The sequence below is a fragment of the Acidimangrovimonas pyrenivorans genome, from assembly GCF_042643245.1.
Classification (GTDB): domain Bacteria; phylum Pseudomonadota; class Alphaproteobacteria; order Rhodobacterales; family Rhodobacteraceae; genus Acidimangrovimonas; species Acidimangrovimonas pyrenivorans.
The window spans coordinates 391,881-502,949 of the sequence record NZ_JBHRSK010000004.1; the positions used below are offsets into that span (position 1 = coordinate 391,881).

General features: G+C 69.0%; 104 protein-coding genes and 1 tRNA gene (2 of these 105 running past the window's edge). 63 read left to right on the forward strand and 42 right to left on the reverse strand.

Features of this window, described 5'->3' with window-relative positions; translation table 11 throughout:
- On the forward strand, positions 1–692 hold the 3' portion of the coding sequence (locus ACFOES_RS04840; RefSeq protein ID WP_377832047.1) for an acetyl-CoA C-acyltransferase family protein. 484 nt of this gene lie to the left of the window's left edge; 692 of the gene's 1,176 nt are visible here — the last part of the coding sequence; its start codon lies off the left edge, out of view; it ends in the stop codon at positions 690–692.
- A gap of 319 nt (positions 693–1,011) precedes the next feature.
- On the opposite strand, the gene ACFOES_RS04845 is transcribed toward ACFOES_RS04840, so the two are convergent.
- Complete coding sequence (locus ACFOES_RS04845) at positions 1,012–1,677, reverse strand: DUF1028 domain-containing protein (protein ID WP_377832048.1); 666 nt, start codon at positions 1,675–1,677, stop codon at positions 1,012–1,014.
- 174 nt (positions 1,678–1,851) lie between these two features.
- Between ACFOES_RS04845 and ACFOES_RS04850 the strand changes: the two genes are divergently transcribed.
- From ACFOES_RS04850 to ACFOES_RS04875, 6 genes are all read left to right on the forward strand, one after another.
- Positions 1,852–3,438, forward strand: a complete 1,587-nt coding sequence (locus tag ACFOES_RS04850; RefSeq protein WP_377832049.1) for an ABC transporter substrate-binding protein — start codon at positions 1,852–1,854, stop codon at positions 3,436–3,438.
- Between the two features lie 75 nt (positions 3,439–3,513).
- Entirely contained in the window at positions 3,514–4,461 is a 948-nt protein-coding gene (locus ACFOES_RS04855; protein WP_377832050.1) for an ABC transporter permease, read from the forward strand.
- A gap of 229 nt (positions 4,462–4,690) precedes the next feature.
- Complete coding sequence (locus ACFOES_RS04860; RefSeq protein ID WP_377832051.1) at positions 4,691–6,571, forward strand: dipeptide/oligopeptide/nickel ABC transporter permease/ATP-binding protein; 1,881 nt, start codon at positions 4,691–4,693, stop codon at positions 6,569–6,571.
- Positions 6,568–7,521: an ABC transporter ATP-binding protein gene (locus ACFOES_RS04865; RefSeq protein WP_377832052.1), complete on the forward strand. Its 954-nt coding sequence runs from the start codon at positions 6,568–6,570 to the stop codon at positions 7,519–7,521. Before ACFOES_RS04860 ends, ACFOES_RS04865 begins: the two co-directional genes overlap by 4 nt.
- Entirely contained in the window at positions 7,496–8,263 is a 768-nt protein-coding gene (locus tag ACFOES_RS04870; protein WP_377832053.1) for a FadR/GntR family transcriptional regulator, read from the forward strand. Before ACFOES_RS04865 ends, ACFOES_RS04870 begins: the two co-directional genes overlap by 26 nt.
- On the forward strand, positions 8,260–9,195 hold the full coding sequence (locus ACFOES_RS04875) for an HAD-IIA family hydrolase (RefSeq protein ID WP_377832054.1): 936 nt from the start codon (positions 8,260–8,262) through the stop codon (positions 9,193–9,195). The genes ACFOES_RS04870 and ACFOES_RS04875 overlap by 4 nt, the downstream gene beginning before the upstream one ends.
- Positions 9,196–9,302: 107 nt before the next feature.
- On the opposite strand, the gene ACFOES_RS04880 is transcribed toward ACFOES_RS04875, so the two are convergent.
- The 4 genes from ACFOES_RS04880 to ACFOES_RS04895 form a co-directional block, all read right to left on the reverse strand.
- A complete protein-coding gene (locus ACFOES_RS04880; protein WP_377832055.1) occupies positions 9,303–10,352 on the reverse strand; it encodes a quaternary amine ABC transporter ATP-binding protein in 1,050 nt (349 codons plus the stop codon).
- A gap of 10 nt (positions 10,353–10,362) precedes the next feature.
- On the reverse strand, positions 10,363–11,403 hold the full coding sequence (locus ACFOES_RS04885; protein WP_377832056.1) for an ABC transporter permease: 1,041 nt from the start codon (positions 11,401–11,403) through the stop codon (positions 10,363–10,365).
- Between the two features lie 108 nt (positions 11,404–11,511).
- Positions 11,512–12,507: an ABC transporter substrate-binding protein gene (locus ACFOES_RS04890; RefSeq protein WP_377832057.1), complete on the reverse strand. Its 996-nt coding sequence runs from the start codon at positions 12,505–12,507 to the stop codon at positions 11,512–11,514.
- 282 nt (positions 12,508–12,789) lie between these two features.
- Positions 12,790–14,079, reverse strand: coding sequence for an amidohydrolase (locus ACFOES_RS04895; RefSeq protein WP_377832058.1), 1,290 nt, complete (start codon positions 14,077–14,079; stop codon positions 12,790–12,792).
- Between the two features lie 113 nt (positions 14,080–14,192).
- Here ACFOES_RS04895 and ACFOES_RS04900 point away from each other — a divergent pair, with 113 nt between their 5' ends.
- A complete protein-coding gene (locus ACFOES_RS04900; RefSeq protein WP_377832059.1) occupies positions 14,193–14,963 on the forward strand; it encodes a cyclase family protein in 771 nt (256 codons plus the stop codon).
- Between the two features lie 84 nt (positions 14,964–15,047).
- On the opposite strand, the gene ACFOES_RS04905 is transcribed toward ACFOES_RS04900, so the two are convergent.
- Entirely contained in the window at positions 15,048–15,755 is a 708-nt protein-coding gene (locus tag ACFOES_RS04905; protein ID WP_377832060.1) for a glutathione S-transferase family protein, read from the reverse strand.
- Between the two features lie 139 nt (positions 15,756–15,894).
- Here ACFOES_RS04905 and mscL point away from each other — a divergent pair, with 139 nt between their 5' ends.
- The 6 genes from mscL (at position 15,895) to ACFOES_RS04935 (ending at position 23,411) form a co-directional block, all read left to right on the forward strand.
- Positions 15,895–16,335, forward strand: coding sequence for a large conductance mechanosensitive channel protein MscL (mscL, locus tag ACFOES_RS04910; protein WP_377832061.1), 441 nt, complete (start codon positions 15,895–15,897; stop codon positions 16,333–16,335).
- A 291-nt stretch (positions 16,336–16,626) separates the two neighbouring features.
- Positions 16,627–19,182 (forward strand): leucine--tRNA ligase, encoded by a 2,556-nt coding sequence (leuS, locus tag ACFOES_RS04915; protein WP_377832062.1) that lies wholly within the window; start codon positions 16,627–16,629, stop codon positions 19,180–19,182.
- Positions 19,169–19,660, forward strand: a complete 492-nt coding sequence (gene lptE / locus ACFOES_RS04920; RefSeq protein WP_377832063.1) for an LPS assembly lipoprotein LptE — start codon at positions 19,169–19,171, stop codon at positions 19,658–19,660. The genes leuS and lptE overlap by 14 nt, the downstream gene beginning before the upstream one ends.
- Positions 19,657–20,679 carry a DNA polymerase III subunit delta gene (gene holA / locus ACFOES_RS04925; RefSeq protein ID WP_377832064.1) on the forward strand — a complete coding sequence of 341 codons (1,023 nt, stop codon included), beginning with the start codon at positions 19,657–19,659 and terminating at the stop codon, positions 20,677–20,679. Before lptE ends, holA begins: the two co-directional genes overlap by 4 nt.
- Positions 20,680–20,687: 8 nt before the next feature.
- On the forward strand, positions 20,688–21,287 hold the full coding sequence (locus ACFOES_RS04930; RefSeq protein ID WP_377832065.1) for a glutathione S-transferase family protein: 600 nt from the start codon (positions 20,688–20,690) through the stop codon (positions 21,285–21,287).
- 93 nt (positions 21,288–21,380) lie between these two features.
- Positions 21,381–23,411, forward strand: a complete 2,031-nt coding sequence (locus ACFOES_RS04935; RefSeq protein WP_377832066.1) for a hydantoinase/oxoprolinase N-terminal domain-containing protein — start codon at positions 21,381–21,383, stop codon at positions 23,409–23,411.
- 132 nt (positions 23,412–23,543) lie between these two features.
- Here ACFOES_RS04935 and ACFOES_RS04940 read toward each other — a convergent pair whose 3' ends face one another.
- The 3 genes from ACFOES_RS04940 to ACFOES_RS04950 form a co-directional block, all read right to left on the reverse strand.
- Positions 23,544–25,883, reverse strand: coding sequence for an aldehyde dehydrogenase family protein (locus ACFOES_RS04940; protein WP_377832067.1), 2,340 nt, complete (start codon positions 25,881–25,883; stop codon positions 23,544–23,546).
- Between the two features lie 3 nt (positions 25,884–25,886).
- A complete protein-coding gene (gene deoC, locus ACFOES_RS04945) occupies positions 25,887–26,906 on the reverse strand; it encodes a deoxyribose-phosphate aldolase (RefSeq protein WP_377832068.1) in 1,020 nt (339 codons plus the stop codon).
- 118 nt (positions 26,907–27,024) lie between these two features.
- Complete coding sequence (locus ACFOES_RS04950) at positions 27,025–29,499, reverse strand: penicillin acylase family protein (RefSeq protein WP_377832069.1); 2,475 nt, start codon at positions 29,497–29,499, stop codon at positions 27,025–27,027.
- 80 nt (positions 29,500–29,579) lie between these two features.
- Here ACFOES_RS04950 and ACFOES_RS04955 point away from each other — a divergent pair, with 80 nt between their 5' ends.
- A complete protein-coding gene (locus ACFOES_RS04955; RefSeq protein ID WP_377832070.1) occupies positions 29,580–30,452 on the forward strand; it encodes an NAD(P)-dependent oxidoreductase in 873 nt (290 codons plus the stop codon).
- Positions 30,453–30,583: 131 nt separating this feature from the next.
- On the opposite strand, the gene ACFOES_RS04960 is transcribed toward ACFOES_RS04955, so the two are convergent.
- Together ACFOES_RS04960 and hemB are read right to left on the reverse strand one after the other, a co-directional pair.
- Positions 30,584–31,144, reverse strand: coding sequence for a lipid-binding SYLF domain-containing protein (locus tag ACFOES_RS04960; protein ID WP_377832071.1), 561 nt, complete (start codon positions 31,142–31,144; stop codon positions 30,584–30,586).
- Positions 31,145–31,304: 160 nt separating this feature from the next.
- Complete coding sequence (hemB, locus tag ACFOES_RS04965; protein ID WP_377832072.1) at positions 31,305–32,309, reverse strand: porphobilinogen synthase; 1,005 nt, start codon at positions 32,307–32,309, stop codon at positions 31,305–31,307.
- Between the two features lie 119 nt (positions 32,310–32,428).
- On the opposite strand from hemB, the gene ACFOES_RS04970 reads away from it, so the two are divergent.
- Both ACFOES_RS04970 and mfd read left to right on the forward strand, forming a co-directional pair.
- Positions 32,429–32,956: a component of SufBCD complex gene (locus ACFOES_RS04970; protein WP_377832073.1), complete on the forward strand. Its 528-nt coding sequence runs from the start codon at positions 32,429–32,431 to the stop codon at positions 32,954–32,956.
- A gap of 58 nt (positions 32,957–33,014) precedes the next feature.
- Entirely contained in the window at positions 33,015–36,476 is a 3,462-nt protein-coding gene (gene mfd, locus ACFOES_RS04975; RefSeq protein ID WP_377832074.1) for a transcription-repair coupling factor, read from the forward strand.
- A gap of 320 nt (positions 36,477–36,796) precedes the next feature.
- Here mfd and ACFOES_RS04980 read toward each other — a convergent pair whose 3' ends face one another.
- Genes ACFOES_RS04980 through ACFOES_RS04990 form a run of 3 tightly spaced genes read right to left on the reverse strand, consistent with a single transcriptional unit; the run spans position 36,797 to position 40,206 of the window.
- Positions 36,797–37,981 (reverse strand): multidrug effflux MFS transporter, encoded by a 1,185-nt coding sequence (locus ACFOES_RS04980; RefSeq protein ID WP_377833005.1) that lies wholly within the window; start codon positions 37,979–37,981, stop codon positions 36,797–36,799.
- A 46-nt stretch (positions 37,982–38,027) separates the two neighbouring features.
- The gene (locus tag ACFOES_RS04985; RefSeq protein WP_377832075.1) at positions 38,028–38,690 is read right to left on the reverse strand and encodes a DsbA family oxidoreductase; all 663 of its coding nucleotides are present in this window, start codon (positions 38,688–38,690) and stop codon (positions 38,028–38,030) included.
- Positions 38,677–40,206 carry a class I adenylate-forming enzyme family protein gene (locus tag ACFOES_RS04990; protein WP_377832076.1) on the reverse strand — a complete coding sequence of 510 codons (1,530 nt, stop codon included), beginning with the start codon at positions 40,204–40,206 and terminating at the stop codon, positions 38,677–38,679. Before ACFOES_RS04990 ends, ACFOES_RS04985 begins: the two co-directional genes overlap by 14 nt.
- A gap of 84 nt (positions 40,207–40,290) precedes the next feature.
- On the opposite strand from ACFOES_RS04990, the gene ACFOES_RS04995 reads away from it, so the two are divergent.
- Complete coding sequence (locus tag ACFOES_RS04995; RefSeq protein ID WP_377832077.1) at positions 40,291–40,914, forward strand: helix-turn-helix domain-containing protein; 624 nt, start codon at positions 40,291–40,293, stop codon at positions 40,912–40,914.
- 7 nt (positions 40,915–40,921) lie between these two features.
- The gene (locus tag ACFOES_RS05000) at positions 40,922–41,443 is read left to right on the forward strand and encodes a GNAT family N-acetyltransferase (protein ID WP_377832078.1); all 522 of its coding nucleotides are present in this window, start codon (positions 40,922–40,924) and stop codon (positions 41,441–41,443) included.
- 9 nt (positions 41,444–41,452) lie between these two features.
- Here ACFOES_RS05000 and ACFOES_RS05005 read toward each other — a convergent pair whose 3' ends face one another.
- Entirely contained in the window at positions 41,453–42,088 is a 636-nt protein-coding gene (locus tag ACFOES_RS05005) for a PAS domain-containing protein (RefSeq protein ID WP_377832079.1), read from the reverse strand.
- Positions 42,089–42,306: 218 nt separating this feature from the next.
- On the opposite strand from ACFOES_RS05005, the gene ACFOES_RS05010 reads away from it, so the two are divergent.
- The 4 genes from ACFOES_RS05010 (at position 42,307) to ACFOES_RS05025 (ending at position 45,714) form a co-directional block, all read left to right on the forward strand.
- Positions 42,307–43,197, forward strand: coding sequence for a YicC/YloC family endoribonuclease (locus ACFOES_RS05010; RefSeq protein WP_377832080.1), 891 nt, complete (start codon positions 42,307–42,309; stop codon positions 43,195–43,197).
- A gap of 12 nt (positions 43,198–43,209) precedes the next feature.
- On the forward strand, positions 43,210–43,845 hold the full coding sequence (gene gmk, locus ACFOES_RS05015; protein WP_377832081.1) for a guanylate kinase: 636 nt from the start codon (positions 43,210–43,212) through the stop codon (positions 43,843–43,845).
- On the forward strand, positions 43,842–44,366 hold the full coding sequence (locus ACFOES_RS05020) for a gamma carbonic anhydrase family protein (RefSeq protein WP_377832082.1): 525 nt from the start codon (positions 43,842–43,844) through the stop codon (positions 44,364–44,366). Before gmk ends, ACFOES_RS05020 begins: the two co-directional genes overlap by 4 nt.
- A 142-nt stretch (positions 44,367–44,508) precedes the next feature.
- Positions 44,509–45,714, forward strand: coding sequence for a trans-sulfuration enzyme family protein (locus tag ACFOES_RS05025; RefSeq protein ID WP_377832083.1), 1,206 nt, complete (start codon positions 44,509–44,511; stop codon positions 45,712–45,714).
- On the opposite strand, the gene ACFOES_RS05030 is transcribed toward ACFOES_RS05025, so the two are convergent.
- A complete protein-coding gene (locus ACFOES_RS05030; protein ID WP_377832084.1) occupies positions 45,711–46,094 on the reverse strand; it encodes a hypothetical protein in 384 nt (127 codons plus the stop codon). The genes ACFOES_RS05025 and ACFOES_RS05030 overlap by 4 nt on opposite strands.
- Before the next feature lie 197 nt (positions 46,095–46,291).
- Here ACFOES_RS05030 and ACFOES_RS05035 point away from each other — a divergent pair, with 197 nt between their 5' ends.
- From ACFOES_RS05035 to phoB, 7 genes are all read left to right on the forward strand, one after another.
- Positions 46,292–47,347, forward strand: a complete 1,056-nt coding sequence (locus ACFOES_RS05035) for a sensor histidine kinase (protein WP_377832086.1) — start codon at positions 46,292–46,294, stop codon at positions 47,345–47,347.
- 166 nt (positions 47,348–47,513) lie between these two features.
- The gene (locus ACFOES_RS05040) at positions 47,514–48,545 is read left to right on the forward strand and encodes a substrate-binding domain-containing protein (protein WP_377832087.1); all 1,032 of its coding nucleotides are present in this window, start codon (positions 47,514–47,516) and stop codon (positions 48,543–48,545) included.
- A 62-nt stretch (positions 48,546–48,607) separates the two neighbouring features.
- Positions 48,608–50,068, forward strand: coding sequence for a phosphate ABC transporter permease subunit PstC (pstC, locus tag ACFOES_RS05045; RefSeq protein WP_377832088.1), 1,461 nt, complete (start codon positions 48,608–48,610; stop codon positions 50,066–50,068).
- Positions 50,065–51,411, forward strand: a complete 1,347-nt coding sequence (gene pstA / locus ACFOES_RS05050; protein ID WP_377832089.1) for a phosphate ABC transporter permease PstA — start codon at positions 50,065–50,067, stop codon at positions 51,409–51,411. The genes pstC and pstA overlap by 4 nt, the downstream gene beginning before the upstream one ends.
- A gap of 10 nt (positions 51,412–51,421) precedes the next feature.
- Positions 51,422–52,219 carry a phosphate ABC transporter ATP-binding protein PstB gene (gene pstB, locus ACFOES_RS05055; RefSeq protein WP_377832090.1) on the forward strand — a complete coding sequence of 266 codons (798 nt, stop codon included), beginning with the start codon at positions 51,422–51,424 and terminating at the stop codon, positions 52,217–52,219.
- Between the two features lie 11 nt (positions 52,220–52,230).
- Positions 52,231–52,947, forward strand: a complete 717-nt coding sequence (gene phoU, locus ACFOES_RS05060) for a phosphate signaling complex protein PhoU (RefSeq protein WP_377832091.1) — start codon at positions 52,231–52,233, stop codon at positions 52,945–52,947.
- Positions 52,947–53,639: a phosphate regulon transcriptional regulator PhoB gene (gene phoB, locus ACFOES_RS05065; RefSeq protein WP_377832092.1), complete on the forward strand. Its 693-nt coding sequence runs from the start codon at positions 52,947–52,949 to the stop codon at positions 53,637–53,639. Before phoU ends, phoB begins: the two co-directional genes overlap by 1 nt.
- Before the next feature lie 115 nt (positions 53,640–53,754).
- On the opposite strand, the gene cbbR is transcribed toward phoB, so the two are convergent.
- On the reverse strand, positions 53,755–54,699 hold the full coding sequence (gene cbbR, locus ACFOES_RS05070) for a LysR family regulator CbbR (RefSeq protein ID WP_377832093.1): 945 nt from the start codon (positions 54,697–54,699) through the stop codon (positions 53,755–53,757).
- 100 nt (positions 54,700–54,799) lie between these two features.
- Between cbbR and ACFOES_RS05075 the strand changes: the two genes are divergently transcribed.
- The 18 genes from ACFOES_RS05075 (at position 54,800) to tsf (ending at position 72,724) form a co-directional block, all read left to right on the forward strand.
- Entirely contained in the window at positions 54,800–55,807 is a 1,008-nt protein-coding gene (locus ACFOES_RS05075; protein WP_377832094.1) for a class 1 fructose-bisphosphatase, read from the forward strand.
- Between the two features lie 3 nt (positions 55,808–55,810).
- The gene (locus ACFOES_RS05080; RefSeq protein ID WP_377832095.1) at positions 55,811–56,683 is read left to right on the forward strand and encodes a phosphoribulokinase; all 873 of its coding nucleotides are present in this window, start codon (positions 55,811–55,813) and stop codon (positions 56,681–56,683) included.
- A 31-nt stretch (positions 56,684–56,714) separates the two neighbouring features.
- Positions 56,715–57,800: a class II fructose-bisphosphate aldolase gene (gene fba / locus ACFOES_RS05085; RefSeq protein ID WP_377832096.1), complete on the forward strand. Its 1,086-nt coding sequence runs from the start codon at positions 56,715–56,717 to the stop codon at positions 57,798–57,800.
- A 31-nt stretch (positions 57,801–57,831) separates the two neighbouring features.
- A complete protein-coding gene (locus ACFOES_RS05090; RefSeq protein ID WP_377832097.1) occupies positions 57,832–59,217 on the forward strand; it encodes a ribulose-bisphosphate carboxylase in 1,386 nt (461 codons plus the stop codon).
- Between the two features lie 103 nt (positions 59,218–59,320).
- On the forward strand, positions 59,321–60,013 hold the full coding sequence (gene rpe, locus ACFOES_RS05095) for a ribulose-phosphate 3-epimerase (protein ID WP_377832098.1): 693 nt from the start codon (positions 59,321–59,323) through the stop codon (positions 60,011–60,013).
- A 92-nt stretch (positions 60,014–60,105) separates the two neighbouring features.
- Positions 60,106–61,038 (forward strand): MBL fold metallo-hydrolase, encoded by a 933-nt coding sequence (locus ACFOES_RS05100; RefSeq protein ID WP_377832099.1) that lies wholly within the window; start codon positions 60,106–60,108, stop codon positions 61,036–61,038.
- Between the two features lie 17 nt (positions 61,039–61,055).
- Positions 61,056–61,610 (forward strand): thioredoxin family protein, encoded by a 555-nt coding sequence (locus ACFOES_RS05105; protein ID WP_377832100.1) that lies wholly within the window; start codon positions 61,056–61,058, stop codon positions 61,608–61,610.
- The gene (gph, locus tag ACFOES_RS05110) at positions 61,607–62,257 is read left to right on the forward strand and encodes a phosphoglycolate phosphatase (protein WP_377832101.1); all 651 of its coding nucleotides are present in this window, start codon (positions 61,607–61,609) and stop codon (positions 62,255–62,257) included. The genes ACFOES_RS05105 and gph overlap by 4 nt, the downstream gene beginning before the upstream one ends.
- Before the next feature lie 22 nt (positions 62,258–62,279).
- Complete coding sequence (locus ACFOES_RS05115) at positions 62,280–62,975, forward strand: HAD-IA family hydrolase (RefSeq protein WP_377832102.1); 696 nt, start codon at positions 62,280–62,282, stop codon at positions 62,973–62,975.
- A 72-nt stretch (positions 62,976–63,047) separates the two neighbouring features.
- The gene (locus ACFOES_RS05120; protein ID WP_377832103.1) at positions 63,048–63,911 is read left to right on the forward strand and encodes an MBL fold metallo-hydrolase; all 864 of its coding nucleotides are present in this window, start codon (positions 63,048–63,050) and stop codon (positions 63,909–63,911) included.
- A 65-nt stretch (positions 63,912–63,976) separates the two neighbouring features.
- Positions 63,977–65,662: a TIGR01244 family sulfur transferase gene (locus ACFOES_RS05125; protein WP_377832104.1), complete on the forward strand. Its 1,686-nt coding sequence runs from the start codon at positions 63,977–63,979 to the stop codon at positions 65,660–65,662.
- Between the two features lie 133 nt (positions 65,663–65,795).
- Entirely contained in the window at positions 65,796–67,556 is a 1,761-nt protein-coding gene (locus ACFOES_RS05130; protein ID WP_377832105.1) for a SulP family inorganic anion transporter, read from the forward strand.
- A 199-nt stretch (positions 67,557–67,755) separates the two neighbouring features.
- The gene (locus ACFOES_RS05135) at positions 67,756–68,679 is read left to right on the forward strand and encodes a pseudouridine-5'-phosphate glycosidase (protein ID WP_377832107.1); all 924 of its coding nucleotides are present in this window, start codon (positions 67,756–67,758) and stop codon (positions 68,677–68,679) included.
- Between the two features lie 91 nt (positions 68,680–68,770).
- Complete coding sequence (locus ACFOES_RS05140) at positions 68,771–69,520, forward strand: DUF502 domain-containing protein (protein ID WP_377832108.1); 750 nt, start codon at positions 68,771–68,773, stop codon at positions 69,518–69,520.
- A complete protein-coding gene (locus tag ACFOES_RS05145) occupies positions 69,521–70,132 on the forward strand; it encodes a LysE/ArgO family amino acid transporter (RefSeq protein WP_377832111.1) in 612 nt (203 codons plus the stop codon).
- A 30-nt stretch (positions 70,133–70,162) separates the two neighbouring features.
- Positions 70,163–70,831, forward strand: coding sequence for a TIGR02453 family protein (locus ACFOES_RS05150; RefSeq protein WP_377832112.1), 669 nt, complete (start codon positions 70,163–70,165; stop codon positions 70,829–70,831).
- Between the two features lie 154 nt (positions 70,832–70,985).
- A complete protein-coding gene (gene rpsB, locus ACFOES_RS05155) occupies positions 70,986–71,747 on the forward strand; it encodes a 30S ribosomal protein S2 (RefSeq protein WP_377832113.1) in 762 nt (253 codons plus the stop codon).
- 101 nt (positions 71,748–71,848) lie between these two features.
- The gene (tsf, locus tag ACFOES_RS05160; RefSeq protein WP_377832114.1) at positions 71,849–72,724 is read left to right on the forward strand and encodes a translation elongation factor Ts; all 876 of its coding nucleotides are present in this window, start codon (positions 71,849–71,851) and stop codon (positions 72,722–72,724) included.
- A gap of 103 nt (positions 72,725–72,827) precedes the next feature.
- Here the strand turns inward: tsf and ACFOES_RS05165 are convergent, their stop codons facing one another.
- Together ACFOES_RS05165 and ACFOES_RS05170 are read right to left on the reverse strand one after the other, a co-directional pair.
- Entirely contained in the window at positions 72,828–73,274 is a 447-nt protein-coding gene (locus ACFOES_RS05165; RefSeq protein ID WP_377832116.1) for a GNAT family N-acetyltransferase, read from the reverse strand.
- Positions 73,275–73,814: 540 nt separating this feature from the next.
- Positions 73,815–74,540: a LuxR family transcriptional regulator gene (locus ACFOES_RS05170; protein WP_377832117.1), complete on the reverse strand. Its 726-nt coding sequence runs from the start codon at positions 74,538–74,540 to the stop codon at positions 73,815–73,817.
- Positions 74,541–74,710: 170 nt separating this feature from the next.
- Between ACFOES_RS05170 and ACFOES_RS05175 the strand changes: the two genes are divergently transcribed.
- Together ACFOES_RS05175 and ACFOES_RS05180 are read left to right on the forward strand one after the other, a co-directional pair.
- Positions 74,711–75,886 (forward strand): NAD(P)/FAD-dependent oxidoreductase, encoded by a 1,176-nt coding sequence (locus ACFOES_RS05175; protein ID WP_377832118.1) that lies wholly within the window; start codon positions 74,711–74,713, stop codon positions 75,884–75,886.
- Between the two features lie 157 nt (positions 75,887–76,043).
- Positions 76,044–78,407 (forward strand): Tex family protein, encoded by a 2,364-nt coding sequence (locus tag ACFOES_RS05180; RefSeq protein ID WP_377832120.1) that lies wholly within the window; start codon positions 76,044–76,046, stop codon positions 78,405–78,407.
- 18 nt (positions 78,408–78,425) lie between these two features.
- Here ACFOES_RS05180 and ACFOES_RS05185 read toward each other — a convergent pair whose 3' ends face one another.
- From ACFOES_RS05185 to dksA, 4 genes are all read right to left on the reverse strand, one after another.
- A complete protein-coding gene (locus ACFOES_RS05185) occupies positions 78,426–79,316 on the reverse strand; it encodes a PfkB family carbohydrate kinase (RefSeq protein WP_377832121.1) in 891 nt (296 codons plus the stop codon).
- Positions 79,317–79,590: 274 nt separating this feature from the next.
- Complete coding sequence (locus ACFOES_RS05190) at positions 79,591–80,364, reverse strand: 3-hydroxybutyrate dehydrogenase (RefSeq protein ID WP_377832122.1); 774 nt, start codon at positions 80,362–80,364, stop codon at positions 79,591–79,593.
- A 134-nt stretch (positions 80,365–80,498) separates the two neighbouring features.
- Positions 80,499–81,677, reverse strand: a complete 1,179-nt coding sequence (locus ACFOES_RS05195) for an FAD-dependent monooxygenase (RefSeq protein ID WP_377832124.1) — start codon at positions 81,675–81,677, stop codon at positions 80,499–80,501.
- Positions 81,678–81,825: 148 nt separating this feature from the next.
- On the reverse strand, positions 81,826–82,248 hold the full coding sequence (gene dksA / locus ACFOES_RS05200) for an RNA polymerase-binding protein DksA (protein WP_377833006.1): 423 nt from the start codon (positions 82,246–82,248) through the stop codon (positions 81,826–81,828).
- Positions 82,249–82,448: 200 nt separating this feature from the next.
- On the opposite strand from dksA, the gene ACFOES_RS05205 reads away from it, so the two are divergent.
- Positions 82,449–83,288, forward strand: a complete 840-nt coding sequence (locus ACFOES_RS05205; RefSeq protein WP_377832125.1) for an AAA family ATPase — start codon at positions 82,449–82,451, stop codon at positions 83,286–83,288.
- A gap of 19 nt (positions 83,289–83,307) precedes the next feature.
- On the opposite strand, the gene ACFOES_RS05210 is transcribed toward ACFOES_RS05205, so the two are convergent.
- The 3 genes from ACFOES_RS05210 to ACFOES_RS05220 form a co-directional block, all read right to left on the reverse strand.
- A complete protein-coding gene (locus ACFOES_RS05210) occupies positions 83,308–85,122 on the reverse strand; it encodes an ABC-F family ATP-binding cassette domain-containing protein (protein ID WP_377832126.1) in 1,815 nt (604 codons plus the stop codon).
- A gap of 201 nt (positions 85,123–85,323) precedes the next feature.
- A complete protein-coding gene (locus ACFOES_RS05215; protein ID WP_377832128.1) occupies positions 85,324–86,097 on the reverse strand; it encodes a GNAT family N-acetyltransferase in 774 nt (257 codons plus the stop codon).
- A 106-nt stretch (positions 86,098–86,203) separates the two neighbouring features.
- Positions 86,204–86,659 (reverse strand): outer membrane protein assembly factor BamE, encoded by a 456-nt coding sequence (locus ACFOES_RS05220; RefSeq protein WP_377832129.1) that lies wholly within the window; start codon positions 86,657–86,659, stop codon positions 86,204–86,206.
- A 176-nt stretch (positions 86,660–86,835) separates the two neighbouring features.
- On the opposite strand from ACFOES_RS05220, the gene ACFOES_RS05225 reads away from it, so the two are divergent.
- The 9 genes from ACFOES_RS05225 to ACFOES_RS05265 all read left to right on the forward strand — a co-directional run bounded on the left by ACFOES_RS05225 (position 86,836) and on the right by ACFOES_RS05265 (position 92,946).
- Positions 86,836–87,432, forward strand: coding sequence for a YceD family protein (locus ACFOES_RS05225; RefSeq protein ID WP_377832131.1), 597 nt, complete (start codon positions 86,836–86,838; stop codon positions 87,430–87,432).
- Between the two features lie 153 nt (positions 87,433–87,585).
- Positions 87,586–87,789, forward strand: coding sequence for a 50S ribosomal protein L32 (gene rpmF / locus ACFOES_RS05230; protein ID WP_377832132.1), 204 nt, complete (start codon positions 87,586–87,588; stop codon positions 87,787–87,789).
- 34 nt (positions 87,790–87,823) lie between these two features.
- A complete protein-coding gene (gene plsX, locus ACFOES_RS05235; RefSeq protein WP_377832133.1) occupies positions 87,824–88,930 on the forward strand; it encodes a phosphate acyltransferase PlsX in 1,107 nt (368 codons plus the stop codon).
- Positions 88,927–89,901, forward strand: a complete 975-nt coding sequence (locus ACFOES_RS05240; protein WP_377832135.1) for a beta-ketoacyl-ACP synthase III — start codon at positions 88,927–88,929, stop codon at positions 89,899–89,901. Before plsX ends, ACFOES_RS05240 begins: the two co-directional genes overlap by 4 nt.
- Before the next feature lie 86 nt (positions 89,902–89,987).
- Positions 89,988–90,290 (forward strand): integration host factor subunit alpha, encoded by a 303-nt coding sequence (ihfA, locus tag ACFOES_RS05245; RefSeq protein WP_377832136.1) that lies wholly within the window; start codon positions 89,988–89,990, stop codon positions 90,288–90,290.
- Positions 90,291–90,342: 52 nt separating this feature from the next.
- Complete coding sequence (locus ACFOES_RS05250) at positions 90,343–91,041, forward strand: MerR family transcriptional regulator (RefSeq protein ID WP_377832137.1); 699 nt, start codon at positions 90,343–90,345, stop codon at positions 91,039–91,041.
- Positions 91,042–91,104: 63 nt separating this feature from the next.
- Positions 91,105–91,182: transfer RNA gene (locus tag ACFOES_RS05255), tRNA-Pro, on the forward strand.
- Positions 91,183–91,240: 58 nt separating this feature from the next.
- A complete protein-coding gene (locus ACFOES_RS05260; protein ID WP_377832138.1) occupies positions 91,241–92,335 on the forward strand; it encodes a 2'-deoxycytidine 5'-triphosphate deaminase in 1,095 nt (364 codons plus the stop codon).
- Positions 92,336–92,433: 98 nt separating this feature from the next.
- On the forward strand, positions 92,434–92,946 hold the full coding sequence (locus ACFOES_RS05265; RefSeq protein ID WP_377832140.1) for a hypothetical protein: 513 nt from the start codon (positions 92,434–92,436) through the stop codon (positions 92,944–92,946).
- Between the two features lie 10 nt (positions 92,947–92,956).
- On the opposite strand, the gene ACFOES_RS05270 is transcribed toward ACFOES_RS05265, so the two are convergent.
- The 8 genes from ACFOES_RS05270 to ACFOES_RS05305 all read right to left on the reverse strand — a co-directional run bounded on the left by ACFOES_RS05270 (position 92,957) and on the right by ACFOES_RS05305 (position 101,468).
- Complete coding sequence (locus tag ACFOES_RS05270) at positions 92,957–93,193, reverse strand: hypothetical protein (protein ID WP_377832141.1); 237 nt, start codon at positions 93,191–93,193, stop codon at positions 92,957–92,959.
- Between the two features lie 68 nt (positions 93,194–93,261).
- Positions 93,262–93,927, reverse strand: a complete 666-nt coding sequence (gene scpB, locus ACFOES_RS05275; protein WP_377832142.1) for an SMC-Scp complex subunit ScpB — start codon at positions 93,925–93,927, stop codon at positions 93,262–93,264.
- Positions 93,927–94,718 (reverse strand): segregation and condensation protein A, encoded by a 792-nt coding sequence (locus ACFOES_RS05280; protein WP_377832143.1) that lies wholly within the window; start codon positions 94,716–94,718, stop codon positions 93,927–93,929. The genes scpB and ACFOES_RS05280 overlap by 1 nt, the downstream gene beginning before the upstream one ends.
- Positions 94,711–95,730, reverse strand: coding sequence for a beta-N-acetylhexosaminidase (nagZ, locus tag ACFOES_RS05285; protein WP_377832144.1), 1,020 nt, complete (start codon positions 95,728–95,730; stop codon positions 94,711–94,713). Before nagZ ends, ACFOES_RS05280 begins: the two co-directional genes overlap by 8 nt.
- A complete protein-coding gene (locus ACFOES_RS05290) occupies positions 95,730–96,572 on the reverse strand; it encodes an SPOR domain-containing protein (RefSeq protein WP_377832145.1) in 843 nt (280 codons plus the stop codon). The genes nagZ and ACFOES_RS05290 overlap by 1 nt, the downstream gene beginning before the upstream one ends.
- 81 nt (positions 96,573–96,653) lie before the next feature.
- Positions 96,654–98,399 (reverse strand): arginine--tRNA ligase, encoded by a 1,746-nt coding sequence (gene argS / locus ACFOES_RS05295; RefSeq protein WP_377832146.1) that lies wholly within the window; start codon positions 98,397–98,399, stop codon positions 96,654–96,656.
- Between the two features lie 49 nt (positions 98,400–98,448).
- On the reverse strand, positions 98,449–100,278 hold the full coding sequence (locus ACFOES_RS05300; RefSeq protein ID WP_377832147.1) for a cation:proton antiporter: 1,830 nt from the start codon (positions 100,276–100,278) through the stop codon (positions 98,449–98,451).
- A 44-nt stretch (positions 100,279–100,322) separates the two neighbouring features.
- Positions 100,323–101,468 (reverse strand): deoxyguanosinetriphosphate triphosphohydrolase, encoded by a 1,146-nt coding sequence (locus tag ACFOES_RS05305; RefSeq protein ID WP_377832148.1) that lies wholly within the window; start codon positions 101,466–101,468, stop codon positions 100,323–100,325.
- An 82-nt stretch (positions 101,469–101,550) separates the two neighbouring features.
- Between ACFOES_RS05305 and erpA the strand changes: the two genes are divergently transcribed.
- Both erpA and ACFOES_RS05315 read left to right on the forward strand, forming a co-directional pair.
- Positions 101,551–101,877 (forward strand): iron-sulfur cluster insertion protein ErpA, encoded by a 327-nt coding sequence (gene erpA, locus ACFOES_RS05310; RefSeq protein WP_377833007.1) that lies wholly within the window; start codon positions 101,551–101,553, stop codon positions 101,875–101,877.
- Positions 101,878–102,065: 188 nt separating this feature from the next.
- On the forward strand, positions 102,066–102,584 hold the full coding sequence (locus ACFOES_RS05315) for a hypothetical protein (RefSeq protein ID WP_377832150.1): 519 nt from the start codon (positions 102,066–102,068) through the stop codon (positions 102,582–102,584).
- Here the strand turns inward: ACFOES_RS05315 and ACFOES_RS05320 are convergent.
- The 3 genes from ACFOES_RS05320 to ACFOES_RS05330 are packed head-to-tail and all read right to left on the reverse strand — an operon-like array spanning position 102,568 to position 105,208.
- A complete protein-coding gene (locus ACFOES_RS05320; protein ID WP_377832151.1) occupies positions 102,568–103,632 on the reverse strand; it encodes a DMT family transporter in 1,065 nt (354 codons plus the stop codon). The two genes, ACFOES_RS05315 and ACFOES_RS05320, sit on opposite strands and share 17 nt — an antisense overlap.
- On the reverse strand, positions 103,629–104,789 hold the full coding sequence (locus ACFOES_RS05325) for a DUF6902 family protein (RefSeq protein WP_377832152.1): 1,161 nt from the start codon (positions 104,787–104,789) through the stop codon (positions 103,629–103,631). Before ACFOES_RS05325 ends, ACFOES_RS05320 begins: the two co-directional genes overlap by 4 nt.
- On the reverse strand, positions 104,750–105,208 hold the full coding sequence (locus ACFOES_RS05330; protein WP_377832153.1) for a hypothetical protein: 459 nt from the start codon (positions 105,206–105,208) through the stop codon (positions 104,750–104,752). Before ACFOES_RS05330 ends, ACFOES_RS05325 begins: the two co-directional genes overlap by 40 nt.
- A 222-nt stretch (positions 105,209–105,430) precedes the next feature.
- Between ACFOES_RS05330 and xth the strand changes: the two genes are divergently transcribed.
- Positions 105,431–106,210, forward strand: coding sequence for an exodeoxyribonuclease III (xth, locus tag ACFOES_RS05335; RefSeq protein WP_377832155.1), 780 nt, complete (start codon positions 105,431–105,433; stop codon positions 106,208–106,210).
- A gap of 163 nt (positions 106,211–106,373) precedes the next feature.
- Here xth and ACFOES_RS05340 read toward each other — a convergent pair whose 3' ends face one another.
- From ACFOES_RS05340 to ACFOES_RS05360, 5 genes are all read right to left on the reverse strand, one after another.
- Positions 106,374–107,078, reverse strand: a complete 705-nt coding sequence (locus ACFOES_RS05340; RefSeq protein ID WP_377832156.1) for a lipoyl protein ligase domain-containing protein — start codon at positions 107,076–107,078, stop codon at positions 106,374–106,376.
- Entirely contained in the window at positions 107,075–107,305 is a 231-nt protein-coding gene (locus tag ACFOES_RS05345; protein ID WP_377832159.1) for a biotin/lipoyl-containing protein, read from the reverse strand. The genes ACFOES_RS05340 and ACFOES_RS05345 overlap by 4 nt, the downstream gene beginning before the upstream one ends.
- Positions 107,306–107,382: 77 nt before the next feature.
- A complete protein-coding gene (locus ACFOES_RS05350; RefSeq protein WP_377832161.1) occupies positions 107,383–108,402 on the reverse strand; it encodes an alpha-ketoacid dehydrogenase subunit beta in 1,020 nt (339 codons plus the stop codon).
- Positions 108,403–108,426: 24 nt separating this feature from the next.
- Positions 108,427–109,413 carry a thiamine pyrophosphate-dependent dehydrogenase E1 component subunit alpha gene (locus tag ACFOES_RS05355; protein WP_377832163.1) on the reverse strand — a complete coding sequence of 329 codons (987 nt, stop codon included), beginning with the start codon at positions 109,411–109,413 and terminating at the stop codon, positions 108,427–108,429.
- 139 nt (positions 109,414–109,552) lie between these two features.
- Positions 109,553–111,069 carry the 3' portion of a sigma-54-dependent Fis family transcriptional regulator gene (locus ACFOES_RS05360; RefSeq protein WP_377832164.1) on the reverse strand. 25 nt of this gene lie beyond the right edge of the window, so only the last 1,517 of its 1,542 coding nucleotides appear in the window; its start codon lies beyond the right edge, outside the window — the gene reads right to left on this strand; its stop codon occupies positions 109,553–109,555.

Here is a 111,069-nt window from a genome sequence, read left to right on the forward strand (position 1 = left end):
AGAACGTCGCCCGCGACTACGGCATCAGCCGCGAGGATCAGGACGCCTTCGCCCTGCTCAGCCAGACCCGCGCCGCGGCGGCGATCGCCGAGGGCCGCTTCGCCGAGCAGATCGTGCCGGTCGAGATGTCCTCCCGCAAGGGCACCGTGACCTTCGACACCGACGAGCATCCCAAGCAGACCAGCGCCGAGGCGCTGGCCGGGCTGAAAGCCGTGTTCCAGAAGGACGGCACGGTGACGGCGGGCAATGCCTCGGGCATCAATGACGGCGCGGCGGCGGTGGTGCTGGCGCGGGCCGAGGCGGCGCAGGCCGCCGGGCTGACCCCGCGCGCCCGCATCCTCGGCTATGCCCATGCCGGGGTGCCGCCGGAGCTGATGGGCATCGGCCCGATCCCGGCGGTCCGCAAGCTGCTCGAGCGGACCGGGCTGACGGCCGCCGATTTCGACGTCATCGAATCGAACGAGGCCTTTGCCGCCCAGGCGCTGGCGGTGAGCAAGGAGCTGGGGCTCGACCCCGAGAAGGTGAACCCGAACGGCGGCGCCATCGCCCTTGGCCACCCGGTCGGCGCGACCGGCGCGCTGCTGACCGTCAAGGCGATGTACGAGCTCGAGCGGAGCGGCGGCAGCAAGGCGCTGATCACCATGTGCATCGGCGGCGGGCAGGGGATCGCCCTGGCCATCGAGCGGATGTAAGGGCCACCTATGCCTTGATGAAGCGCCCGTTCCGGTTGGAGCGGGCGCTTCTCGTTTGAGCGGGTGGCAATGGATGTCAGGCGACCTTTCGTTCCGAGCGCCATCCCGCCCGGTGCGCGCGTGAAACGCGCAGCGCGAGCGCGTGCCCGTCCCGGCGGGCTGGCGCTTTGGTCATCCGCGCTCGAGGCTCATATCGCTGAGGGGCGTGGCTGCCACAAGAGCACAGTTCGGCCGTTGCGAGCGCCACCCCACGGGCAGGCGCTCGCGCTGCTTCTGCTGCGCCTGGCAGAATGTTCTCACGAGGAGCCAAGAGTCGCCGCTATTCGTCCAGCACCCGCTGCGGCGCCTTCATCGTCGGCACCTGCCTCGCCCAGTCGCCGTAATCGCCCGAGGTCGCGCGGGAGAGCAGGGCGCGCAGGTCCGCCAGCGGGTCCTCGGAATAGTCGATCCGCAGCGTCAGCGGGGCGGCGTCCTCGCGCAGGACCAGCAGTGCCGCCGACATCAGGCCGCGGCTGTCGCTGCCCGCCGCCCGGCCGGCGAAGAGGGCGTCCAGCAGCCGCCCGGCGAAATCCCCCTGCGCGCCCAGGAACCCCTCGGCGATCGCCGCCGGCACCCGGTCGCTGGCCAGCATGTTGCCGGCCGCGATGCCGGTCTCGAAAGCGTATTCCGCCATCACCGGCGTGTTGCGCTTGCCGGTATGGACCCCGGTGCCGCCGTTCAGGTCCAGCGCCGACAATTGCCGCCAGTCGCGCCCCTGGTCCGGCGCCACGACCCGGGCCACGGCCTCGGCCGCCGAAACGCCGTCCCGCATCAGCCCCAGAACGTCCTCGCCCCAGAAGGTGCTCGGCGCCGCGCCCTGGCTGGCCGACATGCCGGCCCGGATGTCGCCGCGCAGCACCCAGCCGCCGACGCAGAGCGACCCGGTCGCCGCCGCGCCGCCGATCGCGCCGGTCTTGGGATCGCGGGCCAGAATTGAGAATGTCATGGGGGTCCTCCCGGGCTCGTCCGGTTGCTGCTCTAATTTTGTGCGATTTATCATGAAAAATTGACGCAGGCAATTTATCCGGATAAATTTACCAGAGTCGCCCCGTCAGACGGGCGGCCGCCGCCAATGCCGCCCGGCGAACGGGCGCCTGCTGCCAACAAGGAGACCTCCCGAATGACCCAGTCCAATTGGACCCGCCGCGGCTTCTTCGCGGCGACCGGGGCGACAGTCGCGCTCAGCGCCTTCGCCCAGAAACTTCTGGCCGCCACGCCGGCCGGCGTGCTCGTCGTCGGCCAGGTGGCCGAGCCGAAGTCGCTCGACCCGGCCGCCGATACCGCGGTCAACGATTTCCGCATCCTGGTGAACCTCTACGAGGGGCTGACCCGCTACAAGCCGGGCACGCTCGAGGTCGGGCCGGGCCTGGCCGAGAGCTGGAGCATCAGCGACGACGGCACCGAATACACCTTCAAGCTGCGTCCGGGCGTCAAGTTCCACGATGGCAGCGATTTCGATGCCGAGGCGGTGAAATTCAACTTCGACCGCATGCTCGACGACAAGCATCCCTACCACGATACCGGCCCGTTCCCGCTCGCCTTCTTCTTCTCCTCGGTCAAGGAGACGACGGCGGTCGACAGCCATACCGTCAAGTTCACCCTGAAGCAGCCCTACGCGCCGTTCCTGTCGAACCTCGCCTATCCGACCGGCCTGATCGTCTCGCCGGCGATGGTGAAGAAGCATGGCAAGGATTTCGGCCGCCACCCCTCGGGCACCGGCCCGTTCAAGTTCGTCGAGTGGAAGTCGAACGAACGCGTCGTCATCGACCGTTTCGACGGCTACTGGGGCGAGAAGGCGGGCACCCAGGCGGTCATCTTCCGGCCGATCACCGACGCCAATACCCGGGTGGCCGAGATGCTGGCCGGCGGCATCGACCTGATGGTCGAAGTGCCGCCGACCTCACTGTCGGAATTCAAGCCGCCGAAATTCACCATCGAGGAGCAGGCCGGCCCGCATGTCTGGTTCCTGATCCTCAACTGCAAGGACGGCCCGTTCAAGGACAAGCGCGTGCGCCAGGCGGCGAATTACGCGATCAACAAGAAGGCGATCGTCAACGACGTGCTGGAAGGCACCGCAGAGGTCGCCGCGGGGCCGACGCCGCCGGCCTTCGCCTGGGCCTATGACGACAAGCTCGAGCCCTATCCCTACGACCCGGAAAAGGCCAAGGCGCTGCTGAAAGAGGCCGGGGCCGAGGGCGCCGAGCTCACCTTCTACGTCACCGAGGGCGGCTCGGGCATGCTCGATCCGATCGCGATGGGCACGGCGATCCAGGCCGACCTCGCCGCCGTCGGGCTCAAGGCCAAGATCGAGACCTTCGAGTGGAACACCTTCCTCGGCAAGGTGAACCCGGGGCTGGACAACAAGGGCAGCCATGTCGACATGGCCGAGATGGCCTGGATGACCAACGACCCCGACACGCTGCCCTACCTGGCGCTGCGCACCGATGCCTGGCCCGACAAGGGCGGCTTCAACTCGGGCTATTACTCGAACCCGGAAGTCGACAAGCTGCTGGAAGAGGCGCGGACCTCGACCGATCAGGCGAAACGGGCCGAGCTCTACAAGAAGATGCAGCAGATCGTCCATGACGACGCGCCCTGGGTCTTCGTCGCCAACTGGAAGCAGAACGCGGTCACCAACGACAAGGTCGAGAACTTCCGTCTCGAACCCTCGTTCCTGCTCCAGCTGCATGACGTGGTGAAGACCTGATAGGGTCAACGCCGTAGCTTCCGGGCGGCGGGCCTTCGGCTTCGCCGCCCGTCCTTCAGCGCGAACGGGCGAAAGATGGGCAGATATATCCTGCGGCGGCTGTTTTCGGCCATCCCGGTGCTGCTGGGCATCACCGTGATCGTCTTCCTGATCATGGCGATGATCCCGGGCGACCCGGCGACGGCGATCCTGGGCGCCTATGCCACGCCCGACAACGTCGCCCGGATCAACAAGGATCTCGGCCTCGACGCGCCGCTGGTCGAGCGCTACTTCATCTGGCTCGGCAACCTGCTGCAGGGCGATTTCGGCCGCTCCTATTCGCTCAACCGGCCGGTGCTGGCCGAAGTCCTCGACCGTTTCAGCGCCACTCTGGTGCTGGCCGGGGTTTCCTTCGTGCTCTGCTCCCTGCTCGGCATCCTCGCCGGCGTCGTCTCGGCGGCGCGGCAATACGGGCTGGCCGACAAACTGATCACCTTCACCGTGCTGATCGGCATCTCGGTGCCGTCCTTCTTCCTCGGCATGATGATGATCCTGATCTTCGCCGTGCGCCTGCAATGGCTGCCGGTCTCGGGCATGTACGCGATTTATGGCGGCGGCGACCTCGCCGACCTCGGCCGCCACATCGCCATGCCGGCGCTCGCGCTCTCGGTCGTCGCCACCGGGGTGATCGCGCGGCTTAGCCGCTCGGCGATGCTGGAAGTGCTGCGCCAGGACTACATCCGCACCGCCCGCGCCAAGGGCGTGAACGAGCGCCGGGTGATCATGGGCCACGCCCTGCGTGCGGCGATGGTCTCGATCATCCCGGTGCTGGGCATCCAGGCCGGCTTTGTCCTCTCCGGCGCGGTCTATATCGAGATCGTCTTCCAGTGGCCCGGCATCGGCCGGATGCTGGTCGACGCCATCCTCAAGCGCGACATCCTGCTGGTGCAGGGCGGCGTCGTCTTCGTCGCCGCCTGCTACGTGATCTTCAACATCCTCGTCGATGTCGCCCAGAGCCTGCTCGACCCGAGGATCAAGACATGACGGTGCCGCGGATCGCTTCGACCGGAATCAGGCCGGGGGCGCTGCCCCCGGACCCCCGGGATATTTGGACTGAGAGGAAGAGCGCAGGGCAGTGCTGCTTTCCTCTCAGCGGAAATATCCCGGGGGGAGTCGCCCCTGGCGACGGGGGGCAGCGCCCCCCCGCCGCACGCAGGGCCAGAGGGAATGCGGCGCAGCCGCGCAATCGGATCAGTGGCGGGGAGCGCGCGGCATGAGGATGTTCTTCCGGCTCCTGTTCCGCAACAGGCTGGCGACGCTGGGCGGCGCGGTGCTGGCCGTGATCCTGCTGCTGGCGCTGATCACGCCGCTGCTGCCGTTGCAGAACCCGGACGTCACCGACACCGCCCACCGCTTCCTGTTTCCGTTCAGCGACGGCCACCTGCTGGGCACTGACCAGCTCGGCCGCGACCTGCTGGCGCGGCTCTTGTGGGGCACGCGGCTCAGCCTTGCCGTCGGCATCGCGGCGGCGCTGGCGGCCGGGGTCGCCGGCTCTGCGGTCGGCATCGTCGCGGGCTATTTCGGCGGCCGGATCGACAATGTCATCATGCGCGGCGTCGACATGCTGATGGCCTTTCCCTACATCCTGCTGGCGCTGGCCATCGTCGCCGCGCTGGGGCCGGGGCTGCTCAACGCCCTGATCGCCGTCGCCGCGGTCAACGTGCCGTTCTTCGCCCGCAACATCCGCGGCATCACCGTCGGCCTGGCCGGGCGCGAGTTCATCGACGCGGCGCGGCTGTCGGGCAAGGGCCATCTGTCGATCCTGCTCACCGAGCTCTTGCCCAACGTGCTGCCCGTCATCGTCATCGCGATGTCGACCACGGTCGGCTGGATGATCCTCGAGACCGCGGGCCTTTCTTTCCTCGGCCTCGGCGCGCAGCCGCCGCAGGCCGATCTCGGCGGCATGCTGGGCGAGGCGCGTTCGGCGATGATCACCAGCCCGCATACCTCGGTCGTGCCGGGCCTGATGATCTTCCTTATCGTCATGTCGATCAACCTGCTCGGCGACGGGGTGCGCGACGCGCTCGACCCGCGGCTGCGCTCGGGCGCGTTGAGCCGGCCGCGGGCGGCGACCGAGGTGGCGCGGCAGGGGCCGGTGCCGGCGCAGACCGACGCTCTGCTGGCGGTGCAGGAACTGGAGACGCAGTTCCATGTCGGGCCGCGGATCTACCGCGCCGTCAACAAGGTCGACCTGGCGGTGAAGCCCGGCGAATGCCTCGGCGTCATCGGCGAGAGCGGCTCGGGCAAGTCGGTCACGGCGCTGTCGGTGATGGGGCTGGTCGCCTCGCCGCCGGGGGTGATCACCGGCGGCGCGGTGCGCTACAGGGGCGAGGACCTGATCGGCGCGCCCTACGAGACGCTGCGCAGCCTGCGCGGCGACCGCGTCGCCTATATCTTCCAGGACCCGCTGTCGACGCTGCACCCGCTCTACCGCATCGGCGACCAGCTGGCCGAGGCGATCCGGGCCCATCACCCGGTGTCGAAGGCCGAGGCCCGCGAGCGGGCGCTGCAGCTGTTGCGCGACGTGCGGATCCCGAACCCGGAAAGCCGGATCGGCAACTTCCCGCACGAGATGTCGGGCGGGATGCGGCAGCGGGTCGGCATCGCAATGGCGCTGGCCAATGACCCGGACGTGATCATTGCCGACGAGCCGACGACGGCGCTCGACGTCACCGTTCAGGCGCAGATCCTCAGCCTGCTCGACGACCTGCGGCGGGCGCGCGGGCTGGCGATCGTCTTCATCACCCATGATTTCGGCGTCGTCGCCCAGCTCTGCGACCGGGTCGCGGTGATGTATGCCGGCCAGATCGTCGAGGAGGGGCCGACCGCGGCGGTGCTGGCCGCGCCGGCCCATCCCTATACAAGGCGGCTGATCGCCTGCGTGCCGGAACTGGGCGGCGGCCGGCGCGAGCTGGCGGCGATCCCGGGCCTGCCGCCGTCCGTCGATGCGCTGCCCGTGGGCTGCGCCTTCGCCGCCCGCTGCGACAAGGCGAGGGAAGCCTGCCGCGCCGCGGCCATCGAGATGACCCGCGCCGGCGGCCGCGCGGTGCGCTGCCGCTTTCCCGAAGTGGCCGTGGAGGAGATGACGGCATGACCAAGGCGCTGCGAGTCACCGATCTGGCCAAGACCTTTCCGATCGCCCATGGCCTCTTCGCCCGGGCCCGGCCCGGCGTCCGCGCCGTCCGGCCGGTGACGCTGGAGGTCGCAACCGGCGAGACGCTGGGCATCGTCGGCGAATCCGGTTGCGGCAAATCGACCCTGGCGCGGATGCTGGTCGGGCTGCTGGCGCCGTCGGAAGGCGAGATCGAGATCGAGGGCCACAGGCTGAACACGGCCGATCCGGCCAGGTTCGGCCGCATGATCCAGTATGTCTTCCAGGACCCGATCAGCAGCCTCAACCCGCGCAAGACCATCCGCCAGGTGATGGAGGCGCCGCTGAAGCGGCTCTACCGCATGCCGAGGGCCGAGCGCGAGGCGCGGATCGCCGAGATCTTCGACAGCGTCAACCTGCGGGCGGAGTTCCTCGACCGCTACCCGCACGAGTTCTCGGGCGGGCAGGCGCAGCGGATCGGCATCGCCCGGGCGCTGGCGGCATCGCCGCGCATTCTCGTCCTCGACGAGCCGGTTTCGGCGCTCGACGTCTCGGTCCAGGCCCAGGTCCTGAACCTGCTGGCCCGGCTGAAATCGGAATTCAACCTCACCTACCTGTTCATCAGCCATGACCTGGCCGTGGTCGAGGCGGTCAGCGACCGGGTCGCGGTGCTCTATTTCGGCGCGGTGGTGGAGATCGGTCGCGCCGAAAGCATCTTCAACGCGCCGCGCCATCCCTATACAAGGCTGCTGGCCGAGAGCGCGCCGGTCGTCGGCCGGCCGCTGACGGCGCCCGAGCAGAAAGGCACCGAGCTGCCCGATCCGCTGAACCCGCCGCCGGGCTGCGCCTTTGCCGGCCGCTGCCCGCGGGCCACGGATCTGTGCCGCAGGGAGGAGCCGCAATTGCAGACCATGGGAGAGGACCAGCTTGCCGCCTGCCACCACCCGCTCTGACCGCGCCGGGGCCCGTCGTTCGCGCCCCGCGCAGGTGGCCGAGGCGATCAAGCGGCTCGTCGTCGAACAGCATCTCAAGCCGGGCGACCGGCTGCCGAGCGAGGCCGAGCTGATCGAACGCTTCGGCATGGCGAAAAGCACCATCCGCGAGGCGACGCGGCTGCTCGAGGCGCAGGGGCTGGTCAAGACCCGGACCGGGCCGGGCGGCGGCAGCTTCGTCCACCAGGTCACGCGCGAACGGGCGCAGGCGCTGTTGGGCAACTACTTCTATTTCCGCGACCTGACGATCCGCGACATCTACCAACTGCGCCGGGCGCTGGAGCCCGAACTGGCGGCGGCGCTGGCCGGGCGGCTGTCGGAGGAGGTGCTGCAGCGGCTCGAGGACAACATCGCCGTCTATGCCGCGCCGGCCGAGACGCTGGAGGAGGAGCGCGAGCAGCATGTCGCCTCCCTGCGCTTTCACGCCATCCTGGCCGAAGAGGCCGAGAACGAGCTCTTGGGCTTCGTCATCGGCTTCATGGCCAGCGTGCTGTCCGACATCACCGTCGAGCGCCAGCTCTACGCCCCGCCCAATGCCGAGCTGTGGCAGCGCGGCCGCGACTACCAGTTGCGCCTGCTTGACGCCTTGCGTAAGGGAGAGGCCGAGGAGGCGCGGCGGATCATGACCGACCACATGGAGACCGCGCAGGCGCTGATGGAGGGGCAGGAGGCCCGGATGGTCCGCCGTTTCATGACCGAATGACCGCCGAAACGCTCGATCCTGCCGCCCGGCGACGGGCCGATGCCGAATGGGCATTCGACGCCTACGAGGCGGTGCGCGAGCGGCTGCCTTCGGCCCGCTTTCCGTCTGCGTCCCAGACCATCCCCGATCTCGGCGCCGCCGCCGACAGCTTCGATGCCGTGCTGCTCGACGCCTATGGCGTGCTCAATGTCGGCGAGACCGCGATTGCCGGCGCGGCCGAGCGGATCGCGGCCCTGCAGGCGATGGGCAAGCGGGTGATGGTGGTCAGCAATTCCGCCGGCTATCCCAAGCGCCACCTGATGGCGCGATACCTCAGGATGGGCTTCAACTTTGCCCCGGAAGAGGTTGTTTCCAGTCGCGAAGCCGCGTTGGCCGGTCTTGCCGCGCAGCCGCCGCGGCGCTGGGGCGTGATGGCCGATCCGCAGTTCGGCAGCGCGGAGCTGGAGCATCTCGGCACCGCCTTCCTCGCCGACGATCCGGCGGCCTATGACGCCGCCGAGGGCATCCTGCTGATCGGCTCGGGCACCTGGACCGAGGCGCGGCAGGCGCTGCTCGAGGCCAGTCTCCGGGCCCGGCCGCGCCCGGTCGTCGTCGCCAATCCCGACATCGTCGCCCCGCGCGAGGACGGGCTGTCGCGCGAGCCGGGGCATTACGCCCATCGGCTGGCCGACAGCTGTGGCGTGGTGCCGGAGTTCTACGGCAAGCCCTTCGGCAACATCTTCGAGCTGGCGCTGGCGCGGCTGCCGGCCGAGATCCCGCGCGACCGGATCCTGATGGTTGGCGACACCCTGCAGACCGACATCCTCGGTGGCGCCGCCGCCGGGCTGCGGACCGCGCTGGTCACCGGCCACGGCGCCCTGGTCGGCATGGATGTCGGCGGCGCCATCGCCCGGTCGGGCATCACCCCGGATTTCATCCTGCCCAGCCTGTAACGGGCGGTGTTTCGGCTTTCGAGGAAAGCACTTAGGGAAGGGCGCCCGAAAAGGGACGCGCCGGGCGGCATGGCCCCCCCGGCGCGCTGTTTCGATCCGGTCCCGGATCAGCGTTTCGCGGTCTCGCCCGAGGACCGGCGCGGCACCAGCGCGCGCATGATCGCCGGCATCTCCAGCGACCCGACCGCGGTGCCGTCGCGCAGCACCCGGAAGCGCCGGTCGAGCGCGCCCTCGGCCCTGGCGATCACGCTTTCCAGGTTGTCGTCCTGGTCGATCTCGCCCGAGACCTCGCCCTCGGGCGCGCCCGCGGTCATGATCGAGCGGACCCGCAGCACCCGGGCGCGGTTGATGTCGGCGACGAAGTCCTCGATATAGGGATCGGCCGGGTTGAGCAGGATTTTCTGCGGCTCGCCCTGCTGGACTACCCAGCCATCGTTCAGGATCACCAGGTGATCGGCCAGCTTGAGCGCCTCGTCGAGGTCGTGGGTGATGAAGACGATGGTCTTGTGCAACTCGGCCTGCAGCTCCAGCAGCAGGTCCTGCATGTCGGTCCGGATCAGCGGGTCGAGGGCCGAGAAGGCCTCGTCCATCAGCATGATGGCCGAGTTCGAGGTCAGCGCCCGGGCGATGCCGACGCGCTGCTGCATGCCGCCCGAGAGCTGGTGCGGATACTGCCCGCCATAGCCGCCGAGCCCGACGCGATCGAGCCACTTGTCGGCCTCGGCCTCGTATTCGGCCCTGGGAATGCCGCGGGTGGCAAGCGCCATGCCGGCGTTTTCGCGCACCGTGCGGTGCGGCAGCAGGGCGAATTTCTGGAACACCATCGACATGGTTTCGCGCCGCAGCTGGCGCAGCCGGGCCTCGTTCCAGTTCAGGATGTTCTCGCCATCGACCAGCACCTCGCCCGCCGTCGGCTCGATCAGCCGGTTGAGATGGCGGATCAGGGTCGACTTGCCCGAGCCCGACAGCCCCATGATGACGGCGATCTCGCCCTCGCGCATGTCGACATTGATGTCGTTCAGGCCGAGCACGTGACGGTGGCCCTCCAGCAGCTCGGGCTTGCCCATGCCGGCCTTGACATGGGCCAGGGCGCCTTGCGGGTCGTCGCCGAAGATCTTGTAGAGGTGGCGGATCGATACCTTGATGTTCTTGCTCATCGAAGCCTCCTCAACCGTTGCTTCTGCTGGTGTCGATGCGGGCGAGCGACGCCTTCGTCACCCGGTCGAGAAGGATCGCCAGGATGACGATGCCGAAGCCGGCGACGAGGCCGACGCCGAGTTCGAGCGAGCGGATGCCGCGCAGGACCAGCACGCCGAGGCCCGGGGCCGAGACCAGCGAGGCGATGACCACCATGGCGAGGCTCATCATGATCGTCTGGTTGACGCCGGCCATGATGTTGGGCAGCGCCAGCGGGATCTGGACGCCGAACAGCTTCTGCCGCGCGGTCATGCCGAAGGCGTCGGCGGCCTCGATCACGTCCTGGTCGACCAGCCGGATGCCGAGGTCGGTCAGCCGGACCACCGGCACGATGGCATAGAGGATGATGGCAATGCCGTAGAGCTTGGGCTCGGTGACCGAGAACAGGAAGATCAGCGGGATCAGGTAGACGAAGGGCGGCAGCGTCTGCAGCATGTCGAGGACCGGGATGACGAATTTCTGAAACCGGTCGCTGCGCGACATGGCGATGCCGATCGGCACCCCGAACAGCACGCATATGAAGGCGCAGACGAAGATGATCGCCAGCGTCTGCATTGCCGCCTCGTAATGGTTGATGAAGGCGAGCAGCCCGATCGAGAGGCCGACGAAGGCGACCAGCCGCCACGACCGCGTGACGAGCCAGGTGATCAGAAGCAGCGCCGGGATCACGATCCACCACGGCGTCTGCGTCATCAGCCAGAGCATGTCGCGCAGCATCCAGCTCAGCGGCTGGGTGAGCGGATCGATGACGAAGCGCAATCCGTCCCGGATCGCGAGGAACCCGGTTTCGAGGCCCTGGGTCAGGTCCTGCGACGGCGGGATCGCCGGGCAGGCCTTGTTGAGCGCGTCGAGCGAGGGAAAGGGCCAGTTCCACAGCGACGGGCCGTGGGTCGAGGTGCCTTGGGCCTTGGCGATCAGATCGGCCATCGACATCATGCCGTTACCGCTGCCGCCGGCGGTACACCAATCCTTCAGCCCGAGGGCGTCGAAGAGTTGTTCGTATGCTGCCATTCGCCTTGCGGGCCACGCTTTGCGCGCTCCCGTCCATGTTGTTTCAATCGAAAAGGACGGGGCCGTCCGCCGGCCCCGTCCGGGAATGCGCCGCGGGGCGCCTGCGGATCAGCCGCTGGTCAGCTTCGCGAGCTTCTTCTGGGCGGCGGGCGACAGCCAGCCTTTCCAGACATCCGGGTAGCTGGTGATGAAATGCACCGCCGTCTGCTGGCCGTTGGCCTTGTTCTTGTCCTGCCAGGCGAGCAGCTTCGACATGGTCGAGGTCTTGAAGCTCATCTTGCTGAAGAAGGCGGTCTCGGCCGGGTGGGTCTTGGCGAATTTCGCGGTCACCGCGGTCAGGATCGGCGCGGCCGGGAAGTCCGAGACCTGCGGGGTGGCGGTGGCCTTGTTCTGCAGCTCGGCGAACGCGGCCTTGTCGTAGTCGCCCAGCTTGACCCGGGTCATGTCGTATTTGCCCATGACCACGGTCGGGCCCCAGTAGTAGCCGAACCACGGCTTCTTGTCGGTATAGGCCGCGCCCAGCGACGAGGCGAGGGTCTGGCCCGAACCGTGGTCGAAGACCTTGATGCCCGACGTCCCAAGGTCGAGCGCCTTGATCAGGTTGTCGTTGACGATCCGGCAGCCCCAGCCGTCGGGGCAGTTGTTGAAGCGCCCGCCGACCCATTCGGGATGGGCCATGACGCCCTTGATCGTCTTCAGCTCGGGATGTTCCTTGGCCAGGTAGGTCGGGATCCACCAGCCCTCGACCCCGCCGGGGGTGAGGATCTGGTTCACGCGCTCGATCTTGCCGGATTTCTCCAGCTTCTTGTAGGCGTCGCCGGCCGAGTTCAGCCACAGGTTGGTGACGACGTCGGGACGGCCGTTCTCGGCCACCGAGGTGATCGCCGGCACGGTGTCCGACTTCACCAGGCTGACCTTGCAGCCATAGCCCTGCTCGAGCAGGAATTTCGCGATATTGGTGGTGACCTCGGCGGCGGCCCAGTTCATCTGGGCGATCGAGACGTTGCCGCATTCGGCGCCGGTCGCGGCCGCCTCGGCCTGCATCGGCGCGCCAAAGGCCAGCACGGCCGCGCCCGCGGCCGCAGTCAGCATCAGATTGCGCATGTCAGAATCCTCTTGATGGTTCTTTCATGGCCGGACAGGGCCGAGCGGACCGCGCCAGGGGCGCGCGCCGGTCCTGAGAATGAATGGAGATACACCGGGGGGTATTTGCAGCAAAAGGCTGCAATTCCGTGCACTTGGGCACTGGCGAGTCGATGTGATCTCTCTCGGCCATCGGCGGGGGCGTAACAACTCTGCCGGCGGTCAGCAACCACCCGCCGATCACAAAACAATGGCTTGCGTCGGGGCAGGTGTCGGAATTCCGTTCCCCCCCGGGGGCGACGCTCAGGGGCTGGCCGACAGCCCCATCGCCGCCGCGATCAGCCCGGCGGTCAGACGCACCGATCGGCTCAAGGCGGCCTCGTCGAAATCGAAATGCGGGGTGTGGTGGTCGTCGGCCAGGTCGGCGCCGAGGACGAAGATCCCGGCCCTGCCGCCGCGCCGGGCGACCCGGCGGGCGAGGTTGGTGGCGTCCTCGCTGGCGCCGAAGAGGAAATCCGGCAGCAGCGCGGGGAAGGCGCCGGTCTCGGCATTCACCTCGGCTGCCCAGTCGGCGATTTCCGCGGGGTTCTCCCAGGCCTCGGCGCCGCCTGCCGGGGCGATCTCGCACCCCACGCCATGCGCCGCCGCCGTGCCCTCGATCAGTGCCCGGCAGCGGGCGTCCAGCGCGGCCAGGCCGGCGCTGTCGCCGGCGCGGATCTCGAAGCTGAACCGGGCCTCGTCGGGGACGATGTTCACCGCCGTCCCGGCGGTGAGCGTGCCGACATTGACCCGGGTGCCGGGGGCGCTCGACTGGGCCAGGGCGTGCAGCGCCGGCACCATCTGGCAGGCGGCGAGCAGGGCGTTGCGGCCCAGCTCGGGCGACTTGCCGGCATGGGCGGCGCGGCCGGTCAGGGTGACGCCGTAGCGCCGGTTGGCGAGGAAGCCGTGGACCTTCAGCGCCGCCGTGCCCGAGGGCACCCGCAGCCCGAGGTGGATGGCGAAGAACAGGTCGACATCGTCCATCCAGCCGGCCTCGACCACCGCGTTGGCGCCGCGGCCGCCTTCCTCGGCGGGCTGGAACAGCAGCTTCAGCTTGCCCCGTCCGGTTCCGAGCCAGGGCTGCAGCAGCCGCGCCGTGCCAAGGCCGATGGCGGCGTGGCCGTCATGACCGCAGGCATGCATGACGCCCGGCAGCTGCGAGGCATAGCCGCCCGCCGCCGGGGCGTGGTTGCCGCCCGCTTCGTGGATCGGCAGGGCGTCGATATCGACCCGCAGGCAGACGGTCGGCCCGGGCCGGCCGGTGTCGTAGAGCGCGACGCAGCCGGTATCGCCTGCGCCCGGCCCGGGATCGGCGGCCAGCCCCATGCGCGGGACGTTGCCGAGGAATCCCGGGCCGTGGACGGTGTCGTAGCCCAGCGCCTCGAGTTCCGAGACGATTCGGGCCGTGGTCGCGACCTCCTGCCAGCCGAGTTCGGGATGGGCGTGGAAATGGCGGCGCAGCTCGATCAGCCAGAGCTGCAGCGCGTCGGCGCCGCTGGCGAGCCGGTCGGTCAGCGCCGGGTCGAGCCGGGGCGAGGGCAGGGCGGTGGTCATGGTGGCAGGCTAGGGGGCGCGGGGCCCGCGCTCAAGCGCCTTCGCTGCCACCGGCGGTTGCGCGCGGGGGCGGTTGCGGCGATCCTGTCACCGAACAAACCCCGGAGCCCGCCATGCGCCTCGTCGATCTCTCCCGCCCGCTCGAAAACACCGAATACGCCGACCCGCCGGGCGCGGCGCCGAAGATCACCTATTTCGACCACAGCCAGACGGCACAGCAGATGCTGGCCTTCTTTCCCGGGGTGACCCCGGATCGGCTGCCGGGCGGCGAGGGCTGGGCGATCGAGCAGATCACCCTGACGACGCATAACGGCACCCATCTCGACGCGCCGTGGCATTTCCATTCGACGATGGATGGCGGCAAGCGGGCGATCACCATCGACGAGGTGCCGCTCGAGTGGTGCATCGGCCCGGGCGTCAAGCTCGACTTCCGCCACCTGGCCGACGGCCACGTGGTAACGGCGGAAGAGGTCGCGGCCGAGCTGGAGCGGATCGGCCACGCGTTGCAACCCGGCGATATCGTGCTGGTGAATACCGCCGCGGCGGCGGCCTACGGCACGCCGGCCTATGTGCCCTCGGGCTGCGGCATGGGGCGCGAGGCGACGCTCTACCTGACCGAGCGCGGCGTGCGCGTCACCGGCACCGACGCCTGGAGCTGGGACGCGCCCTTCGTCCACACCGCCAAGCGGGTGGCCGAGACCGGCGATGCCGGGCTGATCTGGGAAGGCCACCGCGCCGGGATGGAGCGGGCCTATTGCCATATCGAGAAGCTGGCCAATCTCGAGGCGCTGCCGGCGACCGGCTTCGAGGTCCAGTGCTTCCCGGTCAAGATCAAGGGCGCCAGCGCCGGCTGGTGCCGGCCGGTGGCGATTCTCAGGGACTAGGACCGCAGCAGGTCTTCGTCGGTCCGCCCGGCGTTCACGCCGGGCGCTGCCCTCGGGTCGGGATGCCGGCGTAAAGGGTCGGCCTCAGCCGTCGCGTCGCGGCACGTTCAGGCTGCGGGCGACGGCCGGGCGGGCGAGGAAGCGGTCGAGATAGGCGGGCACGTTCTTCAGGTCGCGCCAGCCGACCAGGCCCTCGCCGTGGTAGATGTCGCGCAGCACCCGCAGCCACGGCCCGATCGCCATGTCGGCGATGGAATAGTCGCCGGCGATCCAGTCGCGGCCCTGCAGCTGCCCCTCAAGCACCTTGAGGATCCGCGCCGTCTCGTCGGCATAGCGTTGCAGCGGGCGCTTGTCCTCGATCGCGAGCCCGGCCTCGGTATGGTAGAAATAGCCCAGCTGGCCGAACATCGGCCCGATGCCGCCCATCTGGAACATCAGCCATTGCAGCACCTGGTAGCGTTGTGCCGGCGCCTGCGGCAGGAATTTCCCCGTCTTCTCGGCCAGGTAGATCAGGATGGCACCGGATTCGAACAGCGGGAACGGCGTTCCCTCCGGCCCGTCCGGGTCGATGATCGCGGGGATCTTGTTGTTCGGGTTCAGCGACAGGAACTCGGGCGTCATCTGGTCCTGGCGCTTGAAGCTGACCGTGTGGGCGTCATAGGCGAGGCCGCATTCCTCGAGCATGACGGCGATCTTGATGCCGTTGGGGGTCGGGAAGGAATAGAGCTGGATCGCGTACGCGTCGCGCGGCGGCCAGCGGCGGGTGATCGGGAAGGCGGAGAGGTCGGTCATCGGGGTCCTCGTCGGTCTGGATGCGGCGCCGTTCCCTTGTGCCATAGTCAATTCGGCTCGGGATTGACATAAGTCATGCTATTGCTGGTGACACGCGCGGGTAACGCGCAGTTGAGGACAATCCATTCAGGGGATAGCGATGCTCAAGGAATTCAAGACGTTCATCGCCAAGGGCAATGTCATGGACATGGCCGTCGGCATCATCATCGGCGCCGCTTTCACGGCGATCGTCAAGTCGGTGGTCGGCGATCTGATCAACCCGATCATCGGGCTGATCGTCGGCGGCATGGACTTCTCAAACATGTATGTCGTTCTCAGCGGCTCGGTCGAGCCCGGCACCGGGCTGGCGGCAGCGCGCGAGGCCGGGGCGGCGATCTTCGCCTATGGCGCCTTCCTGACCGCGGTGCTGAACTTCCTGATCATCGCCTTCGTCGTCTTCCTGCTGGTCAAGGGCGTCAACCGGGCCCGCGAGGCGGTGGAGAAGAAGGAGGAGCCGGCGCCGGAAGCCCCCAAGGGCCCGACGCAAGAGGAACTGCTGGCCGAGATCCGCGATCTGCTGAAACGGCAGGCGGCAGGGTAGGGCGCCGATACAGATCATCCGTTGCACCCGGCGGGAACCGCCGGGCAGCGCCCGACCCGCCCCCCACCGGGGCGGGCGCTTCTGGCGATGGCGGTGCGAAGCTCGCGCGGCCGGGGCCCTTGAGACCGCTGCGCGTCAGCCAGCACCGCCCCGGTCGGGTCGGGCGCCGCCCTCGTTTCTCGGCACGCCCCGGGAGCAGGCTCTTAGGACTCTCGCGCCGACTAGCCCCTAGACCTCAAGCCGTGGCGCGATATAACGGCGGCCGCGTCTTTCCAGATCAAGGGCCCCTTCATGTCGCGTTACGACCCCGCCGCCATCGAGCCGAAATGGCAAGCCGCCTGGGATCAGGCCGGCACCTTCGCCGCGCGCCGCGATCCGGCCAAGCCGAAATACTACGTGCTCGAGATGTTCCCCTATCCCTCGGGCCGCATCCACATGGGCCATGTGCGCAACTACACGATGGGCGACGTCATCGCGCGCTACAAGGCGTCCTGCGGCTTCTCGGTGTTGCACCCGATGGGCTGGGACGCCTTCGGCATGCCGGCCGAGAACGCGGCGATGGAGAAGGGCGCCAACCCGGCCGACTGGACCTACCAGAATATCGAGGACATGAAGGCGCAGATGCGTCCCCTCGGCTTCTCGCTCGACTGGAGCCGCGAATTCGCGACCTGCGACCCGGAGTATTACGGCCAGCAGCAGGCGATGTTCATCGACTTCCTGGAGAAGGGCCTGGTCTACCGCAAGAAATCGGTGGTCAACTGGGATCCGGTCGACATGACCGTGCTCGCCAACGAGCAGGTGATCGACGGCAAGGGCTGGCGCTCGGGCGCCGCGGTCGAGCGCAAGGAACTGACGCAGTGGTTCTTCCGCATCTCGGATTTTGCCGGTGAGCTGCTCGATGCGCTGGACGGGCTGAAGGACTGGCCCGAGAAGGTGCGGCTGATGCAGGCCAACTGGATCGGCAAGTCGCGCGGCATCGAGATCGATTTCCACCTGACCCGGCCGACCGCCGGGATCGAAACCATTCCCTGCTACTCGACCCGGCCCGACACCATGCACGGGGCGAGCTTCATCGCCATCTCCTTCGATCACCCGCTGGCCAAGGCGCTGGAGGCCGAGAACCCCGATCTGGCCGCCTTCAATGCCGAATGTCGCCGACTGGGCACCTCGGAGGAGGCGCTTGAGACGGCCGAGAAGCGCGGCTTCGACACCGGGCTGGCGGTGCGGCACCCGACCGAGGACCGCGAGCTGCCGGTCTGGATCGGGAATTTCGTGCTGATGGATTACGGCACCGGCGCCGTCTTCGGCTGCCCGGCGCATGACCAGCGCGACCTCGACTTCGCCCGCAAATACGGCCTGACGGTGCGCAACGCCTTCTACCTGCCGGGGCAGGAAGAGGAGGTCGGCAACGTCGCGCTGGTGCCGGCCAAGGAAGAGCCGGTGGTCTATGTCAACCATTTCGCCGGCATTGCCGAGGCGACCAGCCAGCAGGCGATCGACCGCACCATCGACTGGTTCGAAGCCAAGGGGCTGGGCCGCGGCCAGACCCGCTTCCGCCTGCGCGACTGGGGCCTGAGCCGCCAGCGTTACTGGGGCTGCCCGATCCCGGTCGTCCATTGCGAAAGCTGCGGCGTGGTGCCGGAGAAGAAGGAGAACCTGCCGGTCGAGCTGCCGCGCGACGTCTCCTTCGACAAGCCGGGCAACCCGCTCGACCGCCACCCGACCTGGCGCGACTGCGCCTGCCCGAAATGCGGCGCGCCGGCCCGGCGCGAGACCGACACGATGGACACCTTCGTCGACAGCTCGTGGTATTACGCCCGCTTCACCGCGCCCCATGCCGACACGCCGACCGTGGCCGAAGAGGTCGATTACTGGATGAATGTCGACCAGTATATCGGCGGCATCGAGCACGCGATCCTGCACCTGCTCTATTCGCGCTTCTTCGCGCGAGCCATGAAGATCACCGGCCATCTGCCTGAAAAGGCGATCGAACCCTTCAACGCGCTGTTCACCCAAGGGATGGTGACGCACGAGATCTACGTCACCCGGGACGAGCGCGACCGGCCGGTCTATCACCTGCCGGAAGACATCGAATGGCATGAAAGCGGCGCCCGGCTGGGCGCGACGGGCGAGGCGGTCGAAGTGATCCCCTCGGCCAAGATGTCGAAATCGAAGAAGAACGTCGTCGACCCGGTCAACATCATCGACCGCTTCGGCGCCGATACCGCGCGCTGGTTCATCCTGTCCGACAGCCCGCCCGAGCGCGACGTTGAATGGACCGCCGCCGGGGCCGAGGCCGCCTACAAGCATCTCGGCCGGGTCTGGCGCCTGGCCGACGAGGTCGACAAGCGCGGCAAGGGCGACACCGCCCATGACGCGGCGCTGCTCAAGGCGATGCACAAGACCATCGCCGAGGTCACCCAGGGCGTCGAGGGCTTCGCCTTCAACAAGTCGGTCGCGGCGCTCTACGCCTTCACCAACGCGGTCCAGAAGTCGGACGCCTCGGCCGAGGCCAAACGCGAGGCGATGAAGGTGATGGCCCAGCTGATGAGCCCGATGACGCCGCACCTGTCGGAAGAGATCTGGGCGATGCTGGGCGGCGAGGGGCTGGTGGCCCACGCGCCGTGGCCGAAGGCGGATCCGGCGATGCTGGTCGAGAACAATGTCACCCTGCCGATCCAGATCAACGGCAAGCGGCGCTCGGAGATCTCGGTGCCCAAGGACATGCCGCGGGAAGAGGTTGAAAAGCTCGTGCTGGCGGATGAGACTGTGGTCAAGGTGCTGGCTGGCGGCACCCCCAAGAAGCTCATCGTGGTGCCGGGCCGCATCGTCAATGTCGTCATCTGATCGCCGAACCTTCCTGACCCTCCTGGCCGCCCTGCCGGCGGCCGCCTGCGGCTTCACCCCGGCCTACGGGCCGGGCGGCCCGGCTGCGGGGCTGCAGGGCCAGGTTCGGGCCGACGATCCGAGCGACAAGGCCGGTTTCGATTTCGTCGGCCGGATCGAGGAACGGCTCGGTCCGCCGCAGGGGGCGAAATACCGGCTCAGCTACCGCATCGAGACCTCGACGAAAGGCATCGCGATCACGCCCGAGAACGTGACCACGCGCTACAATGTCGACGGCTCCGTCGCCTACGCGCTGCACGACGCCAGCGGCAAGGTGGTGACCGAGGGCAAGGTGTCGAGCTTCACCTCCTATTCCGCCACCGGCAGCACCGTGGCGACGCTGGCCGTGCAGGCCGATGCCGAGACGCGGCTGATGCGGATCCTGGCCGACGACATCGTCACGCGGCTGATCGGTTCCGCCGGGGCGTGGAACAAATGAAGCTCTCGGGCGCCGAGGCCGGCCGCTACCCCGCGCGGCCCGATCCCAGGCGAACCGGGCTGTTGCTCTATGGCAGCGACGCGATGCGGGTGGCGCTGAAGCGGCAGCAGGCGATCGCGGCGCTGATCGGGCCCGAGGGCGAGGCCGAGATGCGGCTGACCCGGATCCCGGCGGGCGAGTTGCGCAAGGACGGGGCGCAGCTGCTCGACGCGGTCAAGGCGCAGGGCTTCTTTCCCGGCCTCCGCGTCGCCTTCGTCGAGGATGCCACCGACGGTCTCGCCCCGACGATCAAGGCCGCGCTCGAGGACTGGCGCGAGGGCGATGCCGTCATCGTCGTCACCGCCGGCCAGCTCAACGCCCGCTCGACCCTGCGCAAGCTGTTCGAGGGCCACGGCAATTCCTATGCCATCGGCATCTATGACGATCCGCCGGGGCGCGAGGAGATCGAGGCCGAGCTGGCCAAGGCCGGCCTCAAGGACATCGACCGCGAGGCGATGACCGACCTGACGGCGCTGGCGCGGGTGCTGGATCCGGGCGACTTCCGGCAGACGGTCGAGAAGATCGGCCTCTACAAGTTCGGCGACGAGACGCCGCTGATGCCGGCCGATGTCGCCGCCTGCGCGCCGGCCTCGATCGAGGCCGGGGTCGATGACCTGATCGACATCGTCGCGGCAGGCGAGCACGGCCGGATCGGCCCGGTGATGCGGCGGCTCGAGGGCCAGGGGGTGACGCCGGTCGCGCTCTGCATCGGCGCGCTGCGCCATTTCCGCGCCCTGCATGCCGCCGCCGCCAATCCCGGCGGCGCCGCCGAGGGGCTGGCCCGGCTGCGGCCACCGGTCTTCGGCCCGCGCCGCGACCGCATGCTGCGGCAATTGCGCGGCTGGGCGCTGCCCCGGCTGGAACAGGCGCTGCAACTCATCATCGAGACGGACCTCACCCTGCGCTCGACCTCGCGCGCGCCCGCGATGGCGCTGGTCGAACGCACGATGATCCGCCTTGCCATGCTCTCCAAGCGATAGGAAACGCGATGTCCCATACCGGCTATACCGTGATCGGCAACGTGAGCAGCCGCGCCGCCCGGGTGCTGTGGATGCTCGAGGAGCTGGGCCAGCCCTACGAGCATATCCCGGCGCCGCCGCGCTCGGAGGGCGTCGTCGCCTTCAACCCGGCCGGCAAGGTGCCGGTGCTGATCGACGACGGCACCCCGATCACCGATTCCACCGCCATCATCCAGTACCTCGCCGACAAGCACGGTGCGATGACCCACAAGGCGGGGACGTTGGCGCGCGCGCGCCAGGACAGCCTGACCCAGTTTCTGCTCGATGAGTTCGACGCGGCGCTGTGGATGGCCGCCCGGCACAGTTTCGTTCTGCCCGAGGAACTGCGCCATTCGGCGATCAAGTCGTCGCTGAAATGGGAATTCGAGCGCAGCCAGAAGACCCTGGTCGAACGCTTCGGCGAGGGGCCGTTCCTGATGGGCGAGGAGATGACGGTGCCGGACATCATCCTGGCCCATTGCCTGGTCTGGGCGCTGGGGGCGAAGTTCCCGATCACCCAGCACCGGCTGACCGACTACCTGGAAATGATGCGCGCCCGCCCGGCCTTCCAGCGCGCGATGGCGAAATAGCCCGCCGCCGACGCTTCGGCGTCGCGAACGGGGCGGCGGCGGCCGCTTGCCTCGACTAGCCAGGGCGGGCGCAGGCGACAGGACGGGACGGAAATGGCGGTACTTCTGGGCGTCGATACCGGCGGCACCTATACCGATGCGGTGGTGGTGGACGAGGCCGGCGAGCGTGTCATCGCCGCGGCCAAGGCCCTGACGACACGGGCCGATCTGGCGCGCGGCGTCGGTCGGGCCGTCGACCGGGCGCTGGCGCAGGCCGGCGTCGCGGCGGGTGACGTCGCCATGGTGTCGCTGTCGACGACGCTGGCGACCAACGCGCTGGTCGAGGGCCAGGGCGGCCGCGTCGCGCTGGTCTTCATCGGTTTCGACGACGGCGATTTCGCCCGCGCCGGGCTGGACGCGGCCCTGGGCGGCGACCCGGTGATCCGCCTTGCCGGCGGCCACGGTCCGGCCGGCGCCGAGGCGGCACAGCTCGACCTCGCAAGGCTGGAAGCCGAGCTGGCCGCGCTGGCGGGCGCGGTCGAGGGCTTCGCCGTCGCCGCCCGCTTCGCCGTGCGCAACCCGGCGCACGAACTGGCCGCGGCCGGGGCGATCCGCCGGATCACCGGCCGTCCGGTCACCTGCTCGCACCAGCTCTCGGCCAATCTCAACGGCCCGAAGCGGGCGCTGACCGCGGTGCTCAACGCCCGCCTGATCGGCATGATCGCCCGCCTGATCGACGCCTGCGCCGGCCATCTGGCGGCGATCGGCGTCGATGCGCCGCTGATGGTGGTGCGCGGCGACGGCGCCCTGATCTCGGCCGAACTGGCCCGCGAACGGCCGATCGAGACCATCCTCTCGGGGCCGGCGGCCAGCATCGTCGGCGCCCGCTGGCTGACCGGCGAGACCGACGCCCTGGTCTCGGATATCGGCGGCACCACGACCGACATCGCCCTGCTCAAGGACGGCAAGCCCGCCATCGACCCGCAGGGGGCGCAGGTCGGCGGCTGGCGGACGATGGTCGAGGCGGTGGCGATGCGGACCACCGGGCTGGGCGGCGACAGCGAGGTCCATATCACCGAGGGGCTGGCGGCCGGGCTGCGTCTCGGTCCGCGCCGGCTGGTGCCGGTGTCGCTGCTGGCGACCGAGGCGCCCGAGCTGGTCCATGCCGCGCTCGACGCCGCCCTGCGCAGTGCCGCGCCGGGCGAGGCGGCGGGGCGTTTCGTGCTGCCGACCGGGGCCGCGGCGCCGACCGGCCTGGCCGCGCGCGAGGCCGCGGTCTGGGCCCGCATCGCCGCCGGCCCGGCGCCGCTGTCCGAGGTGCTGAAGACCCGGGTCGAGGGCGCCGCGCTCGACCGGCTGGTGGCGCTGGGGCTGGCGGCGATCTCGGGCGTGACGCCGTCGGATGCCAGCCACGTGCTCGGCGGGCTGGAGGGCTGGGATGCGGCGGCGGCCGGGAAGGCGCTGGCGCTGATGGCGCGGCGCCGCGACGCCCGCGGCGACCCGCTCGCCGCCGGGGCCGAACCGCTCGCCCGCGCCATCGTCGCGCAGCTGCAGGACCAGACCGTCGATTGCCTGCTGGAAGCCGGTTTCGCCGAGGATGACGCGTTAGACGGAGCGGGCTGGGACGCGCCGGAGAGGCTCGCCCGCCACCCGCTCACCCGCGCCGGCCTCGCCCGTCACCGCGGCGTGGTGGCGCTGGAGGTCCGGCTCGGCGTCCCGGTCGTCGGCCTCGGCGCCTCGGCGCCGAGCTACTACCCCGCGCTCGGCGACCGTCTCGGCACCCGCATGGTGCTGCCGGACCATGCCGGCGTGGCCAACGCCATCGGCGCCGTCGTCGGCCATGTCTCGATGCGGGCCGAAGTGCTGGTGACCAGCCCGGCGGAGGGCCGCTTCGCCGTCCACCTGCCGGCCGGGGCCGAGATCTTCCCCAGCCGCGACGCCGCGCTGGCCGCCGCCGAAACCGCCGCGCGCCAGGAGGCGGAAACCCTCGCCCGCCAGGCCGGGGCCGAAGACCCCCGGCTGACGGTCGCGCGAGAGGTCAGGGAAGCCGAGGTTGAGGGCCGGGCGATGTTCGTCGAGGCCCGGATCCGCGCCACCGCGACCGGCCGGCCGCGCATCGCCCATGCGGTGGAGATGGACGGATAGGGCGGCGGCGGGGGGCTGTCCGCCCCCCGCACCCCCCGAGGATATTTTCCAGCAGAAAGTTGGCAGAAGGGCTGCCTATGCGGTTCTTCTTTGCGAAAATACTCCGGGGGTCCGGGGGCAGGGCCCCCGGCCTCATTCGCCGTAAGGCACCCAGACGGTCTTGACCTCGGTCGCCTGGCGCAGGAATTCGCGGCCTTCTCCCTCCGCTCCGAACCAGTCGCGGGCGCGGCCGTTGTTGACCCAGCTCCGTTTTAGGTTGCCGGCGCTCTCGCGCTCGACGAGGGCCGAGAGATCGGCCGAGGAGAAGCTCCAGACCGCGTCGACATCCATGTGGCCGGCGAGCGTCTTGGCCAGATCGGCCGGGTCGCCGGTGACGATGTTGACGACGCCGGCGGGCAGGTCGGAAGTGTCGAGGACCTGGTAGAAATCGGTCGCCGCCAGCGGGTGGGCGAAGCTGGGCACCAGCACGCAGGCATTGCCCATCGCGATCGCCGGCGCCATCACCGAGATCAGCCCGAGAAGCGGCGCCTCGTCGGGGCAAAGTGCGCCGATCACGCCGCAGGGCTGGTTCATCGCCAGGGCGATGCCGCGGATCGGCACCGACTTGGCGGCGCCGTCGAACTTGTCGGCCCAGGCGGCATAGGCGAACAGCCGGGCGATGGCCGCCTCGACCTCGGCTTCGCCCTGGCCGCCGGTCATCGCCTGCAGCCGGGCGGCGAATTCCCCGGCCCGGGCCGAGAGGTTCTCGGCGATGTAATAGAGCACCTGGGCCCGGTTGTGGCCGCTGGCTCTGGCCCAGCCGCCGGCCTTGTGCGCGGCCTCGACGGCGTTGCGGATGTCCTTGCGGTTGCCCTCGCCGACATGGCCGAGCAGGGCGCCCTTGGGTCCCCAGACCGGGCGCGAATAGCCCGAGTCGGGCCGCGCCTGCTTGCCGCCGACATACATCTTGGCGGTGCGGTCGAGCGCCGGTGCCTGCGGGGTGGCGGGCTCGGGGTTCGGCGCCACCGGCTTGAGCGCGCGCGCCTTGGCGTCGGGCTCGAGATAGGCCAGCAGCCCCTCCCAGCCGCCTTCGCGGCCGAAGCCGCTCTCGCGGATGCCGCCGAAGCCGGCGGCGGCGTCGAACATGTTGGTGCCGTTGACCCAGACGACGCCGGCGGCGAGCTTGGGCGCGATGTCGAGGGCGAGATTGATATTCTCCGACCAGATCGAGGCGGCGAGCCCGTAGCGGCTGCTATTGGCCAGCGCCACCGCCTCGGCCGGGGTGCGGAAGGTGGTCGAGACCAGAACCGGGCCGAAGATTTCCTCCTGCATCAGCCGTGAGGACGGCTCGAGCCCGGTGATCAGCGTCGGCGGGTAGAAGCAGCCCTCGGGCAGGGCGGTCTCGGCGCGGTAGGTCTCGCCCTCGGTGTTGCCGTCGACCATCTCGGTGATGGTCTTGAGCTGGACCGGATCGACGACGGCGCCGACATCGATGCATTTGTCGAGCGGGTCGCCGAGGCGGAGCCCGTCCATGCGGCGTTTCAGCTTGTCGTGGAAGCGTTCGGCGATGCCCTCCTGCACCAAGAGGCGCGAGCCGGCGCAGCAGACCTGGCCCTGGTTGAACCAGATCGCGTCGACCAGCCCCTCGACGGCGCTGTCGATATCGGCATCCTCGAAGACGATGTAGGGCGACTTGCCGCCGAGCTCGAGCGTCAGGGCGATGCCGCGGCCGGCGGTGGCGGTGCGGATCCGGCGGCCGACCTCGGTCGAGCCGGTGAAGGCGATCTTGTCGACCTCGGCCTCGACCAGCGCCGCGCCGGTGGCGCCGTCGCCGGTGACGATGTTGAGCACGCCCGGCGGCAGCCCGGCCTCGCGGCTGATCTCGGCGAAGAGCAGCGCGGTGAGAGAGGTGTATTCGGCCGGCTTCAGCACCACGCTATTGCCGGCGGCCAGGGCGGGCGCGACCTTCCAGGCCAGCATCAGGAGCGGGAAGTTCCACGGGATGATCTGGCCGCAGACGCCGAGCGGGGCCATGCCGGGCTGTTCGCTGGCCAGCAGCTGGGCGAGGCCGGCGTGGTAGTAGAAATGGCGGGCGACAAGGGCGACGTCGATATCGCGGCTCTCGCGGATCGGCTTACCGTTGTCGAGGGTTTCCAGAACCGCCAGCAGGCGGGCATGCTTCTGCACCAGCCGGGCGAGGGCGTAGAGCACCTTGGCGCGCTGGTGGCCGGACAGGCCGGCCCATTTCGGCTGGGCCTTGCGGGCGGCGGCGACGGCGGCGGTCACGTCCTCGGCCGTGGCCTGGGTGACCTGCGCCAGCTCGTGGCCCGTCGCCGGGTTCCGGGTCGCGAAGGTGGCGCCGGGCTTGGTGAAGGCACCGTCGATGAAATTGCCGAAGCGGCGATCGTGTTTCTCGAGCCAGGCCTGCGCCTCGGCGTCGGATTCGGGGGCGGGGCCGTAGCTCATGGTCTCGAAAATGTCGCGCACGGTCATGGCTTATCCCATCGGATGGCGGTTGGCGGCCGAGTAGCGGCCGGTGACGAAATGTTCCAGCTGGCGCTCGATATCGCCCAGCAGCGAGGAGGCGCCGAAGCGGAACAGGTCGGGCTGGAGCCAGGGCAGGCCGAGCTCGTCCTTCAGTAGCGCCAGGTAGGTCAGCGCGTCCTTGGCCTTCGAGATGCCGCCGGCGGGCTTGTAGCCGACCTTGTAGCCGGTGCGCGCCTCGTACTCGCGGATCGCCCGGATCATCGTCAGCGAGACCGGCAGCGTGGCGTTGACGCTTTCCTTGCCGGTCGAGGTCTTGATGAAATCGGCGCCGCCCATCATGCAGACCAGCGAGGCGCGGGCGACGTTGCGCAGGGTGCCGAGCTCGCCGGTGGCGAGGATCGCCTTGACATGGGCCTCGCCCGCCGCCTCGCGCATCTCGCGCATCTCGTCATAGAGCCGCTGCCAGTTGCCGGTCAGGACATGGCGGCGCGAGATGACGATGTCGATCTCCTTGGCCCCGGCCTTCACGCTCTCGCCGATCTCGGCGATGCGCAGCTTGTAGGGCGACAGGCCGGCGGGGAAGCCGGTCGAGACGGCGGCGACCGGAATTCCGCTGCCTTCCAGGGCCTTGACCGCGGTCTCGACCATCTCGTGATAGACGCAGACGGCGCCGGTCGTCAGACCCTCCATGCCCAGTGCCGCGAGCAGGTCGGGCCGCACCGGCTGGCGCGCCTTGGCGCAGAGCCGGCGCACGCGGCCCTCGGTGTCGTCGCCCGACAGCGTCGTCAGGTCGATCAGGCTGACGGCCTTGCACAGCCAGGCGGCCTGGAATTCCTTCTTGACGCTGCGGCGGCCGGGCAGGGTGGCGGCGCGGCGTTCGATGGCCGAGGTGTTGGCCTGCGCGGCGGCGACCCAGTCGAGGTCGAGCGCCATGCCCGGGTTGCGGGCGTGGCTCAGCTGCGGCAGTTGCGCGGAGGCGGCCGTTGCGGCGGTGGCGGGCGCCGTGGTGGCGGTGGTATCGGTCTGCACGGGTTCCTCCCTGGCGGGCAGGGGGCGAAACTGGCACGTGGGGCGGGCGAGCGCAAGATTGTCGCAGGGTCCGTCCGCCCGGAAATCGCGCGCCCCGGTTCCCGGCTCGGTTCCCGCTTCAGTTCCCGGCCGGCGCCGCCGGGGTCAGCCTGGTGATCCCGACCGCCGCCGCCCGGGCCAGCGCCGGGTCGAGCGACATCGGGATGTATTCGCCGCGCCGCCAGAGCTCGCCCAGGTCGTCGTAATGGCGGCTGAGCGGATGGCCGGATTCGCCGGTCGAGATGATGAAGACCGACGAATCGGGATCGGCGAAATCGTAGACCCCGCGATAGCCGGCGCCATGGACGTTGAGGAACGGGTTCGGCCCGGTCGCCTTGGTCAGGCCGCGCATCAGCGTGTTGTCGCCGCCCGAGGTCGACTGGCGGATGTTGACGAAGTAGCGCAGCACCGGGATCTTGCCCAGAACCGGGTGATCCTGCATCGCCTGGTGGGCGTCGCCCCAGCGCCAGCTCTCGATGTTCTTGCCGTAGTGCTGCGACAGCCACAGCAGCGCGTCGTCGAGCGACATCCGGGCGATGTCGGTGCAGCTTTCATGCGCGGTCGACTGGACGATGTCGCACCAGGCGCTGGCGCCGTCGGTGTTGCGGAACACCCGCTCGATGAAGACCGGGTCGGGGCGGGCGAAATCGGCCGCCAGGGGCCCGAGCTCGTCGCTGATCAGCCGCTTCTGCAGGTGCAGCATCCAGGCGGCGTAGATCAGCGGCTCGGGCAGGTGCTCGTTCATCTCGCCGTTCCAGTCGGCCAGCATCTTCAGCGCCTTCTGCCGCATCGCCTTGGGTGTGCCCGCGGGCGCGGCCTCGCCCTGGTACCACAGGTTCTTGGCGATCAGCGGCAGCAGCGACCGGGCGGTGAAGCTGACGGTATCGAGCTGGGCCTCGATGAAGCTCTCGCGGGTATGGACGTCGCGGTCCTTCATCAGCTTGAGCCAGCGCTGGATGCGCTGGGTGTCGCCCCAGTCGAAGGTGACGTTGAGCGGGAACGGCCGGTCGACCGTCTTGTTGTTGGTATTGCCGAGGATGCCGGTCGAGGGGTCGACGAAGCTCGGATTGGCCGAATAGGGCAGGAAGCCGCTCCAGCGGTTTTCCTTCTTCCAGCCCGGGCTGGGCATCCGGCCCTGGGTCTCGTTGGCGGCGTCGCGGCGCGGCATCTTGCCGATCATCTGCATCGCGATGCCGTTCTTGTCGGCCAGCATCAGGTTCTGCGACGGCGCCACGAACAGCCGGCCGGCTTCGATCGCCTCGTGCACCGAATGCGACTTCATCAGCCGCATGCCCGAGGTCATCGAGGTGTCGTCGCCGGTCAGCACGGTCCAGGACACCGAGGCGACGGCGCCCGGCGGCGTCACCGAGGCGAGGTCGTAATGCGAGCCGGGCAGGACCGGGCCGTTCTCGGTCCAGCGCAGGGTGACGGTGATCGGCTTCTCGTCCTTGATCCGGATGATCGAGTGCCGGGTTTCGAACGGTTTCCAGCCGTCGGGGGTCAGGTATTCCTGCGGGTCGTCCGGGTTGACCTTCTCGATATGGACGTCCTGGTCGTCGAGATAGGACGAGGTCAGCCCCCAGCCCAGCGTCTTGGACCGGCCCAGCAGCACCAGCGGCACGCCGGGGATGGTGGCGCCGATCACCCCGCCTTCCTTCAGCTGCAGCCGGGCGAGATACCAGATCGAGGGCGCGGTGAAGTCGAGATGGGGATCGTTGGCGAGCAGGGAGCCGCCGGCGGCCGAGCGGCTGGGCGCCGCCGCCCAGGCATTCGAGGCGCCGCCGAAATCGCGCGGCTTGAACGGCGACAGCGGATCGTCGGCCACGTTCAGCGCGGCATAGCTCTTGTGGAGCTTCGGGAACAGGCTGGCGTAATCGGGCAGGGCGGCGATCGCCTTCAGCGGATCGTCGGGCAGGATGTCCCTGACCCGCGCCGGCGGCAGGATCATCGAGACCCGCGCCCGCAGCACCTCGTCCTCGAGAGAGGTCGACATCTGCACCGCCATCAGCTTGAGGATGGCGATCGAATCCGCCGGCTGCCAGGCGGCGATCTTGTTCGAGAACAGGAAGAACTCCGGTGCCCCGCGGCCCATCGCGCGCTGGTTGACGAGGTTGATCCAGGCATTGACACCGCGGGCATAGGCCTCGAGCGCCGCCTTGGTCGCGTCGTCCTGCGCCGCCACCGATTTCACCGCCAGCCCGTAGATGTCCAGCCGCCGCATCAGCTCGTCGGTCTTGGCGGTCTTGGCGCCGAAGATCTCGGACAGCCGGCCCTGGGCGGTGCGGCGCAGCATGGTCATCTGCCACAGCCGGTCCTGGGCATGGGCGAAGCCGAGGGCGAAGAACACGTCCGGATCGCTCTTGCCGAAGATATGCGGCACGTCGGAATTGTTGCGCACGATCTCGACCGGGGCCGAGATGCCGCCGATGGTGTAATCCGCGTTGTAGTCCGGCAGCGAGCGCGTGAGGAACCAGTAGCCGATCCCGGCCGTCGCCAGCGACAGCAGGATCAGGGCGGTGAGGATGCGCAGGAGCCAGCGAAAGGCGGTGAGCATGTGCAGGCTTTTCTTGACGGGCGGGGAGGAGCGGTTAGTTAGGCTGGGAACCTAACGCATGGATATGAAGGGGGGAAGTCATGGCGAAGCTGGCATTCCTGGGTCTCGGGGTCATGGGCTATCCGATGGCCGGCCATCTGGCGAAAGCGGGGCATGAGGTGACGGTCTACAACCGCACCGCGGCCAAGGCCGAAGCCTGGGTGAAAGAACATGGCGGCGCCCTTGGCGCAACCCCGGCGGCTGCGGCAAAGGGTGCCGATTTCGTGATGGCCTGCGTCGGCAACGACGACGACCTGCGCTCGGTCTGCCTGGGCGGGGACGGCGCCTTCGCCGGGATGAAATCCGGCGCGATCTTCGTCGACCACACCACGGTCTCGGCCAAGGTGACGCGCGAGCTGGCGGCCTTGGCGGCGCAGGCCGGGCTGGGCTATGTCGACGCGCCGATCTCGGGCGGCCAAGCCGGGGCCGAGAACGGCGTGCTGTCGGTGATGTGCGGCGGCGACCAGGGCCAGTACGACGCGGCCGAGCCGGTGATCGACGCCTATGCCAAGATCTGCCGCCGCATCGGCGACAGCGGCATGGGCCAGATGGCCAAGATGATGAACCAGATCTGCATCGCCGGCCTGGTCCAGGGCCTGTCCGAGGCGCTCGCCTTCGGCGAGAAGGCCGGGCTCGACGGCGCCGCCGTGGTCGAGGTGATCAGCCAGGGCGCGGCCGGCTCGTGGCAGATGGCCAACCGCTACCAGACCATGCTGGCGGACGAGTTCGAACATGGTTTCGCCGTCGACTGGATGCGCAAGGACCTGGGGATTTGCCTCGCCACCGGCGAGGAGATCGGCGCGCCGCTGCCGGTGACGGCGCTGGTCGACCAGTTCTACAAGGACGTCCAGACGATGGGCGGCGGCCGCTGGGACACCTCGTCGCTGATCAAGCGGCTCAAGGCGTTCGGCTGAGGGCAGGGCCGGGGGCCAGCCCCGGGACCCCCGGGATATTTGAGTGAAGATGAAAGCAGGGCCGCATCTCCTTTCATCTTCATGAAAATATCCCCGCCGGAGGCAAGCCCGCCCGGTGGCGGGCTTTTCCTTTACGGGATGATCCGGGTGTATTTGACGCCGGCCAGGGCGGCGCCGGCGATCAGGCCGGTCTGGCCGAAGACCAGGGCGATGACCGGGGCCAGCTCGGTCGTGGTCGAGACGCCGATATTGCCGCCCTTGTCCTTGACCGCGTATTGCATGTCGGCGCTGGCGGCCCAGCCCGGGCCGGCGCGGAAATCGGCCAGCGCCTCGGGCGTCATGAAGAACAGCGCGTGGGCGTATTGCTGGGCGCCGATCTGGAAGCCGAACGAGGCCTTGGTCGCCGAGTAGTAGTCGACCGTGGCGCCGCCGACGCGCAGCGCGCCGCGGCCATAGGCGCCGCCGACGCCGAAGCCGGCCTCGGTGATCAGCGGCATGTAGAGCACGCCGACCGCCTTGTTCATCAGGTCCCGGGTGCCGGGATAATGGCTGATCAGGTAGTCGCGGGTGGCATCGACCCGTGCGTCGATCTTGGCGGCGGCGTCGCTGCCGATGCCGTTGCCGCAGGCGGCGGTCAGCGTCAGCGTGGCGCCCGCGCCGAGAAGGAATGTGCGTCGCGTAGGAGTGTTCATCTGCCTGTGCCTCATCAGAACGCCCTGCAAAGGGGCGGAACATATGGGCCTTTTAGCGGCCCTTGGCGCAAATCATAGGGGTTTCTCACGCGATTGTCACGCCACGCCAGCGCGAGGCGGCAGGGTCTTGCCGAGGTGCGGGCGACGGTCGGGCGGAGGCTCAGCCGCCGGCGCGCAGCATCCGGGCGGCGGCCGGGGCGAAATAGGTCAGGATGCCGTCGCAGCCGGCGCGCTTGAACGCCAGCAGGCTTTCCATCATCACCTTGTCGCCGTCGAGCCAGCCATTGCCGACCGCGGCCTGGATCATCGCGTATTCGCCCGAGACCTGGTAGGCATAGGTCGGCACGCCGAAGGTGTCCTTCACCCGGCGGCAGATGTCGAGATAGGGCAGGCCGGGCTTGACCATCACCATGTCGGCGCCCTCGCTCAGGTCGCGCTCGATCAGCCGGATCGCCTCGTCGGAATTGCCCGGGTTCATCTGGTAGGTCTTCTTGTCGCCCTGCAGCGCGCCGGTGGCGCCGACCGCGTCGCGGAACGGGCCGTAGAAGGCGCTGGCGTATTTGGCCGAATAGGACAGGATCGTCACGTTGCGGTGATCGGCGGCCTCGAGCGCGGCGCGGATGGCGCCGATGCGGCCGTCCATCATGTCCGAGGGGCCGAGGATGTCGGCCCCGGCATCGGCCTGGGCCATCGCCATCCTGACCAGTGCCTCGACCGATTCGTCGTTGAGGATCTCGCCGTTGCGAACGATGCCGTCATGGCCATTGGCGTTGTAGGGGTCGAGCGCGATATCGGTCATCACCGCGATCTCGGGCACCGCCGCCTTGATCGCCCGGATCGCCCGGTTCGACAGGTTGTCGGGGTTCCAGGCTTCCTCGCAGGTCTCGGTCTTGAGGCTGGGATCGGTATAGGGAAACAGGCAGATCGCCGGGATGCCCAGTTCTGCCGCCTCTTCCGCCGCCTTGACCACGAGGTCGACCGAGCGCCGCAACACCCCGGGCATCGAGGCTACCGGCTCCTCGACATTGTCGCCGTCGCGGACGAAGACCGGCCAGATCAGGTCCTTGACCGACAGGCGGTTCTCCTGCGTCAGGTCGCGCAGGGCGGCAGAGGCGCGGGTGCGGCGCAGCCGCGTGGTCGGGAACGGGGCGAGGGTGGGGCGCATCGCGGCCTCCGGTCTGTTCAGGGTGCTTCTGGGTGGCACGGATCTTATGTCATCTCAAGGGTAGGATTCCGCGCAGGGGCAGTCTAATCTCGCCGAAAAACGGCAAGCAGGGGCGGGGCGTGAACGTTTATCAGCAGGTTTTCGAACTGATCGACCTGAGGTCGTTCTCGAATCTATGGTTCTGGATCGCGCTCGCGGTGACCTGGTCGACGGCCAGCCATTGGGTGCTGGGCGTGCCCTTCGATATGATCGGCCGGGCGCGTCGCCATGGCGGCCAGGCCGAGGTCGACCTCGAGGACATGGTGCGGATCAACGTCAACCGGGTGCTGCATATCTCGCGCGTTTCGGGCATGTGGCTGCTGGCGCTGGCCTGTTTCCTGCTCACCCTGCTGGCGCTGCTCGGCTTCTACTACCATATCGAATTCGCCCAGGCGCTGTTGCTGCTGGCCTTCCCGATGACCCTGGTCTGGATGATGTCGATCCGCACCGCCCACCTGATCGAGAAGGGCGAGGGCAGCGGCGAGGCGCTGTGGCGGCGGATGACGCGGCACCGGTTCTACACCCAGCTGATCGGCGTCGTCGCGATCTTCGTCACCGCGATGTGGGGCATGTATCAGAACATGGTGCTGGGCGCGCTGGGGCATTGATGCCGCGGCCGGCAGCGAAGCCATTGACACCGGCGGGCGGTGGGGTAGGTCAGCCCCCATGACCACGGCAGGCATCATCACCCTGGGCGGCGCGCCCGAAGGCTACGACGCGCGGCTGCTCGCGCGCGAGCTGGAAAAGAGCGGCGGCGCCGTCATCCATGTCGCCCGCGACGACAAGCGGCTGGAGGCGATGCGTACCGCGCTGGCCTTCTTCGCGCCCGACGCCGTGGTGCTGACCCTGCCGGCCTGGGATTGCCTGCCCTTCGACCGCATCTCGCCCAACCCGGACGTTTCGGCGACGCGGATGGCGACGCTGGCGGCGCTGGCCCATGGCGTGCCGGGGCCGTTCATCCTGCTGACGACGCTGAGCGCGGCGATGCAGCGGATTCCGGCGCGCGATACGTTGCGCGAGGCCTCTTTCTCGGCCCGGGTCAACGGCCGCATCGACGAGGCCGGGCTGCGGCAGTTCCTGGTCCGCATGGGCTTCGTCCAGAGCCCGACCGTGACCGAGCCCGGCGACTACGCGGTGCGCGGCGGCATCATCGACATCTACCCGCCGGGCGCCGGCGGGCCGGTGCGGCTCGACCTGTTCGGCGACGTGCTCGACGGCGCCCGGCGCTTCGATCCGGTCAGCCAGCGCACGGTGGAGAAGCTCGAAGCGGTCGAGCTGGCGCCGGTCTCCGAGGTGATCCTCGACGAGGCATCGATCACCCGCTTCCGCCAGAACTACCGGCTGGAATTCGGCGCCGCCGGCACCGACGACCCGCTTTACGAGGCGGTCAGCGCCGGCCGCAAACATGCCGGGATGGAGCATTGGCTGCCCTTCTTCCACGATCGGCTGGAAACCCTGTTCGGCTACCTGCCCGAAGCCAGCGTGATGCTCGACGACCAGCTGACGCCGGCGCGGCTGAGCCGCTGGGAGGGCATTGCCGACCAGTATGATGCCCGGCGCGAGGCGATGACGGCCAAGGGCCGGCTCGACTCGGTCTACAAGCCGTGCCCGCCCGGGCTGCTCTATCTCGACGATGGCGACTGGGAGGCGGCGACGGCCGAGCACCGGGTGATCCAGCTGACGCCTCTGCAACAGGGCGTCGGGCCCGGGGTGCTGGATGCCGGCGGCCGCATCGGCCGCAATTTTGCCCCCGAGCGCCAGCAGGAAAACATCAGCCTTTTCGGGGCCCTGGCCGACCATGTTCGGACCAAGCGCGAACAGGGCCAGGTCATCGTCGCCAGCTATTCCGACGGCGCGCGCGAGCGGCTCAAGGGGCTGCTGGAGGACGAGCACCTCGAAGGCGCGGCCGAAATCCGTGACATTCGCGATGTCAGGGACGGGAAAGGCGGGCTTTTCCTCGCCGTCTGGGCGCTGGAGCACGGTTTCGAGGCGCCCGGCCTGACCGTGATCTCGGAACAGGACGTGCTCGGCGACCGGCTGATCCGGAGCCCGAAGAAACGCCGCAAGGCCGAGAACTTCCTGACCGAAACGCAATCGCTGTCGCCGGGCGACCTCGTCGTCCATGTCGAGCACGGCGTCGGCCGCTATACCGGGCTCGAGACCATCACCGCCCTCGGCGCGCCGCATGAGTGCATCGCGCTGGAATATGCCGAGGGCGCGCGGCTCTACCTGCCGGTCGAGAATATCGAGCTGCTGAGCCGCTACGGTCACGAGGAAGGGCTGCTCGACAAGCTCGGCGGTGGCGCCTGGCAGGCCAAGAAGGCGCGGCTGAAGGAACGCATCCGCGAGATGGCGGACCGGCTGATCCGGATCGCGGCCGAACGCCACCTGCGCCACGCCCCGATCCTGGAGGCGCCGCACCACGCCTGGGAGGCGTTCAGCGCCCGTTTCCCCTATCAGGAGACCGACGACCAGCTGGCGGCGATCGAGGACGTGCTCAAGGACCTCGACGCCGGCACGCCGATGGACCGGCTGGTGGTCGGCGATGTCGGCTTCGGCAAGACCGAGGTGGCGATGCGCGCCGCTTTCGTCGCGGCGATGTCGGGGGCGCAGGTGGCGGTGGTGGCACCGACGACGCTGCTCGCCCGCCAGCATTACAAGAGCTTCGCCGAACGCTTCCGCGGCTTCCCGATCCAGGTCCGCCAGCTGTCGCGCTTCGTCACCGCCAAGGAGGCAGCCAAGACCCGCGCCGGGCTGGCCGACGGCACCGTCGATATCTGCATCGGCACCCATGCGCTGCTGGCCAAGACGGTGAAGTTCAAGAACCTCGGCCTGATGGTGATCGACGAGGAGCAGCATTTCGGCGTCTCCCACAAGGAGCGGCTGAAGGAGATGCGCACGGATATCCACGTGCTGACGCTCACGGCCACGCCGATCCCGCGCACGCTGCAGCTTAGCCTCACCGGCGTCCGCGACCTGTCGATCATCGGCACGCCGCCGGTCGACCGGCTGGCGATCCGGACCTATGTCAGCGAATTCGACACCGTGACCCTGCGCGAGGCGCTGCTGCGCGAGCATTTCCGCGGCGGCCAGTCCTTCTTTGTCGTGCCGCGGATCAAGGACCTGCCCGACATGGAGGAGTTCCTGCGCGAGCAGGTGCCGGAGGTCAGCTTCGTCACCGCCCATGGCCAGATGGCGGCGGGCGAGCTCGACGACCGGATGAACGCCTTCTACGACGGCAAATACGATGTGCTGCTGGCGACGACGATCGTCGAATCCGGTCTCGACATTCCGACCGCGAACACCATGATCGTCCATCGCGCCGACATGTTCGGCCTGGCCCAGCTCTACCAGATCCGCGGCCGGGTCGGGCGCTCGAAGACCCGCGCCTATTGCTACCTGACCACCAAGCCGCGGGCGCCGCTGACCGACCAGGCGGTGAAGCGGCTGCGGCTGCTGGGCAGCCTCGACAGCCTCGGCGCCGGCTTCACCCTGGCCAGCCAGGACCTCGACCTGCGCGGCGCCGGCAACATCCTCGGCGAGGAGCAGTCGGGCCATATCTCGGAAGTCGGCTACGAGCTCTACCAGGCGATGCTGGAAGAGACGATCGCCAAGATCAAATCGGGCGAGATCGACGGGCTGACGGTGCAGGACGACCAATGGGCGCCGCAGATCAACCTCGGCGTTCCGGTGCTGATCCCCGATCACTACGTTCCCGATCTCGACGTCCGGCTGGGCCTCTACCGCCGGCTGTCGGGCCTGACCACCAAGGTCGAGCTGGAGGGCTTCGCCGCCGAACTGATCGACCGTTTCGGCAAGCTGCCGAAGGAGGTCAACACGCTGATGCTGGTGGTGCGGATCAAGGCGATGTGCAAGCGCGCCGGGATCTCGCGCCTCGACGGCGGGCCCAAGGGGGCGACGATCCAGTTCCACAACGACAAGTTCGCCAATCCCGCCGGGCTGGTGGAATTCGTTCAGGCCCAAGGCGACCTGGCCAAGATCAGGGACAACAAGATCATCGTCCGGCGCGAATGGAAGTCCGAGGCCGACCGCATCCGCGGCGCCTTCGCCATCGCCCGCGACCTGGCCGAGAAGGTGCCGCAGAAGAAGGCGAAAGAGCAGGTCTGAGCGCCGCCACAAAAAAAGCGTGCCCCGCAATGAAACACCGCGAGACACGCCGAACGTGACTTAACTTTCGATGGCGCCCCCAGGTCACCAAACCACTAAAAAAGCGCCTAAAAGACTTAAGAAGAGCGTTACCCCACCCCTCTGACTATCTGGTCAGATTAGCATGTTTTCCTCGCGATTTTGTGACTCAAATCAAATTTTCGACGCGATCAACAGAGTTTTTCCAAATAGGAAACAATCACCCGCCCGCGCGGATCTATCGGCGCGCGCCGGAGCGCCGGCCCCGCAGCTTGCCCGCGGCTTGGCTGGCGGGGACGGGCTCAGTTGCGCGGGATGGTCTGCATCAGCCCCCAGCCCAGCGTGCACAGCACCGCGATCGACGCCATCAGCGGCACCGGCGTGCCGTTGAAGGCGAGCCCGATCGGCGCCGCGATGCCGACCGCCAGAACCGTTGCGATGGCGCCGACGATCGAGGCCGCCATGCCGGCGATATGGCCCATCGGCTCCATTGCCAGCGCGTTCAGGTTGCCCAGCACCAGCCCGGCCATGAAGAAGATGCCGGTGGTCCAGACCAGGTAGGCGGGAAAGCGCAGCATCTCGGGCAGCAGCTCGAAATGGGTCAGCACGGTCATCAGCGCCGAGAAGCTGAGCTGCACCAGCAGCGTCGTCGAGATCATCCGTCGCATGCCGAGACGGACGACGAGCTGGGCGTTGAGGAAGCTGGCGCTGCCGGCCATGATCGCGATCATCGCGAACCAGGCCGGGAAGCTTTCGCCGCGGCCGTAGCTGATATCGAAGATCTGCTGGGTCGAGGACAGGGTTCCGAACAGCGCCGCGAAGGCCAGGGTCTGCACCGCGATGGCGGTGACGACGACGCGATGGGTCAGCACCTCGCGCAGCGCCGCCAGCAGCGGGGCCAGCCGCATCGGGCGACGGGCTTCGACCGGCAGGGTCTCGGGCTGGCGCAGGCCGAGCCAGAGCGAGGAGATCAGCGAGAAGGTGATGAAGGCGCCGAAGATGCCGCGCCAGCCGAAGGCGTCGATGATGAAGGTGCTCATCGCCGGGGCGATGGCCGGCACCAGGGTAAAGACCATCATCGCGAAGGACATCACCCGGGCCATCTGCCGCCCGGCATGCAGGTCGCGCACCATCGCCAGCGCGACGACGCGCGGTCCGGCGGCGCCCAGCCCCTGCAGCACCCGCGCCGCCAGCACCAGCTCGAGCGTCTGCGCCATCGAGGCCAGCGCCGCGCCGATGGTGTAGAGCACCGCGCCGCCGAGGATCGCCTGCTTGCGGCCGATGGCGTCCGAGATCGGGCCGGCGAAGAAGGTGCCGACCCCCATGCCGAGGACGAAGGAGGTCAGGATCAACTGGGCGCGGTTGAGATCGTCCGGCGTCAGCTGGCGGCCGATCTCGGGCAGGGCGGGCAGCATCGAGTCGATCGAGAAGGCCACCGTGGCGAAGAGCATCGCGATCATGGCGATGAACTCCACCGGGGAGAGCATTTTCCGCGGCCCGCGCGCCGTCGGATTGATCGTCTGGTCGGTCACGTCACTGGTCCTCGCCGGCGGCATCCTGCACCGCCCGTTTCTCGGCGATCTCGTCGATCACCTGCTGCCACAGCGCCACGGTCTGGGCGCCGGGCAGGACATACTGGTCCGCCAGGATGAAGGTCGGCACCGCGTTGATGCCGCGCTCGCGGGCATGGGCGTCGCGCTTGGCGATGGCCGCGCGGTCGGCCTCGCTGGCCAGCAGCCGGGCGATCATCTCGCCGTCGAGGCCGCAGGCCGCGCCGATCGCCGCCAGCACTTCCGGATCGCCGATGTCGCGGCCCTCGCGGAAATAGGCCCGGAACAGGGCGCCGACGACGGCGGTCTGCTTGCCCTCGAGCCCGGCCCAGTGGATCAGCCGGTGGGCGTCGAGCGTGTTCGGCGTCCGGGCGATGCGCTCGAAATCGATATCGACGCCGGCGGCGCGGGCGGCCTCGGCGATCTTGCCATAGACCGCGGTCGCGCGCTCGGGGCCGCCGAACTTGGCCTCGAGGTAGGTCCGGCGATCCATGCCCTCGGCCGGCATCTCGGGATTGAGCTGGAACGGGTGCCATTCGACGCGGAACGGATGCCCGGGCCGCGATTCCAGCGCCCGGTCGAGCAGGGTCTTGCCGATATAGCACCAGGGGCAGACGGGATCGGAGAAGATATCAAGCCGGATCATTTTGGGCCTCGTAGTCCTGGCGCAGCGCCCGGCGCAGCAGCTTGCCGTTGGCGCCCTTGGGCAGGGAGTCGCGATGGACGAAGATGCGCGGCTGCTTGTAGCGGGCAAGGTTTTCCGCGACATGGGTCGAAAGCGCGGCGGGGTCAAGAGCTTCACCTGTGTAGAAACAGGCGATGACGGTGGCGTCGGCCTTGACCGTGACCTCGACGGCGGCGGATTCGTGGACGCCGTCGAGACGGTTGACCACGGTCTCGACCTCGATCGGCGAGACCCGGTAGCCGCCGGCATTCATCATGTCGTCGTCGCGGCCGAGATAGGTGACGGCATAGTCCTCGGCCATCGAAACGGTGTCGCCGGTAACGAACCATTCGCCCCTGAACCGCGCCCGGGTCTCGTCCTCGGCACCGAGATAGCCGAGGAACAGGCCGGGATCGCGGTCCGAGACGGCGAGGGTGCCGGGGGTGCCGATCTCGACCGGCGCGCTGTCGGGGCCGAGCACGGCGATGCGGCGGCCCTGCTGGGGATAGCCCGAGGCGCCCGGTGGCGCCGGGTGGCCGGGGGCGGCGGAGAGGAAGGTCGAGCATTCCGACATGCCGAGCGCCTCGTGCACCTCGGTCCCGGTCGCCTGCTGCCAGGCATGGCGGACGGTGTCGGGCAGCTTCTCGCCGGCCGAGAGGCCGTGGCGCAGCTTGGGCAGGTCCAACTTCGGGTGCTCCCGCAACATCTGGCGGTAAACCCCTGGCGCGGCGGCGAAAATCGTCGCGTCGAAACGCTTGAGCAGGAGCGGCAGTTGCGCCGGGGTGACGCCGGCGCCGGGAATCAGCGCGGTGGCGCCCAGCGTCCACGGGTCCATCAACCCGGTGCCCAGCGTGTAGGTCCAGTTGAAGGCCCCGGCGTGGAGGATGCGGTCGGCGCCGGTCATGCCATACCAGCCGTCCCACATCATCCGCCGCGCCCAGATCGCCCGGTGGGCATGCATCACGGCGCGGGAATTGCCCGAGGTGCCAGAGGTGTAGATGATATAGGCCAGCCGCTCCGGGTCGCCCATCTGCCAGTCGCAGGGGGCGTTGTCGCGCAGCGCGGCCAGCGCCGCCTCGTCCAGCACCGGGCAGGGCGGGCTGTCCGGCAGGGCGATGCCGGCGCCGGCGGCGATCAGCTTCGGGCCGATCTCGGCGACGATCTTGGCGACCTCGGGCGCGGTCAGCTGCGACGAGGTCGGCACCGGCACCAGCCCGGCGGCGATGGCGCCGAGGAACAGGATCGGGAACTCGACCGTGTTGCCCAGCCGCAGGAGCACCCGGTCGCCCGGGCTGAGCCCGAGCGCCAGCAGCCCGGTCCCGGTGCCGCGCACCGCCGCCGCCAGCTTGCCGTAGCTCCAGCGTTCCGCCCCGGTCGGCCGCACGATCTGCAGCGCGTTGCGGTCGGGAACCGTCTCGGCCTCGGCCAGCACATAGGCGGCGAGGTTGAACGGCGCGGGGCAGGGCGCCGGGGCGCCATTGTCGAAGAGCGAGAGCATGGCGACGGGCTACGCCGCGATGGCGGCAGTTGCAAGCCGCAGCGGTTGTGCCGTATTGCACAGAAGCCTGTTCAGGAGGCTCCGATGAGCGAAACCGACCCCACCAGCATCATCCGCATCGCCCGCGAGAGCGGCGCGAGCGAACCGGTCGAGCCCCTGAACCTGGGCGAACGGGTGCGGGCGCTGCGCAAGGCCAGGGGCTGGACGCTGGAACAGGCGGCGCAGCAGGCCGGGCTGGCGCGCTCGACCCTGTCGAAGATCGAGAACGGCCAGATGTCGCCCACTTACGAGGCGCTGAAGAAGCTGGCCGAGGGGCTGGCGATCTCGGTGCCGCAGCTCTTCACCCCGGCGGCGCAGGCGCAGGTGACCGGGCGGATGACGGTGACGAAATCGGGCGCCGGCCAGGCCCATGCCACGGTGACCTACGAGCACGAGTTGCTCGCCGGCGGCCTGACCCGCAAGCAGATGCTGCCCTACCGCGCCCGGATCCGGGCCCGCAGCCTCGAGGAGTTCGACGGCTGGGTGCGCCACGAGGGCGAGGAGTTCCTCTATGTCCTGACCGGCACGATCCGGCTCTATACCGAGTTCTACGAGCCGGTCGAGATGCGCCGCGGCGACAGTGCCTATTACGACGCCACCATGGGCCACAACGTGGTCTCGACCTCGGCCGAGGATGCGACCATCCTCTGGGTGACCTCGCTGAGCTGAGGGCGCGATGGGATACGAGATCGAACCGGCGACGGCGGCGGATGCCGAGAGCCTGTCGGTGCTGGCGACGCAGGTCTGGCTCGACACCTATGCCGTGCGCGGCGTGCGGCCCGACTATGCCGCCCACGTGCTGCGCGAATACGCGCCGGAGGCGTTCCGCACCGCGGTGGCGAAGGGCGACACGCGGCTGATCCTGTGCCGCGACGGCGCGTATCTGCTGGGCTATATCCGGCTGCTGCTGGCGCCGGAGCCGCCGGGCGAAGGCTGCGGCACGGCCGAGATCGGCACGCTCTACGTCCAGCCGGCGCAGAAGGGCCGGGGCATCGGCAGCGCGCTGTTGCAGGCGGCGCTGGAGGCGGCGCGGCAGGCCGGGCACGACCGGGTCTTCCTGACCGCCTTTGCCGGCAACCATGCCGCGGCCGGCTTCTACCGGGCGCGCGGCTGGCATTTCTGGGGCGACTGGACCTTCCACCTCGAGGGCGAGGCGGTGCCGAACCACGTCTATTGCATCGATACCGGACGCGGCTGAACTTCGGCGTCAGCCCTTGACCAGCCGCAGATCCGGGGGAGAGGGGGTAAACGGGGCTGGGGCCTCGTGCAGCCCCTTCGGCGTTTCCGGCGCCGCCGGGTCGGTTGCGGTCGGTCGGCGGCGGGCCGGGCGCTCGACCCGGGTCGCCGGGGCGGTGACGGCATAGCGGATCAGGGCGCAGGAGAGGACGGAGAAGCGGCGCGGCGGCAGGCCGATGGCGCCGTCGCAGACCAGGCAGCCCAGCAGCAGCGGACTTTCGTCGCGGTCGTTGACCAGCGGCAGCAGCGCCAGTGCGGCGGCGATGGCGGGGCGGCCGGGGCCGGCCAGGCTTTCCAGCTGCAGCAGCGCCCGGACAGGGCCGGCGCCGACCCGTTCGATCGTGGCGGCGAAGGCGTCGCGGTCGGGCGGCGCGACGAAGGCGCTCAACGGCATGCCGCGGACCTCCATGCCCATGATCTCGTTCAGAGCCATCCCGGCGCGGCGCAGCCGGGCGGTGCCGGGGGCGATCCGCTCGGCGAGGAAGACCCGGTCGCGCGCCGGCTCCAGCCCGCGCGGCTCGACCTCGGCCCGCAACGGCGCCGGCCGGCCGGCGCGCAGCGCCTCCCAATAGCCGACGACCTGCTGGATGAGCGGATCGGACCGCATCTGTTCTCCTTCCTGCGGGTTTCCGCCTGTGCCCGGTCTGCGAACCCGCGGGCAGGCCCCGGGACGGCGGCGCGACGCCATGGCGGCGAGCGGCGATTGTTCCTGCCGTCACGCTCTGTTAACCCTAGCGGGGCAAAGATTACCCGTGGGTTAAGAGGACCATCCTTTCGGCTGTCCCTCCCCGGGATCGGCGGTGCAGGGACAAGAGGGATGAACGCATGATCGTGTCGATGACCGGCTTCGCCTCGCGCAAGGGCGAGGGGGCGGGCGCGCGCTGGAGCTGGGATATCCGCAGCGTCAACGGCAAGGGGCTCGATCTGCGGCTGCGGCTGCCCGACGGCATCGCCGGGCTGGAGCAGGCGGTCCGCGCCGAACTGGGCAAGCGGGTCCAGCGCGGCAATGTCAGCCTGACGCTCAAGCTGACGCGCGAGGCCGGGGCCGAGGCGCTGCGGCTGAACCCCGAGGTCCTGGCCGCGGTGCTGACGGCGCTGGCCGGGGTCGAGCGGGCGGCGAACGAGCGCGGCGTGGTGCTGGCCCAGACCTCGGCGGCCGAGATCCTGGCCCAGCGCGGCGTGCTCGACGCCGGCGGCGAGGAGGAGGACAGCGCGCCGCTGCTGGCGGCGCTGATGGCCGACCTGCCGGGACTGCTCGACGCTTTCCAGGAAATGCGGGCGGCCGAGGGCACGGCGCTGGCCGAGGTGCTGGCGGGCCAGGTCGACCGGATCGCGGCGCTGGCGGCCGAGGCACGCGAACTGGCCACGGCACGGCGGGCGCAGATGGACGAGACCCTGCGCGAAAACCTTGCCCGCGTGCTCGCCAATGCCGCCGAGGCCGATCCCGACCGGGTGGCGCAGGAACTGGCGCTGATCGCGGTCAAGGCCGACGTGACCGAGGAGCTCGACCGGCTCGACGCCCATGTCGCCTCGGCCCGCGCCCATCTTGCCGGCACCGGCCCGGTGGGCCGCAAGCTCGACTTCCTGACGCAGGAATTCAACCGCGAGGCCAACACCTTGTGCTCGAAATCGCAGAATGCCGAACTGACCCGGGTCGGGCTTGACCTCAAGCTCGTCATCGACCAGATGCGCGAGCAGGTTCAGAACGTGGAGTGAGATGCGGTGACGATGCAGCGGCGCGGCCTTCTGGTCATCCTGTCTTCGCCCTCCGGGGCGGGCAAATCGACGCTGGCCCGGCGGCTGATGCAATGGGACCCGACACTGAGCTTCTCGGTCTCGGCCACCACCCGCACCCCGCGCCCGGGCGAGGTTGACGGCGCCGACTATTTCTTCCGCTCGCGCGAGGAGTTCCTGGCCATGGTCGAGGCCGGCGAGATGCTGGAACATGCCGAGGTCTTCGGCAATTTCTACGGCACCCCGCGCGCCCCGGTCGAACAGGCGATGGAGGCCGGCCGCGACACGCTGTTCGATATCGACTGGCAGGGCGGCCAGCAGATCCGCAATTCGCCGCTGGGCCGCGACGTGATCTCGGTCTTCGTCCTGCCGCCCTCGATCGCCGAGCTCGAGCGCCGGCTGCGGGGCCGGGGCCAGGACAGCGAGGAGGTCATCGCCGGCCGGATGGAGAAGAGCCAGGCCGAGATCAGCCACTGGGCGGAATACGACTACGTGCTGGTCAACCGCGATATCGACGTGGCCGAGCAGGAGCTGCGCACCATCCTGACGGCCGAGCGGATGCGCCGCGACCGCCAGCCCGGCCTGACCGAATTCGTCCGCGGCCTCAACCAGGAGTTCGAAGACAGATGATCTATGCGCTCGACGGCATCACCCCGACCTTCCCCGAAGACGGCGACTACTGGGTCGCCCCCGATGCCAACCTGATCGGCAAGGTGGTGCTGGAGAGCGGCGCCTCGGTCTGGTTCGGCTCGACCCTGCGCGGCGACAACGAGGAGATCCGGGTCGGGGCCGGCTCGAACGTGCAGGAGAACTGCGTCTTCCACACCGACATCGGCTACCCGCTGAGCGTCGGGCGGAACTGCACCATCGGCCACAAGGTGATGCTGCACGGCTGCACCATCGGCGACGGCGCGCTGATCGGCATGGGGGCGACGGTGCTGAACGGAGCCAAGATCGGCAAGGGCTGCCTGATCGGCGCCGGCGCCCTGATCACCGAGGGCAAGGAGATCCCCGACGGCAGCCTGGTGATGGGCGCGCCGGGCAAGGTGGTGCGGATGCTGGACGATGCGGCGCAGGCGGGGCTGATCGCCTCGGCTCAGCATTACCAGGACAACATGCGCCGCTACCGGGCCGGGTTGAAGCCGGTCTGAGCAAGGCCGGGGGCGCTGCCCCCGGACCCCCGGGATATTTTCGCTGAGAGGAAAGCAGGGCGGAACGGGACATCTTTGCGACCGTCGCGCGCTTGCGGGCGCGCGCGGGCCGTGCGATGGGAACGGCAAAGGAGTGCCCGCCATGACCGACCGCAAGCCCTTCGAAACCCTCGTCCGCCGCACCGGCTGGCCCGACAGCGTCAGCCGCGCCGTGGCGACGCCGATCCAGCCTTCCGTCGTCTATGCCTCCGACAGCCCGGACGAGCTCGACGCGCAATATGCCGGCGATGTCGCGGGCTACACCTACGCCCGTGAGGGCCATCCCAATGCCGACGTGCTGGCGCGCAAGATCGACGGGCTGGAGGGCGCCGAGGGCGGGTTGATCACCGGCTCGGGCATGGCGGCGGTGACGGCGGCGCTGATGGGGCTGCTGAACGCGGGCGACCACATCATCGGCGGCGACCAGCTCTACGGCCGCTCGCTGCGGCTGATGACCCAGGACCTCAACCGCTTCGGCATCGCCACCAGCCTGGCCGACCCGACCGACATCGCCGCCATCGAGGCCGCGATCCGGCCGGAGACGAAGATGATCCTGGTCGAGGTGGTCTCGAACCCGACGCTGCGGGTGGCCGACATGGAGGGCATCGCCCGGCTCTGCGCCGAGCGCCGGATCCTGCTGGCGGTCGACAACACCTTCACCACGCCGCGCGCCTACCGGCCCTTCGACCACGGCGCCGATATCGTCATCCATTCGGTGACCAAGCTGCTGGCCGGCCATTCCGACGCCACGCTGGGCTATGTCGCCGCCCGCGATCCGGCCCATCGCAAGGCGATCTACGATTTCGCCGTCACCACCGGGCTGACGCCGAGCCCGTTCGACTGCTGGCTGGCCGAGCGCGGCCTCTACACCTTCAGCCTGCGCTACGACCGGGCCGAGGAGAACGCGCGCCAGCTGGCCGCCCACCTGGCCAGCCTGACCGGGGTCAAGCGGGTGCTCTACCCGACCCGGCCGGACCATCCCGATCACAACCGGGCGATGGCGCTGCTGGGCGCGCGCGGCGGCAACATGCTGTCCTTCGAGCTCGAAGGCGGCCGGGCGGCGGCCAACGCGATGACCCGGGCGATGCCCGAACTCGCCTTCGCGCCGACGCTGGGCGATATCGGCACGACCCTGTCGCACCCGGCCTCGAGCTCGCACCGGGCGATGTCGCCCGAGGCGCGCGAAGCCAATGGCATCAGCGAGGGCTTCTTCCGCATCTCGGTCGGCTGCGAGGAGATCGAGCTGCTGATGCGCGACTTCTCGGCCGGGGTCGCGGCAGCCGAGGCGGCGGGCGAGGCGGCGGGCTAGGGCGCGGCCGCGGGCAGCTCGACCAGGTCGCAGGGCAGGCCGGGCACGGCGGCGGCGATTTCGGCGCGCACCATCGCCGGGTTTGGCAGCCGCCGGCTGAGCGCGCAGACCCGGCCCTGCCAGTTCAGCCCGTCCAGGCGCTTGAGCACGTCGATGACGTCGAAGCGGAGGGTGAAGAGCGGGCAGAGCACCAGCCGGGGCCGGATCCGGGCGATCATCGCCCGGTCGAGGTCCTCGAAGCGGACATGCAGCAGGTCTTCGCCCGAGGCCAGCGCGGCGGCGCCCTCCGGCGCGTCCTCGACGCCGCAGCCGACGATGACGAGAACCGGCCCGCGCCGGTCGGCCGGGTCGGGGGAATGCTCAGGCGCGGCGATCGGCATCTGCGGTCCTCCCGGCGGGCCGCGCCGCCGGCCGGGCGATCGCGGCGCGATCGCGGGCTCGGGGCGGGCCGCCAAACGCGCACAGGGTATCGCGACGGGCCCGCGGGGCAAGCCCGGTCTTCGCGATATGTTTACTTCGCGGCGCCCCTGCCGCAACCTGCGCTGCGCCTGACAGGCGGGCGCAACGGGAGACGGGAATGAATTCGGATCTGCTCAAATCCTTGCTGGCCGGGGTGCCGTTGCCGCTGGTGCTGATCGCGCGCGACGAGCGCATCATGGCGGCCAACGCCGCCGCCCGGGCGATCTATGGCGCCGGGATCGAGGGCCGGCACTACATCACCGTGATGCGCCAGCCGGTGCTGCTGGACGCGATCGAGGGCACCATGCGCCACCGCCAGCCGTCGCAGGCGCGGCTGTCGGTCTCGGGGGCCGGCGGCCGCGAGACCACCTGGAAGGTGCTGGCGGCGCCGGTCTCGGGCGAGGGGGCCGATGGCGTGCTGGTCAGCTTCGAGGACACCACCGATCTGGAACAGGCCGGGCAGATGCGGCGCGATTTCGTCGCCAATGTCAGCCACGAGCTGCGCACGCCGCTGACCGCGCTGCTGGGCTTCATCGAGACGCTGAAGGGGGCGGCGCGCGACGACAATGCCGCGCGCGACCGCTTCCTGGGCATCATGGAGCGCGAGGCGGGGCGGATGAACCGGCTGGTCAGCGACCTGCTGTCGCTGAGCCGGGTCGAGGCCGAGGAGCGGGTGCGCCCGGTCGAGCGGATCGACATCCTGGCGCTGCTCGGCGCCTCGGTGGCGGCACTGCGGCCGATGGCGGCCGAGGCCGGGGTGACGATCGAGATGACCGGCGAGGCGGCGGACCCGGAGGCGACGATCCTGGTGCAGGCCGATCCCGACCAGATGACCCAGGTGTTCAACAACCTGATCGAGAACGCGGTCAAATACGGTGGCGCCGGCAAGCAGGTGACCGTCGATGTCAGCCGCCAGGCCCGCGACGCCTCGTTGCGGGCGCCGGCGGTGCGGATCGACGTCATCGACCGCGGCGAGGGAATCGACGCCATCCACATTCCGCGCCTGACCGAGCGATTCTACCGCGTCGACAGCCACCGTTCGCGCGAGAAGGGCGGCACGGGGCTGGGGCTGGCCATCGTCAAGCACATCGTCAACCGCCATCGCGGCCGTTTCCGGATCGAAAGCGAAAAGGGCGAGGGAAGTAAATTCTCCGTGCTTTTGCCTGAAAGCTAAGGGATTTTCGCACACATTGCGGTGAACTTTGTAACAGGGTGCGGCGATTTCGCCGGCGGCTGTCATGAAACCGTTACATGACTGTCACAAAAGCATTGTGCCGGGGGGCTAGACCGCCCCACAAGGCCGCCGGAGCGCGGTCGCAACGCACCCAAGGAGCATTCGCATGAATTCCGTGAAACTGACCGCCTCGGCGCTCGCGATCATGGCCGTCTCGGCCACCGCCGCCGCCGCCCGCGACCAGATCCAGATCGCCGGCTCGTCGACCGTGCTGCCCTATGCCACCATCGTCGCCGAAGCCTTCGGCGAGAACACCGACTTCCCGACCCCGGTGGTCGAATCGGGCGGCTCCTCGGCCGGCCTGAAGAAGTTCTGTGAAGGCGTCGGCGAGAACACCATCGACATCGCCAACGCCTCGCGCCTGATCAAGGACAGCGAGATCAAGACCTGCGCCGCGAACGGTGTCACCGACATCATGTATGTCCGCATCGGCTATGACGGCATCGTCTTCGCCAGCGACATCAACGGCAACAGCTTCGCCTTCACCCCGGCCGACTGGTACAAGGCGCTGGCCGCCAAGGTCGTCGTCGACGGCAAGGTGGTCGAGAACACCGCGACCAACTGGCACGACGTCAATGCCGACCTGCCGGACCAGGAAATCCAGGCCTTCGTCCCGGGCACCAAGCACGGCACCCGCGAAGTCTTCGAGGTCAAGGTGATCGAGCAGGGCTGCAAGGACACCGGCGCCTACGACGTGCTGCTGAAGGCCAATGACGGCAACAAGAAAGCCGCCGTGAAGGCCTGCACCGAGCTGCGCACCGACGGCCGTTCGGTCGATATCGACGGCGACTACACCGAGACGCTGGCCCGGATCGACAGCAACAAGAACGGCATCGGCGTCTTCGGCCTGTCGTTCTACGAGAACAACACCGACAAGCTGCAGGTCGCGACCATGGACGGCGTGACGCCCTCGACCGAGACCATCGCCTCGGGCGAGTACCCGGTTTCGCGCCCGCTGCAGTTCTACGTCAAGAAGGCCCATATCGGCGTCGTGCCGGGCCTGAAGGAATACGTCCAGTTCTTCGTCTCGGACGAGGTTGCCGGCCCTGACGGCCCGCTGGCCGCCTACGGCCTGGTTGCCGACCCGGAGCTGGCCAAGACCCAGGCCGCGGTCGATGCCGAAGAGACCATGAAGTAAGACCACAGGCGGGGGGCGCTCCGGTGCCCCCCGCATCCCCTTGCTGACTTTTCGAGGCGCTGATGCCCGTTTTCTGGATCGTCGTGATCGTTCTTGCCCTGGCGGCGCTCGGCTATATCGCCGGACGCCGCCGCGCTCTTTCCAGCGCCGGCGGGGATATTCGCAAACTTCATTCCCTGCCATCCTATTACGGCTGGAACGCGGCGCTGCTGGCCGCCGTGCCGGCCTTTCTGCTGCTGATCGTCTGGTTGCTGGGCCAGCCGGCGCTGATCGAGCGCCAGGTCACCGGCATGATCCCCGAGACCGCGATCCCCGAGGGCTCGAACATCTCGCTGGTGATGAGCGACGTGCGCCGCGTGGCCGACGGGCTCGACCTGGCCGTGTCGCAGGGCGTGATGACGGCCGAGGAGGCCCGGACGATGCGGGCCGGCGAGACCGATGTCCGCGCCGAGCTGGGCAAGATCGGCATCGCGCTGGGGTCCGAGGTGAACCCCACGGTGATGCTGGCCGCGCAGCGGTTCCGCCAGCTGACCCATAGCGGCAACCTGGCGCTGACCGTCGCCGCGCTGGCGCTGGCGCTGGCCGGGCTGGGCTATGGCATGGCGCGGATCCGGCCCGAGTTCCGGGCCCGCAACACCGTCGAGCGGGCGGTGAAGGCGCTGCTGATCCTGGCCTCGACCATCGCCATCCTGACCACCGCCGGCATCGTGCTGTCGATGCTGTTCGAGACCCGCAACTTCTTCGCCCAGTATTCCTGGGTGAAGTTCTTCTTCGGCACCACCTGGTCACCGAACTTCCGCGGCGGCTCGGATCTCGGCATCCTGCCGCTGCTCTGGGGCACGCTCTATATCAGCCTGATCGCGCTGGTGGTCTCGGTGCCGATCGGGCTGTTCGCCGCCGTCTACCTCTCGGAATATGCCGGCCGCAAGATGCGCGCGCTGGCCAAGCCGGCGATCGAGATCCTCGCCGGCATCCCGACCATCGTCTACGGCCTGTTCGCCCTGATCACCGTCGGCCCGCTGCTGCGCGACTACTTCGCCCGGCCGATGGGGCTGGGCGAGAGCGGCTCTTCGGTGATGACCGCGGGCCTGGTCATGGGGGTGATGCTGATCCCCTTCGTCTCGTCGCTGTCCGACGACATCATCAACGCCGTGCCGCAAAGCCTGCGCGACGGCTCGCTCGGGCTTGGCGCGACGCCGTCCGAGACCATCCGCCAGGTGGTGCTGCCGGCGGCGCTGCCGGGCATCGTCGGCGCCATCCTGCTGGCCGCCTCGCGCGCCATCGGCGAGACCATGATCGTGGTGCTCGGGGCAGGGGCGGCGGCCAAGCTCGACCTCAACCCGTTCGAGGCGATGACGACGGTGACGGTGAAGATCGTCAGCCAGCTGACCGGCGACACCGATTTCGCCGCGCCGGAGACGCTGGTCGCCTTCGCCCTCGGCCTGACCCTCTTCGTGCTCACGCTCGGGCTCAACGTTCTGGCGCTCTACATCGTGCGCAAATACCGGGAGCAATACGAATGACCGACGCGACCGCTTCCGACCTCCCGCGCAGCCGGCCGTCGCTGCTGACGCAGGACCCGCGCACCAAGCGCCGCAACGCCGCCGAGGCCCGGTTCCGCGCCTACGGTCAGATCGCCGTGTCGCTGGGCGTGCTGGCGCTGATCGTGCTGCTGTCCTCGATCCTCGGCAACGGCCTGTCGGCCTTCCAGCAGACCTATGTCACGCTGCGTATCGAACTGCCCGAGAACAAGCTCGACAAGTCCGGTGTGCGCGACATCGAGGTGATGAAGAAGGCGACGACGCTGACCTACAGCCCGCTGATCTCGGCCGCGCTGAAGAAGACCATCGCCGACAAGGGCATCAAGATCGACGGGCTGTCGAGCAAGGATATCAGCCGCTTCATCTCGAAGGAGGCACCGGCGCAGCTGCGCAACCGGGTGCTGGCCAATCCGCAGCTGGTCGGCACCACGGTGACGATGGAGATGCTGGCGAACGGCCGGATCGACGGCTACATGAAGGGCCGGGTCGACCGCGCCAGCGCCGCGCTCGACAGCAATGTCAGCCCGGCCCAGCTCGATCTTGCCGACGCGCTGAAGAAGGACGGCCTGCTGGTCAAGCGCTTCAACTGGGACTTCATCACCGCCCCCGATGCCTCGGACCAGCGGCCCGAGGCCGCCGGGCTGGGCGTCGCCATCATCGGCTCGGCCTACATGATGCTGATCGTGCTGGTGCTGGCGCTGCCGATCGGCGTGGCGACCTCGATCTACCTCGAGGAATTCGCGCCGCAGAACCGCTGGACAGACTTCGTCGAGGTCAACATCTCGAACCTGGCCGCGGTGCCGTCGATCGTCTTCGGCATTCTCGGCCTCGCGATCTTCATCAACTTCGTCGGGTTGCCGCAATCGGCGCCGGTCGTCGGTGGCCTTGTCCTGACGCTGATGACCCTGCCGCGGATCATCATCCCGGCCCGCGCCGCGCTCAAGGCGGTGCCGCCGTCGATCCGCGACGCGGCACTGGGGGTAGGGGCCTCGAAGGTGCAGGCAGTGTTCCACCACGTCCTGCCGCTGGCCGCGCCGGGCATCCTGACCGGCCTCATCATCGGCCTCGGCCAGGCCCTGGGCGAGACGGCGCCGCTGCTGCTGATCGGCATGGTCGCCTTCGTCCGCGACTATCCGGGCGCGCCGCCCGAGGGCTTCTTCGATCCCGCCTCGGCGCTGCCGGTGCAGGTCTACAACTGGACTCAGCGGGCCGATCCTGCCTTTGTGGAACGAGCCTCCGGGGCGATCATCGTTTTGCTGGTGTTCCTGGTCATCATGAACGCGACGGCCGTCATTCTGCGCCGCCGCTTCGAACGCCGCTGGTGAGGGTCCGGATATGAACGACATGCGAATTTCGGAGAGACTGTTGGACACCAACGAGATTAAGATCGCGGCCAGCAAGGTGCAGGTCTTCTACGGCGACAACCACGCCATCAAGGATGTCAATGTAGAGATCCGCGACAAGACGGTCACCGCCTTCATCGGGCCGTCGGGCTGCGGCAAGTCGACCTTCCTGCGCTGCCTGAACCGGATGAACGACACCATCCCGTCCTGCCGCGTCGAGGGGCTGATCACGCTCGATGGCGAGGACATCTACGATCCCAAGGTCGACCCGGTGCAGCTGCGCGCCCGCGTCGGCATGGTGTTCCAGAAGCCGAACCCGTTCCCGAAGTCGATCTACGACAACATCGCCTACGGCCCGCGCATCCACGGGCTGGCGCGCAACAAGGCCGAGCTCGACGAGATCGTCGAGAAGAGCCTGCGCCGGGCGGCGCTGTGGGACGAGGTCAAGGACCGGCTGAGTGCCACCGGCACCGGCCTGTCGGGCGGCCAGCAGCAGCGGCTGTGCATCGCCCGCGCCGTGGCGACCGAGCCCGAGGTGCTGCTGATGGACGAGCCCTGTTCGGCGCTCGACCCGATCGCCACGGCGCAGGTCGAGGAGCTGATCGACGAGCTGCGGGCGCAGTTCTCGGTCATCATCGTCACCCACTCGATGCAACAGGCCGCGCGCGTCAGCCAGCGGACGGCCTTCTTCCATCTGGGCAATCTCGTCGAATACGGCGAGACCGGCCAGATCTTCACTAACCCCGAAGATCCGCGTACCGAGAGCTACATCACGGGCCGGATCGGCTGACGGAGGCAGGCATGGAAACGACACATATCGCAGCGGCGTTCGACCGCGACCTGGAAGCGATCCAGGCGATGATCATGAAGATGGGCGGGTTGGTCGAAAGCGCCATCCTCGACGCCTCGCAGGCGCTCGAGACCCGCGACGAGGAACTCGCCGACCAGGTGCGGTCGAACGACAAGCTGATCGACGCGCTCGAAGAGCAGGTCAACGAAGAGGCCGCCCGGCTGCTGGCCCTGCGCTCGCCGACCGCCTCGGACCTGCGCACCGTGCTGACGGTGATGAAGATCTCGGGCAACCTCGAACGCGTCGGCGACTATGCCAAGAACATGGCGAAACGCTCGACCGTGCTGGCGCAGATGTCGCCGATCACCGGGGCAGGGGGCGCGATCCGGCGCATGTCGCGGGCGGTCGAACTGATGCTCAAGGACGCGCTCGACGCCTATGTCCAGCGCGATGCCGAACTGGCCACGGATGTGCGGATGCGCGACCAGGATGTCGATCAGATGTACAACGCGCTGTTCCGCGAGTTCCTCACCCACATGATGGAGGACCCGCGCAACATCACCGCCTGCATGCATCTGCATTTCATCGCCAAGAACATCGAGCGGATGGGCGACCACGTCACCTCGATCGCCGAGCAGGTGATCTACCTCGTGACCGGCGAGATGCCCGACGACACCCGGCCGAAGGGCGACAAGACGTCCTACGCGCTCGACGGCGGGGCCGAGTGATGTCGGGCGCCGAGATGCCGACCGTTCTGCTGGTCGAGGACGAACCGGCGCAGCGCGAGGTCCTGGCCTACAACCTCGAGGCCGAGGGCTTTCGCGTCTCCAAGGCCGAGAACGGCGAGGAGGCGCTGCTGCTGGTCGACGAGGATCTGCCCGATATCGTCGTGCTGGACTGGATGCTGCCCAATGTCTCGGGCATCGAGGTCTGCCGCCGGCTCAAGACCCGCAGCGAGACGCGGTCGATCCCGATCATCATGCTCTCGGCCCGGTCGGAAGAGGTCGACCGGGTGCGGGGGCTGGAGACCGGGGCCGACGATTACGTGGTCAAGCCGTATTCCGTGGTCGAGCTGATGGCCCGGGTCCGGGCCCAGCTGCGCCGGGTGCGGCCCTCGACCGTGGGCGCGGTGCTGGAATACGAGGACATCCGGCTCGATGCCGAGAGCCACCGGGTCTATCGCGGCGACAACGTGCTCAAGCTCGGGCCGACCGAGTTCCGGCTGCTGGCGACCTTCATGGAGAAGCCGGGCCGGGTCTGGAGCCGCGAGCAATTGCTCGACCGCGTCTGGGGCCGCGACATCTATGTCGACACGCGTACCGTCGACGTCCATATCGGCCGGCTGCGCAAGGCGCTGTGCCAGCAGGGCGGCGACGATCCGGTGCGGACGGTGCGCGGCGCCGGCTACGCGCTCGGCTAAGTGGCGCGCAGGGCAAGCCGGAACCGAATATCGGCAATGCTCATAATCGGTATTATGTAAATAAAGCCGGTTGGCGCGCGACCGCCCGCCGGCTTATCTGTTCTCGCCAAAGCCTTCACTTATAAAAGTTTTCCAGCGATCCCGGCAGGAAATCTCCTCCCATCCTGACGATCTCCTGATAGATGCGTTCGCCGGCCGGTCCCATCGGCGTATCGCTGGGCCAGACCAGGAACCAGTGGCGCAGGATCGGCAGCCCCGGCGCCCTGACCAATGCCAGGCGGCCGAACTCCAGCTCGTCGGTCACCGTGTGCAGTGAGATCAGCGCCAGCCCGAGCCCGGCGATCACCGCCTGCTTGATGGTCTCGTTCGAGCCCATCTCGACCGTGTCGATGATCTGGCCCTCGCCGATCCGGTCCAGGTAGCGCGTCATCAGGATGCGGGTGCCCGAGCCTTCCTCGCGGCCGAGGAAGGTCTCGCGGACCAGATCGGCGATCTCGACCTGCGCGGCCCGTGCCAGCGGATGGTCCGGTGGCGCGATGATGCCGTGCGGATGCGGCCCCAGCTGTTCGGCGACGACGTCGGGCTGGCGCGGCGGCCGGCCCATGATCGCCATGTCGACGGCGCCGCGGTCGAGATCGGCGACCACCTCGGTCCGGTTACCGACCCGCAGCACGATCTCGATCTCGGGAAACCTGTCCATCAGCCGCTTGACCAGCCGCGGCGCGAAATACTTGCCGGTGGAGACCACACCGATCGTCACCTTGCCCGCATGGCCCTCGGCCAGGGCCTGAACCTGGCCCAGCCCCTGCGACAAATGCGCCTCGATCCGCTCCGCCGCGACCAGCAGCGCGTGACCGGCCTGGGTCAGCTGCGAACCCGCCGTGTCCGAGCTGCGCTGCAACAGCTTGCTTTGAGCAATTCCCTCTAACGCCTTGATTTGCAAGTGAACGGCCGGCGGCGTCAGGCTGAGCATATCGGCCGCCGCAGTGATCGAGCCGCTGCGCGCCACGGCGGCCAGCGCCCGCAATTGCTTCAAGGTGACGGCTTCCAGCCCCTTCATTTAGCCAACCTTAATGAGAGTGTTACCCTTTTAAATGTCATAAAAGTCCGCCTTCCGCAATGTTTGGCCAGGAACCGCAGACTTGTGAGGAGGAGGCACAATGTCGGCACATGACCCGATATTCGCCGCGGCGGGCATCCCGCCAGCCCTGGAAGACACGGTGGCGCGGCTGGCCCGTGTCGGCGCACAGCTGGCCCGGATGATCGCCCGCGGCGGCCTCGAGCACGATCTCGGCGGCGCCGTCGGCACCAATACCGGCGGCGATGCCCAGAAGGCGCTGGACGTGATCGCCGACGAGGCCTTCATGGAGGCGCTCAAGGACAGCCCGGTGCGCGACTACGCCTCCGAGGAACAGGACAGCGTGGTGACGCTGAACGGCGAAGGCTCCCTCGCTCTCGCCATCGACCCGCTCGACGGCTCGTCCAACATCGACGTCAACGTCTCGATCGGCACGATCTTCTCGATCTACCCTGTGGGCGACACGGCCGAGGCCAGCTTCCTGCGCCCGACCACCGACCAGCTGGCCGCCGGCTACATCATCTACGGGCCGCAATGCTGCATGATGGTGACCTTTGGCAAGGGCACGCTGAAATACGTGCTCGACCCCGAGGACGGCCTCTTCCACCTCGTCAACGACAAGGTGCAAGTGCCTCTTAAATCGTCGGAATATGCGATCAATGCCTCGAACTACCGGCATTGGCCGCGGCCGATCCGGGCCTATATCGACGATTGCGTCGCCGGCGCGGAAGGGCCGCATGCGCGCAATTTCAACATGCGCTGGATCGCCTCGCTGGTGGCCGAAACCCACCGCATCCTGACCCGCGGCGGCATCTTCCTCTATCCCGGCGACGACCGCAAGGGATACGAGCGCGGCCGGCTGCGGATGCTCTATGAATGCGCGCCGATCGCCATGCTGGTGACCCAGGCCGGCGGCCAGGCCACTGACGGCGCCGATGCCATCCTCGGCCAGAGCGTGCCGGACCTGCATGCCCGCACCCCCTTCGTCTTCGGTTCGGCCGAGAAGGTGGCGCGCGTCGCCGCCTATCACGACCTGCCCGACCACGAAACCTCGGCCCTGTTCGGCAATCGCGGCCTCTTCCGGAGCTGATTCATGAGTAAGAAACACCCGATCATCTCGGTCACCGGGTCCTCCGGCGCGGGCACCTCGACCGTCAAGCACACCTTCGACCAGATCTTTCGCCGCGAGGGCATCACCGCGGTCTCGATCGAGGGCGACGCCTTCCACCGCTACGACCGCGCGGCGATGAAGACCGAGCTTGAGAAACGCTATGCGGCCGGCGATCACTCGTTCTCGCATTTCTCCTACGAGGCCAATGAACTCAAGGAGTTGGAGCGCGTCTTTCGCGAATATGGCGAGACCGGCGGCGGTCGGACCCGGCATTATGTCCATGACGAGGCCGAATCCGAACGCTACGGCGTGCCGCCCGGCCATTTCACCGACTGGGCGCCGTTCGAGGAAGGCTCGGACCTGCTGTTCTACGAGGGGCTGCATGGTTCGGTGGTGAATGACGAGGTCGACCTGCCGAAATATGCCGATCTCAAGATCGGCGTCGTGCCGGTCATCAATCTCGAATGGATCCAGAAGATCCACCGAGACCGCGCCAGCCGCGGCTACACCACCGAGGCGGTGACAGACGTGATCCTGCGCCGGATGCATGCCTATGTGCATTGCATCACGCCGCAATTCACCGAGACCGACATCAACTTCCAGCGCGTGCCTGTGGTCGATACCTCGAACCCCTTCGTCGCGCGCTGGATCCCGACCGCGGACGAGAGCCTCGTCGTCATCCGCTTCAAGAACCCGCGCGGGATCGACTTCCCCTACCTGACCTCGATGATCCACGGCAGCTGGATGAGCCGCGCCAACTCGATCGTCATTCCCGGCAACAAGCTCGACCTGGCGATGCAGCTGATCCTGACGCCGCTGATCGACCGCCTGGTGCGCGACTCCAAGCGCGCCTGAGCCCCCTGCCCCAGCCTTAGGAGTATCCGACATGGCCCTGATAACCCTGCGACAATTGCTCGACCACGCCGCCGAGACCGGCTATGGCGTGCCCGCCTTCAACATCAACAACATGGAACAGGGGCTGGCGATCATGGAGGCGGCGCGCAAATGCGACGCGCCGGTGATCATGCAGGCCAGCCGCGGCGCCCGCTCCTATGCCGGCGACATCATGCTGTCGAAGATGATCGAGGCGCTGGCGGCGATGTACCCGGAAATCCCGCTCTGCATGCACCAGGACCACGGCAATAACGAGGCCACCTGCATGTCGGCGATCCGCCACGGCTTCACCTCGGTGATGATGGACGGGTCGCTCGAGGCGGATGCGAAGACGCCGGCAAGCTACGAATACAACGTCGAAATCACCGAACGCGTGGCGCGGATGGCGCATTGGGTCGGGGCCTCGGTCGAGGGCGAGCTGGGCGTGCTCGGCAGCCTCGAGACCGGCGAGGGCGAGGCCGAGGACGGCCACGGCTTCGAGGGCAAGCTGAGCCATGACCAGCTGCTGACCGATCCCGACCAGGCGGTGGACTTCGTCACCAAGACCAAGGTCGATGCCCTGGCCATCGCCTGCGGCACCAGCCACGGCGCCTACAAGTTCTCGCGCAAGCCCGACGGCGACATCCTGGCGATGCGGGTGATCGAGGAGATCCACAGCAAGCTGCCGAACACCCACCTCGTCATGCACGGCTCGTCGAGCGTGCCGCAGGACCTGCAGGACATCATCAACGAGTTCGGCGGCGAGATGCCCCAGACCTACGGCGTGCCGGTCGAGGAAATCGTCCGCGGCATCAAGCACGGCGTCCGCAAGGTCAATATCGACACCGATTGCCGCATGGCGATGACCGGCCAGTTCCGCAAGATCGCGATGCAGAAGCCGCAGGAATTCGACCCGCGCAAGTTCCTCAAGCCCGCCATGGACGCGATGGAACAGCTCTGCGCCGACCGCTTCGAGGCCTTCGGTACGGCGGGCAACGCCCACAAGATCACCGTCATCGCCCAGGACGACATGGCCGCGCGCTATGCCGCCGGCGCGCTCGACCCGGCGGTTTCGGCCACGCGCAGCGCGGCCGAGTAAGCCCCCGGGACGCAAGAGAAGGAGACGACCGATGGACCAGTCCAATCGCTATGCCGACCTGAGCCTCAAGGAAGCCGACCTGATCGCCGGCGGCCGCCATGTTCTCGTCGCCTACATCATGAAGCCCAAGGAGGGCTACGGCTACCTCGAGACCGCGGCCCATTTCGCCGCCGAGAGCTCGACCGGCACCAATGTCGAGGTCTCGACCACCGACGATTTCACCCGCGGCGTCGACGCGCTGGTCTACGAGATCGACGAGGCCAGGGAGATCACCAAGATCGCCTACCCGATCGACCTGTTCGATCGCAACATGATCGACGGTCGGGCGATGCTGGCCTCGTTCCTGACCCTGACGATCGGCAACAACCAGGGCATGGGCGACGTCGCCTATGCCAAGATGCACGACTTCTACGTCCCGCCAGCCTATCTGAGGCTGTTCGACGGGCCCTCGACCACGATCACGGATCTGTGGCGCGTGCTCGGCCGGCCGGTCGTCGATGGCGGCTTCATCGTCGGCACCATCATCAAGCCGAAGCTGGGCCTGCGGCCGCAGCCCTTCGCCGATGCCTGCTACGACTTCTGGCTCGGCGGCGACTTCATCAAGAACGACGAGCCGCAGGGCAACCAGGTCTTCGCCCCGTTCAAGGAGACGGTGCAGCTGGTCGCCGACGCGATGAAGCGGGCGCAGGACAAGACCGGCGCGGCCAAGCTGTTCTCGTGGAACATCACCGCCGACGATTATCACGAGACCATCGCGCGCGGCGAATACATCCTCGAGACCTTCGGGCCGGATGCCGACCACTGCGCCTTCCTCGTCGACGGCTACGTCGCCGGGCCGCAGGCGATCACCACCGCGCGGCGCAGCTTCCCCAGGCAGTACCTGCACTATCACCGCGCCGGCCACGGCGCCGTCACCTCGCCCTCGGCCAAGCGCGGCTATACCGCCTTCGTCCTGGCCAAGATGGCGCGGCTGCAGGGCGCCTCCGGCATCCATGTCGGCACCATGGGCTACGGCAAGATGGAGGGCGAGGCCTCGGACACGATCATCGCCCACATGATCACCGAGGACAGCGCCGACGGGCCGTTCTTCCACCAGGAATGGCTGGGGATGAACCCGACGACGCCGATCATCTCGGGCGGCATGAACGCGCTGCGGATGCCGGGCTTCTTCGCCAATCTCGGCCATTCCAACCTGGTCATGACCGCCGGCGGCGGCTCGTTTGGCCATGTCGACGGCGCGGCCGCCGGGGCCATCAGCCTGCGCCAGGCCGAGCAGTGCTGGAAAGAGGGCGCCGACCCGCTCGAATTCGCCAAGGACCACAAGGAGTTCGCCCGCGCCTTCGAAAGCTTCCCGGGCGATGCCGACAAGCTCTACCCGGGCTGGCGCGAGGCGCTGCGGGTCGATACCGCGGCATGAAACCGGCGCGGGGCGGAGCGAGCCTTCGCCCCGCAATGCTTGATCCCGATCTCGGGCGGGGGTACCCCCGCCCCATGGATGACCCCAACCCGAGGCAAGGCCCATGACTTTCGACCGTTCCATCAAGATCGCCCCGTCGATCCTGTCCGCCGATTTCGCCAATTTCGGCGCCGAGATCCGGGCGATCGAGGCGCAGGGCGCCGACTGGGTCCATGTCGACGTGATGGACGGCCATTTCGTGCCCAACCTCACCTTCGGCCCGCCGGCGGTGAAGGCGTTCCGGCCGCACGTCAAGACCTTCATGGACGTGCATCTGATGATCTCGCCGGTGGATCAATATATCGAGGCCTATGCCGAGGCCGGCGCCGACATGATCACCGCCCATGTCGAGGCCGGGCCGCATATCCACCGCACCCTGCAGGCGATCAGGGCGCAGGGCGTCAAGGCCGGCGTCGTGCTCAACCCCGGCACCCCGGCCGAGGCGGTGGCCGATGTACTCGACCTCTGCGACATGGTGCTGATCATGACCGTCAACCCGGGCTTCGGCGGCCAGAAATTCATCCATTCGGGTGTCGAGAAGACCCGCAAGATCCGGGCGATGATCGGCGACCGGCCGATTCACATCCAGATCGACGGTGGCGTGACGCCCGAGACGGCGCCGCTGGTGGTCGCGGCCGGGGCCGATGTCCTGGTTGCCGGCTCGGCCGTGTTCAAGGGCGGTTCCGTCGACAATCCGGGGGGTTACGGCGAGAACATCCGGGCGATCCGCGAGGCGGCCGAGACCGCGCGCGGCTGATCGCCACGCGCGCTCACATTCGCTTTACCTTGCGGGCCCCGCCCCGCTCCCACATATTCACGGGAGCGAATTTCTAGGGAGGACTGGCCGCGATGGCTACGCGACGCAATTTTCTGACCGGTGGTGCGGCTTTCATGGCGGCGGGCCTGGCGACGGGGTTGTCGCCCCTCGCCCGCGCCTGGGCCGGGGCCGCGCTCGACCTTGGCGGCGGCGCCAGCGTCCAGACGCTGCATGACGGCAATCTGGTGCTGCCCGGCAGCTTCGTCTACGGCGACTCGCCGGAAGAACAGGCCAAGGCGATCATCGCCCGCTACGGCCTCAATCCGAACCAGCTCGAGCCCGACTGCAACGTCACGCTCTACCGCGACGGCACCAACACGGTGATCTTCGACGTCGGTTCGGGCCCCGACTTCATGTCGACCGCCGGCAAGCTGCCCGAGGCGCTCGACCAGCTCGGCCTCGCCGCCGAGGACGTGACCCATGTCATCTTCACCCACGGCCACCCCGATCACCTCTGGGGCCTGCTCGACGATTTCGACGAGCCGTTCTTCGCCAATGCCCAGCACATGATGGGCCAGGCCGAGTTCGACTACTGGACCGACGAGAACACGCTCAGCACCATCGGCCAGGCGCGCCAGACCTTCGCCGCGGGCGCCAAGCGGCGGCTGGACATGATCGCCGACCGGATGAGCTTCTTCCGCGACGGCGAGGAGATCGTGCCGGGCGTCGCCGCCCGCGCCACCTTCGGCCACACGCCGGGCCACATGTCCTACGAGATCCGCAAGGGCAGCGAGAGCGTCATGGTGCTGGGCGACTGCATCGCCAACCATCACCTCGCCTTCGAGCAGCCGGGCTGGCATTCCGGCTCGGACCAGGACGGCGATCTCGGCGCCAAGACCCGTGTCGCGCTGCTCGACCAGCTGGCGCAGGAGCAGATGCGCTTCATCGGCTTCCACCTGCCGCATCCGGGCTTCGGCCGGGCCGAGCGCAAGGACGGCGCCTACCGCTTCGTGGCGGAGGCCTGAACAGAGGAGACAGAGACATGGCGGTCAGCCCCCCGGTCTGCGATTTCGGCTGGAAAGCCCCGGATTTCACCCTGCCGGCGACGGACGGGCGCAGCCTGAGCTTTGCCGACATCGCCGGGCCGAAGGGCACGCTGGTCATGTTCATCTGCAACCATTGCCCCTACGTGAAGGCGGTGATCGACCGGATCATCCGCGACGCCAAGGACCTGCAGGCGCTCGGCATCGGCGTCGTCGCGATCTCGTCGAACGACGCCGTCGCCTATCCGCAGGACGGTTTTGCCGCCATGGCGGCCGAGGCCGAGCGCCATGGCTTCCCCTTCCCCTATCTCTATGACGAGAGCCAGGAGGTCGCCCGCGCCTATGACGCGGTCTGCACCCCCGATTTCTTCGGCTTCGACGCGACGGGCGGGCTGCAATATCGCGGCCGGCTCGACGCCTCGGGCCGCAACCCGGCGCCCGCGGGGGCGCGGCGGGATCTCTACGAAGCCATGAAGCAAGTCGCGGAAACCGGGCATGGCCCGGCCGAGCAGGTTGCCTCGATGGGCTGCTCGATCAAATGGAAGGCCGCATGACCCCAGTTATCTTCGATCTCGACGGGACGCTGATCGACAGCGCCCCGGACATCCATGCGACCGCCAACGCGGTGCTGGCGCAGGAGGGGCTGGCGCCGCTGACCCTGACCCAGATCCGCAGCTTCATCGGCAACGGCGTCGTCGTGTTGATGCAGAAGGTGATGGCGGCGCAGGGCCTGCCCGCAGAGGGCGCACAATACGAGCGCATGCTGGCCGAGTTCGTCGAGCGTTACGAGGCGGCGGTCAACCTGACCACGCTCTATCCCAATGTCGCCGAGAGCCTGGCCGCCCTGCGTGCCGAGGGCCGGGCGATCGGGCTCTGCACCAACAAGCCGGTGGCGCCGACGCGGTCGGTGCTGGCGCATTTCGGCCTGCTCGACAGTTTCGCCGCCATCGTCGGCGGCGACAGCCTGCCCCAGCGCAAGCCGGATCCGGCGCCGCTACGCCATGTCCTGGCCGCGCTGGGCGGCGGCCCGGCGGTCTATGTCGGCGACAGCGAGGTCGATGCCGCCACCGCCCAGGCGGCCGCCCTGCCCTTCGCCCTGTTCACCGAGGGCTACCGCAAGACCCCGGTGGACGATCTTCCCCACAACGAGAGCTTCGACGATTTCGCGGCCCTGCCGGGGATCGTCGCCCGCCTGTCCTGAGCCCGCCCTGCAAAGGAATGCCATGACCCCATCCGCCCTGATCTTCGATGTAGACGGCACCCTGGCCGAAACCGAGGAAGCCCATCGCGCCGCCTTCAACCGCACCTTCGACGAGGCGGGCCTGAACTGGCATTGGGATCGGGACACATACCGCCGCCTGCTCAAGGTCACCGGCGGCAAGGAGCGGATGCGGGCCTATGCCCAGGACAGTGGCACCGCCCTGCCCGACGCCCAGATCGTGACGCTGCACGCGATGAAGACCGCCGCCTATGGCGACCTGCTGGCCGAGGGTGCGCTGGCGCTGCGGCCCGGCGTCGCGGCGCTGATCGACAGCGCGCACGAGGCCGGGCTGAAGATCGCCGTCGCCACCACCACCAGCCCGGAGAATGTCGAGGCGCTGACCCGGGCCTGCTGGGGCAAGCCGGCCGGCATGGTCTTCGACGCCATCGCCGCCGGCGACATGGTGCCGGCCAAGAAGCCGGCGCCCGACATCTATCACCTCGCCCTGTCGCAGCTCGACCTGCCGGCGGATCGGGCCATCGCCTTCGAAGACAGTGCCAACGGCTTGAAATCGGCCAGGAAAGCCGGGTTGCGCGTGGTTGTCACACCGGGTATCTACACCGCGCACGAGGATCATGCCGCCGCCGACTGGCTGCTGCCTTCGCTTGCTCCAATCCACGTTCCGGACACGCTGCGCGAGCTCTTGCCGGCAGGATAGAAATTACACATTCAATACTTGCAATATGTATTTCGCTCCGTATATCGTGAACGGATCAACACGGAGCCAGTCATGCAAGCCGACGTTTCTGCTTTCTTCGATGAAGCCACCAACACCGTCTCGTATGTGGTCAAGGACCCGACGAGCGACGCCTGCGCGATCGTCGATTCCGTGCTCGATTTCGACTATGCCTCGGGCCGGACCGATACCCGCTCGGCCGATGCGGTGATCGCCCATGTCAAGGACAAGGGCCTCAAGGTCGAGTGGATCCTCGAAACCCATGTCCATGCCGACCACCTCTCGGCCGCGCCCTATATCCAGCAGCGCGTCGGCGGCAAGATCGGCATCGGCGAGAATATCCGCGTCGTCCAGGATACCTTCGGCAAGGTGTTCAACGAGGGCACCGAGTTCCAGCGCGACGGCAGCCAGTTCGACAAGCTGTTCCAGGAAGGCGACAGCTTCACCGTCGGCGCGATGGAGGGCCATGTGTTGCACACGCCGGGCCATACCCCGGCCTGCCTGACCTATGTCATCGCCGATTCCGCCTTCGTCGGCGACACCCTGTTCATGCCCGATTTCGGCACCGCCCGCTGCGACTTCCCGGGCGGCTCGGCCGAGACGCTCTATGCCTCGATCCAGAAGATCCTCGCCCTGCCGGACGAGACCCGGATCTTCGTCGGCCACGATTACAAGGCGCCGGGCCGCGAGGAATACGCCTGGGAAACCACCGTCGGCGAACAGAAGGCGAAGAACGTCCATGTCGGCGCGGGCCGCGACCGCGACACCTTCGTCAAGATGCGGACCGAGCGCGACGCCAAGCTGGCCATGCCCAAGCTGATCATCCCGTCGCTGCAGGTCAACATGCGCGCCGGGCAGATGCCGCCGGCCGACGAGGAAGGCAAGACCTATCTCAAGGTGCCGGTCAACGGGCTTTGACATTCAGGCCCGGCTTGGGAGGGCCGGGCCGCAACTTCGGGGCATCGCCCCGCCGGGGAGGATACATGGAAATCAAGCAGATCGCACCTGGCTTTGCGGCCTCGCCGCAGATCCGGCCCGAGGATGTCGGCCGGATCGCCGAGGCTGGCTACCAGACCATCATCTGCAACCGCCCGGACGGCGAGGCCGACGACCAGCCGCGCTCGGCCGAGATCGCGGCGGCGGCCCGCAGCGCCGGGCTCAACTTCCGCTACCTGCCGATCAAGCCCGGCCAGATCACCGACGAGACGCTGCACGCTTTCGACGAGGCGCTGGTCTCGTGCAAGGGGCCGATCCTGGGCTATTGCCGCACCGGCAACCGCTCGGCCTCGCTCTGGGCGCTCGGCCGCTCGAAGATGCTGTCGCCGGCCGCCGTGCTGGCCGCCACCAGCCAGGCGGGCTATGACCTTGCCGGGCTGCGGCCGCGGATGGAGGAACGTTTCGGCGGCGCCATCTCGAGCAGCGTGCCGCGCAAATACGACGTGCTGATCATCGGCGCCGGCTCGGGCGGGATCTCGGTCGCCGCCTCGCTGCTCAAGCGCCGCGGCACGCTCGACATCGCCATCGTCGAGCCGCGCGACATCCACTACTACCAGCCCGGCTTCACCCTGGTCGGCGCCGGCGTGTTCCAGCCCGAGGTGACGCAGCGCAACATGGAAGAGGTGATCCCCGAGGGCGTCACCTGGCTGCGCGGCGCGGTGGCCGAGTTCAACCCGGAGCGCGACGAGGTCATCCTCGAGGACGGTGCGCGCTGCAGCTACACCACGCTGATCGTCAGCCCCGGGCTCAAGCTCGACTGGGAGGCGGTCCAGGGCCTGCCCGAAACCATCGGCAAGAACGGCGTGACCTCGAATTACCGCTACGACCTGGCGTCTTACACCTGGAAACTGGTGCAGGAGATGAAGCGCGGCAAGGCACTGTTCAGCCAGCCGCCGATGCCGATCAAATGCGCCGGCGCGCCGCAGAAGGTGATGTATCTCTCGGCCGACCACTGGCGCCGGAACGGGGTGCTGGACGACATCGAGATCGATTTCTCGCTCGCCGGCAACGTGCTGTTCGGGGTGCAGGACTATGTTCCCGCGCTGATGGACTATGTCGAACGCTACGGCATCGCGCTCAACTTCTCGCACAACCTGGTCAAGGTCGACGGCAACGACAAGGTGGCCACCTTCCGCGTCACCGAGGGCGAGCAGACGCGGCTGGTCGAGAAGGAATTCGACATGCTCCATGTCTGCCCGCCGCAGACCGGGCTCGATTTCATCCGCGCCAGTTCGCTGGCCGACGCCGCCGGCTGGGTCGAGGTCGATCCCGCGACGCTGCAGCATGTCCGCCACGGCAACGTCTTCGGGCTGGGCGACGCCTGCTCGACCCCGAACGCCAAGACCGCCGCCGCGGTGCGCAAGCAGGCGCCGGTGGTGGCGATGAACGTGCTCTCGGTGCTCGATGGCCAGACGCCGGCGGCGGTCTACGACGGCTATGGCTCCTGCCCGCTGACGGTCGAGAAGGGCCGCATCGTGCTGGCCGAGTTCCTCTATGGCGGCAAGGTCGCCCCCAGCCTGCCGACCTGGATGCTCGACGGCAAGAAGGCCACCCGCGCCGCCTGGCTGATGAAGGAACGCCTGCTGCCGCCGCTCTATTGGCAAGGCATGTTCCGCGGCCGCGAATACCTCGCCAAGCCGCGGATGACCTTCCAGAAGATCGGCGGCGAATGATTCCCATCGATCGGGTCGCCTCCCTGACCCGGTCCAACAACCTCCCTGACGGTCGCCCTGCGACCGCCAACTCGGGAGAGCGGCCGACGCCCCCGGCCACGCCGCTCTCCCCTTTTCTTTTCGAAGGCCCGCGATGCTGAAACGCTATTTCCCGATCCTCGACTGGGCGCCGCAATACACGCGTGAGACGCTGACCAACGACCTGATCGCCGCGGTGATCGTGACGATCATGCTGATCCCGCAATCGCTGGCCTACGCGTTGCTGGCCGGCCTGCCGGCCGAGGTCGGGCTCTACGCCTCGATCGCGCCCTTGGTGATCTATGCGCTGTTCGGCACCAGCCGGGCGCTGGCGGTCGGGCCCGTCGCCGTCGCCTCGCTGATGACCGCCGCCGCGGTCGGGGAACTGGCGCAAACCGGCACGCCGGAATATCTCGGCGCCGCCATCGCGCTCGCCTTCCTGTCGGGGCTCATGCTGACCGCGATGGGCCTGGCGCGGCTCGGCTTCCTCGCCTCCTTCCTCAGCCACCCGGTGATTTCGGGCTTCATCACCGCCTCGGGCATCATCATCGCCGGCTCGCAGATCCCGCATATCCTCGGCATCCGCGCCGGCGGCCATAACCTGGTCGAACTGGTGCATTCGATCTGGGCCAATCTCGGCAGCCTCAACATCCTCACCCTGCTGATCGGCGTGCCGACCACCGCCTTCCTGTTCTGGACCCGGAACAGGATGAAGGGCTGGCTGAAAGCGCGCGGCATGACCGACAGGATGGCCGGCACCGTCGCCCGCACCGGCCCGGTGATGGCGGTGGCGGCGACGACGCTGATCGCCTTCGCCTTCGGGCTCGAGAACCACGGCGTGCGGATTGTCGGCGACGTGCCCAAGGGCCTGCCGGTGCCCAGCCTGCCGCCCCTCGACCTCGAACTCTGGGCCAGGATCGCGATCCCGGCGCTGCTGATCGGCATCGTCGGCTATGTCGAGACGATCTCGGTCGCCCAGACCCTGGCCGCCAAGCGGCGCCAGCGTATCGACCCGGACCAGGAACTGATCGCCCTCGGGACCTCGAATATCGGCGCGGCGCTGTCGGGCGGTTTCCCGGTCACCGGCGGCTTCTCGCGTTCGGTGGTCAATTTCGACGCCGGGGCCGAGACGCCGGCGGCCGGCGCCTTCACCGCCATCGGCATGGCGCTGGCGACGCTGCTCTTGACCCCGGCGCTCTACTACCTGCCCAAGGCGACGCTGGCGGCGACGATCATCGTCGCCGTGCTCAGCCTGGTCGATCTCGGCGCGCTCAAGCGGACCTACGGCTACAACCGCGCCGATTTCGCCGCCATGCTGGCGACGATTCTGGTGACGCTGGGCTTCGGCGTCGAGCTCGGCATCATCGCCGGTGTCGCCCTGTCGCTGGCGCTGCATCTCTACCGCACCTCGCGGCCCCATGTCGCCGTCGTCGGCCAGGTGCCCGGCACCGAGCATTTCCGCAATGTCGCGCGCCACGCCGTGGTGACGGCGCCCGACGTGCTGTCGATCCGGGTCGACGAGAGCCTCTATTTCCCCAACGCCCGCTTCCTCGAGGACCTGATCTACGACGCCATCGCCGAGAACAAGGAGCTGAAACACGTCGTGCTGATGTTCCCGGCGGTCAACGATGTCGACAGCTCGGCGCTGGAGAGTCTCGAGGCGATCAACGCGCTGTTGCGCGATGCCGGCGTGCAGCTGCACCTGACCGAGGTCAAGGGGCCGGTGATGGACCGTCTGAAGAAGACCCATTTCCTGCACGAGCTGACCGGCGAGGTGTTCCTGACCCAGTACGACGCGCTGCGCAAACTGGCGCCGGAACTGACGGCGAAGGCGCTGGCCGCCTGCCGCCGCGAGACCCTGCGCAGCGCCGGTTGACAGGCGGAGGGGGCTGTCTGCCCCCTCTTCGCGCCAGGGCGCGAATTCACCCCCGAGGATATTTCTGTGCAGAAAGAAGGCGGCAGGGAGCGCCAGGGGGCTTCTTCTTTGGCCAAATACTCCCGCCGGAGGCGTCCGCCGGTTCTTGATCCCGTCCCCCTCGGCTGCCATAGGGCGAGGAGGTGACTGGGAGATTGCGATGCGGGAACGGGATATGCCGATGGTGCTGTCGGAGGCGGTGCGGGCCGCGCTGGCCGAGGGGGCGCCGCTGGTGGCGCTGGAATCGACCATCATCACCCATGGCATGCCCTGGCCGCGGAATGTCGAGACGGCGCGGCGGGTCGAGGCCGAGGTCCGGGCGGCCGGCGCGGTGCCGGCGACGATCGCGGTGCTGGACGGCGTGCTGCATATCGGGCTCGAGGACGGGCAACTCGAGGCGCTCGGCAGGGCCGAGGGCGTGGCCAAGCTGTCGCGCGCCGACCTCGCGGCCTGCATGGCGCGAGGCGGCACCGGGGCGACGACGGTGGCGGCGACGATGATCGCGGCGCGTCTGGCCGGGATCTCGGTCTTCGCCACCGGCGGCATCGGCGGCGTCCATCGCGGGGCCGAGCTGTCCTTCGACGTCTCCGCCGACCTGCAGGAGCTGGCCCAGACCCCGGTGACGGTGGTCGCGGCCGGGGCCAAGGCGATCCTCGACCTGCCGAAGACGCTGGAAGTGCTGGAAACGCTGGGCGTGCCCGTCATTGCCTATGGCCAGGACACCCTGCCGGCCTTCTGGTCGCGCGACTCGGGCCTCGCGGCGCCGCTGCGGATGGACGGTGCCGGAGAGATCGCCGCCGCCCATCTGATGCGCGGCCGGCTCGGCCTGCCGGGCGGCCAGCTGATCGCCAATCCGATCCCGGTCGAGGCGGAAATTCCCCGCGCCGAGATGCTGCCGGCGATCGAGCAGGCGCTGGCCGAGGCCGAAGCGCAGGGCATCGCCGCCAAGGCCGTGACGCCGTTCCTGCTGCAACGGATCTTCGAGATCACCGCCGGCCGGTCGCTCGAGGCCAACATCGCGCTGGTGCTCAACAACGCGCGCCTGGCCGCCGCCATCGCCCGCGAAATCGGCAGCGCCGGATGAGCGCGGGCGCCCGGCCGCGCGGCAGTTCATCGGCCATTGCCGCGGCGCGGTGGAGACCCTACATTCCTGCGGCGCAGAGAGAGCGGACAGGATGACCGAGCACGACGAGCCCTCCCCCCGAAAGCGCGGCCTGTTCGGCGGGCTGCGCGCCAGTTTCCTGACCGGGCTGGTGGTGATCCTGCCGATCGGGCTGACGCTCTACCTGATCTGGACCGTGACCGGCTGGATCGACAGCTGGGTGCTGCCCTTCGTGCCCGAGGCCTACCGGCCGCAAAGCCTGATGCGCGACTGGCTGGGGCCGCAATACGCGATCCCGATCCGCGGCGTCGGCGTCATCGTCTTCCTGATCTTCACCATCGTCGTCGGCTGGCTGGGCAAGGGGCTGATCGGCCGCTCGCTGATCGCCTGGGGCGAGCGGCTGGTCGACCGGATGCCGGTGGTCCGCTCGGTCTATAACGGCCTCAAGCAGATCGCCGAGACCGTCTTCGCCCAGAGCGAGACCAGCTTCGACAAGGCTTGCCTGGTCGAGTATCCGCGCCGCGGGATCTGGGCGATCGGCTTCGTCTCGACCAATGCCAAGGGCGAGGTTGCGGCGAAGATTCCCGACGACGAGACCATCGTCTCGGTCTTCCTGCCGACGACGCCCAACCCGACCTCGGGCTTCCTGCTCTTCGTGCCCGGGAACGACGTGGTGATGCTCGACATGAAGGTCGAGGATGCGGCCAAGCTGATCATCTCGGCCGGGCTGGTCTATCCCAATCCCAAGGACCCGTCGAAACCGGCCGAGAACGGCCGCCGACTCTCCGCCGCGAAACCGGTCGCCAAGGAGCCCGTCGGCTAGATGCTGGCGGCGGCCCTGACGGGATTCCTCACCGGCGGCTCGCTGATCCTCGCGATCGGGGCGCAGAACGCCTTCGTGCTGCGTCAGGGGCTGCTGCGCGCCCATGTCCTGCCGCTCTGCCTGCTCTGCGCCGCCTCCGACGCGCTGCTGATCAGCGCCGGGGTCGCCGGCTTCGGCGCGGTGGTGACGCTGGCACCCGAACTGCCGGTGGTGATGGCGCTGGCCGGGGCCGTCTTCCTGACGGTCTATGGCGCGCTGCGGCTGCAGGCGGCCTGGCGCGGCGACTACGCGCTGGTGCTCGACGGCGGCAGCCGGCCGCTCTGGCCGACGCTGGCCGCCGGCGCCGCCTTCACCTGGCTCAACCCGCATGTCTATCTCGACACGCTGGGGCTGATCGGCGCGGTCTCGACCCGGTTCCCTGCCCTGCCCGACAAGACGGCCTTCGCCCTTGGCGCGATCTCGGCCTCCTTCGCCTTCTTCTTCTCGCTCGGCTACGGCGCGCGGCTGCTGGCGCCGGTGATGTCCTCGGCCAGGGCCTGGCGCTGGCTCGACCTGTTCATTGGTGGCACGATGTGGGTGCTGGCCTTCGAACTGGTGCGCGCGGCCCTCTAGGTGCCGCCCACCCCGCACAGGGAAACCCGCATGCGCTATCCCGGACTGCCCCGCGCCCTGCCCCGGTTCCTCGCCGAACTGGCGGTGGAGAACTCCAGGGACTGGTTCGAGGCCCATCGCGACGCCTATGAGCGCGACTGGAAAGCCGCCGGGCTCGACCTGATCGCGGCGCTGGGACCGCTGTGCCAGGCGGGAGAGCCGCGGCTCGAGGCGGTGCCCAGGATCGGCGGCAGCCTGAAGCGGATCCAGCGCGACACCCGGTTCTCGGCCGACAAGGCGCCCTATGCGCCGATGCTGCATCTCGTGCTGGCCCTGCCCGGCGCCGAGAAGCATCGCGGCATGCACCTTGTCGTCCATCCCGACCGGCTGGGCTTCGGCGCCGGCCATTACGGGCTGGGCCCGCAGGCGCTGGCGCGGTTCCGCGACCGGGTGCAGGACCCCGAGGACCGCGCCGCCCTGCTCGCCGCCGCGGCACGGGCCGAGGCCGTCGGCAGCCGTTGGGACGCGCCCGATCTCAAGCGGTTGCCGAAGGGAATGGAAGCCGAGGCCGACTGGGAGCACCTGCTGCGCCGCAAGTCGGTGATCCTGCGCGGCGAGACCGCGGGCCTGCCCGACTGGCTGTTCACCGCCGACTGCCTGGCGGGGCTGGACCGGCTGATCGCGGCGCACCGGCCCCTGCTGGGCTGGCTCGCGCGCTGACACGGCAGGGGTTGCGCCCCACCGGTCCTTGGGCTATACGCGCGCCACTTCACAGGCAGGGCTTGGGCCGACGGGGGAGAAATCCCCGAAGGTCCGCCGGTTGGGGGAAACCCTGAAATGGCCCTGCCGAGGCGCAAACCGGAAAGGAACGAACATGGCGCTTCCCGAATTCTCCATGCGTCAGCTGCTGGAAGCTGGCGTTCACTACGGCCACCAGACCCAACGCTGGAACCCGCAGATGGGCGAGTACATCTACGGCGCCCGCAACGGCATCCACATCCTCGACCTGACGCAGACCGTCCCGATGCTGGACGCGGCGCTGAACGTCATCCGCGAGACCGTGGCCAAGGGCGGCCGCATCCTCTTCGTCGGCACCAAGCGCCAGGCCCAGAAGCCGCTGGCCGAAGCCGCCGAGAAATGCGCGCAATACTACATGAACCACCGCTGGCTGGGCGGCACGCTGACCAACTGGCAGACGGTGTCGAAGTCGATCCAGCGCCTGAAGGCCATCGACGAGCTGATGGACCAGGGTGCCGAGGGCCTGACCAAGAAAGAGCGTCTGGGCATGGAGCGCGAGCAGGCCAAGCTGCAGGCCTCGTTGGGCGGCATCCGCGAGATGGGCGGCCTGCCCGACCTGCTGTTCGTCATCGACGTCAACAAGGAAGACCTGGCCATCGCCGAAGCCCGCAAGCTGGGCATCCCGGTCATCGCCGTGGTCGATACCAACTGCTCGCCCAAGGGCGTGGATTACGTGATCCCGGGCAACGACGACGCCGCCCGCGCGATCTCGCTCTACTGCGACCTGGTCTCGCGCGCCGCGCTTGACGGCATGTCGGCCCAGCTCGGCGCCGCCGGTGTCGATATCGGCGCGCTGGCCGAGGCGCCGGCCGAAGAAGAAGCCGCCGCAGAGGCCTGAGCTTCCGCCGCTTCCGGCCCTCTGCCGGGCCGTTACCGATCTGTTACCGGGTGGGGGTAAGCCCCGCCCGGACGAGCACTTGAAAATCGAGGAGAGCCGTTATGGCAATCACCGCGAGCATGGTGAAAGAGCTGCGCGAATCGACCGGCGCAGGCATGATGGACGCCAAGAAGGCGCTGACCGAGACCGACGGCGACATGGACGCCGCCGTTGACTGGCTGCGCACCAAGGGCCTGGCGAAAGCCGCCAAGAAGGCCGGCCGCACCGCCGCCGAGGGCCTTGTCGGCGTCGCCGTCAAGGACGGCAAGGGCGTCGCCGTCGAGATCAACTCGGAAACCGACTTCGTCGCCAAGAACGCCGAGTTCCAGGCGCTGGTGAAAAGCTTCACCGAGGCCGCCCTGGGCGTCGACGACGTCGAGGCGCTGAAGGCCGCCGACGTTGGCGGCAAGACCGTCGAGGCCGCGCTGACCGACGCCGTCGCCAAGATCGGCGAGCACATGTCGCTGCGCCGGATGGCCGTGGTCGAGGGCGAAAGCATCGCCGCCTACGTCCACAACGCCGCCGCTGACGGCATGGGCAAGATCGGCGTCCTGGTCGCGCTGAAAGGCGCCGACAACGGCATCGGCAAGCAGATCGCCATGCACATCGCCGCCACCAACCCGGCGTCGCTCGGCGAGGCCGATCTCGACCCGGCGCTGGTCGAGCGCGAAAAGCAGGTGCTGACCGAGCAGGCCCGTGAATCGGGCAAACCGGACGCCGTGATCGAGAAGATGATCGTCGGCCGGATGAAGAAGTTCTTCGAGGAAGTCACCCTGCTGGGCCAGAAATTCGTCATCAACCCCGACGTTACCGTGGCCGAGGCGGCCAAGGAAGCCGGGGTCGAGATCATCGGCTTCGTCCGCATGGGCGTCGGCGAAGGCATCGAGAAGAAGGAAGAGGATTTCGCGGCCGAGGTCGCCAAGACCCTCGCCGGCTGATCCGGCCCTTCCGAACGGTTCGAGAGACGGCGCGGCCCCCGGGGTCGCGCCGTTTTCCTTTTCGCCAATCCGCCCGCCCTCCCCCAGCGGGACGCGCAGGATGTCAGCCCAGCGGGATGCGCAGGATGTCGACCTCGTCGTCGAACCGGGCCCCGATACGCTCGTAGAACGGGCGTGCGGAATGGTTCTCGGCCCAGAGTTCGAGGTTGATCCGGCTGCAGCCATGCGCCCTTCCGTGGTCCTTGAGGAAGTCGATCAGCTTGCGCCCGGTGCCGCCACGGCGCTCGCCCTCCCGGACCTCGAGATCGGACAGGTAGAGGCTGCGCCGCCGCGTATGGGCCTCGTATTGGCGGCTGAACACGGCGAAGCCGACGACCGCCCCGTCTTCCTCGGCGACGATGCAGCGGGCCCAGCGGTCGGGACCGAAGCAGTTCTCGCGCAGGCCCTCGATGTCGGTGCCCGGATCGGGATCGTCGACATGGCGGGCAAGCTCCCGCGACAGGGTGGCGATGGCCGGCAGGTCCTCCTCGACCGCGTATCTGACTTGCATGGCTGGGCCCCTCCCCGCACTGGATCGTCGACTGGCGCCCAAACTAGGACAGACCGGGCGGCAAAGGAAACCCGGGGCGGCACAATCCGATTCAACGAATACGGGATCGGCGAATACGGGATCGGCAAGCGACGATCCGACAAACGAAAAACGGCGCGGAGCAAGCTCCGCACCGTTTCCGTTTTGCGCCATCCGAAGTTGGGGATGAGGACAGACGCAGTCAGGGACAGACCTGCCGGGTGGACTATGCACCCGGCAGGCCAGTATTCCGGTTTCCCGGTATGCAAACCGGAACGACATGAAATCGCATGCTACTCCGGCCCACCGTTCCTTGGCCAATGCCACCACTCACGGAACAGCTTCAGTATTGTCCATTTACGTCGCGTCATCCAAGTCAGGGATTCCTTACCTGACCAAACGGTAAAACCGAACCAATTGCCAAAAAGGTACGGTGAGACAACAAGTTAACTATGTCAGGACCGACCCGAGGGTCGGCATTGCCGCTCCCTTCCAGCGCCCGTACGAAAGCGCCTTCGGAAGTCAGTCGAGGACGAAAATCTGGTTCATCATCGAGGCCTTGGCGATCGCCTGGGCGGTGCTTTCGACCGCCAGCGCCTCGCGCGCCAGGCGCAGGTGCTTCTCGACCGTCGCCATCGAGACGCCCATCAGGATCGCGATATCCTGGGTCGTCTTGCCCTCGGCAACCCATTCCAGCGCCTCGCGCTGGCGTGCGGTCAGCGCGGTCAGCGCCTGGGGATGCGGCAGGCTGATGATCTTGAGATGCACGACTCGGTTGAGCGTCAGGATCTCGTCGCCATGCTCGGTCCAGATCGTATCGACATCGGCATTGGTCATCCCCGGCCGGGCGACGAGGCCGATGCCGCCGCGCACCCGCACCGCGAGATCGCGGAAGCTGATCGAGCAGCCGGCGACGACACCATGGGCCCGGTTGAAGGCGAGCACCCGGCGCTCGGCCTCGGTCAGCGTCCCCGTTTTCTGCATGTCGTCGAGGCAGCGCCAATTGCACACGCCATGATTCTCGTTGGTCCAGCGGACCATCGGGGCATCGCGATAGAGTTCGTCGCCGATGAAGCGGTCGAGGTATTCCTTGGGGTGGTTCGACAGCATCAGCGCATTGGCCGCGTCGCCCAGCTTGCCGCCGGCGCTGATCCGGGTATAGGCATAGAGCAGGCGGTCGAATCCATACTCCGCCATCTTGTCGATATGCAGTGCCCAGACCTCGTCAACGGTACGGGCCTCCAGCACATTATTCAGATGTGCCAGCAATCCGCCTTTCACAGCCGTCATCCCCAAACGGTGAAACATCCTTACCCCAAGGGCCCATTATCGGCCCCTGAGGCGCTTTGTCGAGGATTCATCCGGCTTTTCTTCGCCAGCGGGCGTGATAGAGCGGAAAGGCATGCAGGAAGGTCACGATGCAGAACTCCTATGACGTGGTAGTGGCGGGCGGCGCGGTGATGGGCGCCTCGGTCGCCTGGTGGCTGACGCGGATGCGGCCCGGGCTCAAGGTCGCGGTGGTCGAGCGCGACCCGGGCTACGCGCAGTGTTCGACGGCGCTCTCGGTCGCTTCGGTGCGGCAGCAGTTCACCAATCCGGTCAATGTCGAGATCTCGTGCTTCGGCATCGGCTTCATCCGCGACTTCGCCCGCCATCTCGGCCCGGCCGGCGGCGATCTCGGGCTGAAAGAGAACGGCTACCTGTTCCTTGCCGGCAGCGAGGACAGCGCCGCGGTGATGCGCGAGGTGGCGGCGATGCAGCGGGCGCATGGCGCGGCGACGCAGGTGCTCGACCGCGATGCCCTGGCGCGGAAATTCCCGTGGATGGCGCTGGACGACGTCGTCGCCGGCTCCTTCGGCCCGCGCGACGAGGGCTGGTTCGACAACATGGGCCTGCTGACCGGCTTCCGCGCCGGCGCCCGGGCCCAGGGGGTGGAATTCCTGGCCGACGAGGTCGTCGGTCTGGAGATGGCGGGCGACCGGGTCGCGGCCGTGACCCTGGCCTCGGGCGCCCCCCTCGCCTGCGGCGCGCTGGTCAATGCCGCCGGCACCCGCGCGGCGCGGATCATGGCCCATGCCGGCGCCGAGCTGCCGGTCGAGCCGCGCAAGCGCACCGTCTTCCTGATCGACGCGCCGGGAGCCCGTCATGCCGATGCGCCGCTGCTGGTCGACCACCAGGGCTTCTACCTGCGGCCCGAGCACACCCACTGGATCACGGCGACGGTGCCGACCGAGGACGGCCCCTGCGACGCCGACGACTTCACCCCGGACCACGCACAGTTCGAGGACATCATCTGGCCCGCCCTCTACACCCGCGCGCCCTGCTTCGGCGCGGTCAAGGTGGTGCGGTTCTGGGCCGGCCACTACGCCTATAACCGGCTCGATCAGAACGCGGTGCTGGGGCTGTGGCCGGGGCTGGCGAACCTCTACCTGATGACCGGCTTCTCGGGCCACGGGCTGCAGCAATCCCCCGCCGTCGGCCGCGGCCTGGCCGAGTTGATCCTGACCGGGAGCTACCAGAGCCTCGACCTGTCCGAACTGGGCGCGGCGCGGGTAGTCGAAGGGCGGCCCTTCGCCGAGCGGGCGATCGTCTGAGGACCGGGGGCTGGAAGGAAGGCCGGGGGCGCTGCCCCCGGACCCCTGGGATATTTCCGAGCAGAAAGTGTGCCGGGCGGCTTGGCGGGCGGCCTGGCAGGCGGCGGGGCGAGCGGCGGGGCGCAGGAGGCTCTTGGCGGCTCCCGCCGGGGCGGCTATGACGGGCGTCCGAACATTGAGGAGGCCGCCCTTGGACACTGCCGACCGCATCGCCCGGATCATCGCGACCGAAATCGACGCCCGCCCCGCCCAGGTCTCGGCCGCCGTCGGCCTGCTGGACGAGGGCGCGACGGTGCCCTTCGTCGCCCGCTACCGCAAGGAGGTGACCGGCGGGCTCGACGACAGCCAGCTGCGGACGCTGGCCGACCGGCTGGCCTATCTGCGCGAGCTGGAACAGCGGCGGGCGGCGATCGTCGAATCGATCCGGTCGCAGGACAAGATGACCGACGAGCTGGCCCGCGCCATCGCCGGGGCCGAGACCAAGGCGGCGCTGGAAGACATCTACCTGCCCTATAAGCCGAAGCGCCGGACCAAGGCGATGATCGCGCGCGAGAACGGGCTCGAGCCGCTGCTGCGGGCGATCCTGGACGACCGCAGCGTGGCGCCGGAGGCGCTGGCCGAGGGGTATCTGTGTGAGGCGGTGCCGACGGTGAAGGACGCGCTGACCGGGGCGCGCGACATCCTGACCGAGGAGCTGAGCGAGAATGCCGATCTGCTCGGCCGGCTGCGCGACTTCATGCGCGCCGAGGCCTTCATCGCCGCCCGGGTCGTGCCGGGCAAGGAGGAGGAAGGCGCCAAGTTCTCGGACTATTTCGACCATCGCGAGAAATGGGCCGGCATCCCGTCGCACCGGGCGCTGGCGATCCTGCGCGCCTCGAAGGAAGAGATCGTGACGATCGAGATCGCGCCGGATCCGGAGACCGGGGCCGAGCGCGCCAAGGGCATGATCTGCGCCGCCATCGGCATTCCCGGCGACGGGCCGGGCGACAAGTGGCTGCGCGACGTCGCCGCCTGGACCTGGCGTGTCAAGCTGAGCCTGTCGATGTATCTCGACCTGCTGACCGAGCTGCGCCAGCGCGCCCATGAGGAGGCGATCGCGGTCTTCGCCCGCAACCTCAAGGACCTGCTGCTGGCGGCGCCGGCCGGGGCCAAGGCGACGCTGGGGCTCGATCCCGGCATCCGCACCGGGGTCAAGGCGGCGGTGGTCGATGCGACCGGCAAGCTGGTGGCGACCGACACGCTCTACCCGTTCCAGCCCAAGAACGACCTGCGCGGGGCGCAGGCGAGCCTGCTCAACCTGATTTCGCGCCACGATGTCGACCTGATCGCCATCGGCAACGGCACCGCCAGCCGCGAGACCGAGAAGATGGTCGCCGATGCGCTGAGCATGCTGCCAGCGGGCGTGAAGAAGCCGACCAAGGTGATCGTCTCGGAGGCCGGGGCGTCGGTCTATTCGGCCTCGGAACTGGCGGCGCGGGAGTTTCCCGATCTGGACGTGTCGCTGCGCGGCGCGGTGTCGATTGCCCGCCGGCTGCAGGATCCGCTGGCCGAGCTGGTCAAGATCACGCCTGAATCGATCGGCGTCGGCCAGTACCAGCACGACGTCGACCAGCGCCGGCTGGCGAAGGCGCTGGAGGCCGTGGTCGAGGATGCGGTGAACGCGGTCGGCGTCGATCTGAATACCGCCTCGGCGCCGCTGCTGGCCCATGTCGCCGGCCTCGGTCCGTCGCTGGCGCAGTCCATCGTCGGCTATCGCGACGGCCATGGCGCCTTCGGGGCTCGCAAGGCGCTGCTGGAAGTGCCCGGGCTGGGGCCAAAGGCTTTCGAGCAATGCGCCGGCTTCCTGCGGATCCGCGACGGCGAGGAGCCGCTCGACGCCTCCTCGGTCCACCCCGAGGCCTATGGCCTCGCCCGCCGCATCGTCTCGGCCTGCGGCCGCGACATCCGCCAGATCATGGGCAATCCGGCGGCGTTGAAGGGGCTGCGGGCCGAGGAATTCGTCGGCGACGGCTTCGGCCTGCCGACGGTGCGCGACATCCTGGCCGAGCTGGAAAAGCCGGGGCGCGACCCGCGGCCGAGCTTCGTCACCGCCAGCTTCGCCGAGGGGGTCGAGGACATCAAGGACCTGAAGCCGGGGATGCAGCTGGAAGGCACGGTGACCAACGTCGCCGCCTTCGGCGCCTTCGTCGATATCGGTGTGCATCAGGACGGGCTGGTTCATATCAGCCAGCTCGCCGACCGCTTCGTCAAGGACCCGCACGAGGTGGTCAAGGCGGGCGACGTGGTCAAGGTGCGGGTGACCGAGGTCGACATCCCGCGCAAGCGGATCGGGCTGTCGATGCGCAAGGATGGCGGCGGCGAGGCCCGGGCGCAGGAGCGGCGCGACGGAGCGCAGCGCGGCAAGCCGTCCGGCAAGACAAGTGGCAAGACGGGCGGCAAGATGTCGGCCCGGCCGCCGAAGGGCGATGACACCGGCGCCTTCGGCGCGGCGCTGATGGACGCGATGCGCAAGAAGGGCTGAGGCGTGGGGGCTGACCCCCTACCCGACCTCGGCCGAGACGTAATCGGCGGCGCTCTCCAGCGCCCGCCGCAGCGCCTCGCCACGCCGCGCTCCGCGGGTCTCGGCGACGATGTGGGCCGCCATGAAGGTGTCGCCGGCGCCAGTGACGCGGCGCACCATCACCTCGGGCGGCTGATGGCTGAGGATGCCGAGCGGGCTGCCGTCGCTGCACGGCTTGCCGCCATCGGTCACCAGGACCCGCCGCGCCCCGCGTGTCAGCAGCGCCTCGGCGGCGGCGCGGCTGTCGGCGAAATGCTCCTGGCACAGCAGCCCGGCCTCCTCGAGATTGAGGTAGAGCGTGGCGCGCGGATGGGACAGGAGCGGCAGCAGCCGCTCGGCCTTGCCGGGCGAGGCCGGGGCGACGCGCAGGTCGGCGGCGGCGAAGAGCGGGCTGTCGGCGATCTGGGCCAGCAGCGCCTGGGTCAGGTTGCCGTCGAGCGCCACCGGGCCGGCCCAGGGCGTGTCTGCGCTGCCCAGGGCGCCGTCGGCCAGCGGCTGCAGGATCTTGTCGCCCGCCGCTTCCAGCGAATGGGCGTCGGCGATGGCCGCGATCAGCCCGCCGCCGCCCTCGATCGCCATGTAGCGATCGGTCGGCAGGTCGGGCGAGCGGTAGGCATGGTCGGTGCCCACGCCCAGCGGCTTGCAGGCGGCGACCAGGTCCTCGCCCTCGGCATCGGTGCCGATGACGGTGAGGACCGAGGGCCGCAGCCCGAAGCGGGCCAGGGTGGCGGCGATGTTCATCGCCACGCCGCCGGGCAGGCGCGAGATCCGGCCGGGCACGTCGGAGCCGAGGCGGAGGGTCGAGGGCGAGCGGCCGATGATGTCCCACAGGACGGAGCCGATGCAGAGGATGTCGGGCTGATCTGTCATGGCGCCTAACTGCACCGGGGGAGCGGGAGGCGCAAGCGGCAGGTGAAGGGCGGAGGGCCGCACATCGACATGAGGGCGGCGCCCGACCCGACCGGGGCGGCGGCGAACGGCGCGTTGCGGGCTCCAAGGCCCCCGAGTCGCGAGCGTGGGATCGCTTTCGCCAACAGCGCCCGCCCCGGTGGGGGGCGGGGCGGGCTCTGCCCGGCGTGAACGCCGGTCGGAACAGGGGATCAAGGCGGCGCGTTCCTACAATTCAGGCGACACGCCCCTGCCCTCACATCGCGGTCCAGCCGCCGTCGACGCTGATCGTGGTGCCGGTGATCTGGGCCGCGGCCTCCGAGCACAGGAAGACCGCGGTGCCGCCGATCTGCCCGGTGGTGGCGAACTGGCGCGAAGGCTGGCGGTCGAGCATGACCTCGCGGATCACCGTCTCGCGGTCCATGTTGTGGGCCTTCATCTGGTCGGGGATCTGGGCCTCGACCAGCGGCGTCAGCACGTAGCCCGGGCAGATCGCGTTGGCGGTGATCCCCTGCCCCGCGGTCTCCAGCGCCACCGTCTTCGACAGCCCGACGATGCCGTGCTTGGCGGCGATATAAGCCGATTTGAACGGCGAGGCGGTCAGCCCGTGGGCCGAGGCGATGTTGACGATTCGGCCCCAGCCCTTCGCGCGCATCCCCGGCAGCGCGGCGGCGGTGGTGTGGAAGGCCGAGCTCAGGTTGATGGCGATGATCGCGTTCCATTTCTCGACCGGGAATTCCTCGATCGGCGAGACGAACTGGATGCCGGCATTGTTGACCAGGATGTCGCAGCCGCCGGCCTTTTCCACCAGCGCCCGGCATTCGTCGCCCTTCGACATGTCGGCCTTGATGTAGCGCGCGGTCACGCCGTGCTCCTTGGCGATCTTCTCGGCCAGGGCGTGGTCTTCGTCGCTGTCGGTGAAGGAATTGAGCACGACGTCGGCGCCGGCCCGGGCCAGCTCTTCCGCGATGCCCAGCCCGATGCCCGAGGTCGACCCGGTGATGATTGCCGTCTTGCCCGAAAGGCTCATGTCTCGCTCCCATTGTCTGATGCGGCATCCCTGGCGGTTGCGAAACCGCGCCGCTGCAGCTGCACAATAGGCTTCGGGCGGCCGAATGCCACCCCGTGAAACCACGCGGTCACGGGGCCTTGACCGCGGGAGCGTCAGACCCCGGCAGCGGTCACGTCATGGCCGTAGAGCCAGTCGAAGCGCGACAGCGGCACCGAGGGGGCGAACCGCGCCCCCAGCCGCAGCCCGAGATGGGCGACGGCGCGGGGCACGCCCGACAGGTGATAGGCCTTGGCGTTGCGGTTTGCGGCCTCGACCGCGCGCTTCACCCGCGCCTCGCGCGCCAGCTGGAAGGCGGCGAAGCCGGCTTCGGCGCTGTCATGCCCGGCCAGCGACTCGGCCAGCACCCAGCCGTCTTCCAGCGCCATGTTGGCGCCCTGGGCCAGGAAGGGCAGCGTCGGATGGGCGGCATCGCCCAGGATCACCGCGCCGTTGCCGTGCCAGCGCGGCGCGACCGGATGGCGGAACAGGCCCCACAGGTAGGGATCCTCGACCTGGTCGAGCCAGCTCCGGACCTCGCGGCTGAAGCCCTTGAAGGCGAAGCGCAGCGCGATCGGGTCGTCGTGCAGGTTCCAGCCCTCCTCGGCCCAGCGGTGCCGTTCCTCCACCGCCACGATGTTGCGCAGGGCGCCACCGCGCAGCGGATAGGTGACGAGGTGCCGGCCCGGGCCCATGAAGACCTCGGCCTCGGGCCGGATGTTCGGCCCGGCCGGGATCGTCGCCCGCCAGGCAACCTGATGGGTGAAGAAGGGCGCGATCTTGCCGTTGAGCGCGGCGCGGACCACCGAATGCAGCCCGTCGGCACCGATCAGCAGCGGCACTTCCAGAAGCGCCCCCTGGGCGGTGCTCAGGTGCGGCGGGTGATCACCCAGGCTCACCCGTTCGATCTTCTGCAGCAGCCGGACCTGGACCCCGGCGCTGCGCGCCGCCTCGGCCAGGATCTCGATCAGGTCGGCGCGGTGGACGAAGTAATAGGGCTGGTCGGGACGCAGCCGGGTCAGGTCGAGCCGCAGCACCCGGGCGCCGTCGCTGCCGTTGCGCAGGCTGACCCCGGCCGAGCGCTGGCCGATCCGCTCGAGCTCTTCCGCCAGCCCCAGCCCGCGCAGCACGGCCGCGCCATTGGGGCTGATCTGGAGCCCGGCGCCGACCTCGCGGATCGCCTCGGCCTGCTCCAGCACCGTCACCGCCGCGCCGCGCCGCGCCAGCGCCACCGCCACCGTCAATCCGGCAACGCCGCCGCCCAGCACTGTGATCTTCCGACCGATCAAAGACATTTCCCGTTCCCGTCCGGCCCTTCCCCAAGGGCGCTAGCTGTCTTCGGGCCACGCACACGGCCCCGCCTGATACCACAAAAGAAAACCGGGGCGCGCGCTCCCGCGGCCCCGGCGTGTCCCGATCGGCGCCGCTGGCGCCGGCCGTCCGTCAGTCGTCGCGGTGCACCTTTTCGCGGCGCTCGTGCTTTTCCTGCGCCTCGAGCGTCATCGTCGCGATCGGCCGGGCATCGAGGCGCTTGAGCGAGATCGGCTCGCCCGTCACCTCGCAATAGCCATACTCGCCCTCCTCGATCCGCCGCAGCGCCGCATCGATCTTGGCGACCAGCTTGCGCTGGCGGTCGCGGGTGCGCAGTTCCAGCGCCCGATCCGTCTCCTCGCTGGCGCGGTCGGCGATGTCGGGCACGGCGCGGGCGCTTTCCTGCAACCCCTCGATGGTGTCGGCGTTGAGATCGAGAATTTCCTGCTTCCAGGCCTGCAGCTTGCGACGGAAATACTCGAGCTGGCGCTCGTTCATGAACGGCTCATCCTCGGCCGGACGATAGTCCTCGGGAAGAAAGACCTCGGGCTTCATTGCGGTTCCCTCCTGCTGACCGGACAGGTCGGAAACGAGACCGTTAATTGACTCATCTTCTATCGACATCCGGCACCCCTTCCGCCGCTCCATTAGCCCAAGCCGGAGAGGATGTCACTAGGGCATGGCACGGGTTGCAGCAATTTGCCCCTGTGCTAAGGTCGCCGCCGATCCGCAACGCGAAATCCCGAAATCACAGCATGAAATTCACCTCGACCGCCGATTACGTGGCCACCGACGACCTGACGCTGGCCGTCAACGCCGCGGTGACGCTTGAGCGCCCCTTGCTCGTCAAGGGCGAGCCCGGCACCGGCAAGACCGAACTGGCCCGCCAGGTGGCCGCGAGCCTCGACCTGCCGATCCTCGAATGGCATATCAAGTCGACGACCCGGGCCCAGCAGGGCCTCTATGAATACGACGCCGTCAGCCGGTTGCGCGACAGCCAGCTGGGCGACGAGCGGGTGCACGACATCGGCAACTACATCAAGAAGGGCAAGCTGTGGCAGGCCTTCGAGGCCGAGGGCCGCGTCGTGCTGCTGATCGACGAGATCGACAAGGCGGATATCGAGTTTCCCAACGACCTGCTGCAGGAACTCGACCGGATGGAGTTCCACGTCTACGAGACCGGGGAAACGGTGCGGGCGCAGCATCGCCCGATCGTCATCATCACCTCGAACAACGAGAAGGAGCTGCCCGACGCCTTCCTGCGGCGCTGCTTCTTCCACTATATCCGCTTCCCCGATGCCGACACGATGCGCAAGATCGTCGAGGTCCATCACCCCGGGATCAAGGACGCCCTGCTGACCACGGCGCTGACCCAGTTCTACGAGCTGCGCGAGACGCCGGGGCTGAAGAAGAAGCCCTCGACCTCGGAAGTGCTGGACTGGCTCAAGCTGCTGCTGGCCGAGGATCTCGGGCCCGAGGATCTCAAGCTGGAAGGCACCAACGCCCTGCCGAAACTGCACGGCGCGCTGCTGAAGAACGAGCAGGACGTGCACCTGTTCGAACGGCTGGCCTTCATGGCGCGGCGGCAGCGGTAGGGGCGGCCCGGCGGCGGCGTCAGCCCGCCGCCTTCTCCTCCAGCGCCATCCATTCCTCCTCGGCCGCCGCCAGCGCCGTCTGACGCTGTTCCAGCATTTCCGTCGCCTTGCGGAACTTCACCGGCTCGCGGCTGAACAGGTCGGGGTCCGAGAGCAGCTCGCCCAGCTTGGCGATCTCGGCCTCCAGCCGCTCGATCTCGTCGGGCAGCGCCTCGAGCCGGTGTTTCTCGGTGAAACTGAGGCCTTGCGGCGCCTTCTTCACCTCCGGCTTCGGCTGCGGCGCGGAAACCTTCGGTTTCGCGGGCTTTTCCGCCGATGCCGCCCCCTCGCCGCGTTGTGCCCGGTAATCGGTCCAGCCGCCGGCATAGATCGTCGCCTTGCCGTCGCCCTCCATCGCGATCGTCGTCGTCGCCACCCGGTCGATGAAATCGCGGTCGTGGCTGACCAGCAGCACGGTGCCGTCGTAATCGCCCAGGATCTCCTGCAGCAGGTCGAGGGTTTCGACGTCGAGGTCGTTGGTCGGTTCGTCCAGCACCAGCAGGTTCGATTCGCGCGCCATCAGCCGCGCCAGCAGCAGCCGCGCCTTCTCGCCGCCCGAGAGCGAGCGCACCGGCGCCCGCGCCTGACGCTCGTCGAACAGGAAGTCCTTGAGGTAGCCGACGACGTGCCGCGGCGCGCCGCGCACCATCACCTGGTCCGAGCGGCCGGAGACCCGCATCTCGGGATCGCCGGTCAGGTTGTCCCACAGGCTGGCATCGGGGTCGAGCTGGGCCCGGGTCTGGTCGAACACGGCCAGCGCGACATTGGCGCCCAGCCGCACCGATCCCGTATCCGGCGGCAGCTGCCCGATCAGCATCTTCAGCAGCGTCGTCTTACCGGCGCCGTTGGGGCCGACGAAGGCGATGCGCTCGCCGCGCTGGACCCGCAGCGAGAAGTCGCGCAGGATCACGTTGTCGCCGAAAGCCTTGGAAATCCCCTTGGCCTCGATCACCAGCTTGCCGGATTTCGGCCCCGTGTCGAGGGCCATCGCCGCCGCGCCCTGGCGTCGGATCTGTGCCGCCCGTTCGGCCCGCAGCGCCGCCAGCGCCCGCAGCCGGCCCTGGTTGCGCTTGCGCCTTGCGCTGATGCCCTCGACGGCCCACCGCGCCTCGGCCTTGATCTGGCGGTCGAGCTTGTGCCGCGCGGCGTCCTCCTCGGCCCAGATCTTCTCGCGCCAGTCCTCGAAGCCCTCGAAACCCTGCTCGCGCCGCCGCATCTCGCCGCGGTCGAGCCACAGCGTCGCCCGGGTCAGCGCGCGCAGGAAGGCGCGGTCGTGGCTGATCAGGACGAAGGCGGCGCGGGTTTCGCGCAGCTGGCCCTCGAGCCACTCGATCGCCTGGATGTCGAGGTGGTTGGTCGGTTCGTCGAGCAGCATCAGCTCCGGCGCCTCGGCCATCAGCTTGGCCAGCGCCGCCCGCCGCCGCTCGCCGCCCGAGGCGGTGGCGACCGGCGTCGCCGGATCGAAGCCCAGCCCCTCGGCCGCCATCTCGACGCGGTATTCCTCGCCATGCTCCAGCCCGTGTGTCGCGTAGTCGCCCAGCGTGGCGAAGCCGCTCAGGTTGGGATCCTGCTCCATGTAGCCGACGGAAACGCCGGGCGGCAGGACGCGGGCGCCGTGATCGGGCTCGACCAGCCCGGCCATCAGCTTCATCAGCGTCGACTTGCCCGACCCGTTGCGCCCGACCAGCGCCAGCCGGTCGCCGGGCTGGACGATCAGGTCGAGTCCATCGAAGACCGGCTCGCCGCCGAAGGTGAGGGAGATGCCGGAGAGCTGGAGAAGGGGTGCACGTGCCATGCGCCGGAGCTAGCCGGGTGGCGGGACGGCGTCAACGGGAAGGATGCGCGGGGCGGACCGCCCCGCCGTCATTGGCCCTGGACGACGACGCGGAAAAAGGGCGAGGGGCTGTCTGCCCCTCGCGCTCCCCGAGGATATTTTCGAGCAGAAAGTGGCAGAGGAGGCTCGGAACCGAGGGGCGCCGGGTCTGGCCGCAGGGTCTCAGCCGGCGACGCCGCGCAGCAGGCGGGCGCGGGCGGGCGGGATCGCGCGGATCTCGAGGCCGGTGAAGACGTGCAGCGTGTTGAGTTCGCGGTCGACCACGGCATGGTCGGAGACCCAGCCGCCCATGACCAGATAGGTGCGCAGCAAGGGCGGCATCGCCAGCATCGCCCGCTTGGCGTCGGGCTTGCGCCGGCGCAGGACCCGGGCGAAGCGGAAGACGTCGGGCGCCTTGACCCGCGGCAGCCAGCGCCGCGGCGCCAGGTGGCGCTCCTTGAGCATGGCGAAGGCGTCGAGATAGGCCTCGGCCTCGGTACCGTCGAAGGAGGAGCAGCCGAACAGCATCTCGACCCCCTCGGCGTCGACATAGGCCGTCATCGCGCCCCAGGCGACGCGCAGGATGTCCGGGTCGTGCCAGTCGGGATGGAGGCAGAAGCGGCCCATCTCGACCATCGGGCCGTCGAAGTCCTGCAGCGCCGAGAGCTCGTAATATTGCGCCGAGTAGCTGCGCCCGATCTCGCGCCCGGCGCTCAGCGGCAGCAGCCGGAAGCAGCAGACCAACGTGCCGCTGCGCGCCTCCTCGACCAACACGTGGCGGCAGAGCGGGTCGAAGGCGTCGGCGTCGATCCCGGTGCCGCAGGCACTGCCCGAGGCCCCGGCGGCGGCGCCGCGATTGGCGATGAAGGCGAGATGACGCAGCCGCTGGGCGGCCAAGAGATCGGCCGCGCTCTCGGCGAACCGCGCCGCATAGCGGCCCTTGCGAAGTGACAGCATCGCGCTCTCCTGCCAGTGCGGGTGCCCGTGCGGGGCCCGGCCGGCCCCGTCCCGATCATCATAGCACGCAAGATGTATCACCACGACGACAGCCGCGCCCCGGGGCCTATTTCAGGTAGTCGCTGGCCTGGACGTTGCCGATATTGCCCATCAGCTGCTTGAGGAAGCCGATGCCCTTGACGTTGCTGGTGGTCACCCGGCGGCTGAGCGCGACGACATTGCCGTCCTTGAGGCCGAATCGCTCGACATTCTCGACCCTGCCGGCCTTGGTGAAGCTGATCGCGACCGCCTGGCGCTGCACCTCCTGCGGCGGGCGCAGGCCGAACTGCTTCCAGCGGCTTTCGACATAGTACCAGGCCGCCGGGTCGAGCATCCCGACTGCGGAGGGGTCGCCGATCTTCTGGCGCACGCTGTCGCGGGTATCCGTGCCGACCTTGACCTGGGCCAGTTCGTCGTCGGTGGGAATGTAGCCGTGATTGCGATAGGTCGCCGAGCAGGCCGTCACAGCGGCCACGACCACCCCCGCCACGGCGATCCGCGTCAGGTAAAGCGCCTTGCTCATACCACCCTCTTGCCTTGCAGCCTCAAGCCTCGTATCCGGCTTATAGAAGGAATGGCGAGGGTTCAAGAAAGGAACTCCGCCCGCGGCGCGCCGCCCGGTCACGGTTCCCGGCGCCGCTTTTCGCCCGGCGGCGGGCGGCCACCTGAAGGATAAGGCCCAAGAAAGGCCAAACTAAAATGCCCCAGCAACTCCCCGTCTTCCATCCGCTGCGCGTCGCCGACCTGCCGGCGCGCAAGCCGACCCGCTTCAAGCTGCGCCCCGAGGGCGAGACCCTGGGGCTGATCGCCCAGCTGGTCGGCGCCGACGCCGTGCGCAAGCTGAGCTTCGAGGGCGCGCTGCGGCCCGAGGGCAAGCGCGACTTCGTTCTCGAGGCCCGGCTCGGCGCCACCGTTGTCCAACCCTGCGTCGTCACCCTTGCCCCGGTCACCACCCGGATCGAGGAGGAGGTGGTGCGCCGCTACCTGGCCGAGATGCCCGAGCCGAACGGCGACGAGGTCGAGATGCCCGAGGACGACAGCGCCGAGCCGCTGCCCGAGGTCATCGACCCCGGCGCGGTGATGCTCGAGGCGCTGGCGCTGGCGCTGCCGCTCTATCCCCGGGTGCCCGAGGCCGAGCTTGGCGAGGCCAGTTTCGCCGCCCCCGGCACCGCGCCGCTGACCGACGAGGCGGTCAAGCCCTTCGCCGGGCTGGCCGGGCTGCGCGACAAGCTCGCCGGCAAGGAAGATGGCAAGGACGACGGGAGCGACGACGGGAGCGACGACGAAACGCCGTAACCTGCGGCAGAAAAGACTTGCGCCGGCACAGAATCCCAGTATGTTCCGCGCCTCGTTTACATCATGGGTTGGACATTGCGCCGCAAGGGTGCGAGACAGTCTGAACCCCTAGGAACAACAGGGGCACAAGCCCCAGAAGCCCGAGGTTGAGACATGGCAGTCCCTCAGAACCGAGTCACCCGCTCCCGCCGCAACATGCGCCGTTCGCATGACGCGCTGACCGCCGCGAACCCGGCCGAGTGCCCGGAATGCGGTGAACTGAAGCGTCCGCATCACGTCTGCCCGTCCTGCGGCCATTACGACCAGCGCGAGGTCGTCGCGACCGCCGAGGTCGATCTGGACGACGACGCGGCATAAGCTGCGCGTGACTGCGCCTGGGAGGCAGACCGGGATGACCGGACTCGTCGATCAGCCCGAGAAGGGTAACGGGCGCATTGTGATATCCGTCGACGCGATGGGGGGCGACCGTGGCCCGGCAGCTGTTGTTGCCGGGCTCGAGAAGTTTGCCGCCAAGCAACCCGGCGTCTATTTCATCGTCCATGGCGACGAGACGGTGCTGAACAAGCTGGCCGGCCGCCGCAAGGCGCTGGCCGGGCGCTACGAGATTCGTCACGCCCCCAAGGTGGTGACGATGGATGCCAAGCCCAGCCACGTGATGCGCAACGGCGCCGGCACCTCGATGTGGTCGGCGGTCGAGAGCGTGCGCAACAACGAGGCCACGGTGGCCGTGTCCTGCGGCAATACCGGGGCGCTGATGGCGCTGTCGATGATCCGGCTGCGCAAGCTCGAGGGCGTCAACCGCCCCGCCATCGCCTGCCTGTGGCCGTCGCGCAACCCGTCGGGCTTCAACGTGATGCTGGACGTCGGCGCCGACATCAAGGCCGATGCCGAGGACCTGCTGCAATACGCGCTGATGGGCACCTCCTATGCCCGCAACGGCATGGACCTGGCCCGGCCGCGGGTCGGGCTGCTCAATGTCGGCACCGAGGAGCACAAGGGCCGGGCCGAGCTCAAGCTGGCCCATGACCTGATCGCCGATGCCGCCGAGGCCGGCAATTTCGACTATGTCGGTTTCGTCGAGGGCAGCGACCTGCCGTCGAATCGGGTCGACGTGATCGTCACCGACGGCTTCACCGGCAATGTCGCGCTGAAGACCGGCGAGGGCACGGCCAAGCTGGTCGGCGACTTCCTGAAAGAGGCCTTCGCCGCCACGCCGCTGAGCCGAATCGCGGCGCTGCTGGCGTTGACCTCGCTGCGCCGGCTGCAGAAACGGATCGACCCGCGCCGGGTCAATGGCGGGGTGTTCCTCGGCCTCAACGGCACGGTGGTGAAATCGCACGGGTCCGCGGACGCGACCGGGGTGGCGGCGGCGATCACGCTGGCCAGCCAGCTGGCGCGCTCGGGCTTTCAGGAGCGGCTGGCGGCGCGGGTTGCATCCGCCGCGGGCCCGAGGCAGGATGCCGCCCGGGATGCGGACAGCAACAGTGGGGCCGAATGACAATACGCGCCGTGGTCAGGGGCGTCGGGCACTATCTGCCCGAACGCGTGGTGCCCAATTCCGAGTTCGAAGCCACGCTCGACACCTCTGACGAGTGGATCCGGACCCGCTCGGGGATCGAACGGCGTCATTTCGCCGCCGAGGGCCAGACGACATCGGATCTGGCGACCCGCGCCGCCAAGGCCGCGCTGGAACATGCCGGCATCGCGGCGGACGATCTCGACGCCGTCATCGTCGCCACCTCGACCCCCGATCTCACCTTCCCCTCGGTCGCGACCATGGTGCAGTCGGCCCTCGGCATGACCCGCGGCTTCGGTTTCGACGTCCAGGCGGTCTGCGCCGGCTTCGTCTACGCCCTGACCAACGCCAACGCGCTGATCGTCGCCGGCCAGGTCGATCGCGTGCTTGTGATCGGCGCCGAGACCTTCAGCCGGATCATGGACTGGACCGACCGCTCGACCTGCGTGCTGTTCGGCGACGGCGCCGGGGCGGTGGTGCTCGAACGCCAGCAAGGCAGCGGCACCAAGGACGACCGCGGCATCCTCGCCGCCGACCTGCATTCCGACGGCCGCTATCGCGACATGCTCTATGTCGATGGCGGGGTGTCGAGCACCGGCACCTCGGGCTATCTGCGCATGCAGGGCAACGCGCTGTTCCGGCAGGCGGTGGAAAAGCTGACCTCGACCGCCGATGCGGCGCTGGACAAGGCCGGGCTGGGCCATGGCGATGTCGACTGGATCGTGCCGCACCAGGCCAATATCCGCATCATCGCCGGCACCGCCAAGAAGCTCGGCGTGTCGATGGATCGCGTGGTGCTGACGGTCGCCGATCACGGCAATACCTCGGCGGCATCGATTCCCCTCGCCCTCTCGGTCGGGGTCGAACGCGGCCAGATCAAGCCCGGAGATCTGCTGGTTACAGAGGCGATCGGCGGCGGCCTGGCCTGGGGCTCGGTGGTATTGCGCTGGTAACGGGCGTGAACGGCCCCGTCCAAGCCATTGACATTGACTCGGAAATTCAATTCCCACATCCTTCCGTTGAAACACGGGGGGACGTGATGAGCGACAAGACACTGACGCGCATGGACCTGAGCGAAGCGGTTTTCCGCGAGGTCGGGCTTTCGCGCAACGAATCCGCCCAGCTGGTCGAGAGCGTGCTGCAGCATGTTTCCGACGCGCTGGCAGCCGGTGAAACGGTCAAGATTTCCTCGTTCGGCACCTTCTCGGTGCGCGACAAGGCCGCCCGCATCGGCCGCAATCCCAAGACCGGGGAAGAGGTACCGATCCATCCCCGCCGGGTTCTGACCTTCCGGCCCTCGCATCTGATGAAGGACCGGGTCGCCTCCGGCAACCGGGGCTGAGGGCCGCGCGCGGATGGAGAAGTCGCCCGACGCGTTCCGAACCATCAGCGAAGTGTCCGAGGCACTGGATACGCCCGCCCATGTCCTGCGCTTCTGGGAAACCCGCTTCACCCAGGTGAAGCCGGTCAAGCGCGCCGGCGGCCGGCGCTATTACCGGCCTTCGGACGTGGCGCTGCTGACCGGCATCAAGAAGCTGCTGCACGAGGACGGGATGACGATCCGCGGCGTGCAGAAGCTGCTGCGCGAACAGGGCATCCGCCATGTCGCCGCCCTCGCCGCCACGCCCGAGGAAGGCGCCGCGGAAACGGTCGAGCGCAGCGTGGCGCCGGAAGCGCCGATGATCCTCGACGTGCCTGTCGAAGCGGAAACGGTGCCGCAGGACAACGTCGTGCCGCTATCGGCCCGCAAGGCAGAGGCGCCGGAGCCCACGCCGCCGGAATCGCCTGCCGCCGAGTCGGCGCCCCCCGTCGAGGCGCCGGCCGGGTCTCCGGACGAGCCGCAGGGCGACCTTTTCGCCGAGCCCTCCGCCGCGCCGGCGCCGGACCGGTCCGCCCATCCTCTGACCCGGGCCGAGCCGGGCCCTCTTGCCGGGGCCGGGTCCGAGACCGAGGACCCGCCGCTCGCCAGCCGCCTGCGCGCCCTGCCCCGCCAGCCCGCACCGGGCCAGGCCGAGCGGATCGCGGCCCTGCGCGACCGTCTGGCGGCGCTGCGCGACAGCCTCGCGGCGCGCGCCGGACGCAGCCATCGCTAGGGCGAAAATCGATGCGCTTTCGCCCTTGCCCCCGCCGGCAATCTTGCTATGTATCGTCGCCGTCGGGCCGTGGCGCAGCCTGGTTAGCGCGTCCGTCTGGGGGGCGGAAGGTCGCGAGTTCGAATCTCGCCGGCCCGACCATCACCGAACCGCCCGTAGCCTCCGAGGCTGCGGGCGGTCGCGTATCCGGGGGGAACCGATGACCACAGCCGGGGTTCTGCCCGCGCAGACGCTCAAGCAGATGATCGCCACCGGGGCCATCGCCGCCGATCCCGCGATCACCGAGGAGCAGATCCAGCCCGCCAGTCTCGACCTGCGGCTCGGCACCGTCGCCTATCGCGTCCGCGCCTCCTTCCTCGCCGGCGCCGGCCGCAGCGTCGCCGAGCGGATCGCCGAATTCGAGATGCACCGCATCGACCTCAGCGACGGCGCGGTGCTGGAAAAGGGCTGCGTCTACGTCGTCCCGCTGATGGAACGGCTGGCCCTGCCCGATGACATCCAGGCCGTCGCCAATGCCAAGAGCTCGACCGGCCGGCTCGACCTGCTGACCCGGGCGATCATCGATGGCGGCACGGAATTCGACCGGATCCCAGCGGGTTACGAGGGGCCGCTCTATGCCGAGATCTGCCCGCGCAGCTTCTCGGTGCTGGTCCGGCCGGGCATGCGGCTGAACCAGATCCGTTTCCGCCGCGGCCATGCGGTGCTGGACGATGACGAGCTCCGGGCGCTCGACAAGGAGGTCGGACTGGTCTCGGGCACGGCGCTGATCTCGGACGGGCTCGGCTTCTCGGTCGACCTGCGCCCGACCGAGGGCGCCCTGGTCGGCTACCGCGCCAAACCCCATACCGGCGTCGTCGACCTCGACCGCATCGGCCATTACGACCCGGCCGAGTTCTGGGAGGAGGTCAATGCCCGCGACGGCCGCATCATCCTCGATCCCGGCGCCTTCTACATCCTGGTCAGCCGCGAGGCGGTGACGATCCCGCCGACCCACGCCGCCGAGATGGCGCCCTACCTGGCCATGGTCGGCGAGTTCCGGGTCCATTACGCCGGCTTCTTCGATCCCGGCTTCGGCTGGGCCGCGGCGGGCGGTGCCGGTTCGCGCGGGGTGCTCGAGGTGCGCTGCCACGAGGCGCCCTTCGTGCTCGAACACGGCCAGGTCGTCGGCCGGCTGGTCTACGAGCGCATGGTCGCGCCGCCGGAAACCCTCTACGGCGCCGATATCGCCTCGAACTACCAGGGCCAGGGGCTGAAGCTGGCCAAGCATTTCCGCGCCCCCGCCAAGCGCCCCTGAAGCGCGATCAATTTCCCGCCGACAAGGTCCGGCGCCCCCTTGTGCGCCGGCCCGTGGCAAAGGAAACTGCGCCGCGAACGACTTGCTGGAGCCGCCTCATGCGCCTTGCCGCCGCCCTTCTCACCTGCCTGATGCTCACCACGCTCGCCGCCCGGGCCGAGACGGTGCTGACGCTGGGCATCTATCTCTGGACAGGTTCGGACAGCGAGCCGGTGCGGGCGCAATACATGAGCATCGCCAGCGGCGTCGCCGAGGCCGAGACCGACGGGCCCGAGGGCTACAACTCGACCAGCCGGCCGGTGACCGACAAGGAGTTGAGCCTGATGAAGGCCGCGATCCGTGGCCGGATGACGGCGCTGACGCTGGAGCCGAAGAAGCCGGTCGATCCGCCCTTCGTCACTGTCGAATGGCATTTCTCGGACGAGATGGGCTATGCCGAGGGCATCGGCACCTATCCGCTCGACCAGGTGCCGGCCGCCGTGCAGGCCTTCCAGCAGGAGGCTTTCGGCAAGAGCTATGGCAATGCCTCCCTGCCGCCGGCGAAACCGCAGACGCCGGAGACGCCGCCGGCCCCGGAGGCGCCCCCGGAGGCGCCGGCCTCAGCCGACTAGATCGCGGCTTCTAGAACCGGCCGATCCGCCGCACCAGCCGCGCCGCCTGCCGGGCGCGCCTGGTGGTCTCGGCGCTCTGGCGGGCCTTCTGGCGCTCTTCCGGGGTCATGTCGCGGCTTTGCTTGTGCCCCTGGTTGCGCCCCTGCGGCTTGCCCGAGGCGATGTCGATCCCCTTGGAAATGCCGCGGTTCATCGCCTGGCGCAGCAGCCGGCGCAGGATCATCTCGATCAGGCGGGTCAGGTCCATCGGCGCTCCTTTCCCCGGTCAGCCCGGGCCCGTTCGCAGCGGCTGCTCAGTCCTCGCGCAGCGGCTGCTCAGTCCTCGAACAGCTCGCTCTGGCCGGTCACTTCTTCCTCTTCCTCGTCCTCGGCGATCGACTGGCCCATGCCGCCCGGCAACGGCCGGTTGTCCAACAGCCCCGCCGCCCGCAGCTCCTTCAGCCCCGGCAGGTCGCGGGCGCTTTCCAGCCCGAAATGGTCGAGGAAGGTCTCGGTGACGACGAAGGTGACGGGCCGGCCCGGCGTCATCCGGCGGCGGCCGAAGCGGATCCATTCCATCTCCAAGAGCTGGTCGATGGTGCCGCGGCTGACCGCGACGCCGCGGATTTCCTCGATCTCGGCCCGGGTGCAGGGCTGGTGATAGGCGATGATCGCCAGCGTCTCGATGGCGGCGCGCGACAGCTTGCGCGTCTCCACCGTCTCCTTGTGCAGCAGGTGGCCGAGATCGGGCGCGGTGCGGAAGGCCCAGGCGTCGCCGACCTTGACGACGCGCACGCCGCGGCCCTCGTAACGCTTGCGCAGGTGGACCAGGGCCTCGGCCGGATCGGCGCCATGCGGCATCCGCGTCTCGAGCTCCCTCACCGTCACCGGTTCGGTCGAGGCGAACAGGATGGCCTCGACCATGCGCTCCTGCTCGGCCATCGGCGGGGCCTCGAACAGGCTCTGTTCGCCCTCTTCGGGATGTACGGCGTCTTCGGACATCAGTCGTTTTTCTTTCGGATCTGGATCGGCGCGAAGGTCTCGCCCTGTCTTACCTCGATCTGGCCGCGCTTGGCGAGTTCGAGGACGGCGGCGAAATGGGCGGCGGTGGCCGAGCGGCGGCGGCCCGGGTCGGCTTCCCAGCCCTCGGGCAGGTAGCTGACGAGGTCGGTCCAGTCGCCGGCATAGCCGATCAGGCTGCGCATCCGGTCGAGCGCCTGCTCCATGGTGAAGACGTGCTCGCGGTCCATGACGAAGGGCCGGAACTCGTCGCGGGTGCGGATCCGCGCGTAGCCCTGCATCAGGTCGAGCAGCGTCGCGCTATAAGTGACGGTGCGGCGCCGGGTGACGTCCTCGGGCAGGCCGCGGGCGAAGAAGTCCCGCCCCTTCTGGTCGCGCGCCATAAGCTGCGCGGCGGCCTCGCGCATCGCCTGCAGCCGTTCGAGCTGGAACGCCAGGTGGGCGGCCATGTCTTCGGCCGAGGGGCCCTCCTCCTCCGGATCCGGCGGCAGCAGAAGGCGCGATTTCAGGAAGGCGAGCCAGGCCGCCATCACCAGGTAATCCGCCGCCAGCTCGATCCGCAGCGCCTTGGCGCGCTCGACGAAGCCGAGATACTGCTCGGCCAGCTGCAGCACCGAGATCCTGCGCAGGTCGACCTTCTGGGTCCGCGACAGCGTCAGCAGCAGGTCGAGCGGCCCCTCGAAGCCGTCGACATCGACGATCAAGGCCTCGGCCGCCAGCCGCGCCTCGACCGGCGATTGCGCCGCGCCTTCCTGCCAGTCCTCTTCAGCCATCCGCCTGCCCGTCCAGAAGGCTCTCAAGCTCGGCCTCGGCGGCGGCGATGTCAATGGGCGCGGGCAGGTGGCGGGCGGCCAGCGCGGCGGCGGCCCGGCGCGCCCCGGCCGCGCTCAGGTGCCCGGCGGCGGCGACCACCGCCTCCATCTCGGGGATCTCGCCGTTGCAGTGCAGGGCGATGTCGCAACCGGCGGCGATGGCGGCGCCGGCCCGGTCGCCGATGCTGCCCGCCAGCGCCTGCATCGACAGGTCGTCGGTCACCAGCAATCCGCCAAAGCCGATCTCGTCGCGGATCAGGCGCAGCAGCGTCGGTGACTGGGTCGCCGGGCGGTCGGGATCGAAGGCGGTGTAGACGATATGGGCCGTCATCGCCATCGGCAGATCGTTGAGCGCCCGGAAGGTGGCGAAATCGCTCTGCCGCAGAGTGTCGGCATCGGCCGTCACCGTCGGCAGGCTCAGGTGGCTGTCAGTCGTCGCCCGGCCATGGCCCGGCAGATGCTTGACCACGGGCAGCACGCCGCCGGCCAGCAGCGCATCGGCGACCGCGCGGGCGACCCAGACCACGCTGGCCAGATCGCTGCCGTAGCAGCGGTTGCGCAGGAACGGATGGGTGTCCGCGGTGGCGATATCGGCGCAGGGGGCGCAATTGGCATCGAGCCCGGCGGCGCGCAGCTCATGGGCGATCAGGCGGTAGCGCAGGCCCATGGCGCGGGCGGCGTTCGAGCCGGTCCGCGCCACCTGGTCGAGCGGCGGCAGCCATTCGCGCCAATGCGGCGCGCGCAGGCGCTGGACCCGGCCGCCTTCCTGATCGACCAGCACCGGCGCCTCGCGGCCGACGGCCTCGCGCAGATCGGCGGTCAGGCGGCGCAGCTGGGCCGGGCTTTCGACATTGCGGGCGAAGAGGATGAAGCCCCAGGGATCGGCGGCCCGGAAGAAGGCGCGCTCACCGGCTGTCAGCGCCGGGCCGGCGCAGCCCAGGATCGTGGCCCCCGGGGGTGAACCGCCCGCCATCAGCGCAGGATCACCGGCACGCAGGCGGCATCGTCGGCCAGCAGCGCGGCGCAGAAGCGGCGGGCATCGGCCTCGTCGCTGAAACCGGCGGCACGCAGCCGGTAGAAGGTGCGGCCAGCACTCTCGGCTTTCTGGATCACCCGGTTCTTGCCGCCCAGCAGGCCGGAGAAACGGCGGGCCATCTTGTCCCATTCGGCGCGGGCGACATCGACGCTGTCGAAGGCGCCGAGCTGCACCAGCCGGGTGCCGGCGGGCAGGCTGGCGCCGTCGATCTCGGTCACCTGCGGCGCCGCCGGCGCGGCGGGAACCGGCAGCAGGTCGTCGGGCCGCCGCAGCGGGATCGGAGAGCGGGTCACGGCGCCGGGCGGTGCCGGGGCGACACCGGGCTGCGTCGCCCGGGTGGCCGAGGCGATGGCGGCGGCGACCGGATCGTTCGGCGCTGCCTCCGTCGAGACCGCGGGCGGCGCTTCCGGCGTGGCCGGCTTGCCATCTTCGGCGGCGCGGTCCTCGGAGGTCAGCTGCACCGGCGCCGGCGCCAGGATGACCTTGTTGGGCAAGTCGGGCTGCGGCTCGTCGCCGGCGATCGCGTTGACCGCCAGCCCCTGGTGGGCGGCGATCTGGCCGCCCGGGTCCTCGGGCGCGATCCGCAGCGGCCCCTTCAGCGCCCGGATCACCGGCACCCCGGTCACGTCGCGCACCGCCAGCTGGTAGCCCCAGATACCGACGCCGATCACCAGCGCCAGCGAGGTCAGCGCCCCGGCCCAGTTGACCACGCGCTGCACGTTATCGGGATTCAGCCAGCTGCCGCCCTCATCGAATTGGTCGAATTCCACGTCCGCCATGCTCTGCCTCACCGCCCGGGCAGCGCGAAGGATGCGGCGCCGCCGGCTGTCTTGCCTGTCACCGCCGGCGGGCGCTTGTGATCAGCGCATTTCCTCGACCGGCGTGACCCCAAGGATAGCAAGACCGGAGGAAATGACAACCGCGACCGCCCTGGCGAGGGCGATTTTCGCCTGCGAGGTGGTCACGTCGCCGTCCTGGATGAAGCGCAGCGAAGTGTCGTCATTGCCGCGTGTCCAATGGGCGTGCAGGTCCGAGGCGAGCTCGTAGAGGTAGAAGGCGACGCGGTGCGGCTCGTGCCCGCGGGCGGCGATCTCGACCAGCCGCGGCCATTCGGCGATCTTGCGCGCCAGTTCCAGCTCGGCGGTATGGGTCAGCAGGTGCAGGTCGGCCCCGGCCAGCGCCGCGTCGCTGGTGTCGATGCCGATCTCGGCCGCCTTGCGCAGCACCGAGCACACCCGGGCATGGGCATACTGGACGTAGAAGACCGGGTTGTCCTTCGACTGCTCGAGCACCTTGTCGAAGTCGAAATCCAGCGCCGCGTCGTTCTTGCGCGTCAGCATGACGAAACGGGTGACGTCGGCCCCGGCCTGCTCGACCACGTCGCGCAGGGTGACGAAGGTGCCGGCGCGCTTGGACATCTTGAAGGGCTCGCCGTTCTTGTAGAGCTTGACCAGCTGGATCAGCTTGATGTCCAGCGGCACGCGGCCGCCCGACAGCGCCGCAACCGCCGCCTTCATCCGCTTGACATAGCCGCCATGGTCGGCGCCGAAAATGTCGATCAACATGTCGAAGCCGCGGCTGACCTTGTCCCAGTGATAGGCGATGTCGGGCGCGAAATAGGTCCAGGAGCCGTCGGATTTCTTCACCGGCCGGTCGACATCGTCACCATGCGCGGTCGAGCGGAACAGGGTCTGTTCGCGCGGCTCCCAGTCTTCCGGGGTCTTGCCCTTCGGCGGTTCGAGCACGCCCTGGTAGATCAGCCCCTGCTTCTCGAGCTCGGCCAGCGCCGCCTCGATCTTGCCGGTGCCATAGAGCGCCTTCTCGCTGGAATAGACGTCCATGGTCACGCCGAGCAGGGCGAGGTCGTCGCGGATCATCTGCATCATCGCCTCGGTCGCGAAGGCGCGGACCTCGGCCAGCCAGTCGGCTTCCGGCTTGTTCAGCAGGCTGTCGCCATACTTCTCCTTCAGCGCCTCGCCGACCGGGATCAGGTAGTCGCCGGGATAGAGGCCCTCGGCGATCTCGGGACTGAGGCCGTTGGCCTCGCGGTAGCGCTCGTAGGCCGAGCGGGCGAGGACGTCGACCTGGGCGCCGCCGTCGTTGATGTAATATTCGCGGGTGACGTCGTAGCCGGCGACGTCGAGCAGCCGGGCCAGCGCATCGCCGAAGACGGCGCCGCGGGTATGGCCGACATGCATCGGCCCGGTCGGGTTGGCCGAGACGAACTCGACATTGACCTTGAGCCCCTGCCCCATCCCGGACTTGCCGTAATCCAGCCCGGCCGCGATCACGTCGCGCACCAGCCCGTGCCAGACATCCGGCACCAGCCGCATGTTGAGAAAGCCCGGCCCCGCCACTTCGGCGCCGGCGATGCGGGCATCGTCGCCCAGCTTGGCGGCCAGCGCCTCGGCGATGTCGCGCGGCTTCATCCGCGCCGGCTTGGCCAGCACCATCGCGGCGTTCGTCGCCATGTCGCCATGGGCGGGATCGCGCGGCGGCTCGACGGCGACGTTGGCGTAGTCGAGCCCCTCGGGCAGCACGCCCTCGGAGACCAGTTCGTTCAGCGCGTCGAGCACCCGGGCCCGGATCTCGGAAAACAGGTTCATCCATCCATCCTTTGTGTCCCGGCGGGGTTTACCACGCCGGATCGGCGGGTCAATGGGCGGGCGTTTTCCCGGCCTCTGGCTCTGCTGGCTCGGCCTCGGGCGGCAGCAGCGCGATCAGCTGGGTGCCGGGGGCCGATTTGACCTTGGCCTCGTCGGCGACGAAACGCAGCGCCCCGCCCGGCCCGAGCCGGCCCAGCAGCACCGCCTGCGGCCGCCTGGCACGCCAGTCGTCGAAGCCGAATTCCTCGGTCAGCCGGCTGGTGCCGATGGTCCAGCCCTCGATCATCTTCGCCTCCAGCGCCTCCGCGGTCTGGGCCGCGCCGAAGGCCCGCCCGCCCAGCGTCGCCGGCAGGGCGTGGCGGGCGTTCTCCTCCTTGTCGCGCGTCGTCTGGTAGACGTTGTCGCGGCCGAATTCCGGGCCGAGATCGGTCGCGACCAAGGTGTTGTAGGCATCGTTGTCGGTCGCGGCGACGGCCATGCCGAAGGCGACCAGCTCGACCGAGCTCTCGGCCCCTTCCGACAGGATGTCGCCCGAGAAGGCGGTCAACCCGGCGCGGCGGGCGCGGCGCAGGCGGCGATGGTTGGGATCGGCGATCAGCACCGGGATCTCGAGCTTCTTCAGCGCCTCGGCCAGCGCCACGGTGAAGCGGGTCGCGCCGACCAGCAGCACGCCCGGCTGCTCCGCCCCGCCCAGCCCCAGCAGCCGCGCCAGCGGACCCAGGGTGAAGCCGTGCAGCACCACCGTCACCGCCACCAGCACGAAGGCCAGCGGGCCGAGCAGCCGGCCATCCGCGACGCCGAGCGCCGCCAGCCGCTCGCCGAACAGCGCGGCGACGGCGACCAGGACGATGCCGCGCGGGCCGGTGAAGGCGATCAGCAGCCGCTCGCGCCCCGGCACCGGGGTGCCGATCAGCGCCAGGGCGACGGCCGCCGGCCGGGCGACGAGGATCACGGCCAGGACGAACAGCCCGGCCCGCCAGTCCAGCGCCTTGACCGCATCGAGATCCAGCCCCGCCGCCATCAGGATGAACACGCCCGAGACCAGCAGCACCGTCGCATGTTCCTTGAACCGGCGCAGCTCGTCATAGGAGGGCAGCCCGGCATTGGCGATGGCGACGCCCATCACGGTGACGGCCAGAAGGCCGGATTCGTGCAGCATGTGGTCCGACAGCGCGAAGACGGCGAGCAGCAGGGCGAAGAGGCCGGGCACCTTCATGTATTCCGGCACCTTGCCGGCGCGGAAGGCCCGGGCCAGGCCATAGCCCGCCGCCGCCCCGAGCGCGGCGGCGAAGCCGATGCCCAGCACCAGCTCCCAGGCCGCGCCGGAGGCGCTTGTGGCGGTGTGGCGCACCAGCACGACCTCGTAGGCCAGCACGGCGGCCAGCGCCCCGATCGGGTCGCCGACGATCGCCTCCCATTGCAGCAGCGCCGAGGGCCGGCGCGGCAGCCGCGCCTGGCGCAGCAAGGGCGCGATCACGGTCGGCCCGGTGACGATCATGATACCGCCGAACACCGCCGAGCTCTCCCAGTCCAGCCCGGCGACATGGCGCAGCGCCAGGGCCGAGAACAGCCAGCCCAGCGGCGCGCCGAAGAAGATCAGCCGCCGCACCCCGGCGCGGGCGTCTCCCAGCTTGTGGAAGTCGAGGCTCATCCCGCCCTCGAACAGGATGATGGCGACGGCGACCGAGATCATCGGCGCCATGATCGGGCCGATGTCGCGGGCCGGATCGAAGAGGCCGGCGACCGGACCGATGACAAGCCCCGCCGCCAGCATCAGCACGATGGCCGGCATCCGCAGCCGCCAGGCCAGCCACTGCGCCCCGACGCCCAGGACGCCGACCAGCGCGAAGGCCATCACGGGGGTCATCACGGCGGTCATCGCGGCCCCTGCCCCGGCGGCCTCAGCTGCCCCGGCGACGGCGCTCATGCGGCATGCCCGAACAGCCGCGCATGCTCCTGCAGCGCGAAGCGGTCGGTCATGCCGGCGACGTAATCGGCGACGATCCGGGCCAGCGCGGTCTCGTCGCCGGCGGTTTCGACATCCTGGCGCCACTCGGCCGGCAACAACTCCGGCCGGCGCATGAACAGCGGGAACAGGTCATTGACCACCCGGGTCACCCGCGCCCGCTCTTTCACCACCGAAGGGGCGCGGTACATCCGCTTGAACAGGAACGCCTTGACCGCCTTGATGTCCTGGTAGAGCGGCTTCGAGAAGCGGATGATCGTCACCCCCATCTGGCGGATGTCGGTCACGCTCTGTGGCTGGGCCGCCTCGAGCCGCTGCTGGGCGATGGCGATCACGTCCTCGACCATGGTGCCGAAGACCCGCCGCAGCGCCTCGTGCCGGCGCCGCATCGGGTCGAGCCCGGGATAGAGCCGGTCGACCTCCTCGAAGGCCGGGGCGGTGATCGGCAGCTCCATCAGGTCGTCCTCGGTGAACAGGCCCGAGCGCAGCCCGTCATGCAGGTCGTGGTGGTTGTAGGCGACGTCGTCGGCCACCGCCGCCACCTGGGCCTCGGCGCTGGCATGGGTGTCGAGCTCGAGGTCGAAGCCGTCGTTCACCTCGGCCAGCGCGTAGGGGTACGGCGGGGCGACCGGGCCGTTATGCTTGGCGATGCCCTCCAGCGTCTCCCAGGTCAGGTTGAGGCCGTCGAAATCGGCGTAGTGGCGTTCCAGCCGGGTGACGATGCGCAGCGCCTGGGCATTGTGGTCGAAGCCGCCATAGGGCGCCATCAGCTCGGCCATCGCGTCCTCGCCGGTATGGCCGAAGGGGGTGTGGCCCAGGTCGTGGGCCAGCGCGATCGCCTCGGCCAGGTCGGTGTTCAGCCCCAGCACCCCGGCGATGGTCCGCGCCACCTGCGCCACCTCGATCGTATGGGTCAGCCTCGTGCGGTAGTAATCGCCCTCGTGCTCGACGAAGACCTGGGTCTTGTGCTTGAGGCGGCGGAAGGCCGAGGAATGGATGATCCGGTCGCGGTCGCGCTGGAACGGCGAGCGGAAGGTGGAATAGCTTTCGGGATAAAGCCGCCCCCGGCTGTCCTCCGGGCGGCAGGCATAGGGCGCGAGCATGAGTTCTGCCTGTCCTTGTCGGGTCCTTTTCGCCACTCTATATGTGAAATATCGCAGCAATGATACGGGTCTTACCATGAGCCTGACAGTTCCGCCCCGGGTCACCGACCGTGCCTTCGCCCGCCTCGCCGAGATCGCGGCCGAGGCCGAGGGTCCGCATGCGCTGCGCGTCGCCGTCGAGGGCGGCGGCTGTTCGGGGTTCCAGTACGACATCAAGCTGGACGAGCCGGCCGAGGACGACCTGGTGCTTGAGAAGGACGGCCAGAAGGTGCTGATCGACAGCGTCTCGCTGCCCTTCCTAGCCGACGCGGTGATCGACTTCTCGGACGACCTGATCGGTGCCCGCTTCGTCGTCGAGAACCCCAACGCCACCTCCTCCTGCGGCTGCGGCACCTCCTTCTCGATCTAGGCGGGCGCCCCCGGCCCTGCAGGCGATCCGCCTGCGCCGGGCGCGGTTCGGCGGCATCCGGCCGGTCCGTCAGCGAAGCGTCAGGAACTTCACCTTCCGGTGACCCGTGATCGAGATCAAGTTTTCTTAAGGGCCTCTGCGGGCAGTGTCGCGGCATGGAAACGCGTCACCGGAAGGAGGACCCTGAAATGACCCTGACACGCCGCAGCGCCTTGCTGCTTGCCGCCGCCGCCCTGCCCGCCCTTTCCCTGACCCCGGCGCTCGCCGCCTCGGGCGAGGTCGTCCATGTCTCGCTCTGGGACAAGGGCGACAACGCCATGGACAAACTGGGGGAAGAGCCGCCGATGGGCTTCAACATGATCGGCGCCGCCAAGCACGACAAGCTGGCCACCATGGGCGTCACCGCCACGCCCGATGCGATCAAGGCCGGCAAGATCACCTTCGAGGTCACCAACAACTCGAAAGACACCGTGCACGAGATGATCGTCGCCCCGATCAAGAGCAAGGACGAGGTCCTGCCCTACAACAAGGAGGAGATGCGGGTCGAGGAAGAGAAGGCCGGCCATCTGGGCGAGGTCTCGGAACTCGATCCCGGCGCCAGCGGTGCCCTGACCCTGACGCTCAAGCCGGGCGAATACATCCTCTACTGCAACATTCCCGGTCACTACGTGATGGGGATGTGGACGCTGTTCACCGTGAAGGGCTGAGCGCGGCCCGGGCCTCGGCCGCCGCGTCAGGCAATCCCTGGCGCGCCGGCCGCAGGGCGCCCCGCCGGCGCGCCGCCGGCATCGGCGCCTGAACGGGGCGGCGCAGAGACGCCGCGGCATCGGCCGCGGTCCGCCCGGAACTGTCCGGCATCGTGGGCGCAGGCGCGGTCTTGGCCGGCGCCGGCGCGTGATTGCCGAAGGTGACGTAGAGCCCGGCGACGATCACGATCGCGGCGCCGAGATAGATGCCCTGCCCCGGCAGGTCGCCGAAGAACAGGAAGCCGAAGGCCAGCAGGACGAAGAACTGCAGGTTCAGGATCGGTGAGACCACCATCGCCGGCGCGCGCGAGAAGGCCGCCGCCAGCGCGATCTTGCCGCCCAGGAAGCCGAGCCCGAACAGCACCACCAGACCGATATCCGCCGGGCTCATCGGCGCGACGTGACCGGGCAGCGTCACCCCCATCATCAGCGCCAGCGCGATCTGCGGGTAGAAGACCAGCGCCGCCGCGTTGCCCTCTTCCCGGCCGATCTTGCGCGCCAGGGTCAGCGACACCGCGCCGAACAGGCTGCCGCAGATGGCGAGGCCGTAATAGAGCGCCTGCCCGCCGCCCGGCGCCGGCAGCACCAGCACCACGCCCAGGACACTGGCCGCCAGCGCGACCCAGTAGCGCGGCGCCACCGGCTCGCCCAGCACCGGCCCCGACAGCAGCCCGGTCAGCACCGGCAGCAGCGCGCTGAAGACGAAGACCTCGGTCAGTTGCAGATGCTTGTAGGCGAGGAAGTAGCTCACCGCCGCGCCGACGGTGATCACCGAGCGCAGCGCCATGGTCCAGGGAAAGGCGGTCCGCAGCCCGCCGCCGCCGAAATAGCCGCGCCGGCTGAGCAGCCAGGCCCCGCCGATGCCGACAAGCGCGGCCAGGAAATTCACCTGCTGGACCGGGTACTGCATCGCCAGCAGCTTGGCCAGAAGATCCGTCGTGGCGGTCAGCATCACGGCGCTCAGAGCAAGGCCCGCGCCGATGATCGCCTGCTGTTTTCGCCCGTTCATGATGCCCCCACATCCACGCCCAGGGTCCGATGACAGAACCGGTGCAGAAACTCTTCGAATTGCGGGCTCGACCGCCCGACCGTCTCGAATACCCGGCGCGACCGCGGCGACAGCCCGTCCGGCAATCTTTCGAACAGATTGCCGATGGTCATGCGATTCTCGCGTGTCAGTTGTAGAAGTATTTGCGAAATCTCGGTCAGAGTGCAACGATTCTCGGGCCGGCGCCGGAAAACCAGCCGCCCGGGCCGGGCGGCATGGGCAAAGGCGGCGGCGCCCGCCACCGCCTGGTGCCAGTTGGCGACCAGGAACGGGTGGTAGTCGTCCTGCTGGGCGGCGGGATCGTCCGGCTCGGTCCGGAAGATCTCGAAATCGGCCAGATCGCCGGCGATATAGCTTTCCCACAGTTCCGGCGGCCGCCGGCCGAGCCAGCGCAGCGCGATGCAGACCTCGGACAGGAGGTCGATATCCTCCTCCATCATCGCGATCAGGCCGGTATTGGTCAGGCTCCCGATCACGGCTTCGGGCAGCTCCACCCGGCTGCGCCCGTATTCGGTGAGGTAGAATATGAAATGGGTCAGGTCGTAGGCCGCCTTGCGGTTGGGGACGGCGAAGGCGGCGGGGCGTGACATGAAGGCGATGGCGCGGTCGTCCAGCCCGCCGTCCTCCTGCAGCACCCGGATCCCGTGCCGGGCGCAGAGCCGGCGCGCTTCCATCCGCTGCAGGTCCGACACCTCGCCCTCGGCCAGCCGCAGCCTGGCCACCCGCGCCGCCAGCCCCTCGGCCACGCCCGCCGCCAGGCCAAGCGCCTCGGCATCGCCGGCGATCGACAGGATGAAGCGGTAATATTGCGGAAAGAAGGCCAGGAAGCCCGGCGCCCCGGCATGGAAGGCGCGGTAATGCCGGCCCAGCCGGGTGCCAGCAGCCAGCCCGGTGGTCTCGACGATATTGAGAAGCTCGGCATTCTCCTTGAGATACATCACGTCCTGTGGCCCGCGCCGATGGCGCGCGAAGGCCGCCGCGATGGCGTCCAGCGCCGCCGGATCAGACCGGCGCCCCGCTCTCCTGTGCAGGGCGCCGGTTCCACCTGGGACATGAAGCGGGAGCAATGCCTCCGTCCTCAGGCGCGGCCGGTCTTGCCGGCCGTATTCCACGAGCACATCGACAGCGCGGTCGCGGAGCCGGTCTCGATCCCGCCGGCGGCCTCGTAGGACGAGGTGGTCAGCGCAGTACCGCCACCGGCCTCGAGCGCGCTGTCCTGCTGCGGCGCATAGGACGAGGTGACCATGTCGCAGCCCGCGCCGCCCTCCAGCGCCGTGCCGGCGGTGTCGTAGGACGAGGTGCTGAGCGCCGTGCCGGCCCCCGCCAGGGCGCTGCCGCCCATCTCGTAGGACGAGGTCGCGAGCGCCGTCCCCGCGCCCGAGAACAGGGCGCCGTCGCCGCAATCATAGGACGAGGTGCTCATCTCGCAGTCGGCGCCCGAAAACAGGGTACGCGGGGCGGCGGCCGGAGCCGTGGCCTGCATCGGCACGCCCGGCACGGCGGTGGCGGAACGGCTCTCGTATTCGGTCTTGTGCATCGGAATCTCCTTCCCGTCTGGGGTTCTGGCAGAATCGTGATTTGCAAAACACAACCTAGGGTAGCATTGCTGAACGATTTTACTACTACTTAATAAAGATCAATTCCAACAACTTGCCACCTGAGCGTGTGCGCCGCCCGGCTGGACCGTGCCCGCGCTTGTTCCCGCCGGCCCGCCGCGCTATCCAGACCCGAGCGGGCCTGACCCGCGCGGGAGAGCCGGATGAAAATCGCCACGTTCAACATCAACGGCATCAAGGCGCGGGCCGAGGCCCTGCCGCGCTGGCTCGAGGCCGCCGCGCCCGACATCGTGCTGCTGCAGGAAATCAAGTCGATGGACGACGCCTTCCCCGCCAGCCTGTTCGAGGACATGGGCTACAACGTGGCGGTGCATGGCCAGAAGTCCTTCAACGGCGTCGCCATCCTGTCGAAGCTGCCGCTCGAGGATGTCCGCCGCGGGCTGCCCGGCGATCCCGAGGACGAACAGGCGCGCTGGATCGAGGCGACGGTGGTCGGCAGGCGGGCGCTGCGGCTCTGCGGCCTCTACCTGCCCAACGGCAACCCGGCGCCGGGGCCGAAATACGACTACAAGCTGGCCTGGATGGAGCGGATGCGCGCCCGCGCCGCCGAGTTGCTGGCAGCCGAGGAACCGGCGCTGATGGCGGGGGATTACAACATCATCCCGCAGGCCGAGGACGCGGCCAAGCCGGAGGCCTGGCGCGAGGACGCGCTGTTCCTGCCCGAAAGCCGCGCCGCCTTCCGCCGCATCCTCAATCTCGGCTTCACCGAGGCCTTCCGCGCCCGCGAGCCGCGCCCGGGCCATTACAGTTTCTGGGACTACCAGGCCGGCGCCTGGGCCAGGAACAACGGCATCCGCATCGACCATGTCCTGCTGACGCCCCAGGCGGCCGACCTGCTGACCGATGTCGGCATCGACAAGGAGGTCCGCGGCGAGGACAAGCCGTCGGATCACGTCCCGGTCTGGGTCGAGCTGGACCTGTAGCAAGGCCGGGCCGCCGCCCCGGACCGCCGCGCGGACTTCGGGGCGACGAGGACGCGGCGCGACCGGAGCTACGGTTTCCGCGCCATGCGAGGGCACCGATCTGGGGCGCACCCGCCCATCCATGGGCGCGCGCCCTCCCCCCGCTGCCCCTGGCCGCAATCCTTCAGCCCTGCCGGAATCCGTCACCGGCCCGCGCGGCCAGCATCGCGTCAAGGCGCGTGCCGCAACCCGGGGCGCGCTCGTCGGCGACGGTCGTGTGCGCGGAAGGCCCCGAGGTGGCGGGCTGCTGCAGATCGGCGCTCAGGTCGTCGATGGCGGCAAGGGGCGCGGCAAGCGCGACGTCATCAAGGATGACGGCATGCGCCAGAAGGCACCAGCCCCGCTGTGGCGGCCGGCGCGGCACCCAACGCTGCGCCGTGCCGGCGATCTTGCGGCCACGGCAAAGCAGGTTCCAGCGGCCATCGCAGAAACTGCCGGCAAGGGCGCCGGTCGCGGTCGCGATGCCAAGCCCGGCCAGCGCCGTCGCGATGAGGTCGCAGAGCCTGCGATAGGCGGCTTCGGTCGACAGACCATCGGCGGGGCCGGCGAGCGCGAGATTGACGATGCCCGGAGCTTGCGGCGTCACGCCGCCCCCGGTCGGCCGGAGATGGACCGGCCAGCCGCGGGCGGCGCTGTTCGCGGCGGCCCCTTCGTAGCCCGGCCGCCGCGACAGCGCGGTCGGCGCCACCAGGGCGGGCCGGGCCGAACTCCAGACCAGCCCGCCCTGCTGGCCCTCGCGTGCCGCCCTGAGAAGCCCGCCTTCGGCAGCCAGACCCTCGGCTGCGGTCGCGAAGCGCCGTGGCCCGGTCACGGCGCCGGCCGTCGTCACGTCACCTCGCCGATGACCGCGCCCTTGGCCACGACCGCGTCGACGTCCCGGAGGATGTGCAGCCGGCCGCTTGCCGGGGCGTGGATCTCGTACTGGGTCTTGGCGGTCATGATCTCGGCGATCAGCGCGCCTTCCGACACGGCCGCGCCTTCGCTGGCGAACCACGAGGTGATGACGGTCTCGTCATCGCCCTCCCACAGGTCGGTCGGGATCGTGATGGGGGTCATTTCGTCCTTCCTTTGAGCAGTGTCGCGCCGTTCGCGGCAGGGGCCGGGGCCGGCGCTGTGGCCCCGGCCGGACCGGCTCAGGCGGCCTTGATCCGGCTCCAGGCATCCACGATCTTGGCCGGGCTGGGCAGGAAGAACGCCTCCATCTCGCGGGCGTAGGGGATCGGCGCGTCGGGCGAGGTCACGCGCTGCGGCGCCGCCTTGAGCACCGAGATGTCATGCTCGACGACCGAGGCGATCACCTCGCCCGAGACGCCGAAGCTGTGGTAATCCTCGTCGACCACGATCAGGCGCCCGGTCTTGGCCACCGAGGCGCGGATCGTCTCGCGGTCGAGCGGCACCAGGGTGCGCAGGTCGACCACCTCGGCACTGACGCCGGCCTTTTCCAGCTCTGCCGCCGCCTTGAGCGCGTGATGCACGCCCATCGCCAGGCTGACGATCGTCACGTCGCGGCCCTCACGCACCACCTTCGCCTTGCCGAACTCGACGGTATAGGCCTCTTCCGGCGTGTGGACCGAGGCGCCCTGCTCGGTCCCGAGCCAGCCCATGCCCTGCAGCGACTTGTGGAACATGTAGACGACGGGGCTGTCGTCGCGGATCGCCGCCGTCATCATGCCCTTCGCATCATAGGAATTCGACGGCGTGACCACCTTCATCCCCGGCAGATGCGCGAAGGTGCCGTAGAGGCATTGCGAATGCTGGCCGGCATCGGAATAGCCGCCGCCGGTCGAGGTCATCAGCACCATCGGCACCTTGAAATTGCCGCCCGAGAAGAAGGTGTTCTTGGCCATCAGGTTGTAGATTGCGTCGAAGCAGACGCCGAAGAAGTCGGCGAACATCAGCTCGACCACGGGGCGCATGCCGTCCTGGGCCGCGCCCACCGCCGCGCCGATGAAGCCGGTCTCGGAAATCGGGGTGTCGCGAATGCGTTCGCGGCCGAATTCCTCGACCAGGCCGCGGGTGTTGCCGAAGACGCCGCCGAGCGCGGCGATGTCCTCGCCCATCACGAAGACACCGGGATCGGTGCGCATTTCCTGCGCGATGGCTTCGGCCATGGCGCGGGCGATGGTCAGTTTGCGTTCATTGCTCTGGGTCATGTCATGTCCTCCCGATCATCGTCCTCACGCGAAGATTTCCGTCAGCGCGTCCCCGGGGGCCGGGGCCGGGCTCGAGCGGGCGAAGTCGATCGCCTCGGCCACGCGAGCTTCGGCGCGTGCCTCGAGCTCCTTCAGCTGCGCCTCGTCGGCGCTGCCCTCATCGAGCAGCCGCTTGCGCATCGCCGGGATCGGATCGCGCGCGAACAGCGCCTCCTTCTCGCCCTTAGGCCGGTAGCCCTCGGCATCGCCCATGAAATGCCCGGCAAGGCGAAAGGTCTCGGCCTCGATCAGGGTGGGCCCGTCGCCCGCCCGCGCCCGCGTCACGGCCTCGCCGGCGGCTTCGAAGATCTTCCACGGATCGTTGCCGCCGACATAGACGCCCGGCACGCCATAGGCCGCGCCGCGCACGTCGTTGCGCGCCACCGCGGTCGAGTCCTTCTTGGCCACCGAGATGCCCCAGCTGTTGTCCTCGATCACGCAGACGAACGGCAGTTTCCACAGCGCGGCCAGGTTCATCGCCTCGTGAAAGGCGCCCTGGTTCGCCGCGCCTTCGCCGATGAACGCCACCGCGACGCCGGGCTTGCCCTGCATCTTGCGCGACAGCGCCGCGCCGACGGCGGGGCCCATGCCCTGGGCGATGATGCCGGCGCAGGCGAAATTCACCTCGGGATCGAACAGGTGCATATGTCCGCCGCGTCCGCCGCTCAGCCCCGTCGCGCGGCCGAAGATCTCGGCCGCCATGCGCTTGAGGTCGACGCCCTTGGCAATGGCCTCGTGATGCGGACGGTGCGTCGCGGTGACGATATCCTCCTTCTCGAGATGGGCGCAGACCCCGACCGCCACCGGCTCCTGCCCGTTCGACAGGTGCATTTCGCCCGGGATCGGGCCGCTGGCCATGTTGAAGACCGGCTGCTTGCCCTCGAGGTAGATCTTCTCGATCGTCTCTTCGAAACGACGGCTGGTGACCATCGTCTCGTACATCCAGTGCAGTTGCTGCTTGGACGGTGTCATCGTGTCCTCCTCCCATGCGCGCCGGGATGACGGCGCTCGCAGGCGCAAGGTTGACGCCGAAGCCGGCCGGCGCCAAACACCATCATCCGCGCCCGGGCAGGTGTCGCAGCAGGATGCGACAGGTGTCGCAGGGGGGATGTCAGACCGGGCGGCTTCCGGGACGCCCGAGGCCCGCGCGGCGGATCCTGCGGTGCAGGGTCGAGCGGCTGAGCCCCAGCCGCCGCGCGGCGGCCGAGACGTTCCAACCGGTTGCGTGCAGGGCCTGAACGATGCGGGTCTCGGCGGTTTCGGCCGGCGGGTCCGAGGCCGCCGCGGACAGATGCGAGGGCAGATGCCGCGGCAGGATCGGCCGCCCCTGCGCCCGGCTGCAGGCCAGGCGCATGACGAGGCGCGCCTCGCGCAGGTTGCCCGGCCAGGGATAGGCCATCAGCACGGCCAGCGCCGTGGCGTCGATCGGCACGCTTTCCCCCGCGGCCTCCCGGGCCAGGCGGCCGAGCGTTTCGGCCAGCGCGGCGGGGTCTTCGCGCAGAGGCGGCAACAGCACGCGCGCGCCCTGCAGGCGATACAGCAGGTCGTCGCGCAGCAGCCCCGCTGCGATCAGCGCCTCGGGCGGCCGGGCGGCAAGCGCGGCGATCCGCAGCGCCGGTGCGCCGGCCACGGTTTCGGGCCGCTCTTCCAGCCTCGACAGCAGCTCGACCAGCCAGGCCTGCGGCGCCGGGGCCAGGGCCTCCAGGTGATCCAGGATCAGGCTGGCCGGCGCCCCGCTGTCGCGCGCGGCCTGAAGGGCGCGTTCGAGCAGCAGGCCGATGCGCAGCCGGCCGGCTTCGGTGGCCTCGATCTGCGCGCAGTCGATGGTGAACGCCTGGGCATCCGCCGCGTCGAGGCCATCGTGCAGGCAGCGCGCGAAGGCGGTCTTGCCGGTTCCGGTCTCGCCGATCACGAGCACCGGCAGGCCTTCGCGGAAGGCGGCTTCCGCCTCGGCGGTGAGCTCGACGCCCCAGGGCGGCGGCGCGGGCGGGGACGCCATCGCCGCCGCAGGCGTCCTGCCGCGCGGTCCGACCGGCCGTGTCAGATGCAGGCCGATGGCGGCCGGGTGCGTGCCTTCGCTGCGGGCAAACCAGTCCGGCGCGTCCATCAGCCGGTCGAGCCCGATGCCGAAAAGCGTTTCCATGCTGTGGCCGATCATGGCATCGGGGCGCGGGCTTCCCGCCATCCGCGCGGCGCGCCGCGTCGCGGCAACGACCCGCCCGCTTTCATCGAGGGCGACAAGCGCGTTCACCGCACCGTCGAGATCCGAATTGTCGAGCGGCGCAAGCGACAGCAGGACCTGCCCCGCGTGACGGCGCCGGAACATCGCCGCCTGCAACCGGCGCGCGGCAATCTGCATGACCATCGCCGCCAGCGGCTGAGTCGCGCTCTGCTTGCGCTCGATCGCCGCCGATGTCAGCGCCCCGACGATGCGGTTTTCCGCGTCGAGGATCGGGACCGAACAGCAGCTGAACTGTCGCAACCCGACGAAGAAATGCTCGTCCCCGCGCACCGTGAAGGGTTCCCGCGTCGTCAGCGCCATCTGGATGCCGTTGGTGCCGGCGACACGCTCGTCCCAGCAGCTGCCGGCGACGATCCCGCGCCGCACCAGCGCGGCGTCGGCTGGCG

Excerpts from the sequence above, each read along its gene's own strand:
- pstC (WP_377832088.1), top strand. The coding sequence starts at position 48,608 with ATGCCCGTTTTCTGGATCGTCGTGATCGTTCTTGCCCTGGCGGCGCTC.
- ACFOES_RS04895 (WP_377832058.1), bottom strand. The coding sequence starts at position 14,079 with ATGACCACCGCCCTGCCCTCGCCCCGGCTCGACCCGGCGCTGACCGAC.
- ACFOES_RS05175 (WP_377832118.1), top strand. The coding sequence starts at position 74,711 with ATGCAGAACTCCTATGACGTGGTAGTGGCGGGCGGCGCGGTGATGGGC.
- ACFOES_RS04875 (WP_377832054.1), top strand. The coding sequence starts at position 8,260 with ATGACCGCCGAAACGCTCGATCCTGCCGCCCGGCGACGGGCCGATGCC.
- ACFOES_RS04890 (WP_377832057.1), bottom strand. The coding sequence starts at position 12,507 with ATGCGCAATCTGATGCTGACTGCGGCCGCGGGCGCGGCCGTGCTGGCC.
- holA (WP_377832064.1), top strand. The coding sequence starts at position 19,657 with ATGAAGCTCTCGGGCGCCGAGGCCGGCCGCTACCCCGCGCGGCCCGAT.
- hemB (WP_377832072.1), bottom strand. The coding sequence starts at position 32,309 with ATGCGCCCCACCCTCGCCCCGTTCCCGACCACGCGGCTGCGCCGCACC.
- cbbR (WP_377832093.1), bottom strand. The coding sequence starts at position 54,699 with ATGAAGGGGCTGGAAGCCGTCACCTTGAAGCAATTGCGGGCGCTGGCC.
- leuS (WP_377832062.1), top strand. The coding sequence starts at position 16,627 with ATGTCGCGTTACGACCCCGCCGCCATCGAGCCGAAATGGCAAGCCGCC.
- ACFOES_RS04955 (WP_377832070.1), top strand. The coding sequence starts at position 29,580 with ATGGCGAAGCTGGCATTCCTGGGTCTCGGGGTCATGGGCTATCCGATG.
- tsf (WP_377832114.1), top strand. The coding sequence starts at position 71,849 with ATGGCAATCACCGCGAGCATGGTGAAAGAGCTGCGCGAATCGACCGGC.
- ACFOES_RS05120 (WP_377832103.1), top strand. The coding sequence starts at position 63,048 with ATGCAAGCCGACGTTTCTGCTTTCTTCGATGAAGCCACCAACACCGTC.
- ACFOES_RS05215 (WP_377832128.1), bottom strand. The coding sequence starts at position 86,097 with ATGCTGTCACTTCGCAAGGGCCGCTATGCGGCGCGGTTCGCCGAGAGC.
- ACFOES_RS04990 (WP_377832076.1), bottom strand. The coding sequence starts at position 40,206 with ATGCTCTCGCTCTTCGACAATGGCGCCCCGGCGCCCTGCCCCGCGCCG.
- ACFOES_RS05040 (WP_377832087.1), top strand. The coding sequence starts at position 47,514 with ATGAATTCCGTGAAACTGACCGCCTCGGCGCTCGCGATCATGGCCGTC.
- ACFOES_RS05035 (WP_377832086.1), top strand. The coding sequence starts at position 46,292 with ATGAATTCGGATCTGCTCAAATCCTTGCTGGCCGGGGTGCCGTTGCCG.
- ACFOES_RS04935 (WP_377832066.1), top strand. The coding sequence starts at position 21,381 with ATGGCGGTACTTCTGGGCGTCGATACCGGCGGCACCTATACCGATGCG.
- ACFOES_RS05125 (WP_377832104.1), top strand. The coding sequence starts at position 63,977 with ATGGAAATCAAGCAGATCGCACCTGGCTTTGCGGCCTCGCCGCAGATC.
- xth (WP_377832155.1), top strand. The coding sequence starts at position 105,431 with ATGAAAATCGCCACGTTCAACATCAACGGCATCAAGGCGCGGGCCGAG.
- ACFOES_RS05240 (WP_377832135.1), top strand. The coding sequence starts at position 88,927 with ATGACAATACGCGCCGTGGTCAGGGGCGTCGGGCACTATCTGCCCGAA.
- nagZ (WP_377832144.1), bottom strand. The coding sequence starts at position 95,730 with ATGGCGGGCGGTTCACCCCCGGGGGCCACGATCCTGGGCTGCGCCGGC.
- ACFOES_RS05265 (WP_377832140.1), top strand. The coding sequence starts at position 92,434 with ATGCGCCTTGCCGCCGCCCTTCTCACCTGCCTGATGCTCACCACGCTC.
- ACFOES_RS04940 (WP_377832067.1), bottom strand. The coding sequence starts at position 25,883 with ATGACCGTGCGCGACATTTTCGAGACCATGAGCTACGGCCCCGCCCCC.
- ACFOES_RS04885 (WP_377832056.1), bottom strand. The coding sequence starts at position 11,403 with ATGGCAGCATACGAACAACTCTTCGACGCCCTCGGGCTGAAGGATTGG.
- ACFOES_RS05300 (WP_377832147.1), bottom strand. The coding sequence starts at position 100,278 with ATGACCGCCGTGATGACCCCCGTGATGGCCTTCGCGCTGGTCGGCGTC.
- ACFOES_RS05355 (WP_377832163.1), bottom strand. The coding sequence starts at position 109,413 with ATGACACCGTCCAAGCAGCAACTGCACTGGATGTACGAGACGATGGTC.
- rpmF (WP_377832132.1), top strand. The coding sequence starts at position 87,586 with ATGGCAGTCCCTCAGAACCGAGTCACCCGCTCCCGCCGCAACATGCGC.
- plsX (WP_377832133.1), top strand. The coding sequence starts at position 87,824 with ATGACCGGACTCGTCGATCAGCCCGAGAAGGGTAACGGGCGCATTGTG.
- gmk (WP_377832081.1), top strand. The coding sequence starts at position 43,210 with ATGCAGCGGCGCGGCCTTCTGGTCATCCTGTCTTCGCCCTCCGGGGCG.
- lptE (WP_377832063.1), top strand. The coding sequence starts at position 19,169 with ATGTCGTCATCTGATCGCCGAACCTTCCTGACCCTCCTGGCCGCCCTG.
- ACFOES_RS05000 (WP_377832078.1), top strand. The coding sequence starts at position 40,922 with ATGGGATACGAGATCGAACCGGCGACGGCGGCGGATGCCGAGAGCCTG.
- ACFOES_RS05260 (WP_377832138.1), top strand. The coding sequence starts at position 91,241 with ATGACCACAGCCGGGGTTCTGCCCGCGCAGACGCTCAAGCAGATGATC.
- ACFOES_RS05205 (WP_377832125.1), top strand. The coding sequence starts at position 82,449 with ATGAAATTCACCTCGACCGCCGATTACGTGGCCACCGACGACCTGACG.
- ACFOES_RS05030 (WP_377832084.1), bottom strand. The coding sequence starts at position 46,094 with ATGCCGATCGCCGCGCCTGAGCATTCCCCCGACCCGGCCGACCGGCGC.
- dksA (WP_377833006.1), bottom strand. The coding sequence starts at position 82,248 with ATGAAGCCCGAGGTCTTTCTTCCCGAGGACTATCGTCCGGCCGAGGAT.
- ACFOES_RS05190 (WP_377832122.1), bottom strand. The coding sequence starts at position 80,364 with ATGAGCCTTTCGGGCAAGACGGCAATCATCACCGGGTCGACCTCGGGC.
- ACFOES_RS05315 (WP_377832150.1), top strand. The coding sequence starts at position 102,066 with ATGACCCTGACACGCCGCAGCGCCTTGCTGCTTGCCGCCGCCGCCCTG.
- ACFOES_RS04995 (WP_377832077.1), top strand. The coding sequence starts at position 40,291 with ATGAGCGAAACCGACCCCACCAGCATCATCCGCATCGCCCGCGAGAGC.
- ACFOES_RS05100 (WP_377832099.1), top strand. The coding sequence starts at position 60,106 with ATGGCTACGCGACGCAATTTTCTGACCGGTGGTGCGGCTTTCATGGCG.
- ACFOES_RS05280 (WP_377832143.1), bottom strand. The coding sequence starts at position 94,718 with ATGGCTGAAGAGGACTGGCAGGAAGGCGCGGCGCAATCGCCGGTCGAG.
- ACFOES_RS05210 (WP_377832126.1), bottom strand. The coding sequence starts at position 85,122 with ATGGCACGTGCACCCCTTCTCCAGCTCTCCGGCATCTCCCTCACCTTC.
- ACFOES_RS05105 (WP_377832100.1), top strand. The coding sequence starts at position 61,056 with ATGGCGGTCAGCCCCCCGGTCTGCGATTTCGGCTGGAAAGCCCCGGAT.
- ACFOES_RS05025 (WP_377832083.1), top strand. The coding sequence starts at position 44,509 with ATGACCGACCGCAAGCCCTTCGAAACCCTCGTCCGCCGCACCGGCTGG.
- ihfA (WP_377832136.1), top strand. The coding sequence starts at position 89,988 with ATGAGCGACAAGACACTGACGCGCATGGACCTGAGCGAAGCGGTTTTC.
- ACFOES_RS04845 (WP_377832048.1), bottom strand. The coding sequence starts at position 1,677 with ATGACATTCTCAATTCTGGCCCGCGATCCCAAGACCGGCGCGATCGGC.
- ACFOES_RS05115 (WP_377832102.1), top strand. The coding sequence starts at position 62,280 with ATGACCCCATCCGCCCTGATCTTCGATGTAGACGGCACCCTGGCCGAA.
- ACFOES_RS05145 (WP_377832111.1), top strand. The coding sequence starts at position 69,521 with ATGCTGGCGGCGGCCCTGACGGGATTCCTCACCGGCGGCTCGCTGATC.
- ACFOES_RS04960 (WP_377832071.1), bottom strand. The coding sequence starts at position 31,144 with ATGAACACTCCTACGCGACGCACATTCCTTCTCGGCGCGGGCGCCACG.
- ACFOES_RS04850 (WP_377832049.1), top strand. The coding sequence starts at position 1,852 with ATGACCCAGTCCAATTGGACCCGCCGCGGCTTCTTCGCGGCGACCGGG.
- ACFOES_RS05290 (WP_377832145.1), bottom strand. The coding sequence starts at position 96,572 with ATGGCGGACGTGGAATTCGACCAATTCGATGAGGGCGGCAGCTGGCTG.
- mscL (WP_377832061.1), top strand. The coding sequence starts at position 15,895 with ATGCTCAAGGAATTCAAGACGTTCATCGCCAAGGGCAATGTCATGGAC.
- ACFOES_RS05180 (WP_377832120.1), top strand. The coding sequence starts at position 76,044 with ATGACGGGCGTCCGAACATTGAGGAGGCCGCCCTTGGACACTGCCGAC.
- fba (WP_377832096.1), top strand. The coding sequence starts at position 56,715 with ATGGCCCTGATAACCCTGCGACAATTGCTCGACCACGCCGCCGAGACC.
- ACFOES_RS05140 (WP_377832108.1), top strand. The coding sequence starts at position 68,771 with ATGACCGAGCACGACGAGCCCTCCCCCCGAAAGCGCGGCCTGTTCGGC.
- ACFOES_RS05320 (WP_377832151.1), bottom strand. The coding sequence starts at position 103,632 with ATGAACGGGCGAAAACAGCAGGCGATCATCGGCGCGGGCCTTGCTCTG.
- mfd (WP_377832074.1), top strand. The coding sequence starts at position 33,015 with ATGACCACGGCAGGCATCATCACCCTGGGCGGCGCGCCCGAAGGCTAC.
- rpe (WP_377832098.1), top strand. The coding sequence starts at position 59,321 with ATGACTTTCGACCGTTCCATCAAGATCGCCCCGTCGATCCTGTCCGCC.
- ACFOES_RS05225 (WP_377832131.1), top strand. The coding sequence starts at position 86,836 with ATGCCCCAGCAACTCCCCGTCTTCCATCCGCTGCGCGTCGCCGACCTG.
- rpsB (WP_377832113.1), top strand. The coding sequence starts at position 70,986 with ATGGCGCTTCCCGAATTCTCCATGCGTCAGCTGCTGGAAGCTGGCGTT.
- ACFOES_RS05130 (WP_377832105.1), top strand. The coding sequence starts at position 65,796 with ATGCTGAAACGCTATTTCCCGATCCTCGACTGGGCGCCGCAATACACG.
- ACFOES_RS05020 (WP_377832082.1), top strand. The coding sequence starts at position 43,842 with ATGATCTATGCGCTCGACGGCATCACCCCGACCTTCCCCGAAGACGGC.
- ACFOES_RS04865 (WP_377832052.1), top strand. The coding sequence starts at position 6,568 with ATGACCAAGGCGCTGCGAGTCACCGATCTGGCCAAGACCTTTCCGATC.
- ACFOES_RS05350 (WP_377832161.1), bottom strand. The coding sequence starts at position 108,402 with ATGACCCAGAGCAATGAACGCAAACTGACCATCGCCCGCGCCATGGCC.
- ACFOES_RS04860 (WP_377832051.1), top strand. The coding sequence starts at position 4,691 with ATGAGGATGTTCTTCCGGCTCCTGTTCCGCAACAGGCTGGCGACGCTG.
- ACFOES_RS05270 (WP_377832141.1), bottom strand. The coding sequence starts at position 93,193 with ATGGACCTGACCCGCCTGATCGAGATGATCCTGCGCCGGCTGCTGCGC.
- ACFOES_RS05345 (WP_377832159.1), bottom strand. The coding sequence starts at position 107,305 with ATGACCCCCATCACGATCCCGACCGACCTGTGGGAGGGCGATGACGAG.
- argS (WP_377832146.1), bottom strand. The coding sequence starts at position 98,399 with ATGAACCTGTTTTCCGAGATCCGGGCCCGGGTGCTCGACGCGCTGAAC.
- ACFOES_RS04930 (WP_377832065.1), top strand. The coding sequence starts at position 20,688 with ATGTCCCATACCGGCTATACCGTGATCGGCAACGTGAGCAGCCGCGCC.
- ACFOES_RS05195 (WP_377832124.1), bottom strand. The coding sequence starts at position 81,677 with ATGTCTTTGATCGGTCGGAAGATCACAGTGCTGGGCGGCGGCGTTGCC.
- ACFOES_RS04900 (WP_377832059.1), top strand. The coding sequence starts at position 14,193 with ATGCGCCTCGTCGATCTCTCCCGCCCGCTCGAAAACACCGAATACGCC.
- scpB (WP_377832142.1), bottom strand. The coding sequence starts at position 93,927 with ATGTCCGAAGACGCCGTACATCCCGAAGAGGGCGAACAGAGCCTGTTC.
- ACFOES_RS05165 (WP_377832116.1), bottom strand. The coding sequence starts at position 73,274 with ATGCAAGTCAGATACGCGGTCGAGGAGGACCTGCCGGCCATCGCCACC.
- ACFOES_RS04855 (WP_377832050.1), top strand. The coding sequence starts at position 3,514 with ATGGGCAGATATATCCTGCGGCGGCTGTTTTCGGCCATCCCGGTGCTG.
- gph (WP_377832101.1), top strand. The coding sequence starts at position 61,607 with ATGACCCCAGTTATCTTCGATCTCGACGGGACGCTGATCGACAGCGCC.
- ACFOES_RS05090 (WP_377832097.1), top strand. The coding sequence starts at position 57,832 with ATGGACCAGTCCAATCGCTATGCCGACCTGAGCCTCAAGGAAGCCGAC.
- ACFOES_RS05075 (WP_377832094.1), top strand. The coding sequence starts at position 54,800 with ATGTCGGCACATGACCCGATATTCGCCGCGGCGGGCATCCCGCCAGCC.
- pstB (WP_377832090.1), top strand. The coding sequence starts at position 51,422 with ATGAACGACATGCGAATTTCGGAGAGACTGTTGGACACCAACGAGATT.
- ACFOES_RS05135 (WP_377832107.1), top strand. The coding sequence starts at position 67,756 with ATGCGGGAACGGGATATGCCGATGGTGCTGTCGGAGGCGGTGCGGGCC.
- ACFOES_RS04985 (WP_377832075.1), bottom strand. The coding sequence starts at position 38,690 with ATGATCCGGCTTGATATCTTCTCCGATCCCGTCTGCCCCTGGTGCTAT.
- ACFOES_RS04905 (WP_377832060.1), bottom strand. The coding sequence starts at position 15,755 with ATGACCGACCTCTCCGCCTTCCCGATCACCCGCCGCTGGCCGCCGCGC.
- ACFOES_RS04980 (WP_377833005.1), bottom strand. The coding sequence starts at position 37,981 with ATGCTCTCCCCGGTGGAGTTCATCGCCATGATCGCGATGCTCTTCGCC.
- ACFOES_RS05305 (WP_377832148.1), bottom strand. The coding sequence starts at position 101,468 with ATGCTCGCGCCCTATGCCTGCCGCCCGGAGGACAGCCGGGGGCGGCTT.
- phoU (WP_377832091.1), top strand. The coding sequence starts at position 52,231 with ATGGAAACGACACATATCGCAGCGGCGTTCGACCGCGACCTGGAAGCG.
- ACFOES_RS05220 (WP_377832129.1), bottom strand. The coding sequence starts at position 86,659 with ATGAGCAAGGCGCTTTACCTGACGCGGATCGCCGTGGCGGGGGTGGTC.
- ACFOES_RS05005 (WP_377832079.1), bottom strand. The coding sequence starts at position 42,088 with ATGCGGTCCGATCCGCTCATCCAGCAGGTCGTCGGCTATTGGGAGGCG.
- phoB (WP_377832092.1), top strand. The coding sequence starts at position 52,947 with ATGTCGGGCGCCGAGATGCCGACCGTTCTGCTGGTCGAGGACGAACCG.
- ACFOES_RS05150 (WP_377832112.1), top strand. The coding sequence starts at position 70,163 with ATGCGCTATCCCGGACTGCCCCGCGCCCTGCCCCGGTTCCTCGCCGAA.
- ACFOES_RS05185 (WP_377832121.1), bottom strand. The coding sequence starts at position 79,316 with ATGACAGATCAGCCCGACATCCTCTGCATCGGCTCCGTCCTGTGGGAC.
- ACFOES_RS04950 (WP_377832069.1), bottom strand. The coding sequence starts at position 29,499 with ATGCTCACCGCCTTTCGCTGGCTCCTGCGCATCCTCACCGCCCTGATC.
- ACFOES_RS05330 (WP_377832153.1), bottom strand. The coding sequence starts at position 105,208 with ATGCACAAGACCGAATACGAGAGCCGTTCCGCCACCGCCGTGCCGGGC.
- ACFOES_RS05010 (WP_377832080.1), top strand. The coding sequence starts at position 42,307 with ATGATCGTGTCGATGACCGGCTTCGCCTCGCGCAAGGGCGAGGGGGCG.
- ACFOES_RS04880 (WP_377832055.1), bottom strand. The coding sequence starts at position 10,352 with ATGAGCAAGAACATCAAGGTATCGATCCGCCACCTCTACAAGATCTTC.
- pstA (WP_377832089.1), top strand. The coding sequence starts at position 50,065 with ATGACCGACGCGACCGCTTCCGACCTCCCGCGCAGCCGGCCGTCGCTG.
- ACFOES_RS05080 (WP_377832095.1), top strand. The coding sequence starts at position 55,811 with ATGAGTAAGAAACACCCGATCATCTCGGTCACCGGGTCCTCCGGCGCG.